This window comes from Paenibacillus catalpae, from assembly GCF_900112695.1.
In the GTDB taxonomy this organism is placed as follows: Bacteria; Bacillota; Bacilli; order Paenibacillales; family Paenibacillaceae; genus Pristimantibacillus; species Pristimantibacillus catalpae.
Genome location: NZ_FOMT01000006.1, coordinates 346,029 through 434,691, shown reverse-complemented (window position 1 = coordinate 434,691; position 88,663 = coordinate 346,029). Strand labels below are relative to the sequence as shown.

The following is an 88,663-nucleotide window of genomic DNA, read 5'->3' as shown; positions in this document are numbered from 1 at the left end:
TAATTCTTGCTTCGAAAGCATACGCCTAAAGAATTAGCGCGTTCTTTGCGGTAATTCTTGCTTCGTAAGCATACGATTACGTGCCTTGGCCATTGAAGTATACGTCAACAGTGGTTGGACTGCCGGTCGTTGTCGAACGGTATGCCAGTCTCGTATATTTCAGGAAACGCTGAGGCACTAGTACATCGACCGAGCCTACCGCGATTCCCGTTACGCTTTCCACGTCGGTATACCAGTTCGTTCCGTTGGCGCTAATCTCAACACGTGCGGTCGCTGCATTCGTTCCCGGACCTTTGTTATAAACGAAGTACGAATAAGTGCCAAATACACTTGTTGTAATGGTCGGTACCGCCGTATAAGCATCTGCTGTTAGGTTATTCAGGTTAACTGCTTCTTGGAAGCTCTTTTGCGAAATCGAGGTAACGCTGCTTAAAGTTCCGGCCGTAATCGTTGCTCCTAGCAGGGCAGACAACGTTCCTGCGGTAATGGTTGTGCCAAGCACGGCGTTTAGTGTACCTGCAGTTATTGTCGTTCCAAGCACAGCTGTGAGCGTACCTGCGGTAATGGTCGCACCTAGCAATGCATCCAGCGTTCCCGCTGTTATCGTTGCGCCAGACACCGCTACCGTCCCGCCTGATAATGCAACTGTTCCTCCAGAGATCGCTACCGTACCTGCCGTGATCGTCGTTCCAAGCACAGCTGTAATCGTTCCCGCGGTGATCGTCGCTCCGAGCACCGCATCCAATGTTCCGGCTGTAATTGTTGCTCCTAGTAATGCATCGATTGTCCCTGCCGAAATCGTTGCGCCGGACACTGCCACCGTGCCGCCTGACAATGCCACTGTTCCCCCGGAGATCGCAACCGTACCTGCCGTGATCGTCGTTCCAAGCACCGCAGTAATCGTTCCGGCCGTTATTGTTGCTCCGAGCAATGCATCCAATGTTCCCGCTGTGATCGTTGCTCCGAGCACAGCTGTAATCGTTCCGGCCGTTATTGTCGCTCCTAGCAATGCATCGATTGTCCCTGCCGTAATCGTTGCGCCGGACACTGCCACCGTGCCCCCATCGAGCGCCACTGTTCCTCCCGAAATCGCCACCGTACCTGCGGTAATTGTCGTTCCAAGCACAGCTGTAATCGTTCCTGCCGTTATTGTCGCTCCTAGCAATGCATCGATTGTCCCTGCCGTAATCGTTGCGCCGGATACTGCCACAGTACCCCCATCGAGCGCCACTGTTCCTCCCGAAATCGCCACGGTTCCCGCTGTGATCGTTGCTCCGAGCACGGCTGTAATCGTTCCGGCCGTTATTGTCGCTCCGAGCACTGCGTCCAATGTGCCTGCGGTAATTGTCGCGCCTAGCACGGCATCCAGCGTTCCCGCCGTGATCGTCGCGCCTGAGACAGCTACTGTGCCGCCATCCAGCGCTACTGTACCGCCTGAGATCGCTACCGTACCTGCGGTAATCGTCGTACCTAGAACGGCGTTAATAGTACCACCAGTGATCGTTGCTCCCAGCAACGCATCTATCGTTCCTCCGGTTATCGTCGCCCCGAGCAGCGCATCCAGCGTTCCCGCCGTAATCGTCGCGCCGGACACCGCCACGGTTCCGCCGGATATTTCGAACGTGCCGCCAGACACGGCTACTGTACCGCCTGAGATTGCCACTGTACCAGCGGTGATTGTCGTTCCGAGCACGGCATTAATCGTTCCGCCTGTGATGGTCGCCCCCAGCAACGCATCTATCGTTCCTGCGGTAATCGTTGCGCCAAGCACTGCATCAATGGTGCCGCCTGTAACCGTCGCCCCGGAGACAGCCACCGTTCCGCCTGCCAAGGCAACCGTACCGCCCGACACCGTCACTGTCCCTTCCGATATCGCCACCGTACCTGCTGTAATCGTCGTACCTAGAATGGCACTAATCGTTCCGCCCGTAATGGTCGCACCAAGCACTGCACTTAAAGTACCGCCTGTCAGGGTTGCATCCAGCGTCCCCCCGGACACGGCCACGGTTCCGGTCACTCCTACCGTTCCGCCCGAGATCGCAACCGTACCTGCCGTTATTGTGACCCCCAAAATGCTGCTGATCGTACCGTCCAGCATCACGGTAACCAAATTGCCGGTAGAATCCGTTGCCAGAGGCCGTGCTGTATCCGTGCTGTCTTTACCAAAGATCAGAGTGCGCAAGTTATCCGGATTCGGATTAAATGTCGAAAAGTTTGGCATTCCTTCCCATCACCTATTTTCTCTTAGAAAATGAAATTCATGAACAGGAGTCATCTGGGCGCGCTGCGCCTGGAAATATACTTGAATCAATGTAGGGCTGCCCGGCTGCTGCGAGCGTATCGAGATTCTCGTATAGTGCATAAATCTCGACGGAGTCAGGATATCGATCCCGCCCGGTTGTAATACAAGCTCATAATCATGGGCGAAATCGACTCCATTTGGCCCAACTTCCAAACGTACAACGGCAGCATTTTTCCCCCGATTAAGAACGGCATAGGAGAATACCAAATCCGACGCTGTATCCTGTGTTGGCATCGGTGCGAATTCATCTGAAGTAATGGCTTCCTCATATTCAATAGAGCGAAAAATCTGAAAAGAGCCGCTGTCTCTGCATCTGCGGCAAACACGTCTTCTTGGGACACGGCGTCGTCTTCTTCGTTTCAGCCGTTTTTTCCGGCAATGACACGGTCTTCTATGTTTGCATCGTGCTGCTTTTCCCATTTCTCCTCTTCTCCTCGATGTCCATTCCATTACTTTATGTGTAAATGAAATTGTACGCGGCGGCGATTGGAGCCGGTTGATTCACCTAACTTCCATCTCATCCGTATTTCCCCATGCGAATCCGGGGTTTCCGCCATATAATGAGGCAAGCATTACGAGACAAGAGGTGAGCGCATTGACGAATTACTCCGTTTTTAACAGCGAGAACAGTCCCTTGTACATCCTGTTAAACAACCGATACAACAGTCCGGCCATCGTGGCTCCTCCGGAGGAAGATGCGGCCGCCAGCGGACGATTCTTCATGGTCACGTCGGCCAGCACGGCCGTAGGCGGGGGCTCCAACCTATTAATTCAGATCACCAATCCGAACGGCAGCGGAAGATCGCTATATATCTCGAAAATTAGCGGAGGAGTAAGCGCCGCAGCCACCGTTAATTTCTACTCGGGAGGAACAGTATCCGGTGGTACGACGCCAACTCCCTTCAACATGCAGCTTGGCAATGCGACCACCAGTGTTGCTGCCGCACGCGTAGCCACCGGCAGCGTTACGGGCACGCCTACCTTGTTCTATACCTCACTACTGGCAGCAGGAATGTTCGAAGTCGTCTTTACGGGCGGACTTATTGTCGCCCCTAACCGCTCGTTAGCGATCTCTGTTGGTACCGGTGCTATTACTGCTGCGGCCAATATTTCGTGGTGGGAGGCATAATGCCGAACAATCCGATTTTTGACAGGTACTACGGAGCGTCCGCCAACTCCTACACGCAGCCTGGATTAGAAATCCCCGCTCAATCCGGCACCTCCAAGCAGGCAGCCGGTTCCTTTAGCATCAGTGCATCTAACAGCTTGTCCCTGGGATTGCTGGGCGGGAGTGTTAACAGCTCCATCCGGATCGCCAATCCTTCCGGCAGCGGCAAAACGATTTACCTCGGGCAAATTATAGGCTATACCAGCATTTCATTAAGTCTGCTCTCCAGCTTTTCTGCGCAAGTAACGGTCTATAGCGGGGGAACTATTGCCGCGCCGACAGCCGTAACTCCGGTGAACCTTAACCTGGGAAGCGGGACAGCCGCCGCTGCATCCGTTACCACTTCAATCAATGCCGTAACTGGCGGCTCCTCCTTCATCCTTTATCCGCTTCAGCCTGGCCCCTTTTCCTTTACCGTTGGCGGAGGCGTTGCCGTACCTGCGGGACAAACCTTAACCGTTAACGTGGTAGGCTCTTTGAGTGTGCTTGGTTTGCTGGGGGTTGGCGTAGAGGTTATCTGGTGGGAAACCTAGATCCGCATTAAAAAAAGCCCATGCTGCCTTGTACGGGCAACATGAGCTCTTCCATATCCGCTGCTATTACAGCAGCTTCTCGATATCTGCGGTCATATTTAACGGCTCGTCCGTCGACTCAAACCGTTTAACCACGTTGCCTTCGCGGTCAACGAGGAATTTCGTAAAGTTCCATTTGATATCATTGCCTTCCAGGTAATGAGGCAGCTTTTCCGACAGGAAGGCGTGCAGCATTTTACCGCTTGGCTCGGTTGTATCGAAACCATGGAATGGCGCCTGCTCGCTCAAATAAGCGAACAAAGGATGCGCGGATTCTTCCCGTACATCTGTCTTCGCAAACAGCGGGAACGATACTCCGTAATTGATCTGGCAGAATTCCTGTACATCCGAGTTCGAGCCCGGCTCCTGCTCGCCAAATTGGTTGCTCGGGAAGCCCAGAATCTCAAGTCCCTGGTCTTTATATTGCTCGTACACCTTCTGAAGATCGGAATATTGCGGGGTGAAGCCGCATTTGCTTGCTGTATTTACGATGATGAGAACCTTGCCCTTATAATCCTCCAAGCTCACCTTTTGCCCTCTGATTGTATCTGCTTCGAATGAATAAACCGTCATGATAACTTCCTCCTCCAGTTAAATGGTTTTATTAAATTAAATTGTATACAATTTATATCATAATCCGGAGCCTCATGTCAAATACATAGATAGTTCGAGGCACCGGTTTTAAATTCAGCGGCCGACAAGCAGAGCCGAATAACTCGGTTTTTCCTTGTTACCGTCACCCAATAAAAACGGGGCGTGCCGCCGGCACGTCCCGTTCCCCGTTACATTTCTGCTTTTTGCAGGCGCATAAAGTCCCCGACCATTGCAAGCCGCCATGGGAGAATCATCCCGAAGGCCAGCAGGTAGAACAATGCGCCCGTCTGCGGAATCGACATGTATTGCTCGACTACGCTGTGCAGCGCAAGCCGGATAGCGAGCAAAGTCAGCATGATGAAGATAAACGCCTTCGACCGGCGGACGAAAATATCTGATTCTATTCTCTCAAGACGCGTTGTGACGATGAGAGGGAACGAGAAGATCAGCATCCCCGTACCAAATGCTGATACACCCCACAACCAGTGGATATGCGTAATCGGAAAAGCAAACATGACAAAACCCGTCGACATGCCAAGCGGCGGTATAATGATTTTACGCAAACTGGTCGGCTGCTTGCCTGCCCGCATGCGGAGAATAATAAGCGTTAGACCAGCGCAAACCGAAAAAACGATGGACGCAATTTGAATGAGATGTGTATAGGCAGATAGCATCTTGATCTATCCTCATTTCAGGCAAGTATTGACTACCCCATCGTACTGCAAAATAAAAAACAGTGCAAACGAGCCGAATTAGTACGATCCGCGGATAAACGGATGAACCTGCTCCTGATAGAAAGCCGCAAGCCGCTCGCGTTCACCCTCTGTGAACGACGGCACGTCGATCGCCGCAAGATTGTCTTCAACCTGACGCACATTGCGGAAGCCCGGAATAACGCAGGTTACCGCTTCATGATCCAGGAGCCAGCGCAGCGAAGCACGCGTCATATTGCCGCGGCCCTCCGCGATCCAGCGCAGCTGGTCAGCCAGCTCGACGCCTTTGGCAAAGCCAAGCCCGGCGAAGGTCTCGCCTACGTTAAAGGATTCGCCGTTCTCGTTAAATCGGCGGTGATCATCCGCTTCAAACGTGGAAGCTGCCGTAAACTTTCCTGTCAGAAGGCCGCTGGCCAGCGGAAGGCGAACCAGAATGCCAACGCCGCGGCGATGCGCTTCATTCAGCAGCTCAAGGGGCTTTTGACGGAAAATATTATAGATCACCTGCAGCGCACGGACATTCGGCTGCTCCAGACAGAAGAGACCTTCCTCCACCGACTCCACGCTGACGCCGTAATGACGAATCTTCCCTTCCTGCTGCAGCTTGTCCAGTACGCCAAATACGCTGCCGTCCTTCAGGATCGACATCGGCGGGCAGTGGATCTGGTACAGATCAATCCGCTCGCGCGCAAGCCGCTTCAGGCTTGCTTCGCAATATGCGCGCACAGAAGCTTCAGAATAAGTCGCCGGATCATGAATATCACCCGCCCGGCAGAACTTTGTCGCAATATGAATCTCATCCTCGCGGCCTTTGGCCGCCTGAGCCAGCAGGCGCTCGCTAAGGCCGTCGCCATACACGTCAGCCGTATCAAAGAAGTTAACGCCGCTGTCGATTGCCGCCTCAAGCGCGAGCAGCGACTCTTTATCATTTACATTGCCCCAGGCACCGCCAATCGCCCAAGTGCCAAAGCTAATCTCGCTTACTTTCAATTCCGAAGAACCTAACCCGCGATATTGCATTCTTCTCACCTCGTTATGTAATCGGTTACGAAAATAGTGTCACAAGCGTAAACGGCTCCGCCTAACCGCAAAAAGCATGCAGCCATTCTTTTAGGAGTACGTTTAGCGAATGGAATATACGTACAGTATACCAAAAATTTATACTTTCTTATATTTCAAAAAAACGGCCAAAGCCCAATCGATAAACGATAGGCCTTGACCGTTGGTACCGGTTATATATTAACGCTGGTGCTGCATATAGGCGCTGATATCTACGCCAAGCCCTTTCGAGAGACGGATGCCGAATTCCACATTGGCACGGAAAAAGTTGCATACCGCGCGCAGCTGAATAGCTTCATTCGTTTGCTTCAGGTCATTCACCAGATTGCTGACCAGATTATCCCGCTGCTCCGGCGACAGCGATAAGTAGCGCTCGCCCGCTTGCGTGAAATCATCGGTTTTATCGATCTTCCGGCGTCCTGCAGAGCCTTGCAGAGGCGCATGGCTGTCCATATATTCAGGAGCTTCCTGCGGGCTGTCGGAAGAGCTGTTAGGCTCATAGTTGACCGCCCGAGAATCGGCCTTCATCGTCATCGCACCGTCACGCTGATGGTTGCGGACCGGCGCATACGGGCAGTTAACCGGAATGTGCAAATAGTTCGCGCCAAGACGGTAGCGCTGCGCATCCGGATACGAGAACAGGCGGCCTTGCAGGAGCTTGTCTTCAGACGGCTCAATCCCCGGTACAAGCGCGCTTGGGGCAAAAGCCGACTGCTCGACTTCGGCAAAATAGTTGTCCGGATTCCGGTTCAGCTGCATCGTGCCCACAAGCTGCAGCGGATACATATCTTCCGGCCATACCTTCGTAGGATCCAGCGGATCAAACGAATAACGGTCAAGATGCTCGCTCGGCATCAGCTGCACATGCAGATCCCATTCCGGATAACTGCCGAGTTCGATTGAATCGTATAAGTCCCGGGTCGCGTGGTTGAAGTCTTTACCCTGCATCTCCCCAGCTTCTGCAGCCGTGAAATTACGGACACCCTGCTTCGACTTCCAATGGTACTTCACGTAAGTCACTTTGCCCTGCCCGTTAATCCACTTGAATGCATGAACGCCAAAGCCATCCATCTCCCGGTAGGAAGCAGGCGTTCCGTCATCGGAGAATACCCAGGTAAGCATATGAGTCGATTCCGGCGAGAGCGTCATGAAATCCCAATAACGGCCAGGCTCCTGAATATTCGTGCGCGGAGACGGCTTCAGGGAATGCACCATATCCGGGAATTTGATCGCATCACGGATGAAGAAGACCGGCAGATGGTTGCCGACAATATCCAGGTTGCCTTCCTCCGTATAGAACTTCACGGCAAACCCCCGCGGGTCACGCGCCGTCTCCGGCGATCCCGTACCGTGAATAACGGTGGAGAACCGGACGAATACATCGGTTTCTTTCCCCTCTTCCGCAAGGAACGCAGCTTTCGTATGCTCCTTCATGCTGTTTGCGACCCGGAATACGCCATGTGCGCCGGCTCCACGGGCATGAACAACACGCTCTGGAATCCGCTCCCGGTCAAAGTGGGCGATCTTCTCGATCAGATGATAGTCTTCCAGTAATGTCGGGCCGCGCTGACCCGCTGTTCTGGAATTTTGATTATCGCCAACTGGTGTTCCCTGGTTCGTTGTTAAATGGTTGATCATATGGTTACCTCCGGATTATTTATATTTAGACTTGATCTAAATCTTATAATCCTATTGTAAGGTTATGGCTCAACCGTGTCATGAACGTTAGATGAAATCATAATGAAGAACAAATGAAGAGATACATTTCCCCGTTACTCCACAAGCCGGTACCCGACCCCGCGCACCGTTGCAATGTAATGCGGCGCGACGGCACTGTCCTTCAGCTTGCGGCGGAGTGTCTTGATATGCACGTCAACGACATTGCTACCGCCAAAATATTGGCTTCCCCACACGGAGTCAAACATCGCCTCTCGGGTAAGTACGGCCCCTCCCGATGTCAGGAACATGAGCAGAAGATCATATTCGGTCTTGGTCAGCTCAATCCGCTCACTGCTGCGGTACACCGCCATTTTCTTCAGATCAACAGTTAAGTCCTTGAACCGATAGCTGGATTGATCAGGAGCCTTCCATTCCCCCAGCATCCGGTTCACCTGTTGAAGTGCAGTCTGCGGATTCGAAGGCCATACGAGCAGCTCGGCATGCTGCGGAATAGCCGCAGCCATAACCCGAGCATCCTCGTGGACCAGGAACAACAGTGAAGCGCCGTTAATGTGCGCAGTCTGAGTCATGGCAGCATGCAGGGCATCTACGGCATCCGGTATAAGCGGATGTGGAGTAGCATCATAAATGATCAGCTCCGGCTGCAGGCTGCTGACGAAGGCCTTGTTCAGATCATGAAGCGTAAACAGATCGAAGCATTCGGCCGTAAGCAAATGCAGCAGACTATTCATTCTTTCGGGAAAGGGACTGACCGTCATAATCCGCTTCGTCAGGGAGCATGCCTTTCCCTCCGCGAACAGATCCTCCATTGACCTGCTGCCCTCCCGGGCAACGGCACCGGGCGGCATGCCTTCCGCTCGATTGTCTTCTACCGGCTGGCGCATAACTCGCATACCCCCTCTAATACAACATGTGCGTCCTGGACGGTAAATTTCGTTTCAGCCGCAATTTTCCTGAGCCATTCCTCCGGCAATTCGGTCAACACTTCCTCTACGCGCCCGCACTGCTTGCACATGATATGATGATGGTCGTCCATTCTTGCGTCATAACGGCTGACCGCCTCTCCAAGCTTTAATTCCCGGATAAGGCCGGCATCGCTCAAATACCGGAGTGAATTGTATACCGTTCCGTAAGCAAAGCTGATGCCCTTGTCACGAAGCCGCTCAATAACATCTGCGGCAGTCGGATGATCATGGGAATCTTGAATCGCCTCGAGAATCGCTTTCCGCTGTGTCGTTAAATTTATTTTTGTCATATCGATTCATTCCTTAAAATGAGTTAATTTAGACTAAGTATAAATCTAAATAGCAGCGAGATCAACCCAAATTCAATTCTCTTCCTATATGTCATGCGATTACGTTATAGAATCCGTTGTCAGGCTATACAAAAAAATAATTATCAGAATATTTACAAAATTGAAACAATAGTTTATGATAGACCTACACCAAACGAAAGGGGATAGACCATTGCAGTAAGTTAGCGAAGCGTGTCCTACTAATTCCGGAAAGGAGACCTCTCAAGGTTAACCGGACATGCGGGAACCCAATAGGAAGGTCGGGCTTTTGATCCGATTCAATACTTATCCGATATTATGGCAACGCAAGTTGTAGAATGGAGAGCTACGAAATTGAATAATTGCGATTCAGAAAGGTAAAGGGATTCCGGTTATCATTGATAAGCGGAATCCCTTTTTGTTGTGCGGATTATAGGATAGGCGACAGCAGCCTCGCGATGGACTCCTTGAACTTGTTCATCAGCGGCCGCTTCAAATATTTGTGGATTGTAAGCTCATAACAGTCCTCGAGATCATGCTCGAATATTCTCTCCAGCTCGCCAGCCGTCGCACTGTCATAAATAAAAGCGTTCATCTCGAAATTAAGCTTAAAACTGCGGTTATCAATATTAGCCGTGCCAACGGAAGCCACCTGACCGTCTATCACGAGCGTTTTCGCATGCAGAAAGCCCCGTTCGTAAATATAACACTTGCCGCCGGCCTCCAGAAGCTCGCTCAAATACGAATGGGTAGCCCAATAGACGAAGAAGTGATCCGGCTTGCTCGGCAGCATCACCTTCACCTCGATACCGGACATGGCTGCGATCTTGAGAGCCGTCATCAGACTTTCATCAGGGACAAAATAAGGCGTCTGCAGGTAGATGCTTTTCTTGGCAGAATAGATCATTCTGATATAGGCATCCTTAATCTGCTGATATGCCGAATCCGGTCCGCTCGCCACGACCTGCATGCCAATGGTTCCCACCGTCTGGAAGTGGCGCGGGAAGTAATGATAGTCCAGCTCAACCATTCCCGAGGAGGCCAGATTCCAGTCCATCAGGAACTGCGCCTGCATTTGCAGGACCGACCTTCCCTCAAGACGCAGATGGGTGTCCCGCCATTCCCCGAAATATTTGTCACGGCCCAAATACTCATCCCCAATATTAAAGCCCCCGATATAACCGATCCGTCCGTCAACGATAACCAGCTTGCGGTGATTCCGGAAATTGATCTTCAGATTCACATATGGAATCCGCGACGGGAAGAAGGCTGCCGCCTGACCGCCTGCATCTCTAAGCTCCTTGAAGAATTTCCTCGGAAGACCTTTGCTGCCGATATGATCATACAGGAACCTGACCTGTACGCCCTGCTTCGCCTTCTCCACCAGCGCCTGAATAAGCCGGTTGCCGAGATTGTCATTACGCACAATGTAATAGACAAGGTGAATATGATGTTGTGCGGACTCAATATCTCGCAGCAGCGCATCAAACTTGCTCTTTCCGGTTGTAAAAATTTGTGCCGCATTGTTCTGCGTATACAGCGCGAAGCTGCCTACCAGATTCATGTGAATCATGCTCTGATAGTTGATGGTAGCGGGATCATTAAACGCGATCTGCCGCTCTTCTAATTGAAGCTTCTGAACTTCAATGGAATCCTCAATAATACGCTGGCTTTCCACGAGCATCTTATTCAGCTTCCGCTTACGCAGCCGCTGCCCGAGAATGAGATAGAGAACAAAGCCGACCCCTGGCAGGAAATAAAGCACCATTAGCCAGGCCCAGGTCGATCTTGCATCTCTTCTTTCGAGGAAAATAACCGCCAGCGCCAGCAATATATTCAGGACGATAAAGACCGTAGAGATATCCTGCACGACATTCATAGCTAGACCAGCACCTCAATATATGGATAAAAACGTTAATTAGAGCATACCTCAAGCACGAAAGATGTTCAAACCTTACACAAACATTCTTATTAAGAATGAAATATGCTACAATTTTCAGAAAACTAATTTAGGTGCGGGCGGCATAGGAGGAAGGACCATGGACTTAAGAAAATTTCGATTAGACGAACCAGCGCTCAGCACATTCAGTGAAGAACGCGATGAATATGAACGGGATTACGCGCGGCTTATTCAATCCCCCGCCTTCCGGCGGCTGCAAGGCAAATCACAGGTGTTTGGCGCCGGATCGGGCGACTATTACCGGACAAGATTAACCCATTCCCTTGAGGTATCGCAGATTGCCCGCGAAGTGGCACGGCGCCTCGGAACACAATATCCTTTTCTAAGTAAAAAGGAACATCCGGGCCTCGTTCTGGACCCGTCCGTCGTAGAAATCGCTGCGCTTGCCCATGATCTGGGGCATCCGCCATTCGGCCATAAGGGCGAAGAAGTTCTGAACCGGCTTCTAATGAAGGAACACGGCCTCGCCTACGAGGGCAACGCTCAAAACTTCCGTATCCTCATGTTTCTGGAGAAACGCGCAGGCAGCGGCAGCGGACTTGATCTGACGGCAGCCGTTCTGCTGGCTACAAACAAATATCCTTATTCCCTGGATGAACCGGGCAGATTGAAAGGTCTATACAGCTCGGAGTGGCATGCCATTAACCATATACGCGAGCAATGGGTGATGCCGACAGGCTGTTCCACGCTGGAAGCCCAGCTAATGGACCTTTGCGATGATATCGCCTATTCCACCCATGATATTGAGGACGGCATCCGTGCCGGCAAAATCCAGATGAACCGCACCTTCTTTGAAGATCAGCGGCTGATCGACAACCTGGTACAGGAAATCGTAGAAGATCAGGGCAATATGGACGTAGGCTGGGATCAGGTCGATATTCCGGCGATGGTGAAGCGTGTGCTGGCTGCTTATCTGCAGCAGTGGGAAGAGCTGTACGCCTTGTATGATCATGAATCATCCAGAACGCGCAGAGAGATGAAAGCGCGGTGGGTCAGCGTATTTGCCGGACGTGTCGGGATTATCGAGGATCCGGCAAAAGGCTGGAAGAAAGTAACGTTCGTACTGGAAGGACAGCAGGACATCGACCTGCTGCGCACGATGGAGATCCTGAAGAAGCTTGCCTGGGTAACGCTGATTAAGGATTTCCGCGTACAACGGCTGCAGATGCGCAGCGAAATCATGATCCGCCGTCTGTGGGACAGCTTCATGAGACCCGAGCAAGGACGCCTTATTCTGCCGCCCGACTGGGTGGCCAGCTTCGACCAGCACAAGCATAACTGGACCTGGGCCCGCTTCATTGCGGACTATATTTCCGGCATGACCGATGCTTATGCAGAGAAGGTCTACGCCGAGCTGTACGCGAGCAAATCCGGTTCCATCTATGAAATGGACTAACCTCCCGGCCCTAGGCCGGGTTCAGTTCAGCGTTTTGGGATAACGCTGTAATATAATCGAAGAACCGTTCCGGCTCCACGTCATAAACAAGGCTGACTGGCCGCCCGTCTCCGGTCTCGACCGTGCGGCCTTGGCTTGGGCCGTCAGCAATAACGGTACTGCGGACCGTCTCCATCTGTACCAGGCTTGGATCGCCCACAACCGCCGTCGTCAAAACATCCCATAAGTAATAGGTAGAGTTTGTCTCCATATAAACCAGCGGCGGACAAGCCGCATAACATTGCCCTACGAAGTCCAGTCCGGCATGTTTGCGGAGCGATGCCCAGCGGTTGCGCACGGGTACGGTAAGAGGCACTTTATTCGTGCTCTCCAGCGCTACGAGCTCAATCTTGATCCCGCTGTTCCATACGCGATAGACAGCCTCCGGATCCCAGAAGGCATTCCATTCCGCCGTGCCGTCATGCTCCGGCTCCTGTACGTTGCCCTTCTCGTTGAATGTGCCGCCCATCCAGACCAGCTTCTCGATCTTCTCCTCGATCTCCGGCGCTTCGTCCAGCGCTCTCGCCAAATCAGTAAGAGGACCGGTAAAGAGCAAGGTAACCGGCTCGCTTGCTGCAAGCAGCTGCTGAATCATATGCTTGTGGGCTGGCTGCTCTGCTTCACGCGTATAGACCTTGCCAGGCTCATTCAGAATCGGCAGCGCATCCACAAAGAACGTATGCATCCGCCATTCCGCCGGAAAAGGATTACGTCCTCTTGAATTCGAACGGGCAACCTCGATTTTGCCGCTCGCCCCTGGCGCTCCAAAACGGTCGATAATTTTACGGCTTGCCGCCATCCCCGGCTCCAGATAGCCGTCTGCCGGAATAACCGATACCCCGATCAGCTCGACATCCTTCATCTGCAGAACAAGAAACAGCGATACAAGATCGTCTACCCCCGCGTCATGATTAAAATAAAGCTTTTTTCCCATTGTTGTTCCATCCCTTCATAAGTTTCATAAGTATAAAACCGACTCGCGTTTGTCCATCCTATAAGAGGAGCCCAGGCTTACGAAGCAAGAATCATCACCAACAGCCGAATTTATGCTGTTTGTATGATAATTCTTTAAGCTCATGCTTACGAAGCAAGAATGGCTCCGCCATTCTTTTCAGGAGGTGATATCCATGGCTAAGGATGTATTATGCGAAGTAAACTCCTGCAAGTATTGGGCTGCAGGCAATCATTGCGCCGCTACTTCGATTTATGTAGTGAATAACCGTTCGAAACAAGCAAGCAATTCCGATGAAACCGACTGCAAAACGTTTGAGCCAAAGATCTAAAAGAATGGGCAACGGCGCTTGAGCCCCATGCCATGTATCAATCACACGCATCGGAAGCTAAGCGCCGTCCCGTTCGACTCTATTATTTTGTAACCGGAACTGCGTTATAATACTCTTCAAGAGTTAATCCTTTATCTTCAAGCTCCTGTGCCAATTCCTCGCCTACATAACGAAGATGCCAAGGCTCGTATTTGTAGCCCGTAATTGCATCTTTGCCTTCCGGATAGCGGATAATAAACCCGTACTCCGGAGCATGATCCTCCAGCCATTCCGCTTCAGGCGTACCGCCGAAGCAATCCTCGGCCGCACATTTGCCGTCGCTGCCCGATACGTCAATCGCAAGACCGGTCTGATGCTCGCTTGTACCCGGGAATGCGCTATAGGTCAACGCTTTTTCCAAACCGTCTTTCTTTACATACCGATTAAAGAGCGACTTTTGCGTCGCCTGCGAGCGGTAAGCCGATACACCGGCCAAGTAAATTCCGTCTTTCTCCGCACCGGCAAACAGATCTTCCAGAGCGCCTGCCGCTTCTTTGCGCATTTTGCGCTTGTCGATTTTCTCGCTGAATGTAAAGCGCACGTCTGGATACACCAGATCCGTTGGCTCGTAACCGTCAGGCAGCTTGTACTGCTTGTCTACCAATACCGCTACGCTCTCCGGCTGGGCAACAACGGCGTAACCGTCCTCTTCGCCCGCTGTCGCAACTGCCGGTTTCGATGGTTCATCCGTAGACGAAGGCTTGTCCGATGGTTCATTAGAAGGTTCATCCGATGGTTCGTCTGACGGTGTCTCAGTCGGCGTGTCCGACGGTGTGTCCGAAGGCTCGTCAGATACAACGGGAGATTCGGATACCGTTGGATCCGGTTGTTCTGAAGTCTGGCTATTAGCCGATGTCTCCTCAGGAGGAGTCTCAGCCGTTAAATTTTCATTGCGGATAAACAGAATGACTGCAATAGCAACCACGCATACCGCGATAAAAGCTAATCCGCGTCTTCTACGTTTCTGTACGTTTCTTCTCATGCTGCACTCCTTTAATTGCTTATTTAATATGGAACGTTCTGTCCTCTCTACTATAAACGAATAGACTTGATAATGTCTTAAAAAGTTGCAACATTTGTTGACGACATTTTCCCAAGACTGGCATACTTGTTTTGCCTTTGACAATCATCTTCCAGCCAAGCATAATGAAGTAAATAATATCGTAAATATTAAGACACCACATGACAGGCTGCTTTGATGATAGCCTGTCTTTATTGTGAAAGGCGGCGAAAACGTGTCAAATCTAGCACCAAAAAGGCTGTTCAGCAAACGACCCATTCTCGCATTCTCTCTGATTGTTCTGCTTAAGAGCTTTCTGACCTGGATGGTCGTCTTCGGCGGACCGAACTGGACAACCCTGCTTAAGGAGCTTCCATTTGCATTAATTGTGTTCTGCTTGATTGAATGGTTCGCAACCAAACGAAAGCTGGTCTATTATCTGAGCGCTAACCTTCTGATGACCGCTATCCTGTTCGCAGTATTAATGTACTACAAATATTATGGCGTTATTGTCACCTATGTAGCCCTGAATCAAGTCAATCAGGTTACAGCCGTCAGCAACAGCGTATTCTCTCTGATGGACCCTTATTATCTGCTTGTCTTCATTGATATTATCGTCATGGGTTATTATTTGATCCGCCGTCAGAAGGGGCAGTATTGGAAAGCGGCCAGCCAGAAGAAAGTCAGCCGGCGCGTGCTTGCGACCTTGTTTGGGATCTCGCTTGTCCTTTGCCTGTTCAATATCGTGCCGAACCGTGCCAGCATGAATGAAATTGTGAAAGCGGAGCAAATGGGCATTCTCAACTATGAAGCCTATACGATTTTTTCCAATAAAGATCAGGAGCTTGTGAATCCTTCCGAGATTACGCAAGCCACGATTGACGAGCTGAAACAGATTAACAAACCGGCTGCGCCCAAGCTGTGGAATGCCGCTTCCGGCAAAAACCTGATCATTATTCAAATGGAGTCGTTCCAGAACTTCCTTATTAATCTGAAGATAGACGGCCAGGAAATTACGCCAAACATGAACAAGCTGGCCAATGAAAGCTATTATTTCAATAATTTCTATCAAGGCGTTGGCCAGGGCAATACTTCCGATGCCGAGTTTATCGTCAATACTTCCTATTATATACCGCCAAACGGGGCGGCAACGCAGGTCTATCCGAAGAAGGAGCTCCCAAGCCTGCCAAGACTGATGCAAGAGCATGGCTATGATACCGCTACGTTCCATACGAATATCGTCGATTTCTGGAACCGCGGCGAGCTGTACAAGGCTCTTGGCTTCAACCGCTACTACGATAAGAAGTTCTTCGGCGAGGAGGATTCGGTCTTCTTCGCCGCCTCGGATGAGGTACTGTACGCCAAGACCGCAGCCGAGCTCGAGAAAATGGATCAAAGCGATAAGCCGTTCTATGCACAAGTCATTTCGATGACCGCCCATCATCCGTTTACGATACCGGAACGCAAATATAAGATGGGGCTTCCCGAGCGGTATGAGGATACCTTCGTTGGCGATTATGTCCGCGCCCAGAACTATGCCGATTATGCGCTTGGCCTGTTCATAGATGATCTGAAGCAGCGCGGGATCTGGGATAACAGCGTCGTTGTCTTGTACGGTGACCATCTTGGTCTGCCGATTTATTCGCTTGACCGCGATGACAAGGAATTGATGCAGGAGATTTATGGGCGTGAGTACGGCTCTGCTGATATGATCCACATCCCGCTTATCATTACCGCTCCCGGCATTACACAGCCGGAGGTATTGACCCAGCTCGGCGGCCAGGTCGATATTCTGCCTACGGTGGCGAACCTGCTTGGCTTCTCGCTCAATAAGCAGATTCACTTCGGTCAAGATATACTGAACAACACGACGGTGAACCTGCTGCCGCAGCGTTATTACCTGCCAACCGGCTCATTCGTCAGCAGCGAGGAGCTGTTCCTGTCCGGCAGCGGTTATGAGGACGGCACACATCTTCCCCTCCCGGGAGCAAGCGCCGTCTCCCTGGATTCGCAGGACCAATTCAACCGCGCGCTGGAGCTGCTGAAATTATCCGACAGCTATGTCAGCCAGCTTCCTAATTGGAAGTAGATTGCGGCAGGCCTGTCTTATAACAGAAAGAAGCCGAACCTTTTATGAATAAGGGTCGGCTTTTTTTCGTATACGTGGATTCATTTTTATTCCATATAGTTCCAATGATTTATTTTAGATAATTTTCCCTTCAATCTACTAATTTTCTCTAGTACTGGGACCTCTCATCTGGTAGTATCAGAAAGGATCTATTTACAAAATCATTACGTTAAGAGAGGAATATGAAATGAAAACCTTATCCCGTAGTCTTATTGTTTTTCTGGCAGCAGTTGTTCTGCTCGCCCTCCCGTTCCAGGCTTCCAAAGTAAGCGCTGCGTCCGCGGAAGAAGTACTCGACACTTACTACCCGATTGACATTGAAGAGCACTGGGCTTACGATGCGCTTGACAACTTCGTTAACGCTGACCTGCTCAAAGGCTCCCATGACTCTGACGGCAATACCCTGATTAAACCGGACTTATCTATTAGCCGTGCGGAATTCGTATCGATCCTGGTACGTGCGCTTGGCCTGACAACAGAAGAAACAGGTAAAACCTTTGCTGACGTTGAAGCTGGCAAATGGTACTCCGAGCCAATCCGGATCGCAAGCTCCCTTGGGATCGTAAACGGTCTGACCGAAACGAAGTTTGGCCCGAATGAATTGATCAAACGCGGCGAGATCGCAACGATTATCGTTCGCGCGTTCACTTCGACAGTCAAATTTGAAGGCGAAGCAAAAACCTTCACAGACGTACCTGAATACTTCGCTACGCCATTCATTGCACAAGCAAGCCAAGCCGGCATTGTACGTGGTGCTACCGCAACAACGTTCAAACCTTACGCTAACGCAACGCGTGCTGAAGCTGTTGTTATGATCCAGCGTGCGCTTGATCTGCAAAAAGGCAGCCTGCCTGAAGACGCTGCTCTTACAGCTCTGATTGATGAATACGAGACAAAAGAAGCAGAAGTAATTAACGCGCAAGAATTCGCCAAGCTTGGCGAAGTTCTGCCTAAGTATATGACTGGTTACGCTTTGGCCGAAACGATCTATGGTTATGAAGATTATTCGGCAATGGCCAAGGAAGGCTATAAGCTCACTTTGGAAAAGCTGACACCGCAAAAATATGAAATCGTGTCGAAAACAGACCGTTTTGCTGTTATTCACGCAACGGGCAGCACCTACAACGTAACTTTTGAAGGAGAAGGCGAGAAAGACACGCAAACCGTTCCAAGAGATGGTGTTTACCAGCTTAAGAAAATGGAAGACAACAGCTGGAAAATCTATCTTTTCTCCTCTGATGACGTTGAAGAACCATCTGGCGAAGAAGAAGTAGCCGCTGAATAAGGAAGATGAAGGCCTGCGGATATCCGCAGGCCTTCTTTTTATATGACATAGGAAGAATCCGGCTCGAACAAGCGGCTGATCTGTTCATAATCCTCGCGGGACAGCTTCCAGCGCGAGGCAGCCGCATTTTCCTGCACCTGGGCGGCCGTCTTGGCACCGGCGATAACCGTAGTAACCGCCTTGTTGTAGAGCAGCCAATTAATCGCGACTTGGCCAAGCGGCTTGCCGATGGACTTTGCAATTCCCTGAAGCAGCTCGACCTTCAGCACATTGCCTTCGAACTGGTCGCGTTTGTAGAGAGGATTGCCATAGGAACGGATATCATTATCCGGGAATTTGGTAAGCGCGTTGAACTTTCCGGTTAGAAGCCCTTGTGCCAATGGACTGTAGGGGATAAAGCCAAGCTGCTGCTTCTCGGAATATGGAAGCTCGGCATATTCGACCTGCCTTTGAAGAAGGTTGTACGGCGATTGAAGGGAGACAATAGGTGCAACGGACTGCGCCGCTACCAGCTGATGGACGGAGAAATTCGATACGCCGATGCTGCGGATTTTTCCTGCTTGAACCAGCTCATTCAAGGCCGAGAACGTCTCTTCCACCGGTACTGTTCCTTTCGAATCGGGCCAGTGAACCTGGTAAAGATCAATATAGTCGGTGTCCAGGCGGCGGAGACTGTCATTAACTTCTCGGATAATACTCTCGCCCGACAAGTCGATATCGATCTCATAACGGTCATCCCAGACTAGGCCGCATTTGGTGGCAATCAGCACTTTATCCCGCACAGCCTTCAGCGCTTGCCCCAGCACTCTCTCCGACTCCCCAAACCCGTAGACCGGAGCCGTATCGAAAAAGGTGATGCCCAGATCAACCGCCTTATCAATCGCGAGCCTGATCTCCTTCTCCTCTACATTTCCCCATCCGTTTCGTCCGGCGGCCCATGCCCCGAAACCAACAACCGATGGATACAGCCCGCTATTGCCAAGCCTTCTTGTCTCCATTCCTCCTGCCTCCTTTTATCATATAATACCCATGAAATTACTTGGAATTATTTCTCATTATACTCTCCTCTTCATTGCTTGACAATGAAAGATTGAATGCCTATGATGGGTCAAACTAGAGGAGAAGGAGCAATGAACATGGCACGCAAACGCGTCGATCACGTGGGGATAATGGTAAGAGATATGGAAGCGACGATCCGCTTCTACGAGGAATTTGTAGGTCTGACATTGAAAGGCCGCCTGACTCATACCAATGGCGTTATTGAACTGGCTTTTCTCGGATTTGGGGATTCTGACGAAACAGAGATCGAATTGATTCAGCATTATAACGGCGAGCTGCCTGTTGAAGGCCGCGTTCATCACTTCGCGATTTATGTGGATGATGTGGATGCGGAATTCGCGCGCCTGAAACAGACGAGCGTCACCTTCATCGACGAAGATATTACGACACTGCCAAACGGCTACCGTTACTTCTTCATCAGCGGACCGGAAGGCGAGCGAATCGAGTTCTTCCAGCGGTAATACATACCTATCAACCGAATGAAAAAGCCTCCAAATCCACCATGAGTGGAATTGGAGGCTTTTTTTGTTGCTCGTTTATTTTACTGCCTCAAGAACTTCAAGCACGTGTCCGTCTACGGATACGCTGCGCCATTCTCGTGCCAGCACGCCGTTCTCGTCAATCAGGAAAGTCGAGCGCTCGATTCCCATGAACGTTTCGCCGTTCCAGGTACGCTCTTTCCATACGCCAAACAGCTCGGATACGCCATGCTCTGTATCTGCGAGCAGCGGGAACGGAAGCTGGAAGTCCGAGATAAACGTATCGTGTGAAGCAAGATCATCCGGACTTATGCCGATTACTTCCGTATTGTACGACTTGAACTGCCCGTTGTAATCGCGGAAGTCGCAGGACTCCACCGTACAGCCCGGCGTATTATCCTTCGGATAGAAATAAATAACCAGCTTCTTGCCTTTGTAGTCAGACAGCGAAATATTGCCGCCCGTTGAAGCCGGCAGGGTAAAATCCGGTACAGCTTGTCCTACTTGCACTTGCGTCATGAATAAGCACCTCTCCTCTTATCAGTTATCCTTCATACGCCCAGTTTACCATGATTAGCCACAAATTCGTAGAAGAGCGGCTGCTCCATGACAAGCGCATGAATCTCTTCTTTGCCAAGCGGCAGCGAGTAAGCCAGGGTCAGCTTCATAAGAGCGGCTTCAACAGACATATTCTCGATAAAGACCGCGCCCGCTTCCAGCAGACGGATAGACGAGGCATACATGGCCTCGCTGCTGTCTTTAAGCGGACAGAGATACAGGTCAACGCCATGCTCCGCGCAATACTGCGCAAACTGCAGGAGGGAATGGGAATCCGCAGCGCTCGCATTCGCCGTTCCGGAGTGGAACAGGTCATGCAGCACCGCCTTTGGTTTATGCACGGAGAAATCATAATACGAATAGTTCAGTCCCGGAAAAGGACGGATATACAGCATGCCGGACTGGATGCCTTCGCCGTCTTCCAGCCATGGGCTGCTAACCGGCTGGCGCGTGCGGAGCTCCTCATGAGTTGGATTAAACGGATGGTCGTAACGCACCAATCTTCCTCCGGTCATGATGCCATAAGGCATGCTGTAAGGGCTGTCGAACTGGTCGGTGAACGACTCGCATTGCGTAATGCGGCTGCCAAGGTAAACAATCGTTTCTCCCTTGTCATTGAGGTATGTAACAAATACGCCCGGAGCCGCATCCTCCGAAATAAAGTCCACTGCTGCCGCAAAATTGCTCAGCCCGTTCGCCCGTTCGTCGCCAAGCGGATAATTGCTCGCTACAAGGACCAGAGGGATCGTCAGATCGCATAAAACAAAGCTGAGAAGCGCCGCCGAATAGGCAAGCGTATCCGAGCCATGCGTCACAATAATACCGTCGTACCTGGATTGATCAGCGGCTCTGATCGCCGCAATCAAGGTATTCCAGTCCGACGGCACAATATTTTCGCTCAATATATTCATCGGTTGAACCGTTTCAAGGTCCGCATCCCGCTTTAGCGGGCTCGCCATATAAGCATCAATCAAATGGTAAGAGCCGGCTTCATTCACCGAGATCGCGCCGTTATTATTCTTGCTGCCGATTGTTCCCCCGGTGAACATTACAAGTATTTGGCTCATCTGTACATCCCTCTCCGTTTCAGCAATTGGCATATGGTATGTATGTATGTATGTATGTATGTATTATTCATTCGTCCCCATATGCACCATAAATCATACTAAACCGGACTTGTTGCACGCAAGGTTAACGCACTTCGTTCCGCAGCGGTGACAAGCCATTCACGCGGCACTCGATCCTATCACCGCTCCGGATCACGGCCGCACCCGGCGTTCCGGTCAAGATCACATCACCCGGCAGAAGCGTCATTACTTGAGAGTGGAAGGCAATCAGATAGGCTGGCGGAAAAATCATATTCGCCAGCTTGCTCGCATGTGCCAGTCCGCCGTTATGCCAGGTCTCGACATGGAGCTCCGACAGCGCCCCTGCCTCATCCGGAGTGATAAGCTCTGAACCAAAGGTAAAGAACGTATCGAAACTCTTCGCTCTTGTCAAATACCGCATATGCCGCGCATGAATATCCGACGCTGTTGTATCAATGGCCGCTGCCATACCGGCGATCGCATCAGGCGCTGCTTCCTCCGTTACGTTCCGGCATGTCCGGCCGATAACAATAGCGAGCTCCGCTTCGGCGGTTACCCGCTGGGATTGCGGAGGCAGCACAATGGCTTCGCCGTTACCGATAATCGTTGTGTCCGGCTTCATAAAGCTGACCGGCTCCTCCTCCCGAAGGGCGGCAAGCTCATCGGCATCAGCCGTATAATTCATGCCGATTCCCCATATTTTGCGGGGATGGCGGTAGAGCGGCGCAAAGCCCGCTTCCGAGACCGGAATAACGGGCAGCTCATCAAGCTTTTCCCGGCCGCCGGCGTTATACCAGGCCGTTAGTTCCTCCAGCTGACCGTTTGTAATCAGTCCAAACACGTCCGTCCGCCAGCTCGCGCCTATGATGCGGTTCAGCTCCGCCAGCGTTACGTAACCTTCGGGCACGGCTATGCTGCCCTGCTCCACACCGTCATGTACAATGGTTGCCAGCTTCACCCTTTTGCCGCCTCCTTCTCGAACCGCTCCACCCAGCGCAGCAGCTTCAAATCCTGCTTCGTTCCAGCAATCAGGGATAACCCGATTGGCGCTCCGTCGACCTCACCCGCCGGAATCGTCACCTGAGGAAGTCCGGACAAACCGGCGATGCAAGACAGCTGCATCGTCCGGAACCGGCGTTCCTCATTAGCCGTACCGTTAATGGCACGGCTTGGTGCGGCACCCGGTATCGTCGGGATCACGAGCAGGCCGTCGTCGCCAAGCAGCTCATGCAGCCGATTACGGATGACGCGGCGCAATGCCCCATCCCTCTCGACCTCCTCATCGGTTATCGTACTTGCTGAAGCAAATCTCGCTCCAATGCTTTCGCCAAACACCGGCTTCTCCCGAACGATCCACTCGCTATGCGTCTGCCAGATCTCCCGTCCCTGCGTCGTCCGGAACGCATGGCTCCACACTTCCAGGCTTTCCGGCGCGATCGAGCGCCATTCCTGCTTAAGCCCTTCGGTCTGCAAGAGCTGTATACAGCTGCTTTCCAGACTGCCGCGGCAGGAAGCCTCCGCCTTCTCCCATGCTTCCTCGGCAAAGATCAGCCTGCGGAAGCCCCGGGGCGTCACGTCATCGGAGGCACCGGCTAACAAGACCTCGCCTACCTTGCTGAGCAAGGCGATATCCCGCGCCATCCAACCGATCGTATCATAAGCGGGGGCCAGCGGAATGACCCCGTCAATCGGCACAATGTTATGCGATGGGCGGAATCCATATATACCGCAGTAAGCGGCAGGTACCCGGACCGAACCTCCCGTATCCGTCCCGAGGGCAAAATCGACAGCCCCGGCTGCAACGGCAACCGCCGAGCCGCTGGACGAGCCGCCCGGTATCCGGTCGGGGGCTTTGGGATTAATCGGCGTGCCGTAATGATCGTTCTGACCGTTAATGCTATACATTAATTCATCGGTGTGAGTTATGCCGGTCAAGCGGGCTCCCGATGCCAGCAGCTTTCTTATAGAGGAGGCCGTCTTCTCCCAAGGCGAATGCGTACGCAGCCAATCCGGGTTGCCGGCCCCGCTTGTATACCCTTTTATCGCGAATACATCCTTCACTGCAAATGTCAGGCCGCTGAGCAGCCCCTCTCCAACCGGCGGCAGCTCAAGCTCCGGCTGCACAAACGCGTTGTACGTATCGATCATGGAATAATCCCTCCCTCTCTTGTCTTGGCCTACCAGCCGATAGCCGAACCGTCACAACGCGGATCCGATCCGCCGCTTAATAAACCGTCCTTGCTTATTGCAATAGCATGTGCATGCCCCATCACGCCATCATAGTCAGGAAGCCTCCGGACAAGATGTCCGGCAGCCGCCAGTTTATCCACTGCCTCATCGGCAATCCGTCCCTCCAGCTTCAGCTCCTGCGTTGGCGCTCCCCAAGTGCGGCCCCATACAAAGCGCGGCTCGCTGACGGCTTGCTGCGGGTTCATGCCGAAGTCAATCATCCGGGTCAGCATCAGCGTTTGGGTCTGCGGCTGCCCTTCCCCGCCTTGCGTACCGTATAGAAAGCTTGGCTTTCCGTTCAGGCAGGCCATCGCCGGCATAAGCGTATGGAAGGTCCTTTTCCGGGGTTCCAGCCGGTTAATATGATTAGGATCGAGCGAGAAGAAGGATCCGCGGTTTTGCAGCAGTACCCCCGTATCCCCCGCCACAACACCAGAGCCAAATTCGAAATACAAGCTTTGTATAAAAGAAACCGCATTGCCGTCCTTATCCACAACCGCCGCATAAGCCGTATCGCTCCCGACAGGCTGGCTGTTGATGTCCACGGCTGCATCACGATTAATTAATGCCGCCAGCTCTGCCGCATATTCCTTGCTCAGCAGCCGGTCAAGCGGAACAGCCGAGAAGGCCGGATCCGTCAAATACCGGTTGCGGTCACGGAAGCTCAGCTTCAGCGCTTCCGTCAATACATGATAATACTCGTAGGAGCCATGCTCCATCGCCGCGAGATCGAACTGCTCGAGAATCTGCAGCGCCATAATACCGGTGAACCCTTGCGAATTCGGCGGCGCCTGGTAAAGATCGTAACCCCGGTAGGAACCGCGGATCGGCTCCACCCACTCACCGCTATGTGCTGCGAAATCCTCCTCCGTCAGCAGACCGCCTTCTGCGTGCAGGAAGCGGACAATCTCAGCTGCCACTTCTCCAAGGTAGAAGCCATCCCTTCCCTCTTCCGCCAGCTTCCTTAAAGTAGCCGCTAGCTGCGGCTGGATAAACCGCTCTCCCGCCGGTACAATCTGTCCTCCCGGTATATAAATATCGGCCGTTGTCGGATACTCTCTAAGCATATCGGCATGCTGCCTGGTATGTTCATGTTGATCCGGTGACATCGGGAAGCCTTCCGCAGCGTACGTCATCGCTGGCTCCAGCACCTCCGCGAACGTTAAACGGCCGTACCGGTTCTGCACCGCATACCAGCCGTCCACCATGCCGGGTACGGTAATGGCGCTCCTCGGCCCTCTGGTCGGGATAGCCTCCACATCGGCAAAGACTTCTCTCGCAGCCCCGCTGCCAGACCGGCCGCTTGCATTATAAGCCCGCACCTCCCGGTCCGAAGCGTGATAGGAAAGGAAGAACGAATCGCCCCCAACCCCCGTCATATGCGGATAAACAACCGCCAGACAGGCGCTGATTGCGATCGCCGCATCAAACGCATTGCCACCCCGCTCCAAGACACGTGCACCCGCCGATGTTGCCAAATGATGCGGACTAACTACCATCGCTTTTGTTCCTGTTACCGGCTTCTCCATCCCCATGCCACCTCGTAAGTCAGGTTTACTAACATCATTTAATCTTCTATGTTAAAAATAACACGGCTCCCCTTACCCGGCAACGGATACGAAGGCCACTTCTGTAATTTTTGTTGATGATGAACAAAAATGGTTATATATTTATGCATATAGTAATGAATCTTTGTCTTTTACATACCTTTTGCATATACTCGTTCACCGAAAGGAGCTACACTAAAGATGCAGCATCGCACTTCCAATCCCATTGAAAACGTTCAGATCGATGAAATTGATCGTAAAATCATTTCTGCCCTGCATCAGAATGGCAGAATATCTTACACGGATCTAGCCAAAGATATCGGCTTATCCCGCGTTGCCACACAGGCACGCATCAATGCGCTGATGGAAGAAGGCGTCATTGAACGGTTTACCGCTGTTATTAATCCGGAAAAGATCGGCATTACGGTCAGCGCATTTTTCAACGTGGAGGTAGAACCGAAGTATCTCCACGAAGTCGCGGACCGCTTAGCCGATGAGCCGGTTGTCACCAGCCTGTATCATATGACAGGACCAAGCAAGCTGCATATGCACGGCTTGTTCACGAGCAATCAGGAGATGGAGGCCTTTATGCGGGAGAAGCTGTATCCGCTGCCCGGTATTATGGGGGTCGACTGCCAGGTGCTGATTAACCGATACAAAAGTCGGATGGGAATGAGGCTGTAACGATGGAAACAACAACGACCAAGCTGGAGCCGGGAGCTCCGCCGCCGCAGACCGGCCGGCCATCCGGCTTGAATGATTACGGGCAAATCGTATGGGCGATGCTCAAAACCGGTGTATTAGGCTATGGCGGCGGACCGTCCGTTATTCCGCTTATCCGCTATGAAGCGGTTACCCGGTATCATTGGATCGAAGACGATGAATTCGCCGAAATTCTCGCGCTTGCCAATGCCCTTCCGGGACCGATTGCAACAAAGATGGCTGCTTACCTCGGCTACCGCCGCAAAGGCTGGCTTGGCGCTGTCGTCTCCGTCCTCTCGCACATTCTGCCTTCGGCTATCGCGATGATCGCCCTGCTGTCGGCCGTGCAATATTTGAGCGGCTCAGCTGTCATTCAAGGGATGATCGCCGCCGTTATTCCGGTCATCGCCGTTATGCTTGGCGTTATGGCCTATGAATTTGCGAACCGCGCGGTCAAAGGGCTTGGCAAATGGATGGGGTTTGCCATGTTTGCCGTTGCCTTTCTCCTCCTGCAAATTATTAATATTCAGGATGCCATCGTCATTGTCTCCTTTCTTGCATATGGCGCTGTGCATTTCAAAGCAGCAGGCTGGGTCGCCAAGTGGAAAAACAAACGGCGCGTACGCTCTGAAGGAGGCGGAGAGTAATGGACTGGCTCGACCTCATCATCGGCTTCTTTGTCGCCAACGTGCTTGGTTACGGCGGCGGACCCGCCTCTATCCCGCTGATGTACAATCAGATCGTCACGCATTACGGCTGGACGAACGACGCCGAGTTTTCCAATATCCTTGCGCTGGGTAACGCTCTCCCCGGACCGATCGCAACGAAAATCGCCGCCTTCGTCGGCTACGACATATTCGGCTTGCCCGGTATGGTTCTTGCATTAGCAGCAACGGTTATACCTTCGGCCGTTGCCCTCATCTTCCTGCTGAAGCTGCTCCAGAAGCACCGCCAATCCCCGATTGTGAAAGGAATGACGCTGCTTGTACAGCCGGTTGTAGCAATCATGATGGTGCTGCTCACCTGGCAGATGGTGGATACGTCGATTCATTCCACCAACCTGTGGCAGACGCTTGGCATCGCTGCTGCTGCCTACTGGCTGATGGAACGGAAGAAAATTCATCCCGCCATCGTCATCTGCATCGCCTTTGTTTACGGCGGCACGGTGCTGGCGAATATCTAGCAGAATGGAGCTATCCCTGAAGTCAGCTGGATAAAATCCAACGTAGACAGCATCAAGGGACAGACAGGAAAGTGTAAGTTGGACAATCTCCAATGTACAGCTATCCCATACACTCGCCTGAGTTTCAAGGCAGCGCAGGCAAAGCTGGCCAGACGGCTGACTATTGCCGTACAAACTAACAAAAGCGGCTGTGCTTAAGTTACGCACAGCCGCTTTTTACATTTACATCCATTTCTTACTGCTCGTTGGAATGCGTTCGAACTTCACGTCCTGCCGGCACGTATTCGCCATCCTCTTTCATAAACGGCCAGTAATTCGCTTTGCCGAATACCCGCACCATGACCGGAATGAACAGCGGCAGCATAACAAGCGCATACAGGAACAATCCGCACAGCACGATGGTAGCAATCTGCAGCAGCGACATTACGCCCGAAGGAAGCATCGCCGCAAATGTACCGCCCAGTATAAGGGCCGCCGACATGATAACCGTGCCCATGTTTTTCATCGCCGCAAGAATCGCCTCCGTAGGAGACATCTCATCGCGGTACTCCTTGAAGCGGTCCATAAGGAAGATACTGTAGTCGATACCAAGCGCCACGAGCATCACGAAGCCAAAGAACGGAACCGCCCAGCTGATGCCGGTGTGGCCAAGCATTCGAACAAAGATTACTTCCGTAATCGCCATTGACGTATAGAACGTCACAAGAAGCGAAGCGATCATATACAGCGGCATAATAATGGAGCGGAACAGGATAATCAGAATAATCGAAATGCCGATGATCATGAGCATCACGGTGCGGGAATAATCCGCATTCGAAATATTGCTCAAATCATGATTCATACTGGTCACGCCTCCAACCGCATACGTGACGCGCCCGTCAAAAGCCGTGCCCTGCACGCCGCGCTCGACTGCCGCTTCCAGATCGTCAATCTGCGTCATCGTCTCTTCTTCATAGGGGTTGCCGTTGAAGACAACATCAAACTTCACCGATTTGCGGTCTTCGGACATATACACGTTCAGCGCCTGCTGAAACTCGTCATTGCCAATCGCATCATCCGGGATGAACCATCCGGTTATCTGTTTGTTTGGCGAAGAGGAAAGCTCATTCAGATATCCTTTTGCGGAAGACAAACCGTCCGTCACCTGCGCCAAGCCGTCGACGCTTTGATCAAGTCCGTCCGTCAGCTGACCCAGCTGGCTGTTCAGCTCGGCGAAGCCGGACTGCAGCTCCTTTTGTCCGCTGGAGAGCTGATCCAAACCTTGCGTTACACCGGGCAGCTTCGATACAATCTGGCCTTGGCCGTTAGCCGCCTGCTCAATCCCTTTTTGCAGATTGGCCATACCGTCTGCCAGCTTGGCAAGACCTGCCGCAAGAGCTGCTTGGCCGTGCGCCGCTTGCTTGTAGCCGGCGTTCGCCTGCTCCAGCCCTCCACTTACGCCCGTCAGCTGCATATTCAGCTGGGCCAGCTGTTCGCTGATGCCGGATGCATCCTGACCAAGCTGCTTCACCGAGCTTAACGCCTGCTGATAAGCCGCATCATCAGCGAGCTCCGGATGCGCTGCGGTAAGACCCGAGATGCCTTGCTCCAGGCTCAACAGACCGTCTGCAAGCTTCGCCTGTTCCGTTGCAACCGACTGATAAGCCTGCGCCAGCTGCGTTAAACCCGCTCCAGCCTGCCGATAACCTCCCAGCAGATCCCGGCTTGCCGCCGCAAGCTGATCCGCGCTTGCTTGGGCTTGCTTAAGCCCGGCTGTTAATTCCTTCGCTCCGGCAGAGCCGTCCTGCAGACCGCGCTCAATCTGCTTCAGACCCGTACCCAGCTGATCAATACCGCTCTTCAGCGCATTGGTGCCATCCACCAGCTTGCCTGCGCCGGCAGCCGCGTCATTCAGCTTTGGACCGTTCTTGCTCAGCTCGGAGCTGGCCTCGGATAATCCGGAGCCGATTTGGCCTAATCCGTCACCGCTTTGGCCAAGACCGTCCTCCAGCGTTCCCACCTGATCGGAGACGAGAAAATCATCCATCGCTTCGCCGGTTGGGCGCGTTGCGCTGCGGACGATTTTAACGCCGTCAACCTTGCCAAGCTCACGGCTGATCTGCTCAAGTGCCGCCAGGCCGTCCGATGTATCCATCGGTTCATCCGACTTCACAACAACCGTAGTCGGGAGCGATTCGCCGGGCCCAAAGCCGTCCGCGATAATGTTGAATGCTTTTACCGAATCGTATTTGTCGCCAATCTCGTCGAGCGAATTGAACGACAGCGAGCCTTTGTAAACGGTCAGGAAGGGTACGATCAGCACCGCCAAAATAACCAGCGCCCAAAGCGGACGTTTCAACGAGAAGCGGCCGACTGCCCCCCACAAGCCGCTTGGCTTATGTTCTAGCGAACCCTTTGAAGGCCAGAACAGCTTTGGACCAAGCACCGCCATGAAGAACGGCACAATCGTGAACAGCGCCAGCAGCAGTACCGCAATTCCGACGGCTACCGCGACTGCCGAACGGTACAGAATAAAGGTCGAGAACCCAATCGATGCGAAGCCGACCAGAACAGCAAGGCCCGAGAACAGGACCGTTCTGCCTGCTGTTTTGTAAGTAGCCACGATAGACTCCGGAATATTGCCGCCGCGGTGCGACAGCTCTTCCTTGAATCTGCTGATCAACAGAATACAATAGTCCGTACCGATCCCGAACAATACGGCAACGAGGAATATTTGCGTAAAATTGGACAACGGGAAATCCATATATTTGACCAGAAAAGCGACAACGGACTGCGTCACCATATAAGTAAAGCCTACCGTCAGAAGCGGTACGATTGGCGCCACCGCCGAACGGAACACAACGAACAGGATAATAAGGATAAAGCCTACTGTAATAAATTCGGTTTTCTTCAGCCCTTCCTGGGAACTCGTTACAACGTCCTCCGAGATAAGCCAGTTGCCTGTGTAATAATGCTCAATCTTTACGTCTTTGAGCGCGTCATACAAGTGACCGCGGACTTCAGCCAGCTCCGCTCCATCCAGATTCACGTTAACGAGCGCCAGCACAGTAGAGCCGTCCTGCGAGACCATCTGCTTTGCCAGCTCCGGAGTATCGAAATGCGTCGTCAGAGAAGTAATGCGCAGCTCACCCTTGTCTTCCTTCAGCTTGTTGATACCGCTTTGTACACTCGCCAGATCGTCATCCGATAAGCCGCCGTCCTTGTGAAACACCAGCACGGTGGAGGCGCCCCCGCCCCCGGAGTCCTTCGTGCCAATCTCCTTCACCATGTCTGAAGCGATAGTGGAGGAATAGCCGTCAGGCACGTTAACCTGCCCTTTCTCCCGGACAAGCTCCTGCATATTGGGTGCGCTCAGCATCAATCCAACCATTGCAGCAATCCAGACAACAAGAAGAATCCATCTTGCTTTGATTACCGTCTTCATTTTTTCTCTAACTCCTCTCCATCTCCCGGCGGTTGTGACATAACCATGGCCAGCTTCTCATAAGTCTCAATAAACGCGAGTGCTTCCTCCTCATCAAAATGCTGCAGGTACTTTGCAATCAACTCCTGGATTTTGCGTTCCACCGCATCAGCCATTCGTTCACCTTCTTCGGTCAGCCGAAGCAGCGTGACCCTGCGGTCCTTCTCGTCGGGAAGCCTCTCCAGCAGCTGCTTATCGAATAACCGCGTAATAATGGCGGTAATCGAGCTTTTGCCCACGCAGAACGTATCCGCAAGCTCCGTGGACGTGCATACCCCCACCGTCCGCAAATAACGCAGCGTTGAGGACTGATCAAACGTCAGCTCCTCCGGCATCAAATCGCGGAACATCGCAGCCAGCCTGCGTTCTACGGTGAAATGAGCCCCTTCATATCGCCGAATGATTTGCCCCAGCATTTCGTTGTCTATAACCATATCTGTATTCCTCTCGTTTTCCGAATCATTTAGTTTCACTGTAGAACTATTCAACAGTAGAACTATAGCAAATGGATAAACTGCCGGTCAACCAGAAAACAGGCAATAATTTGAAAATTTTATGAAAAAGCTGGGGCGATTGCTTGTCCTCGATAGCCCGACTTATAATATTGGTGTAACTTACCATTTCTTTCACAGGAGGTATGGATGATGTACGATATTATTATTATTGGTGCAGGACCAGCCGGCGCAAGCGCAGCCATCTTCACAGCCAAAGCAGGCAAGAAAACGCTGCTGTTCGAGAACAACAAAGGCATGACCAAACGCGCATGGTTTGAAAATTACTACGGCATTACCGAGATCGGCGGCCCCGATCTTGTCGATACAGGCAAAAAACAAGCCGTTCGGCTTGGCGCGGAACTGAGAGAAGAGACCGTTACCGGCGTTACCGCCGCTCAAGGCGGCCTGTCCGTCGCAACGGATCAAGGCACCTATGAGGCGAAGCATGTGCTGCTAGCGACAGGTGCTTTGGTCGATCTGGCGGAAAGCATCGGCGTGGCAACGAAGCCGGGTACGGAACCGCGCATCAAAACCGTGGTTGATGTAGACGCGGCCAGCCGCACGAATATCCCGGGCGTATGGGCGGCGGGTACGGTGGCAGGCGTCAGCGTGCACGCAGTTATTACTGCGGGCGACGGCGCCAAAGCGGCCATCAACATCATCAGCGAGCTGAACGGCGAGCGGTATGTCGATCACGACGTAATGAAAGCCTAATAAGCGCAGGATGCAAAAAAGGACGGAGCAGATTTCTGCTCCGTCCTTTTTGTGGCGCCTCTCCGCATCATTTTCCCGCCTTTTGATCCGGAATGGTCAATTCCCCTTTCATTTGCATACCTCTTCTATAAGCGGAATTTGACCATCGTTGGCTTATGGCGATTGTAAAAAATTAGAATCGTCTCGGAACTAAACTCCGGGCTCAGATACGCCGAAAGAAGGAGTAAGGAGCGGGAACCAAATACATTTCTAACATGGCCTCGCGAACTTGTCTAATATTTGGCTGGTACAGTTGGTAATAGAATTGACAACCATGCTAACGCAGCCTATCAACTTCATAAAGAACGAGGGATATGGAATGTTCACTAAGAGAAAAACCAGTCTAGCGCTTGTCAGCTCCGTTGTACTTGCCATACTGTTTCTGACCACCATCGGGGTGTTGGTATCCATTACAACGAATAATCAGAAGAATGCCTACTTCGAGGAAATGTCGCGCACGGTCAAAACGTTAGGTAATATTACGGACGCCAGAATCGACTTGGTGACTGACGCGAAAGCTCAGCTAGACAGCGGGAAAGCACAAGGCTCCACGGCCTTTTACAATTTATCCTTGTTTCTGGAGGCTATGAATTCCAACGATCAGATCTCAAATGCTTATATTCTGCTGCCAGATAAAAACGAGAAGGACGGAAAAGCCTATCTCACCACGCTGCAGGGTACCGGAGCACTTACGCAAGCCGGGATCACGCCGGGAACCCCTTATGAGCTCTCCCCTGAATTTGCGGAAGGCTACGATAAGGTGATGAAAGACGGTTTTGCCAAATTAGATACATACGAAGACCAAATGGGGACCTGGGTTACCTATCTGGTAGCGATACAAGATAATGCCAACCAAACGGTCGCTTTGTTTGGCGCCGACTTTGACTACGATAATGTGCAGGCTGAGCTCGACGAGAAAAGATGGGAAATAATAAACATAGGAATCATTTGCGATATCATCGCCATCATCCTTGTCGTACTGATCGTACGGTTTGCCGTAAAACCATTAAAGCGCCTCAGCCAAGTGGCCACTCTTGCCGCAAAAGGCGATTTGACCGTCACCGTTCCGGTCACGACAGGCAATGAGATTGGCCAGGCTTCCAACGCCTTTAACGAAATGATCACCAGCCTACGCCAACTGGCCACACAGATCCGCGACACTTCTAATGAGGTAGCCGGCTCATCGGCCATCATGCAGGAAAGCGCCGAACAAACCTCGCGTGCCACCGAGGAAGTTGCCCATGCGATTCAAGAGGTTGCCTCCGGAGCCGACACGCAGCTCCAGAGCTTCCAGGAATGCCAACGCGCCATGAACGAGATGACCGTCGGCATCCAGCGGATTGCCGAATCCTCCTCTTCCGTATCCGAGCTGGCAGCCGATGCCTCGGAGCTCGCGAATGCGGGGGATACGGTCATTAACCGGACGGTCAGCCAAATGCAGGTGATTGAGCAGAATGTCAATGAGACTGTAACCGTTATGCAAGAACTGCAGCAAATGAACAGCCAGATTGGTTCCATTCTTGAAATGATCGGTGAAGTATCCAAACAAACCAACCTGCTCGCCCTTAACGCTTCTATTGAAGCAGCACGGGCCGGCGAGCACGGCAAAGGCTTCGCCGTAGTCGCTCATGAGATTCGCAAGCTGGCTGAACGTTCGAAGGAGTCATCCGACCAGATCAATGAGATTTTAGGCGGCATCAGCAGCCGCACCGGCGAAGCGGTACTCTCGATGGAGAAGGCGGCCAAAGGTGCCCGTGAAGGCTCAACCGTCACCCATCAGGCGGGCGAATCCTTCCGTTCCATCCGCGAGGCTATCCGCCAGGTATCCGCGCAAATTCAGGAGGTCTCGGCCGCTTCCGAGCAAATGTCGGCAGGCAGCGAACAAATCGCAGCGTCGCTCGATCAACTGGAGCATATCGCCGAAGCCTCTTCCATCCAGTCCCAGCGGGTTGCTGCCGCATCCGAGGAACAGCTGGCTTCCATGCAGGAGGTCGCAAGCTCATCCGCGCAGCTGCGCAGCCTGGCTTCCGACCTGAACAAAGCGATCGATACCTTCAAGACCGAGTAAATAGAGCCTGACAAAAAAGCACCTCCAGTTAGCCAACAGGCTGCATGGAGGTGCTTTTTGTTAATCGGATAAAGGGGAGAACCCTTCCCCTGTATGCCCGGATCTATAATCAGGAAGCTGTTACAGTACTGCCCTGCTGCAGCTGATACATCGCATAATATTTGCCGCGATGCTCCATCAGCTGATCATGGTCGCCTTGCTCCACAATGCGGCCGCGGTCCAGTACCAGAATTTGATCCGCCTGGCGGATTGTCGATAAACGGTGTGCAATAACAAACGTCGTGCGGCCCTTCTTCAGCACATTAAGCGCTTCTTGAATAATGGCCTCTGTCTCTGTATCGATGCTTGCCGTTGCTTCATCTAATATAAGAATGGCAGGATCATAGGCAAGCGCCCGTGCAAAAGAGATCAATTGGCGTTGTCCGGCAGACAATGTACTGCCCTTCTCTATTACCTCGGCATCGATGCCTCCGGGCAGCTGCGAGAACATTTCATAAGCACCAACATCGCGGAGCGCCTGCTCGACCCTCTCCCGGCTGATCGCCGGATTGTCCAGGCTGATGTTTGAGGCAATCGTGCCGGTGAACAGGAACGGATCCTGCAGCACGATCCCCATGTGCTGGCGCAGATGCTGCTTCGGAATATCCAGCACATTCCGGCCATCGATGATAATGCTGCCTTCATTCGAATCATAGAACCGGAACAGCAGGTTCATAATGGAGCTTTTGCCCGAGCCCGTATGGCCAACCAGTGCAACCGTCTCCCCTTGGCGGGCGGAGAAGGAGATGTTTTTCAGCACATACTCATCCTTCTTGTAGGCAAAAGAAACATCCTCGAATTTCACTTCTCCCTTATAACGCTCCATTATGCCTTGCTTCACTTCAACTCCCGGCTGATCCATCAGCGTAAATACCCGCTCTGCAGATACCCTTGCTGTCTCGAGGTTCGACAGCTGGTTCACCACGCCAACAATCGGCTGGAACATCCGGTTCATCAGGTCGACGAACGCATACAGCACGCCAACCCCGATCGCTGCTCCAAACCAGTCTCCCCAGAAGAACCAGATGACAACGAGGAAGATTATGTTCCTTACCACGTTGACCAGGTTATGCGACGTAATCGAGTTGAGGCTCAGCAGCTTGTTCTGATACGTAAAATAATGCTCGTTCAGCTCGTCGAATTCCTTGAACGTCTCTTTCTGACGGCGGAACGCCTGAATAATCGCCATCCCTTGAATGGATTCGTTAATCATCGCATTAATCTCGCTCAGCTTCGCCCGGATAATGCGGTTGTAACGGGCGGCGAAGCGCCGGTACAGACTAATCCAGATGAGCAGAATCGGCACCAGCGGCAGCGCGAACAGCGCAAGCCGTGGATCCAGCAGGAACAGTGCTCCGTAAATCGCCGTCATGTAGACGATAGCGGAGAAGAAGTTCGCCAGAACCGCAACATACAGCTCGCGGATCGCCTCCGTATCATTCGTAATCCGGGAGACGACTTGCCCGGCAGCTAATGTATCGAAGTAGTTCACCGGAAGCCGCTGCGTATGAGCGAATACATCATTCCGCATCTTCCGGACAATCCGGTTCGCGGATGTCTGAAGCAGAAGACGCTGCCCATAAGTGAACACGGCACCCAGCAGAAGCAGTCCGACATACAAGCCGGCCATTGTCATTAAGCTTGGAATTTCCGGCTTATAGAATTGATACAGATCCTTGGCCGAGACCAACGCTACCGGGAATGATGCTGTCTCTCCGGTTGTTTTGTCTGTAACGGTCATTTGATTATCCGTTACCTTGCGCACGCCTTCCACCGCAGGAAGGGCGCCTTCATGCCAATAAAATTTTCTGCCGGCCTGGAGCAGATGCACTTCCGCGCCTTTTGCCTCGCCGGCTGCGAAGTGGTCTTCGCGTTTATACCATTTATCTTTATAAGAGACCGCGTACCGTTCATCCCCTGCCGTCTCGTACCAGCTCTTCTCGATGCCGAGAATATTCTGATCAATCATCCGCTTCGCAATAAACGGCCCTGCAAGCTCCGCGCATACGGCCAGCAGGAGCAGGATAAGCGCTCCGATGATCGGTTTTTTATAAAGCATGGCGTATTGAAACAATCGTTTACCTGTTTGACCCATTGTTCGTAAACGCCTCTCTTTCCTATGATTCAATAAGCGACTCCAGCTGCTGCCGCTCATATTGCTCTCTGTACCAGCCGTCCTGCTTCACCAGATGATCATGCGTGCCCTGCTGAACAATTCGCCCTTCATCCAGCACCACGATATGATCGGCATGCTGTACCGCAGACAGCCGGTGTGTCGTAATCAATGTTGTTTTGCCGGCGCGCTCCGTCCGAATGCCCTCGATAATCTCGGCTTCCGTCCGTCCGTCAACCGCGGACAACGCATCATCCAGCATGAGTATTTCGGGATCGGCAATCAGCGCTCGCGCTATGCTGACCCGCTGTTTCTGGCCGCCGGAGAGGGCAACCCCCTTCTCGCCAACCATCGTTTCGAGTCCGTCCGGCAGGAATTGAATATCCTTGGCGAAGGATGCCCTTGCAAGCGCACGCTGCAGGTCGTCCTCGGTCGCCTCGCCTTTCTTGCCGAACATGATATTCTCCCGGATCGTCTTCGAGAACAGAATCGGCTGCTGCGGCACGTAACCGATCCAGCCCAGAAGCCGTTCCATCGGCAGCTTCTCAAGCGGCTGACCGGTGATGGCGATCTCGCCTTTTCCTACCGGGTATTCCCGCAGCAGCTGCTTCAGCAGCGTAGTCTTGCCGCTGCCCGTACGGCCGACAATGCCAAGCGTCTGGCCTTGGCGAAGACGGATCGTAACCTCGCTCAAATTATCGACAACCGAAGACGGATAACGGAACGTTACGTCTTCGAACGCAATGGTTGCCGGGGTGGTTACATCAATCGTATTTTCCGCATCTTCCACATCCGGCTTATAACCAAGCGTTTCATCCACCCGGTCCAGCGAAGCATTACCCCGCTGCATAATGTTGATCAACTCGCCGATTGCGAACATCGGCCAGATCAGCATCCCGAGATACACGTTGAAGGAGACCAGCTCGCCAAGCGTAATCTCGCTGTGGAACACCAGATAACCGCCGTAGCATAAGCCGATCAGATAGCTCAGACCAACCAGAATCTTGATGGTCGGCTCGAAGAGCGCATCAATCTTGGCAACAGCAATATTTTTCTGAAATACTTCATCCGTCTTTTTCTTGAACTGTTCCTGGTTTGCTTCCTCCTGCACGAAAGCACGAATAACCCGTACCCCCGATACCGATTCCAGCACCTGGTCATTCAACTCGCCAAACGCATCCTGCGACTGCATGAAGCGCTCATGGATCTTCCCGCCAAAATGCTTCATCGCAAGAGCGATGAACGGCAACGGAAGCAGCGCGGCCAGCGTCAGCTTCACGCTGATCATAACCGCCATAATGCCGAGAATCGTCAGCATGAAGAAGGTCGAGTCAATCAGCGTCAGAATGCCGAACCCGGCTGTTGTCGCAACCGCGTTCAGATCATTCGTAGAGCGGGCCATCAAATCACCCGTCCGGTTCCGCTCGTAGAAGGTTGGCGTCATCTTCAGGAAGTGACGCATAAGACGCGACCGGAGCAGCCGCTCCAATACGAAGGCACCGCCAAATAATTTATAATGCCACACATAAGTTATCGCGTAGCCGACGATTGTTACCGCGATCCAGCCGGCTACCACCTGCATAAACCCGGTCTCATCCAGCGTTCCCTGATGAATGCCGTCAATCGTGTGGCCAATCAGCCACGGCGGAATAACATCCAGAAAGCCCGTGATGATCAGCAGAACGCAGGCAATCGTATATCTTTTCCAATTCATCGCAAAAAACCATCGAAGCTTCTTAAGTACAATAAACATAGCTCTAGCTAGACACCTCCCGTTTCCATCCAAGCATCGTTAGTCCCAATAAGCAAAAAAAGAAGCGCACCGTAAATGTACGATACGCTTCCTTCGGATAACAAGCGGGCACAGGAAGGCCCGCTGCAATCAAAAAAGGCGCACGGTTACGGTGTACGTAACCATGCGCCTTTGATTTAATGGGATACCCCTAATCATCAAAGAGATTCGACGCGCGGATGGATTACGTTCATAAAATTAGTATGCACATGGTTAAATCCTACATGTTGATAAACGCCTACAATTGGGTTCATGCCGTAATCCTCCTTTCGAAATGTGAAATATATTTGTCACTTTACCATCAGATGAAAAAACTGTCAATCCGTAATTTTGTTAATCTTCGCCTATTTTCACATAACCCAGGCTTCCGCCTGCTGCTCCGCGAGCAGCAGCTGCTCGCGAACCTTAACCACTTCGCCGACAATAATAAGCGCCGGGTTGACCACCTTGAAGGAAATCGCCAGCTTATGAATATCCGCAAGCGTTCCCGTAATGACACGCTGCCGGCTTGTTGTGCCCTGCTCGATAATGGCAACCGGCGTAGATGCCACCTTGCCATGCTTCAGCAGCTCCCCGCGAATGACCGCAAGCTGACTGACGCCCATATAAATCGCCAGCGTGTCGACGCTGTGCGCAAGCAAATCCCAGCGTACCGGCTCCTGATCGCCGTGGCAGCGGTTGCCGGTCACACAGGCGAAGGATGCTGCCTTCCCGCGGTGTGTCAGCGGAATGGCCGCCGACGCAGCTGCGCCAATCGCCGATGTTATGCCCGGCACAATCTCCCACTCAATGCCGTGCTCCGCCAGCTCCAGCGCTTCCTCACCACCTCGCCCGAAGACGAAGGGATCGCCCCCTTTCAGGCGGACGACCGTCTTCCCTTGCCGCGCGTAGGCGACAAGCGCCGCATTGATTTTCTCCTGCGGCATCGCATGCGCGTTTGGCGCCTTGCCGCAGTAGACAAGCTCCGCGCCAGGCCTTGCATAGGCGAGCAGCTCCTCATTCACTAGGCGGTCGTACAAGATGACATCCGCCAGCCCGATGCGCCGCATCGCCTTCACCGAGATCAGCTCCGGATCTCCAGGACCCGCCCCAACAATATACACCTTGCCTGCCGCCGCCCGCATTACAGGCCGCTCTTCTCGGCAGCAAGCGCCGGTGTTGTTGGCAAGCCCGCTTGCAAAGCCGGGCTCTCGGAATCTTTTTTCTTGTTATGCGACCAGTAGAACATAAAGCCAGTAAACAGCGCGCCGCCTACAAAGTTACCAAGCAGCACCGGAATCTGATTCCACAACCACCAGTCGGCGACGGTGACATCCGCACCAAGCATCATGCCTGCCGGAATGACGAACATGTTTACGACCGCATGCTCGAAGCCTTGCTCGAAGAACATCAGAATGGGCAGCCACATCGCTACGATTTTGCCTAAAGTGGATTTCGAGGTCATCGCCATGACAACGCCCAGCGTAACCATCCAGTTGCACAGAATTGCCTTGATGAATACCAGAATAATGCCGTTAAATCCCAATTTATGATAGCCCAGCGTCTTTGTCTCACTCACTTGAATGAGCATTTGGGCTAGCGGATTGGTCATTTCCGTTCCCATCTTCGTAACCGCCATGCCGTATAAAGCCGCATACACCGCGCAGCCGATCAGATGACCAATAATGACCAGCCCATAGTTCGCCAGCATGCGGGAAACGCTTGTTTTCCGTTCAAATACCGATAGAGGAATGAGAGCGAAGCTGCCGGTCACAAGCTCAAGCCCCAGAAGGACAATGATGACGAAGCCGATTGGAAAAACAACCGCTCCGGCAAGTGGAATTGCCGTCTGAGTTGTAGCCGTATAGGCAAGCGTAGTTGCAAAAGCCAATATCCCGCCGCCAAGAAATCCCCTGAGCAGCATTTGCGTAGCGTTCATCTCTGCCTTGGCCGTGCCCGCTTCCACCATTGATTCCAGTACTTCAGCCGGTTTCACATAGTCCATCTTCCATTCCTCCTAAAAAGAATAATCACCCAATCGGCCACTATGTGCCGATCGGGATGATTCTTGCTTCGTAAGCATACGCCCTCTATAGGGTGATATAGATATCGCCGCTGCCCGGCTCGATCTCTGTCTCGAATGTCTTCACGCAGCCGTCATCCGGCTCATGCACCCGTCCGCTCTTCAGATCGATCTTCCAGTCATGCAGCGGGCAGTGAATAGCCGTGCCGCATACCATCCCTTCCGAAAGCCTGCCTCCCTTATGCGGGCATTTGTTCTCAACGGCCTTCACAGTGCCGTCCGTCAGGCGGAAGATCGCAATGTCGGTATTGTCGATCTGCACCGTACGAGAGCCTAATACGTCGATATCCGATATTTTTGCTACAAGCACCTTTGTGACCATATAGAAGCTCCCCCTATCCTTGCACCGGCTGAGCACCGGATAATTGCTCGAAGTTTTTGCGCAGCTCTTTGTTCTCTACGATTTCTTTCCATGGATCTGTTGTATAGCTAAGCGTCTTCTCGAGACGTTCCACCAAAGCGAGACGGTCTTCACGTTTCTCGAGAGCTTTCTTGACATGATCGAGACCTACGCGTTCGATCCACTGTGCGGTACGTTCATTCCATGTCGCATTCTCGCGGTAATATTGCAGGTAGGCCGACGACCATTCCATAACCTCGTCTTCCGTCTTCACAACGCAGAGCAGCTCGGTGGCGCGTACATGAATACCGCCGTTGCCGCCTACATGAAGCTCCCAGGCGCCGTCGATTGCCACAACGCCAAGGTCCTTGATCGTTGCTTCCGCGCAGTTACGAGGACACCCGGATACGGCAAGCTTTACTTTCGCCGGAGCTGTCATACGCTCGTATGCTTTCTCCATCCGAATCCCCATGCCAATCGAATCCTGCGTGCCAAATCGGCAGAAAGTGTTGCCTACGCAGGTTTTGACGGTACGGAGCGTCTTGCCGTAAGCATGGCCGGAAGGCATATCAAGCTCTTCCCAAATCTTAGGCAGATCTTCCTTCTTCACGCCCAGCAGGTCAAGCCGTTGACCGCCAGTGAATTTCACCATTGGAACATCGTATTTCTCTGCAACGGTAGCAATTTTGATCAAGTCGGCTGGCGTGGTCACGCCGCCGTATACTCGAGGAACGACCGAATACGTGCCGTCCTTCTGAATGTTGGCGTGGTAGCGCTCGTTCGTGAAGCGCGATTCCTTCTGGTCCTTGTACTCCGCCGGCCACAGCATGCCGAGGTAATAGTTCAGAGACGGACGGCATTTCGTGCAGCCCTCTTCGTTCTTCCACTCCATAACGTTCATAACTTCTTTAACCGACATGAGGCGCATCTCTTTAATTGCCGCAACAATCTCATCACGGGAATGCTCGGTGCAGCCGCAGATGCCCTCCTTCACCGGCACGCCTGCTGCATCGCCGGCGTACAGCTTCAGCAGCCCTTCTACTTGAGGCTTACAGCCGCCGCAGGATGCGGAAGCTTTCGTGCAGCCTTTAATGCTTGCCAAGGTATTGCAGCCTTTATTTAGAACCGCATCAGCGATGTCACCTTTCGATACACCGTTACAGCCGCAGACAATCTCATCATCCGCCATGGCTTCCAGTCGGCTTGCAGGGGATGATCCTCCGCCGCCCGCGGCAGGCGAGAAACCAAGCAGCAGTTCCTTCTCCTTGCCTTCGATCGACTCGCCCTTCTTCATAATCGAGAAGAGCTCCGCCCCGTCGGCTGTATCACCAAACAGCACAGCTCCTACCAGCTTGCCGTTCTTAATCACGATTTTTTTATAAGTCCCGGCTACATCATCCTGAATACGCAAAGCTCTTGTGCCCGGCCCTTCGCTAAACTGGCCTGCCGAAAATACGTCTACACCGGATACCTTCAGCTTGGTAGAAGTAACCGAACCCTCATAGCCTGCCGTCTCAACGCCGGCCAGCAGCTTAGCCAGCACCGCGCCTTGCTCATACAGCGGGGCAACCAGACCGTATGCGATTCCCCGGTGCTCGGCGCATTCGCCTACCGCGTATACATCCGGAACATTCGTCCGCATGAAGTCATCTACAACGATCCCGCGATTGACCTCAATGCCCGAAGCCTTCGCTAATTCAATGTTCGGACGGATCCCCACCGCCATGACAACCAGATCTGCTTCAACTTCGCTGCCGTCCGCGAATTGCAAAGCTTTCGCGCGCCGTCTGCCCGTAATGGCAGCGGATTGTTTGCTAAGCAGGAACTTCATTCCCTGCGCTTCGAGCTCACGCTGCAGCATGCGTGCAGCCGGCTCATCCAGCTCGCGATTCATCAGAATGCCGTTAATATGAACAACGGATACGTCCATCCCCAAATTAAGCAGACCACGCGCTGCTTCAAGTCCAAGCAGGCCGCCCCCGATTACCGCCGCTTTCTTGTACTTCTGGGAAGTTTCCTGCATGATCTCGGTGTCACGGATATCGCGGAAGCCGATAACTCCCTCTTTGTTTGCACCCGGCAAAGGCAGCATAAACGGATTCGAGCCCGTCGCAATAACCAGCACATCGTAATCCACTTCAATTCCTTGCTGGGAGTAAACTTTTTTCCGTTTGGTATCAATCTTCGTCACCGTATGTCCGGCATGAAGCTGGATATGATTGTCCGAGTACCAATCCCAGTCGTTAATGACGATATCCTTAATGTCCGTTCCGCCCGCAAGCACCGAGGATAACATAATCCGGTTATAGTTCGGATGAGGCTCCGCTCCAAATATGGTAATGCTGTAAGCATCCGGAGCGAGCTTAATTAGATGCTCGATTGCCCGTACCCCCGCCATTCCGTTACCAACCAGCACCAATTTCTTCCGATCCGCCATTGTCATTCTCCTCTCCACTCTCTCTAACTCTTAATTCTTATGAAAATAGAAAAAGCCCGGCTTCGGATTCCGCAAGGGGCACACGGGTGCGCTCTTGCAGAAGACGAAGACAGGCTTCATTGCCGCTTCAGATGAATACGCCATTGTATTCATGAAAGATTATGATTTGGTTTGTAACCTCAAAGATAAGAGAGGTTTGCCTCTCGTTTTGTCGTTAGGTCGTACCGTTAATATACAATGGCGCGAACCTCATGTCAACATAGTTAACACTAAAAATGAACATTTGTGCGTATCGACAATTTTACACTTTCTATGTTATATATAATGACAAATGATATTTCGTTCGTAGGGGAAGAGGAGGATGACATGCGTTCTCTGTTAGTGATCGATAGTCCCGGGGAGAAAGCTGAAGTGCAGCCGCTGGAACAAATGTTGGAGGCATACGGATATTCCGTATTGTATGCCAGTTCGGAAGAAACAGCCAAACATCATCTGCCAAAAGCAGATGCTGCCGTGCTCCATCTGGCGCTTGGCGAAGTAAAAGCTTGGGGGAACAGATTGCTCCAGCGCAAAAGACTGCCCATGCTATGGTGGTGCAGTGCAGATACGGCTACCATGTCTGCAGCCTATTGCGAGGACGATCTGCCAATAGACGGCATTCTGACGCCATCAATGAGCGAGCAGGAGCTGCATTGGGCGCTTCATTTCGGCTCGAAGACCTGCTTCGAGCGTCATCAATGGCTGAATGAGCGGAAGCAGCTGGAGGCGCGGCTGGAAGAGCGGAAGTGGATTGACATGGCCAAGGGCATCTTATGTAAAATAAAGCAGGTATCGGAGGCGGAAGCTTATGACCTGCTGCGCAAGCAGGCCATGAATGAGCGGAAGCGGATCGTGGATGTGGCTACATCCATCGTAAAAGTCTATCAGCTGCTGCAAGAGCAGAAATAAAGGGGTGCTGTCGATGTTTACTAAACTATTAAAGGAAGTCGGCCGCGGAAAAAGAGGCGCAAGAGATCTAACCTATGAAGAAGCGCTGGAAGCGGCCGACTGGATCATGAACCGGAAAGCAACCCCCGCCCAGATGGGTGCGTTTTTTATCGCTGAACGCATTAAGATGGAAAGTGTTGAGGAACTGGAAGCTTTCGTGCGCGTATGCCGCGATAACGCATACCGCGCTCCTATACAGGAAGGACTGGACTGCGCAGGACCGTATGACGGACGGGTAAAAACCTTCTTCGCGTCATTCGCCACAGCCTTCCTGCTGGCATCCGCAGGTCTCCCCGTTACGCTGCACGGCGCCAAGTCGCTGCCGCCAAAATGGGGCGTTACGCTGCTGGATATGCTCGCTGAGCTGGGTATCGGCAAGGCACAGCTGACGCGCGACCGCGTTGCGCAGGCAGCTGCCGCTAGCGGCGTGCTCTTCGTTGATACGGAAGAATGGTGTCCGCCGATCAAAGAGCTCCGCGGCATCCGGGAAGAGCTTGGCATGCGTACAATACTGAACACGGCGGAGAAGCTGATTGATTTCTCCCACTCGCCATATCTCGTCTTTGGCGTCTTCCATAACACCGTCTTTGACCGGATGAGCAAGCTGCTCACCGATTTGAAATACCGTCGTGCTCTTATCGTTCAAGGGACGGAGGGCTCCGAGGACCTGTTTATCGAGCGCCCTACCCGCACCTATATCGTGGAGAACGGCGAAGCCCGGCTGCATGTCATTGACCCTGAAGAGTTTGGGCTGGAGGCAACGCTGCCAGAGAAAACCGAATGGTCCGCCGCAGAGCAGATCGAAATGGTCGAGGCCGTTCTGCAAGGGAAAGCTCATATCGGCTACGTAAATCAGGTGCTGCTCAATGCGGCCGTCCGTCTTCGCCTGGCTGACCGCGCCGAATCCGTCGAAGAAGCATTGTACCAATGCAAGGCGCTGCTCGACAGCGGTGTTGCATGGGAGCGTTATACGGCTTGGCGCAGCAGCCTGCTGGGCGAAGGAACACCCGCTTCTATTGGCGGCGTCAAGTAAAGTAACATGTATAGCGATCTTCTCCTGTCTTAACCGCCATTACTTGGAAGATTAACGGCTTGATTGCAGATATTGTGCCCATTCGACGCTCGAATTTAGCACATACCGGTTACCTGCAGACGACATTACTCAGCTAACTACTCGACCCACATTGACGATGTACAGCATATAAGACTCTCCTCCTCTACTTCGACTCCTACGCTGTACGTTATGCAATCAAAAGAGCTTCTGGAGGCTTAATCAGCCAACAGAAGCTCTTTTTCTAATAACTTGAAATTAAAAAACGGGATAAGCTCCACCTCTACGTTGGATTTCATCCAGCATATTGATGCAACAAACTAAGTAACTGCAGCTACGTTGGATTCCATCCAATCGAATTAACTCATTCGGGCTGAAAAGAGCTCATAAAGGCGAAAATTACTGGAGATAATCCAACGTAGCTGGCACGAGTAACCAATCAAGTTATTTTACGCTGGACAAAATCCAGCGTAGAAAGTTCGCTAACCGCTAACGCGAGCGTGCCCGGCACACGAGAATCACAAAGCTGAGCACAGCCGCCGCTTCCGCCACTATAATAACAATTCCCATTGGCAGCGCTGCTTCGCTGCCGCCTAGTCCAACAAGCGGCGCCAAACACGAAGGACAGCAAGCCAAGCAGCTCCGATGCGCTGCCGGCCGCCTGCACGATCCCGACGTATTCTAATTACGATCGTTCCCCCTGTCAAGAAAACAAAAAGAGGACGCCTCTTTAGGCGTCCTCGCCTCTTTAGGCGTCCTCTTCCTTCTGTGCCCTTTTTCGTCTACTCAGCCGTAGTGACGACAGCGCTCAGCTTCACATGATCGTTCATATTCACAATCAGCGGAAGCATCCGCTCTTCGCTTGTCATCGGAGATTGGCACAACACACAGGTTGGCGTGTGGTCAAACGAGAAGTTGGCGCGCATCCAGCCATTGCAATCCTCGCTTTGGCATGACCAGATTTTTGTAATTACTTCCGGGATGTCTTCCTGAATTTTTTTTCGACTGTACATGGGTACGCCTCCTTCTCTTAGATAATTTGGCACGGACTTCATAAACCCGTCCCTTTAGCGTGTCTTTAACCGCAAATTTCATACATACAATTTTGGTCGAATGCCATAAAAATGCCATAAAAAAAGCTCTTCCACCTCCGGAAGGAAGCGAAAGAGCTTATGTATGTAGGATAGTCCGAAGCAAGCAATCTTACAGCTTATAACCAAATTCTTCAGGTACATATTCGATGCAGGAACTGGCGGCAAAAGTCAGCTTCTCCCCTGCTGCGTCGTACTTCACCGTATCTGCCGCAACCGAGTACCAGATCTTAAGCGTCGGGCGCCCATCGTTATAAGCCCGGAATATAAACACGTTAAGCTCCTGCTTCCACTTTAAGATCTCATCAATTCCGGCATGTTGCGGCGTGTGTACAGTGAACTGCCACTGCCCCGCTTCATGCGCGACCTCATAAGGAACCGGTTGTTTGGACGAATCCACAAATGTCCGGCCGCCAACGGCATGTTTGATCAGTAATGTTTCGTTCATGTGTCGTTCCCTCCTAAAAAGAATTGCCATCATTATGGCTTTTCTAAAGCCATATGTGGCGATTCTTACTTCGTAAGCATTTGCTTAAGAATTGCCATCATTATGGCTTATCTCAAGCCATATGTGGCGATTCTTACTTCGTAAGCACCTTATGGCAGATCGATCAGCAGCACAAATGCGGGTTCTTCCGCGGACAACACAAAATCAGGCTCAAATTCCGCACGGATTGAATCTTTAGGGCCCATAACCGTACCGTTCAGGTTCAGCTTTCCTTCCAGCACCATAACAAAGGCACGACGCCCCGTCTTCTGGTTGAAAAAGATCCTTCTGCCCGGCTGCAGCCGTCCCAGATATATCGTCATATCCTGGTTGATGCTCGCTGTATCGCCTGCCCCATCCGGTGTCACAACCGGAAGCAAAGCGTTCTGAAGTTTATCTTCATCGTACCGGGCCATCTCGTAGGAAGGCGCAATTCCCCGCTCCTTCGGCATAAACCACAACTGAAGGAAGCTGCCTTCTTCCGTATCGGAATCGTTGTACTCCGCATGAATAATGCCCGTTCCGGCCGACATGCGCTGAACCTCTCCAGCAGATGTCACTTCCGCATTGCCAAGGTTATCTTCATGCTTCAGCCTTCCCCTGAGCGGAATCGTCACAATCTCCATCTCGCTGTGCGGATGAGCTCCAAATCCGCGCCCCGGTGCAATCGTGTCGTCATTTAATACACGCATAACGCCAAAGCTCGAGTTGTCAGGATCGAAATACTCCCCAAATGAGAAGCTTTGCGCGCTGCGCAGCCATCCCAAATCGACGGCATGGCGTGCGCTTGCCGGAAAAAGTTTCATCATCGAAAAAACGCCTCCTTTTTCATTCAAATCATCCGAGCCGGAAATACCTCCTACTATTGTAACCCCAGGGGGGCAGGTATACCAATCAAGCTCATGTTAACCGTATGTAATCGAAAGTGAAGATAATGGGTAATCTAACGACAGGAGCTATAAAAGGGAGTGTGAAATGGGCGATGGACAACAAGGATGATCTCGTTACGGAGAGAGATATCGATCCGAAATTCGGCTTGTTTACGGAGGAGATGCCGCAAACCGTCTTACCTGATGTGACAAGCAAGCTGATCGATAGGTATCCGAAAAAGGGCAGAACAGCGCCGCCTCCCAGCGGACCGGCTGACGGCTCGCGGTAAGGAGCTAGCTCAAGTATAGCATCTGCAGAGTGCTGCAAACAGCCCCCTGGGGTGAATTATCGCCAAATACGGAAATATAAAAGGACGCATGACCTGTACCTAACAGGTCATGCGTCCTTCTCTTATTTCGCCGGTACGACCTTTGCATCCGGTCCCGCAGCCGTTACGGGTAAAGCCGGGTACAGCTTCTTCGACACGAAGGTTTGGGCAATCATGAACAATCCCCCAACAACCCAGTACAGCGGTACTGCAGCCGGCGCGCTGAAGGAGAAGATTCCCATCATAACCGGCGAGAGGAGACCAATCATCCCCATCTGCTTCTGCTGAGCCGGGTCTGCGCCAATCTGCGATACGCGGAACTGCACATAATAAATCGCGGCGGCCAGGAACGGCAGAATGTGATCCGGGGTACCAAGCTGGAACCACAGGAACGAATGCTGGGCAAGCTCCGGCGTCATTTTGATTGCGTAATAAAGACCTGTCAGAATCGGCATTTGGATCAGCATCGGCAGACAGCCAATCGCCAGCGGATTGAACTGATGCTTGCTGTAGAGCTCCATGGTTTCTTTTTGCAGCTTAGCCTGATTCTCAGGCGTTTTCTCTTTGTATTTCTCTTTCAGCTTATTAATCTCCGGCTGGATAACGCTCATCTTCTGGCGCATCCCTTGCTGATTCTTATATTGCCGAAGCATGAGCGGCAGCAGGACAATCCGCACAAGCAGCGTCATGACGATAACGGCCATGCCGTAGCTGTCGCCAAAGAAGGAACTGATATGCTGGATCAGATACGAGAACGGATAAACCACATAGTGGTTAAAAAAGCCCGGCGTGTCGGAATCAATCGTCCCTTGCGCGCCGCAGCCGCTGACGATTACCAGAATCGCGATTGCTGCGAGAATTCGATATTTTTTAGAAAAAGCGGTGAATGCATTGTTTTTGCTCATAATAGCCTCCTCGTTTGTGTGCGTGCTCAGTAACCTTCACAAACGAGGAGTGACAATCCGCTGAATCACCATCGGGTGCTTCTTTACGCTTTATCCTTCGCGCGAGCCAATGCTGGATCTTATCCAAACGGCTGGTAATCACAACAAGCGGGACGATGGGTTCCCATATGAACCGCTTCTGAACCGTGCTGAATTCGACATCTACGGACTGATGGGCGAAATACGCCAGATAAGCCATCGAACATAAAATACTAATCGAGAAAAAATACGGAATTAAATCCTGCAGCTCTAACAATGCATTCACCTCCTTAAAAGAATTAACATCATTTAGCGGCTATGCCGCTTGTGGCAATTCTTGCATCGTAAGCATTTTCCTTAAAAGAATTGATATCATTTAGCGGCTATATGCCGCTTGTGGCAAGCATCCATTTTAAAGTTGTCAGTTTCATCACTAATACGACTGACAGCCGGCAAACGTTTCTTCTCCCGGCCCAAAGTCTAGTTCAAGTCCCTTCCCGGGACGGTTAAGGCGGAAGTGTGACCGGGCTACAATGAACTATGACTATATTATCACATCATGGACAGGATAGCTTCTCTGGCTTCTTGGAATACGATGTACTATTTTCCGCGGCAACGACCGGGACGGAGGAAACGATTGTATGTATTTTGCAGCTATTAGCGTTGTAAGGGGCGCCTTGTTCCTTACTCTGCTGCTCGCCTGGATTGCCGGCAACAAGGCATCCGCCCTGCTATTCAGCGGGACTGAAGCAAACCTGAACCGAAAAGCACGTAAATTAATAACCTGGGCTGTATTCCTTTCTATATCCAGCGCAGGTGTTCTTGGCGGCATTATTTGGCTTATGGCCGTGTCGGAACAAGTCTTCTGGCAGGACCGCCTGCTTATTCCGCCTCTTCTGATCGTTCCGATGCTGATGGTGTGGCTGACATCCTTCCCACGCCTTCGCCGGATCCGGCAGGCAACCATGCGCAAGACAGATGCACCGCTTGATGTCAGACTGCTGAGCCGTGCCTCACAGCCTGCGCTGGTTGCGCCTTATCAATTCGTGGCGCTGGGTTCTTTAACCGGCATGTACTGGACCTTCACCACGACTATTCCATTCGACATGCTAAACGGAACCGTTCCGCTTGTCATACTCCTGATTGCAAGCATGGCGCTATGGCTGACGCATCTTAACCGCAGTTCGAGAGTCAGCCTGACAGGAACAAAGCCTGTCAATCGTCCCTGGATGCGTTTATTGCGGCGGATGGCCGTACTTCTGGCTGTGCTTGCGCTGGGAAGCATCCCGTTCTACGGCGGCCTTCAGGCCAGCCGGCTGCCGGAGACCCTCTCCATGGCAGCTGGCCCGATGGATAACGGAACCGGCACAAAGCTTGCTCATCACCATCATAGCGGCGCCGTCACCGCATCAGTTGAACCGGTCAAGGAGGTTTCCGTAGACAGCCTGACAGGACCGGCGGAAGGAACGCCTGATGTCTTGTATACTTTGACCGCCGAGAAAAAGACCGTCAAGCTGGCTTCCGGGCGTACCGTAGAAGCGTGGACCTATAACGGCCAAATCCCCGGCCCGGAGCTGCGGTTCCACAAAGGGCAGCTGGTAGAGGTTAAGCTGATCAATAAAGATATTACAGAAGGCGTTACTCTTCATTGGCATGGCCTTGACGTTCCAAATGCGGAGGATGGTGTAGCCGGCGCAACGCAAAATGCCGTCATGCCGGGTGAAACATATACGTACCGGTTTGTCGCCGAACAGGTCGGCTCCTTCTGGTATCACTCCCATCAGGATTCGAAGGAAGCCGTGGCAAAAGGGCTCTTCGGCTCACTTGTCGCGGAGCCTGAGGAAGGGATGCCTCAAGACGTGAAGGACATTACGGTGATTACTCATATCTGGGAGGGAGGCGGCGTGGCTATCGGCGATAACGACGGCATTCAGCAGATGAAGATTGCGCCGGGAACCCCGGTCCGTCTTCGCCTGACGAATACGGATGACTGGGTCCGTCAGTCCTACAAGCTGCTCGGAACGAAGTTCAAGGTGGCTGCGATCGACGGGACGGAGCTGCATGAGCCAGGAGACCTTACGAATGTAAGCCTCGATCTCACTACAGGCGGCCGTTATGATGTGACCTTCATTATGCCGGACTCGCCGGTCACCTTAAATGTCGGCCAGGGCGGGAAGCTTGGCATCGTCATGAGTCCGAATGGCCAAGGCGAACTGCCTGAACAAGTGCCGAACCTGCCCGTCTTTGATCCGACGCATTATGGTACGCCGGCTTCTGCGCCTTTTGATGCGAACAGCCATTTTGACCGGGAGTTTACGATGGTGCTGGATAATCAGCTTGGCTTCTTTAACGGTAAATTAGCCATGAATTACACGATTAACGGCAAAGTATTCCCGGATACGCCGATGTTTATGGTACGCGAAGGCGAGCTTGTGAAGACAACAATCGTAAATCGCGGTGCCGTTGACCATCCGATGCATCTGCATGGGCATCACATGCTTGTCCTTTCGCGTAATGGCGAAGCCGTAACAGGCAGCCCTTGGTGGTCAGATACGCTGGATACGGCTCCGGGCGAAGTATATGAAGTAGCCTTTATCGCCGATAATCCGGGGCTGTGGATGGACCATTGTCATAATCTCGCCCATGCGGCGGCCGGCATGACGATGCATTTGATGTATGAAGGGATTACATCGCCTTATACGGTAGGCACCGCTACGCATAATCATCCGGAATGACAAAAAGACGCGCGGCACTCCCCCGAAGGGAAGCTGCGCGTCTTCTTGCATATTCACTCTTGTCCTCTTCCCAGCAGCCGGATAAGCGTCTGGAGCGGCTGGGACATCCACTTGCGGGGATGAATCAAATATTGCAAGTCAAAGCGGATATCCGGATGGCTGAACGGGAGCGCGACTAATCTTCCCTGCCGGATATCCTCCGCGACAACCATTTGAGGAAGCAGCGCGAGGCCAAGACCGTTCACCGCACATTGCTTCACAGCCTCCGGATTGCCCAGCTCGAACAAGGCGGTAAACGCAATCCCGCTCTCCTGCAGCACCTTTTCGAACATCCCCCGGTACACACAGCTTTCCTCTGACATAATCAGCTCCAAGCCATTTAGATCATGAAGCCCAATATGAGGCTGCCCTGCAAGCGGATGGCCTGCGGGCGCAACCAGCACCAGTGGCTCTTCTCTAAGCGCTTGGCACTCAAGAGCCGAATCGGCCGGCTTGGCATCAAGCAGCAGCCCAATATCATATTCCCCATCCTTCACTTTGCCGATGATGTGCGATTCCCGGTCCGGCTGAAGCTGAATGGTCAGCTCAGGAAACAGCTGCCTCAGCTGCCTCAGGTATGGAGGAAGAAAATAAGCCGCCAGTGAATCAATCGCCCCGATTACAAGCGTCCCTCCCGCATAACCCGCAACGCTTTCCTTGGACTGCTTGTACAGCTCCAGCATTTGAACCGCAAGAGTATACAGCTTCTCTCCCGGAGGCGTGAGCCGCATCTGCCTGCCGTACCGCTCGAGGAGCGGTGCGCCGTATTCTTTTTCCAGCTTCTGAATCTGAATCGTGACGCTGGACTGCGCATAACCAAGCTCTTCCGCTGCCCGCGTAATACTACGCCTTCTTGCCACCTCGCAAAAGGTTTGCAAATATACCAGCTCCATGCTCCCACCTCTGTCCCTCTCTTTATTATTAATATTATTGATGACGTTCATGAATCATTATAGATAACTGTAATACTTGAGTCATGCTACAGTAAAGACAGAGTTCTTAAGTTTATAGAGGGAGGCGCTGTTAAATGCTGAAGGAACAAGATTTGCGAGGGATATACGTACCTGTTGTGACGCCCATGCGGGCAGACGGAGAATTGGATCTGGCTTCATTCGAGCCCTATGTGAGGCAGCTGCTTGAGGATGGTGCGAATGGCATTGTTGTGAATGGTACAACCGGCGAAGCGCCAACCGTGACGCTGGAAGAAATGGCGGCTCTTACTGCAGCAGCACGTTCTGTCTGCCAACCGGCGAACAAACCTGTTGTTGTAGGGACGGGAACAAATGATACAGCTTCAACTGTGCGGAAAACGGCATTCGCAGGCGAGCTGGGCGCAGATGCAGCTCTGGTTGTTGTGCCTTATTACAGCCGCCCATCGCAGGAAGGCATTATTGAACATTATAGACAGGCAGCCGGCACGGGCCTCCCGGTTATTGCTTATGAGATTCCTGCGCGTACCGGAGTACGCCTTGCGCCGGATACCGTGAAGGCTATTCTGGATCTGGACGGCGTGATCGGAATCAAAGACAGCTCCGGCGGCATCGAGCTTATGCTCGAGCTTGCCCGCAGCGGAAACCATAAACCGGTATTATGCGGTGAAGATATTTATTTCCATGCCATGCTGTGCAGCGGCGCAGCCGGAGGCATGCTCGCTTCTGCGAATGTCCGGACGTCGTCGTTTGTCGAGGTGTATGAACAGCTCATGCAAGATCGGCTTGCAGCAAGCAGGCAATCTTTCCTCACCCTGCTGCCTCTGATCCGTCTCCTGTTCCAGGAGCCTAATCCCGCACCGCTCAAATGGCTGCTTGCCCGGCAGGGCAGCATCGCATCGGATCATATCCGCATGCCGCTTACTCCTGTCTCGGAGGAGCTTCAGCAGCAGCTCTCTTCATGGCTGTAGTTATTAACCGGCAGGGATCGAATCCCAAAGCGGGGAATGCGTAAAGCCCTCCAGTGCCCGAATGGTATAGCCCGGATGCGGGCTTGCCAGCTCGGCCATGTCTGCCTTGCGGTCTACAGGCTTCACTTCCATAATAGCGATACCGCTGCCAACCGCATGGTCAATGCCTGCCGCGATGGCGGCAGCATGACTGCAGCGGACCGACAAATAGATGACCCGGACCCGGACATCAGCCGCGCAAAAGACACGCAGCATATCGGCCGAACGGTCAGTGCTGTAATTATCGACAAATATAAATTCATAACTGGCCGCGGCAGGCTTCATGATCTGCTTCAGGCGCTTATAGGCGCCAAACAGCACTTCCTCGTCATTGCAGACCGGCACGATAATTGAGTAGGTAACTGGCAGACGCGTCATTTTCCCCATCCCCTTCGGACAAAATGTTGCTCTTTCGTGCTACTATAATCGATACAGCTTAAATCTCCCTTAATTTAGTATAAGTAAGCGCTTTACTTTTATGTCAAATATAGCAGACTAGCTTACTAAAAATATAGCATCCATTCCGTACTGTTTGCTATACTATCTGCAACGAATTTATCCAAAATTTAAATGGGAGGGATGACCATGTTATATAACCGGCTTGGAGGAAGCGGACTGAAAGTGTCTGCGCTGGGGCTCGGGACGAACTCTTTCGGCTCACGGGCGGACGAGGCTGCTTCGGCACGTATTCTGCATACGGCTATTGACCGCGGCATTAACTTTATCGATACGGCGAATATTTATTCGGCAACAGCGTCGGAATCCATCATCGGGACCGCTCTGGAAGGCAGACGCCATGAGGTTGTGCTTGCAACCAAAGCAGGTCTTCCAAAAGGTGAAGGCCCTAATGCAAAAGGCTCTTCCCGATATCATCTGATGCTGGAGCTGGAGGACAGCTTGAAGCGGCTGAAGACCGACTACGTCGATCTTTATCAAATCCATACTTTCGACCCGGAGACTCCGCTCGAGGAAACGTTGAGGGCACTCGAGGATATGGTCCGCTCGGGAAAAGTCCGGTACATCGGAGCATCCAATTATGCCGCATGGGAGCTGATGAAAGCTCTTGGCCTCAGCGACCGTCTTGGATTGAGCCGGTTTGTCTCCACGCAGACAAGCTACTCGCTGGCCGACCGGACGCCGGAGCGCGAACTGGTTCCGCTATGTCTCGATCAGGGCGTGGGCATCATCCCGTACTTCCCGCTTGCAGGCGGGATTCTGACTGGAAAATACCGTGCCGGGGAAGAAGCTCCAGCGGGCTCGCGCGCCGCGACCAATCCGGGCTTCACCCGCTTCTTCGGCGAGAGCAACCTTGCGCTCGGCCGCCAGGTCAGCAGCCTGGCAGACAAGCTCGGCTGCTCAGCCAGCGTCTTGTCTCTTGCATGGCTGATGAAGCAGCCCACTGTATCCACCGTGATCGTGGGAGCGACGAGCAAGGAGCAATTGGAGCATAATCTGGGCAGCGTTGAGCTGCCGCTTGATGCCGCAGCATTAGAAGAGCTTGATACGCTAAGCCGGCCTTTCCGTAACGGAGAGCCGTTTGCGCTGTACCGTTTGCCATAGGCAAACGGATGCGTATCGTTCTTGCTTGGAATGGCATGATCAGACTTCAAATTTTTGGATGAAATATAACCTTGACTTTTATACCTACTGAAAGGTAGAATCCGTACATGAACAGTAACAAAAAAACGGCAGAGTTGATTCTTGATACAGCCCAAGCTCTTGTGCAGGAAGTCGGCTTTAACGGCTTTAGCTACGCGCACATCGCAGAGAAGATCGGTATCCGCACAGCAAGTATTCATTATCATTTTCCGAATAAGGAGGATCTGGGAGAGGCGTTAATTACCCGGTACCAAAGGGAATTTGTTGCAACCATTACTCAAATTGACGGCGAGACGCAGAACAATCTTGAGAAGTTACGCAAATACGTCAATATCTTCAGCATTCCGGTCGATAATTATTGCACCTGCCTCAGCGTGATGCTCTCTTCGGATCTGGCTACCTTGTCGGAGAAGGTTGGAGCAAAGCTGGCTGATTTCTTTACCGCCAATTTAGCGTGGGTGGAGCGCGTGCTCGAAGAAGGCCGCCGTGAAGGGCAGCTGCGTTTTGAAGGCGCGGCAAGCTTGCAGGCACACATTATTCTGGCCGCTCTTCAAGGAGCGCAGCTGCTTGCGAGAAGCTTTCGGGATGTAAATCGGTTTACTTTTATTGCCGACGGAGTCATATCCGCTTTAACTTAAGCAGTCAAAGCGGATATTTTTCTCTGCTAAATCTACCTTTTAGTAGATAGATAATGATTGGCGAGGGGACGTTATATGGGATGAGGGTTCAAGCCCAAACCAGATGGAGGCTATTACAGAAATGCATTTTCATGCATAACGCAGCATTTGCCAACAACAATTAAACCAACAGAGGAATGGAGAGAGAATCAAATGAAAACACTCATAATCGTAGCACATCCTAACCTGGAAACATCCAACTGGAACAAAGCATGGGTCGAAGAGCTGAAGAAACAAGGAGACATCACGATCCACGAAATTTACAAGGAATATCCGAACGAGAACATCGACGTTCAGCGTGAACAAAAGCTGGTTGAAGCGCATGACCGCATTATCTTCCAATTCCCGCTCTACTGGTACAGCACGCCGCCGCTTCTCAAAAAATGGCTCGATTCCGTATTGCAGTACAATTGGGCTTACGGTCCTGAAGCTACCGCAACAAAAGGCAAAGAAATCGGTGCCGCGATTTCGACTTACGGCACAGCGGAATCGTATCAGCCAACCGGTTCCAACGGCTTTACGCTGGAGCAAATTTTGGCGCCGCTTCAAGCGAGTGCGCGTTTCATCAGCGCGGTTTACCTGCCGCACTTCGCGGTGAACGACACATCCGATGTAACGCCTGAGCGTCTGGCGCAAAGCAGCAAAGCCTACGTCGAGCACCTTAAGACGGTTAGACCGGTGATGATGGTCTAATGAAAAACATAACAATCGACGTTTATATGGATACGGTATGTCCCTGGTGCCGGATGGGGGATGCTAGCCTGAGAACTGCGCTGAAGGAGCTTCCGGAAGGCACAAGCGCTACGGTTAGCTACCATGCGTACCAGTTGAACCCCGGCATTCGCAAGGAAGGCGAGGACTACCGGAAGGTCATGATCGGCCGCTTGGGCGGAGAAGCTCAGTTTGAAGCAAGAATGAAGCAGTATAACGAAACGGGAGCTCATTTCGGCCTGATTTACAATATGGATCTGGTGAAATATACGCCAAACACGGTGTTGTCGCATCAGTTGATAGCGATAACGCCGGAACACCTGCAATCGAATTTGATTGAGAATTTGTACAACGCTTATTTTGAACAAGGAGTAAATCTCGGCGATGTGGACCAGCTTGCGGAAATCGCGCTGGCGAGCGGGATCACGAATGATCCCGTGGCGCTTAAAGCCCGTCTTCTTAAAGGAGAAGGTCTTGAGAAGGTGGAAGAAGGACAGCGTGACGCTCAGCAGCTTGGCATCCGAGGCGTTCCTTTTTATATGATAAACGGGAAGTTCGCCCTATCCGGCCTGCAATCGCCTGCAGATTTGATCCATGCATTTATGCAGGATTAAGCATTAACGATCTCCTGAGAGAGATTCAGTCACCGCGGAAGAGAAAGCTGCCCTTATTAAGGGCGTCAGCGAATTGCTGCTTCACGTACTGAATAAGCCGCTCGAATCGACCTTTGTCGTTATTGAAGAAGTCGATACCGATAACTGGGGTTGGGGCGGTCTTCCGGCTCTGGAGTATCGCCGGAAGTTGGCTGCGCAAAAGGCTGGCTCGGAGAGTTAATATCCGTGTGCCGCAGGTTGTTCTCCTAGCCATCTAATGGCTAGGAGAATTTTTTCATGCCTGCTCCGGCCAGCCCTTCTGCTCCCGCAAAATAGCAATAAACAGCTCGGCTGCCTTCGTATGCTGCTGATGAAGCTGGGTAAGCAGCGAGAAATCACGTTCCACCGGTCTGCCGCCAACTGTCAGCTTGCTAATGGTCCCGAGCGCAATTTCCTTGCGAACCGCCCAATGGGATAATAGCGAGACGCCAAGGCCTGCCTCGACAGATTCCTTAATAATCTGCGTGCTTCCAAACACCATGCGGTTCTCCGGATTCAGCCCCTGCTCCAGAAACATCCGCTCCGTTACTTCCCGTGTTCCCGAGCCCTCCTCCCTTACGATCCAGGTCTCCTGCTGCAACCTTGCAGCATCTATATCATCCGCTGTGCCAATCGGATGCAGCGACGACGTTACAACATACATCTGGTCCTTGGCCAATGACTCGGCATGCAGCTTCTCAAGCCCCAGCTCGCCTTCGACGATACCAATATCAAGCTGACCGCCGGCTACAAGTGCGCTTATGTCTTTCGTGTTGCCAATCGTTATCGTTGGTCTTATGAGCGGATAATGAGTCTGCAAATACGCTATCGCATGCGGCAGCACGTACTCGCCGAAGGTATAACTGGCCCCAATGGAAAGCGACCCGCTTGCAGTAAACATCAGATCATCTACAAGCCGTTGCATGCGGGTATACAGCCCCTCCATCTCCTTGCCATGCCTGTATACGATCTCCCCCGCTTTATTTAACCGGACATGTTTATTACTTCGGTCGAGCAGCTTGGTGCCAATGCTGCTCTCCAGTGCTTGAATATGCTGGCTGACCGCCGGTTGGGTCATATGGAGCGCCTCGGCGGCACGCGTGAAATTTTGCTTCTCTGCAACCGTCATAAAGACAATTAACGATTGATCCATGGCCATCTGCACTCCAATCATAAGAATTTAATTATGATAACTATTATAACTATTTATTTTCCTTATCATAAGGCTTCAGGTATGCTTGAGCCATCAACCACCAACAACTTTGAGGTGATACGGATGAGTACACTGGTCCATGCTTTTACTTCTAAACATAAACGCCGTATTCCAATGCTGGAGTGGATATATAGCCTTGCGCTGACAGCTGCCGTTGCTGTCGCTGCCTATTATCTTGCCCGGCTGCCGGTTCTTGATCATATTGGTCAAATGGCTCTGGCTCTGACCGGAACGATCATCGCCCGTCAATTTTTCGGTTATCCGGAGAGGCTTCGTGCAGGTATTCCATTTGCCTCAAAGTATTTGCTTCGGCTGGCTATTATTTTATGCGGACTTCGGCTCAACATTGGCACCCTGCTCCATCAAGGACCGGCGCTTCTGCTGCAAGGGGCGGTTACGGCGGCCTTCGCCACTTTCTGTACGCTGCTTATCGCTCGCAAGCTGAGAGCCGATACTCCACTATCGCTCCTGCTTGGCATTGGCACCAGCATTTGCGGAGCGGCTGCAATTGCAGCCGTATCGCCCATCTTGAAATCAAGAGATGAAGATACCGCCGCCGGAGCCGGACTCATTGCGCTAATTGGTACGATTGCCGCTATCGGCTATACGGTTCTGCTGCCCGTGCTTCCCTTGACAGACACTCAATACGGCATCTGGAGCGGACTTACCCTGCATGAAATCGCCCATGTGCCGCTCGCGGCAAGCGCCGCCGGTCAGGAAGCTGTTGAAGCCGGCCTGCTTGCAAAGCTGAGCCGCGTACTGCTCCTAGTACCCGTCAGCTTTATCCTCGTGTTCATGATGAAGCGCAAAGGCACCTTAACACCGGGTACAACCGTTGCTTTCCCCTGGTTTCTTATCGGTTTTGTCCTGATGAGCGTGCTTGGCAGCCTCACTCCCGGCACCGCATTCGAAATCCCGGCCCATTTGATGACCTTCCTGCAGCAGGCTCCACCCTTTCTGCTGGCAATGGCTATGGTTGGTCTTGGGCTAAACGTAGATCTCCGTGCCTTGCGTGCCAAGGCATTAAGGCCGCTTGCCGCCATGGCAGCCACAACCGTACTGCTGTCGGCCGTCACGCTGCTTCTTATTCGGTTCGTCTACTAATCATCCTTGCAGCGCCTTGCGTACGCTTAGTATATATTTCGACTGGTCAAGCGGATTCACGCCGCGGCGCGTCCGTTCCGCTGTCACATCCGGCGGGCATTCCTCATAACCGGAGAAGAAGGTCGCGATCGTCCCCCGTCCCTTCGTCAGCGAGTTCAGCTCCATCGGATACTCGAGCGAGGTGGCCGCGGGCACTCGCCCTTCGATGACAAGCCGGTCGCCATGCAGCGTTGGCGCCTCGAATGTTCCGCGCATAAGAATCAGATCGTTCATGACGCGGCCGCCGTTTTCCTCCGGTACCACGATACGGAATTGCAGCACGGGCTCCAGCAGATTCGTGCCAACCGAAGCAAGGCCGTTCATGATCCCCATTGGCGTTGCTACGGCAAAGTCCAAAGGATGCGTATGCCACACATGATGCTGGCCCTCGATCAGCGTGACCTTGAGGTCAACAACCTCCCAGCCCTTCAGCCCCTGCTGCAGCGCCTCCGGTACGCGTCTTGCCACTTCGTTCTGATATTGCGGCAGCAAATCCTCCGAGCGAACGAAGGCCTCATAGCGCAGACCGCTGCCCTTCTCGCCTGGCTCAATACGGAACCGCAGAATCGCCCAGCATGGTTTCGGCATCAGATACGCGATATAGCCCTCGCCCGGCTGGCTTGGCGTCTCCTTATAGATAACAGAAGGCTGACCGAATTTCACCTGCAGCCCGTACCGGTTCTCCAGTACGCTGGCGAGAATCTCCAACTGGATGGGCCCCATTACCTTCACATGCAGCTCCCGCTCCTCCTGCAGCCACTGTACATCTAGCAGCGGATCTTCATCCGACAGCTCCTGCAGAGCTTGTACCATCGCCGGATATTGCTGCTGATCCGCCCAATGAGCCTGCACCGTAAGCAGCGGCACGGCAAGCCGCACTTCCTCCGGCACGGCATCGGGAACACCGATAATATCTCCGATCCGCACATGCGAAATGCCGCATACAGCCGCAATGTCGCCGGCTTCCAGCATGCCAAGATCCTCCGAACGGCTGCCTTCCACCTTGCGGATCTGCGTCACCTTTTCATCGATATTTTGCGTATAGTTACGGATTACATCGCGGTTGCGCATCGTCCCTTCGTAGAGCCGGACGAACGCCATACGCCCCATCGTCTTGTCACGCTCAATCTTGAACACAATGCCTGACAGAGGTGCATCCCGGTCCCCACCAGGCTCAGGCAGATAATCAATGACGGCATCCATCAATTCGGTTACCCCAATTCCCTTGCCGGAGGCGCCATAAACAACAGGAAAAAGCTCCGCCCGCTTCGTCATCCCGGCCGCATGGCTCTTCCAATCCTCCGCTTCCCCGCTTATATAGCGCTGAAGCAGCTCTTCCTCACGCTCCGCAATCGCTTCCACTAAAGCAGTGAACGACTCCTCATCCGCATCAGGCCCCCATAAATCCACAGCGCCCATGAACTGCTGCTCGCTCCCAAGCGGATGCTGCACCTCCAATATATCCGGCGACAGGTAGCTGCGAATATCGCGCAGAACCGCTTCCCGGTCAGCGCCAATCCGGTCCATTTTATTAATATAAATAATCGTTGGAATCCGGAGCTTGCGCAGCGCACTCCAGATCATCTCCGTCTGTGCCTGCACCCCTTCAACGGCTGATAGAATCAGTACGGCGCCATCCATCACCCGAAGCGAACGCTCAACCTCGGATAAGAAATCGACATGCCCCGGCGTATCAACAAGGTTAATATTCGTATTTTTCCATACAAAGGAGGTCGTTGCCGCACGTACGGAAATACCCCGCTCTTTCTCCACATCAAGCCAGTCTGTTAATGTTGTTCCCGCATCCACGCTGCCAAGTGATCGTGTTCGACCGCTGACGAACAGCATGTGCTCCGTTGTTGTTGTTTTCCCCGCATCAACATGCGCAAAGATACCTACATTACGCCGTCTGGCGTTGTCCCTGCCCGTCATCGCTTTGGTTCTCCCATTCCTGCCGCAGCCAGCGGCACTTGTTGTTCTTAAGCCTAGCGTAAACCTGCCGGGCCAAATCAGCAACAAAAAAACAGCCCGAGGGCTGTTTTTTCTGCTTATCCCATCTGAAGCTACCGCTTCATATCTACGAAAATCTCCTTTTATTTACCGCGCAGTCTTACTTATTTGCCGGGATAAGGATCTTTTGACCGACGTAAATCCGATTCGGATTTTTCAGCTTATTGTATTTGGCAAGCTTCTGCCAGGTCGTGTCGTATTTATTGGCAATAGCCCATAACGTATCGCCCTTCTTTACGATGTAGACCATATCGGCTGGAGCCTCCGGCTTTGGATCAGGTTTTGCAGGTGGTTCCGGCTTCACAGGCGGCTTCGGATCGGGCTTCGCCGGCGGTTCAGGAACCGTCATTTCCGGCGTTGCAAAGCTCAGCTTGAATTCCGCATAACCGTCTTCGGTTGCTCCTACGTAGGAAAGCGATTTGATCGAATTCGCTGCAGCTTTTGCGTCAGGCGATGTCTTGAAGGAAACATTCACTTTGTCATTGATTGGAGCAAGCGACCAGTTGCCGTCTGCTGACGGGTTAATCGTCTTGAACGAACGGATGTAGTCGATAATGACCTGGCGGTTCTCATCCGGTGAAGCCAGAATGATCCGCTTGCCGTCCGGATTCGCGAATTTGCTCGACGAAGCACGGTAGTTGTTTGACGCAACGACGAACTTTTTCGCCGGGTCAATCGGCTTTCCATTGTATTTCAGGTTCACAATCCGGCTGGAGTCCGCGCTCGCTACGGTACCGGTTGCGGTATACTTCGCCGGCTTGGACACATCGATCTGGTAAGTGACCCCATCAATAACGTCGAAATTATAGGTCGGGAAGTCATAGTTGATCAGTTCCTGCTTATCCGCAGATGCCGGGTTAATGGTGTTGAACTGCCCAGCCGACCATTCCAGCCATTCCTTCAGCTCCGCGCCCGTTACGAGCACGGCATTTACTGTATTCGAGTACAGGTAAAGGTCGGCTACGTTCTTAATGGCGATGCTGCCCTTTGAAATATTGGTGTAATAAGCCGGCCCCTGGCGTCCGCCCGCCTTGAACGGCGCACCTGCCGAAAGCACCGGTATTCCTTCATAATCGGTGCCTTGAAGCTGCTTCTCCACATACCATTTCTGCGCATTCGTCACAATTTGAATGGACGGATCATCCTGCACCAGAGCGAAGTAGCTGTTGATTGGCGCTGTTGTTGTCCCTACAGGGCCGCGCACATAATCAAGCGTGTGCTGATGATCTTCCGCTACCGCGTCCAGCACTTCCTGATCCGCATCCACGAGCGGTTTCTTGTTTACGGCATCGAAGATCGGCTTCACCGACGTCTTCGAATCCGCCACGGTCCATTTGCCGCCTTCCAGCTGCAGTGTCAGATCAATAATACCGAGATTATTGCCCCAGAAGCCCGGCTCTACCGCAGGCACCCCGTTGATCGTTCCTTTCGTCAGATCAACGCCCGACTTGCCTTCAAACGACTTGTCCGGGAATACCTTATGCGCATGGCCGAACAGAATCGCGTTAATATCCTTCACCTTGCTCAGATAAAGTACCGAATTCTCCATCAGATCCGTCTGCGGAATATCTTCAAAGCCGGAATGCGGAATGGCCACGATAATATCGGCACCCTTCGCTTTCATCTCCGGCACGAATTTCTCTGCCGTCTTCACGATATCCTTCGTAATGACCTTGCCCTCCAGCTTGGCCTTATCCCACTGCAGAATCTGCGGCGGCACAAAACCGATTACGCCAACCTTCAGCGTATGAACGGCGCCGGTGTTATCCTTTACTTCCTTGTCGAGTATAAGATAAGGGGTAAAATAGTTCTTGTCGTTCGTCTCATCCTTATCGCCGTCATCGATATAAACATTCGCATTCACATACGGGAAGTCTGCCCCTCCAAGCGAGGTCTTCAGGAAATCGAGTCCGTAATTAAACTCATGGTTGCCGATATTGCCCGCATCGTAATCAAGCAGATTAAGCGCCTTATAGACGGGATGCGTCTCCCCCTGCTGCAGCGGATCCACCGTTGCCACATAGTCGCCCAGCGGATTTCCTTGAATCAGGTCACCGTTATCGAACAAAAGGCTGTTCGCCGCTTCATCCCTGGCCTGCCTGATCAGCGTTGCCGTCTTGGCGAAACCATACTCATCCGTAGGCTTGTCCGCAAAATAATCATAGTTCACGATGTTCACGTGCAGGTCGGTCGTCTCCAAAATCCGCAGCTCAACCGTAGTCCCGCTGCCTGCTGCAGAACCTATTGCGGAAAAGGGCATCACGGTTAATCCCGCTGCTGCTGCAGTTGCGAGAGCTCGTCTCCATGTTGTTTTCCTCGACTTCACCAAACGAAATCCTCCCTCTCTCTATCCCTATTTGTTGATACTCACCTGACGCAGCGATGTTATGAAGGATGATGGCGGCATCATTTTCCTCATTTTAGGGGAATAATTCTGAATTGTCACGCAATTATTTTGTAATTTTATTACTAATTATGTAAGGTTTTCTTTCGTTCAGAGAGGGAGTGAACAGATGTAAAACAAAGCGCTCTTCTATGTATAAAAAAAGGGACCTCGTCCCTGGCAGCGCGTGAGCCGCCTTGGGCGAAATCCCTTATTCGAAGCTGTTTATTGCTCGGTCAGAATAATCGGACCATTCGCCGTAATCGCAATCGTATGCTCATACTGCGCGGACAGCTTGCCGTCTCTTGTGCGGGCTGTCCATCCGTCCTGATCAATCTTCATTTGATAGGTGCCAACGTTCAGCATCGGCTCAATGGTGAAGACCATGCCTTCCTTAATACGCGGACCTTTGTTTGGCGGGCCGTAATGCGGCACCTGCGGATCTTCATGCATCTCCTGACCAATGCCATGGCCGATAAAGTCACGAACAACGGAGAAGCCTTCCGCTTCGGCATATGCTTGGACGGCATGGGACACATCGCCGATACGATTGCCGGCAACAGCCTGCTCGATCCCTTTGTACAACGACTCCTTGGTTACCCGCAGCAAACGATCCGCCTCTTCCGAAACGCTGCCGACCGCATACGACCATGCCGAGTCTGCCAGCCAGCCGTTTAAGTTAACGACCATATCGATCGTTACAATGTCGCCGTCCTTCAGCTTTTCCTTCTTCGGAAAGCCGTGGCAGATCACATCGTTTATCGAAGCACAGGTTGCGTATTGGTAACCTTTGTAGCCTTTCTGTTCAGGCGTTGCCCCATATTGCTTCATCAGCTTCTCTGCAAATTGGTCAATCTCATGGGTCGTAATGCCAGGTGCGATCAGCTTGGCAATTTGTCTATGGATTTCGGCAAGAATTTTGCCGGCTTCATGCATGCGGTTAATTTCCGCCTCAGTCTTAATTATAATCATGTGTGCTTCTCCCTTATTTGGTGATCAATAAAGAGCATACCAAAGCGACAAGCTTACATGCAAATACTATATCCTCCATGCCAAAATAAAATAATCCCCTTCGGACCCGAAGGGGATTATTGACTAACCTTTTATTTGTAAAATGACCGTAATCATTGTTCTTCTGCTTCGTTATCGGATGCTTCTTCAGCATCAGCCTCTTCTTCTTCAGAAACAGCAGCTTCTTCTTCAGCTACCGCCGCTTCCTCTTCAGCTGCTTCAACTGCCTCTTCCTCGGCAGCCGCTACAACCTCTTCGGCAATTTCCTCAGCAGCTTCTTCAGCCGCTGCCACTTCTTCTACGGATTCCTCCGCTGCTTGAACGATTTCATCATCATGGCTCATCGTGCTCACCTCCTATTCGTTTATATCTTAATTGTAGCGCTTTCATAGAAACCCACAAGAGGTGTAAATTGTCGTAAACTGTGAGATTATGACTAATACGACGAATTTTTTACAGGACTGGACTTTAGTCGGGTTCCCGTTGTGACCTAAAGAATGAGGACTTCTAAAAAACCGCATGATATGCTGTACCTAAAGGAGATGAGCGCAATGAATAAAAGGACCATTCTTGGCCCTGTATTTATTCTTCTCGGTGCATACTTACTGTTGAATAAAGGAACAACCTTTGGGCCGGGCAATCTGTTCGGCTACTTCTGGCCGAGCTTATTCGTAATCCCGCTCGGATTGTTTTTCCACTGGCTGTATTTCTCTATGACCGGCCGCAAAGGCATTGGTGTCCTGATCCCCGGCGGTATCCTGCTGGTGTCCGGAGTGACGTCTCAGATCGCCATGCTGTTCGATAATTGGGAATACATGTGGCCAGGGTTTATTATCGCGGTCGCTGCCGGCCTCTTCGAGTTCTACTGGTTCGGCAACCGGAACAAATGGCTGCTGATCCCGATCAATATTCTGGTCGTTCTTGGGCTCTTGTTCTTCGCGGTATTCTCGCTTGGTACATTCCTCAATCAAGTGGAGGTTATCCGTCCGTTCCTCGCTATTGCCCTTATTATTGCAGGGGCTGCTGCACTGGTTATGCGCCGCAGGGAACACTAAAACCTAACATTAAAGGAGCTGCCTCCGGACAAAGGCTGCTCCTTTTGTTTTTTATCCGATTCCTTAGTAAAAACAGTATTTCTTTTCCAATTGCTGAGAATAAGGACTTTCGACATATTCCGCTATGTTCGCGCCTTCCCAACTGCGATATACTAGATTTCATATGTGAGAAAACCTCTTTCGAGGCCTTTCGAAGAAGAGCTTAAGAGGTAGGTTTTATCGCCAGAATAGAATTCCGTTTTTTGCGGCTCAAAAATTTCAATTATCCTTTTGTGGTAAAATAATCCTATTGCTGCGCAAAACCTTCAGGAGGAATACCGTTTTGTCTATCAAGACCAAGCTGGCCTGGTTCATATCATTGACGGTCATCGTCATTCTAAGTCTGAATCTCTCGATTTACTACTTCTCGACCTCTTCCCAACTAAAAAAAGAAGCCGAGCAACAAATGATCGGCATTGCCAAGCAGATCGGCGGGACGCTTGACGCTGCGCAGAAATCCAAACAGTTAATCGAGGATTCTGTTGGCGAGAAACTCCGTCTTGCTGCTATTTCCGCGCAAATGAGGCTTGATCCCGATATTGCCAATGTGAGCAATGAGCAGCTGGACAGGCTGAGCCGGGATTTAGGCGTTGATTATATTACGTTATGGGCAAAAGACGGAGATGATATTACCGCTCAGAAATCATCCAATCCGAAGGCCATAGGTGCAAGCTCCAAAGCTTTAGGCTATTGGTATACCGCCTTTAGTCAGCTGTTCGAGCTGCGCCAGGTCATCATTCCCCAGGGACAAAAGCTGAATCATTTCTGGTCGCCGCCAATTACGATCATCCCTTCTGACCTCAATGACGTCAATAAACTCGGGTTTTATTATAATGACAAATACAATTACCTGATTAATCCGATTGTTCATGCCGGAGCGTTCTATAATCTGGAGAACTTGAAGAGCAGTGATGCTATTGCGCAGCAAATCATTGACGATAATCCTTCGATTCTTGAGGTTTCGGGGTTCAACCCGGCCTTCTATAAGGATCCGCAGGTATTAGTCTTAAATGAATCCGTACCTCCTTACAAACTCGATAATAAAAGTATGATATTCGGGCAGTACAACTATATAGATATCCATGATTACACCAACCTGATGAAGGCTGATCAGACCGGTCGTATTATAACGACCAAAGCCAAGATTCTCGGCCATAAAGTAATGAAAAGCTTTATCCCGATGTCCGGGACAAGCAAATCCGTTATTGTTGTCAATTTCAACTACGCGGCGATAAAAGAGCCTCTATACCATCAGCTTCTTATTCAGGTTTTGATCTCATTAGGCTTAATGGCAGCCGTCGTGGTTTCAAGCTCATTTATTGCAGGACTCATGATCCGCACGCTGCAGCTTATCTTCAATCGGATGAACGAGATCTCTCGGGGCAACTTCGGGGAACAGATCATTATCGACAGCAACAATGAATTTGGAACTCTTGCTTCACAGGTTAATGCGATGAGCTCAAATCTGTACAGCTACCAGACGCAGCTTACCGCAGCAGCCAAGGAGCTCCTCCATACGCAGCAATATTTGGAGTCTTTCGTCAATAACACCTCCGACGCCATTCATGTGGTTGACCTTGAAGGCAGGACCATTGATGTTAACAAAGCGTTCGAAACGATGTTCGGATGGACACAGGCGGAAGCCGTTGGTCAGAAACTCCCCATGTTTACGTCAGAGCTTCTGATCGATCTTAGAGAAAAAGGAGAACTCGTTCTAAATGGCGGAGAAGTGACGGACTACGAAATCATGCTGTACGGTAAGAATGGCATGCCTGTTGAAGTCAGCATAACCCTGTCAGGAATAAGAGACGAGCAGGGCCGAATGGTTGCCTATGCATCCATCGCCCGGGATATTGCGGAACGCAAACGGACCGAGGAAATATTACGGCGTTCGGAAAAGCTTTCGGTTGTCGGGCAGCTCGCAGCGGGGGTAGCCCATGAAGTCCGCAATCCCCTTACAACCCTGCGCGGCTTCGTCCAACTGCTTCAGAAGGACGCCAAGCTGGACAAATCGTATCTGAATATTATGCTCTCCGAGCTTGATCGGATAAACCTGATCGTCAGCGAGTTCCTCGTCTTTGCAAAGCCGCAGGCTGACCGTTATCAGGAAGCCGACTTGTATACCGTTATGAATGATATCGTTGTTCTTCTCGACTCGGAGGCCAATATCCATAATGTTCAGATGATTACCCGTCTCGATGCCGGAATTCCGCCGCTTATGTGCGAATCCAATCAGCTCAAGCAAGTGCTGGTTAACGTGATGAAGAACGGCATGGAAGCTATGCCTGACGGCGGAGAATTGACTCTCGAGCTAGTCCGCGAGTCGGAGCAAGTTATCCTGATCCGGATTAAGGACCAGGGAATTGGCATTCCGGAAGAGGATTTGGCACGGCTAGGCGAGCCTTTCTTCACGCGAAAGACCGAGGGCAATGGCCTCGGCCTTATGATCAGTCAACAAATTATCCAGAATCATAACGGAAATATGCAGTACAGCAGCCAGCTTGGTGCAGGAACCTGCGTCGAAATCCGTATTCCGCTATACTAACCTTCCTCAGGCGGAGTCAGCATAATTCTGCCGTTCTCCAGCTGCACCCTTGCTTTGCGATGATCCTTGAATCCGGCCGCTTCCAAATAGCCCTGTGGCACTTGGAGGCGGCCTGCTTTGTCCAGCACCGCATACTCGACATGAGATTCCTTCTCTGCCTCGCCTTCCTCAAGCTCCGCAAGCTCCTCTATATACGATTTGCGTCGAAGCATCTCGGAAGAAATCTTGCCGTCACGGATGGAAACGACGCGGTCGACCTTGCGGGCAAGCTCCGGGTCATGCGTAACGATAACAACCGTAAGGCCAAGCTCCCGGTTTAACTTTCGAAACAGCTCCAGGATTTGAGCCGCCATCTTCGTGTCCACCGAGCCGGTAGGCTCGTCGGCGAGCAATAGCCGTGGATGGTTCGCCAGGGCAATGGCGATTGCCACCCGCTGCTGCTCCCCGCCGGACAGCTGCTGCAGCTTATGATGGGCGCGGTGGGACAATCCCACCGCATCGAGCAGCTCCCGAGCCCGCTGCTGCTTGCGGCGGCCGTTCAGCAGAATCGGCAGCTCCACATTCTGCTGCGCGGTCAGGTAAGGAATCAAGTTTCTGGCGTTATTTTGCCAGACGAAGCCAACGCTTTCCCTCTTATATTTGACGAAATCCCGTTCCTTGAACTTCATCAGATCCTTGCCGTCAACCGTCAGGCTTCCTGCTGTCGGGCGGTCGAGCCCGCCCAGCATGTTCAGAAGCGTGGATTTGCCGCTGCCGCTGTTGCCGATAATCGCCATCAGCTCACCATCCTCCACATGGAGGTCAAGGCCTTGCAGCGCGAACACTTCCAGCTCGTTCGCCTTGTAGATTTTGACCAAACCTTCGCAGTGTATCAACGCTTAATCCTCCCCCAGCTTAATGGCCTGATGAATTTTGAGGCGCGAGAGCATGTAGCCCAGAATCGCAAGCCCGATCAAGATCGTGGACCCGACGAAGATATAAATCCGGATGGAGTCAATCGGATCCACCATAACCCGGAACGGCGGCACCAGCTTTTTCGCATCAAAGGCATTCTGGAACAGAGGAACAAACAGCCGGCTGGTCGTGAGTCCCGTGACCAAACCAATCACAATAGCGGCCCCCGACGTAAGCAGCTGCTCGACCGTCAGCATCCCGATCAATTGGCGAAGCGACAAGCCCATTGCCCGCATAATGCCGTTCTGAAGCATCCGTCCTCGCAGAATTAACGTCCAATAGAGCAGGAATCCGGCAAAGCTGATAACGAGCGAGATGATAAAACCAAGCGTTAGCGTGCCGTTAACGGCCATCAGGAACGGATCGGATTTGGCCGTGCTCAGCTTGCTTTTCATATCGGTAATATCGACAATGCCCAGATTCTTGTCTTCAATATCCCGGTACAAGTCATTAACGCTTGCGCCAGGCTTCAGCTTCAGCCATACCTGATAAGGCTCTAGCGACAGATAGGTCTGAATCTGCAGGCGGCTGCCCACAATAAGCTTCGGCGCAGGGGTCTCCGCATCCCGCGGATTCGGATTAAAGGTCGGGAAATAATCCACAACCGCATACACCATAAACGGCTGCATATCGATGCCTTCCCAGCCTACCCAGATCGTGTCTCCGGCTTTCAGCTGCTCTTCATCGGCCAATGTCTTCGAGATCAGCACGGCATTAGGCGCAGCGGCCATCAGGTTCAAATAATCATAGAACGAATAATCGAGCAGTCCGTCGCGGAACCAGGCCGTCTGTCCGAATTCATCCGAATCGATTCCGATCAGCTTGGCCGAGCCGGAGCCCTCCTCCGTACTATAAGAAGCATTATCGTGGATCAATACCTTTGCCGTACTTTCGACGCCGGCCAGCTTCGTATAGGGCTCAAACGGCGGCTCCGAATAGTGGATAACCGGTTTGGTCAATGTGACAGCAGCTTGCTGCTGCGGGCCTCCCCCCGGCATTTCCGGCGGCTTGTCATTAGGCCAATTCGCCTGCAGAACAACATCTGCCCCACTCGCATACCGGATCCGGTCTTCCGAGTTATGATTAATGGTGCGGGCGGCGCTCGCACTAAACATCCCGGTTGCGATCGTCATCATCAGGAAGACCATCAGGAACTGATAGCCGGCACTCGATCGGCCAACCTGAATGAGGGTCGCATACATGGATGGCGGCCACCATCTGCGCCCTATCCAATAGATCAGCCTTAAGAAGTAGGGATATACCCGCAAGAGCAGCATGCCGCCGCCAAGAATAAATAAAGCAGGTACGGCAAACTGCAGCGGATCAATATGGAGCGCTTCATTATCAAGACCCAAGGTTTGCAGCGTCTTCATCCGTTCATGGAACACCCGAAGACCGTACAGGGAGACGGCAAGGGCAATCACGTCAAGGAACAGCTTATGCCAGAACGGTGTCTGCTGCATGCGGGCCATCTGCTGCTTATGGCCGACAATTGTTGTTTTGGTTGCGAAGATAACCGGCACAAGCATCACAATCAGGGCGATAACCGCAGCTGCTGCCGCGTATACATACACCTCGCTGTTCAGATGGACACGGATGCCGGACCGCTTGACAAAGGACATGAATCCGTTCGAGGAACCAAGCACCTTGGTCAGGAACAGCCCAAGCGGTGGTCCGGCGGCAACGGCCACTGCACCAAGCAGCGTATACTCCACCAAGTAGGACAGCATAATCTGCCAGCGGGCGGCGCCGCGGCTGCGCAGGACGGCGATCTCGTTTTTCTGCCGGTTCGTAATGAGGTTCGATACCATAAACACGTACAGCCCTAGCATCGCCAGCACGGGTACGTTAAGCGACCACATCAGAACCCGCAAGTTCTCTGAGCTCTTGAAGTACCGCTCGATGACTTCGACATACTGCGCTTCAAGCGTGTAGTGATAGTTGGACTTCACCTGCGCCTTCAGTACCTCGGCTGCCTGTAAATAACGGTCAATATTGCGAAGCTCCAAATCCTCATACTTAGGTACGATATGCCAAGAGTTCGAATTCACAAGCAAGCGCTGCGTCTGAATAAATTCCCGATCAAGCACATCGCTGTTCATCACAAGGGAGTTGGTGAATCCGCCGAGATCGGGCGACAGGAAGAAGAGATCATCATCATCCTTCTTCGTCATAATGCCAACCGGCTTTACCCGGACCTTGGTTTTGTTCACATCCTCGAAGACAAACACGGAATCCAGTACGGTATGCAGATTGTTCAGGCCTTTCTCCGTAACAAGCACCTCATAGACTCCGTCCACCGGCTTATCCGCCGGCATACGTCCGTCAACCAGCTTGATATGCTGCTCGAGATCCTTGACGGTGGCCAGGCTCGTGCGGTATACCTTCTTCTTCTCATTGGGAGGAGGAGGCAACTCGGAACTGAGATCAAATGCCGATGTGGTCAGATCCGAAGTCCGCTCAAGCAGGTCAACAGGGATAAGGGGAAGCACTTTATTTTGCATAAACTGTTCATTTGTCTTCATCTGCTTGATGCGCTGCTCCGCGTTGTTCACACCAATATAGGTAAATCGCATATTCATGGTGCCCGGATAAGAGCTCAGCTTTGATGCTTCCAGCTCCTTCACCAGCATGCGGGAGAGAATGGCCTCCGTATACGTCGGAATGCTGGAGACTAAGCCGACTGTAATGACAAGCCCGATCAGCAAGCTGAGCTCCAGCCATTTGTTTTGCGTCATTTTACGCACAATCATGGACAATAAAGCCACAGGTAAGCCTCCACTTCACAAAATGTGGTATAAAACGAATTAGTTCAGAACGATCGTCTGGCCTTCCTTCAGCCCGCGTACAATTTCAACCTCTGTTGATGATTGGATGCCTACCTCAACATCTACTTCCCGCAAAGCTTTCCCGTCGAGCACGCGGACAAACGTACGTCCCAGATAGGAACGGAGTCCGCTCTTCGGTATAAGGACCGCATTCTTGTGCTCGACAAGGACAATGGATACGTTCGCGCTTGAGCCAATCTCCGCATCCTCCGGAAGCTTGTCTACGTTCACATATAACGTGCTGCCGTATTTGGCCTTCAAATCCGGATCGGTCGTCAGCGGTGCCGAAGACGGCGTCTGCACAACCTTGCCAGTCGATTCATAATTCTTGCCGGCGCTAATCACGGCGTTCATGCCCACCTGCACCTCGCCGATGCTGCCGGCATCCGAGGAGCGGTAAGAAAACCGCAGCTTCGAAGGGTCTGCCACCCGCACAAGCGTCTGATAAGGCTGCACGAAATCCCCTTCAGCCAGTTCCTCGACAAACACGACCTGTCCATTCATTGTTGCCCGCAGCTTGCTCTGCTCGGCCGTCTGCTCCAGCTTGTCCAGCTTCAGCTTCTCGATCTCCAGCTGCAGCTGCGCGATATGTATCTCCTGCTCATTGCCGGCCTGCTTTGCTTGCTTCAGCGCATACTCAGCCCGTTCCAGCCCAAGCTTCTGCTCCAGCGTCTGCACATCCAGACCGTCTACCACAAGCTCGGCAAGCAGATCACCTTTCTTCACTTCATCACCGGAGGATACATACAGCTTCTTGAGCCGGCCGCCCTGCGATTTGAACTGCGCAAGCTCGCTTGCCGTTGACTCGAACACGCCAGAGCCTTTCACCTCACGGCGGATATCCCCCATTTTTACTTCATCGGTCGAATAATTCTGCTCCGCAGGCTTCACAAGCGGCGGCTTCAGCGGCTCCTCTTCGGCCGGAATAAGGGAGCAGCCTGCAAGCAGGGACAAGCTAACAATCAATGACATCGCCAGATTAAACTTTCGCAGCTTCAACAATGGTTCCATCCTCCAATTCATAGACTTCATCCACGATTTCCATAATGGCCGGATCATGCGTTGTCATCACGACGGTCATGCCCTCTTCCCGCACCAGATCACGCAGCACGCTCAGAATATGCAGGCCGGTCCGGCTGTCGAGCTCAGCAGTAGGTTCATCCGCCAGAAGCAGCTTAGGTTTGTGTGCAATTGCCCGGGCAATGGCGGTCCGCTGCTGCTCGCCGCCGGACATTTCGAACGGACGGTGATGCATGCGAGGCTTAAGTCCGACATAATCCAGCGCCTGCAAGGCCGCTTCTTTTCTGGCCGAAGCCGGAACGCCGGCAATCCGCATCGCAAACTCTACATTCTCATAGGCTGACATAAGCGGAAATAACGCAAACGACTGGAAGATCAGCCCCATCTGCGTTCTGCGGATGTCCCCCCGTGCTTTGTCAGACAGTCCGCTTAGTACAACGCCGTCAAAATCCACGCTGCCTTCCGTCGGCTGGTCCAGCGCTCCCAGCAGATTCAATAGCGTTGTTTTCCCCGAGCCGGAACGGCCTTTCAGGGCAACAAGCCTCCCTCGCGCGATCGATAGATTAACGCCCTGCAGGACAACTGCAGCGCCGGAGCCTCGTCCAAACGTACGCTTCAAGCCTTCCACCCTAAGCAGGGTCTGCTCCGCTGCTAGCGGCTCATCATTCCTGGCGTCATGAGCAGAATACGTCATTCGCCTCAACCCCTTTTTTCTCAGGCCTATATTTTCGCCCTCTAATATGTAACCGCTGTCAAAATTCGTCGTTGACTTGGATTTTACAGGAACTTACAGAGGGTGTAAATGCCATTTTTACAGGGTAATAGTAATTCGCCTACATTCATTAAAAAAGAGCATACCCCTAAGGTACGCTCTTCTCCAATCGGTCACTTCCCAAGCCTGGCGCAATAACGGAAGAAAGGCTTCAGATTCTCCTGCTGAAGCAGCGGCACGGCCGCTTCAATCTGGTGTATTTCCCAATCCCACCACTTCACTTGCATCAGCCTCTCAATTACTTCAGGCGGAAAACGGTACTTCAAAATGCGGGCAGGGTTGCCGCCAACAATCGCATAAGGAGGAACGTCCTTCGTCACCAGCGCATGCGTTCCTACAATGGCCCCATGACCAATCGTAACCCCGGATAAAATCGTGGCGTAATGCCCGATCCACACATCGTTGCCAATCGTGACATTGCCGTTTGACTTTGCCCCCTCCGTGAAGTATTGCGTCATATAAGCGGTAAAAGGGAAAGTCGAGACCCATTCATAATGATGGTTGCCCCCCAGGAATATCGTTGCGGTGTTCGACACTGAACAAAATTTGCCAATCGTCGCAATCGTATTTTCCGTCCAAGACAATACGATTGGCGTACCCATCGTAAAGGGGCCGATAAACAATTTATTATTGACATGGCGTGGAGGCAGCGCCTCCAAAATCGTCTTCATATTACTCACTTGTAAATCATCCTCCGACCTATCATCTTGCATCGCTTAGGAGCAGTATATTCATAGAACTCTTGCCGCGTACAGGCTATACCCAGCAGGCAGCGGCGGATATATGACGACAGTCGGCACGCCTTGTCATCCTCTCATGGGATCAGTATGATGGGAATATTGGAATTGGATCTAGGTAGAGGGGAAGGTTTGCTAACCATGAAATGGAGCGCAATAGAGGAGCTGGGTGAGCGCGGACTTGTCCTGCTTGACCGGATGGATGACTTCTCGGAGGAAGACCCGCTGTATGCCTTTGCGTTGGACGAGCTGCTGTGCAGAAGTACAGGGAGAGGCGGACCCGCGGTATGCCATCTATGGCGCCATCCGCGCGCCTTCATCATGGGGCTGCGTGACAGCCGCCTGCCGGGAGCCGGAACAGCCCGCGACCTGCTGGAGACAGCCGGCTGGGCAACAGCAGTACGTAATTCGGGCGGAGCCGCCGTCCCGCTTGATACAGGAGTCGTAAACCTGTCGTTAATATTGCCGAAGAGCGATGTGCTTGATTTTCACTTTCATAACAACTTCGAGCAGATGTACGAGCTTATACGGCTGGCACTGCAAGGGACTGGCCGGCAGGTCGACAAGGGCGAGATCAGCGGGGCTTATTGTCCGGGGGACTTCGACCTGAGCATCGGCGGCTACAAGTTTTGCGGAATCGCCCAGCGTCGGCAGGCGCACGCGATTATTATTCAAGCCTTTATCGTGGCGGAGGGCTCCGGGGCTGAGCGCGCCCGCCTTGTCCGCTCGTTCTACGATATAGCAGCAGCCGGAGCGGATGCCGCCAACTTCCCGGTTGTGACGGATGACAGCACGGCAAGCCTGGAAGAGATGGCCGGACTTGGCGCCGAGGCCTCACATGCATTCGCAGCCGCCGTGAAGCAGGTGATTAGGGAAGCCCAGGAGGGGCAGCCTTCCGCTGGCAGCCTGATCCTGCCCGATTCCGAGCAGGTCCGCGAGATGGCGGAAACTTTGCATAATCGCTATGCGATATAGCGTCAAAGCCGATACTGACATTGGACATGCCCTTTTTGCCGCCTTGCTCTGACCGCGACAACAAGAAAATGAAAATAAGACCCTGCCAGGGTCTTATTTGTTCTAGTGTCTTCTCTTAGTAATCCTTTAAGACCCTTACTGGCTCTTATCACCATACTCCCTTCACCCAACGATCTCCAGCTGTTCAGCCAGCAGCTCCTTCAGTCTTGGAATTACGGTATCCTTGAAATGCCGTGGGTCGGGAGTAGATATATACAGCACCATTCCGTCATGATCCTCGCCGTGTTCTTCGGTATAGTTCAGAAAATAGCGATAGTCCTCCACCTGCTTGCTGCGGTCAACAATCGCGCAGGTAAACCACCAGTCTGTCCGCTCAAAGGCCTGTACCATTTCTTCTTGCGTATTGACCCTATACCATAAGACGTTCTCCAAATAGACGGGACGTTCATAAGGCAGCAGCCAGACCGAATTGGTGTCTACAAGGCGGCTGTTTACGAAGTCTTGCGTAGCCGCATCTTGATCTGCAAGCGTGTAAACTCCCTGTTTTTCGTATACGGCCGATCCAATTTTTCGCAGTAGCTCTTCATTTATTTCTTCTAACGGGACCTCTCTAAAATAAGCTAACAGCTGATCCATAACAGCCTGACTAACCTTCGGATCACGCTCCGGCGCATAATGAAGAAGCAGGATTTCCTTTACCTTTGAACTTGTCGCCGGGTCATTAATGATACCGTAATGGAAATCATGCGCAGCGCTCTCCATTAATTCGCCTTTATGCGGATCTTTATCCCGGTCCCAATTCGTATAAGAGAACAGAATGTCGGACTGGGGTTCCTGAAATGCAGATATGACCTTTGCCATTGTCTCGTATCCGGCTGGTCCATAACCTAATTCATAGCCTTGCTCCAGGCGAAAAGGATACGTATTTAAATCTAGCTTCAAGCTGCTTCCTCCTCAAACATTAAAAGTGCCGATAACAGGTTATCGGCACTTCCATACCTATTAATTCTCCGACTTATCTCCGATCATCTCCAGAAGCGCAATCGGGATGTTAAACTGCTGATTGTCGATTTGCAGGAGCCTGAGCTGCTCCTCGGCGTCGATCACGTTATCTGCCTTGATCTCGCCCATCTCCCTGTGCAGACGCTCCATCTGGCGGTCGAGTGCCGTCACCGAATCCGCAGCTGCCTTCAGTTCCTGAACAAGACTTTCCGGCACATCGGCGTTGTATTTGTAGAAAATTTTATGTTCAAGGCTTGCCCAGAAGTCCATCGCAATCGTCCGGATCTGCACCTCGATGCAGACATGCTCCACACGGTCGGACAAGAAGACCGGCACCTCAATTAGCATATGAAGGCTTTTGTAACCGTTAGGCTTCGGATTCTTAATATAGTCTTTAACCTCGAGCACCTTCAAGTCAGACTGCCTTTGCAACATATCCGAGATGAGATAGATGTCTTTAATAAACGAGCAAGTAATGCGCAGCCCTGCGATATCCCTGATGTTTTCCTTAATGCTTGGCAGCGAAATATCCAGATTTTTGCGGACCAGCTTATTCATTATGCTTTCCGGCGACTTCAGCCGGGATTTCGTATGCTCGATCGGATTATAATCATGGAGCATCTGAAATTCTTCTTTCAGAATTTCAATCTTGGTCTCTATCTCGTCCAGCGCAAACTTATACGTCATCATAAACCGTGTGATCAGTTGTTTCAGTTGTTGGAATTGCGATACACTGCTAAGAAGATTCATGCTCCTTGCCTCCTGGCTCCGGTCGCTTCTTCAAGATGTGACCGGTAGTATTCCTATTCAGTATAACGCCCGCAAGGCAGCAATCGCAATTTTAGTGCCCTACAGCCAATCACCATTGGCCACCAGGAACACTTTGCCGCCGATCTTAATCTCGAATTCCCCGTTGTTCTTCGAAGCATCGATAAGCAGCAAGGAGTCACGCCCAATCGAATAACCTTGCTCTACCCGAAGCTGAATGGAGCTCTTGCCTAACACCTCGTGCTCCAGCAAATACCCCGCCAGATTACCGTTAGCGCTGCCCGTTGCCGGATCTTCATAATACCCGGTGTCATTAACAAACACCCGGACATGAAGGTCATTCATTTCATGAAGCGTTTCCTGTGTAAAAACAAGAATGTTCGCATCGGCGCCCTCCTTGAGGAACCGCTCGTACTTCTGATGATGAATCGCGCAGCGCTGAGCAGCCTTAAGAGTCTTCACGGGAACAATAACCGCGGGCAGGCCTGTTGAAGCCACCTGAATCGGAAAGCTCGCGTCGATATCCTCTACGCCAATCTGAAGAATATCTGCAATAACCGACGGTTCAATCGCATCCCTAAACTCCGGCTGCTTCTGAGCCATCCACAGGACAGGCCTCTCTCCTTCAGCGAAGGCGACCGGGATCTGCCCCACCCCAAGGTTCAAGAGAACAGGATCATTATTCCCCTTCTCAATGACATGCCGGATAACATACGCCGTGCCTAGTGACGGGTGACCCGCAAACGGGATTTCTACATCAGGGGTAAAGATTCTTACGTCATATCCACCGTCCGTCTTTTTACCTGACATCACAAAGGTAATCTCAGAGAAATTGAATTCCTTTGCTATCTGCTGCATTTCAGAGGTCTCCAATTCTCTGTCGGGGAGCAGCACAGCAAGCTGATTCCCCTGGTATTTCCGCTCAGCAAACACATCCACCATATAAAATCGCATAACTATCCCCTCCTCACTAAGTAAGTCCTGCGAATCAGCTGATTAACGACTTCGGAGAGAACTAGACCAATAGCAATGGTCCCGGAGATCATAAACGCCTTAACTCCGAGCTGAACGGCAATATCGTACTCGTTCTCCACGACTCGCCGCATCGCATCGTATGCTGTACCGCCCGGCACAAGCGGTATAATGCCTGCTACGCTAAACACAATGATTGGCGTCTTATACAGCTTGGCAAAAAGCTGGCTGATAATCGCAACGATAATAACCGCGATCAGAGTTGACGGAATGGCCTCCAGCCCCATTTCCATGCAGGCCATATAAAGCAGCCAGCCGATCATCCCAACAACGCCGCATTGGGGCAGCGTCTGCCTGGGCGCATTAAAGATTAGGCCAAAGGCAACTGCCGTTATGAAGCTCAATACCGCTTGTTCGATCCAAGGCAAGCTTGTCCCCTCCTTTACACTAATAAAATGACAGAGCAGCCGCCATGCCTGCTCCAATCGCAAAAGCGGTCAGGAATGCTTCTACCCCTTTGGACAATCCCGATACCAGATGCCCGGCCATCAAGTCCCGGACGGCATTCGTAATATGCAGCCCCGGTACAAGCGGCATAACGGAAGCAATAATAACGGTGTCTATATTAGAGGCTGCCCCGCTCTTCACAAGCAGTATGGTCACAATGCCGAGCAGCAAGGATGCCACAAATTCGGCAAACAGCTTGACCGGTACGAGCCGGTGAAGCAGCACCACACTCCCGAAGCCTAATCCCCCGGCAAGAACGGCTGCCAGAAAATCATGCCACCGCCCGCCGAACATGACCAGGAAGCAGCCGCTCGCAATGGCGGCAACCAGCACCTGGAGCCAGACCGGATAAGCATAAGGCTGCTCATCAATCTCCGTCAGCAGACGGTGGGCCTCGCTCACCTCCAGTTTCCCTTGACTGATCCGCCGCGAGATTTCATTCACAAGCGTCACCTTCCGCAAATTCGTCAAGCGTTCCGAAATACGAATCAGCCGTGTTGTCGGCACGGAGGCATCCATCGCAAATAATATACCGGTTGGCGTCACATAGCTCTGCGCGTCCGAGATACCGTAAGCAGCGGCGATCCGCACCATGGTATCCTCTACCCGGTACGTCTCGCCGCCATTTTGCAGTATAATTTTGCCCGCAAGCAAACAGGTCTGTGCAATCAGATGATAAGAATGAAGAGGCTGCTCCATCACAGTTGAAGTCATGACCTATCGCTCCTTCTACCCATGTTACGTTGCGGCCGCCACCGGATGATCGGCATGGTCCTTCTTCACCAGTGCATGTTTCTCCCATGCCCGGCTGCGCCAGCGGAAGAACATCGCAAAGGCACGAAGCCATTCATCGGCCGCAATAGCCAGCCAAATGCCCGGGAGACCCATATCGAGCTGGAATACAAAGAAATAACCAAGCGGCAGACTCATGCCCACCATCGATACCGTTCCCGCCCATAACGGGAACTTTGCATCCCCTGAAGCGCGAAGCGAGTTCACGAGAATGATGTTGATCGTACGGCCGGTCTCCAGAATGACGCTGTACAGCAGCACTTGGGAGCCGAGGCGAATGATCTCCGGATCGCTCGTGAATATATTCATCAGCTGTTCGCGGAATATCATAACAAAGGCAATCATAACGGCGCTGGAAACAGAAGCCCAGCCGGTGCTGTACCACACCCGCCTGTAAGCTTCCGTCTGACGTCCTGCGCCAATCATCCGTCCCACAATAATGGACGTTCCTGAACCGATGGAGAAAGCCATCAAATAAATAAACATCGAAATATTCGCTGCATACTGGCGGGCGGCAAGCGATTCCTCGCCAAGGAAGGTCGCATAATACAGGAACACCATCTGGCAGCCTTGATACATGACCTGTTCAAGAGCCGACGGAATACCGATTCTTAATATTTTGCCAATATACGCCTTGGATAATGTGAAATAATAACGCATCTTCATACGAACTTCCATTATGCGATACAGCATCCAGAAGAAGACGACCAGTGCCAGCGCCCTGCTGATCACAGTCGACACAGCCGCACCGTGAACGCCCATCTGAGGGAATCCGAAATGGCCGAAAATCAGAGCGTAATTGCCAATCAGATGGATGATGTTCATCCCGAGCGATACAAACATCGCTTCCTTCGTGAAACCATGCACCCGGATAATGGCAGAAACCGAATTAATAAGCGCCTGCAGGAAAATAAATCCGCCAACGAAGGACAAATACGCCTTCGCATGCTCCAGCACTTCGCCGTGCAGGTTAAGACTTTGCAGGATCAAGCCGTTAAAGACGACAAACACAATACTCATCACGAGGCCAACCGCCAGGTTAAGCGTCACGCTAAGCGCCGAGATTTTGGCTGCTTCCTTCATTTGCCTCGATCCGATATACTGCGCAACAACAATCGACGCACCGTTACCGATGACCTCCAGAACCAGTAAAGCAATAAACAGGTATTGGTTGGAGGCGCCTACCCCCGATACCGCATTATCCGAGATCGCGCTCAGCATAAAGGTATCGGCAACTCCCATTAGCATAAATAACAATAATTCCAGAAATATCGGCCATGTCAGAAAAAATAAATTAAACTCCTTTGATGGCTTCTCCGCTTGAGCGGCTGTCATGCTGTCACCTCATCTTATCGGTCAAAATCCTTCTATGGCAGCTGCTTGAGTACCATCACTGCCGCACCAACCGCGACAGCCTCTTCTTTGAGCAAACCTTTCGAAAACAACGGCTTATACTGCGGATAATAATACGTATGGCTTCTTGCAACCTCCACCGCGGTCTCAAATACACTCTCGTGCGCATTAATAAGTGCACCCCCGAGAATGACCTTCTCCGGGTGCAATACATTAATCAGATTGGCTAACCCTATTCCTAGATAAGCAGCGGCTTGCTTAAACTTCTCCCGCACGATGGGTTCACCGGCCGACAAAGCCTCGAGCAGCAGTTCAAAGCTTAGCGCCTCGCCATTGCCGCTGCCGGTCTCTCCCCTTAGCGCAAGCGATCCCGCCGCCGCAAGCTCGCGCACTTCGTTCTCAATCGCGTGAACGGATACGAAAGACTCCAGCGCTCCGTCAATGGGGCTGCCCGGCTGCGAAAGATTGCCGGCCTGAATGATCATCCGGCCAATCGCCCCCTCCATGTCGGTCGCTCCGTAAACGAGCTGGCCGTTCGACATCACCGCCGAACGGAGGCCGGCGCCCACATGCACATACAGCATGTGCTGGTAGTGTTCGCTCCTCAGCGCCCAATGCTCACCGACCAGGGCCGTATTCGCTCCGTTATCGAGCAGTACCGGGAAGCCCAGCTGTGCCTCCAGCAGCTCGCAAATCGGCAGATTATGCCAGCCCTGAGCAGGGAAATAGACGGGATCCAGTATAAGACCCCGCTCACGGTCAAGCGGACCTACCGCGCCGACGCCCATGCCAACAATGCTCGATGGTTGAAGGTCATGCTCCTGTACAAATTTGCGGACGGCAGAGTGCACCCGCTTCATGAATACATGCGGCGTCATGCTCTCATCCATTTTCCAGCGTATGGAAGACAGCCTGTTCATATGCATGTCGTATAAACCCATAGACGAATAGATCCGCGAGATTTCGAGTCCAAACAAATAACCGTAGGTTGGATTCGTCTCGTATAAAATCGGTCTTCTGCCGCCGGTAGAGCTGCCGCGCCCGCTCTCCTGCAGCTTGTTATCTGCGATCATCTCTTCGAGCAGCCGCGTCATGCTGCTGCTCGTCATTGAGAATTCCTTCATCAGCTCGGCCCGAGATACGACGCCTCGCTGGGCTATATAGGTATAGACCCGATTGGTCGGTGTCTTATTAATGGACATAGGACTCCCTCATCTATCCAATGCTCTATAAGATTAATTTTGCTTCTCGACGCCGTCCAAAGGGTGGCGCTGACGGAACTCGGAAGGCGTCTCTCCGTACTTCTTGCGGAACAGCTGGGAGAAGTGACGCATGTCCTGGTAGCCGATCCTCTCGGCAACATCAGCGAGCTTCAGCTTCGGATTCAGCAGCATTTGCTTCGCCTGCTCCAGCCTCAGGCCAATTACGTATTCCTTAAAGCCGGAACCCGTCTTCTGCTTGAACAGCTGGCTGAAGTAGACCGGATTCAGGTACACAATGGCAGCAACCTTCTCAAGCGACAGATCGGCGTGATAATGCGTGCGGATATATTGAAGCGCAACCTCAATCGACTGATCGCTCCCGCTAGCATAATGCTCATATACCTGCGTGGATGAAGCCTGGCGCATCCGCTGCACTTCGCCCGGCACAGCATCAATATCCTCAATCACATCCGTATGCATAATCTGGAACGGAACCCTCAAATATTTGATCAAGTGTTTACGAAGCTCTTCCAGGAGCCCCGACATCGTTCCGCCTTCCGGGAGAGTAACCAGACCAAGAAGACTTTTATTATCATAGATGGTGACGAAACCTTGACCATACTTCTCGATCAGCTCGCCAAGCACATTCTCGATCATGAAGTGCTCAAGCTGCACGACCTTGTCGCTCTCCATCTTGACCATAATGAGATTGAAATGCGGATGGCTGTCCATAAACGGCTTCATATCAAAGCGCCCGATATCAAGTCCTTGTGCCCAGCGCTGGAACACGGCTTCCCGCAAGTAATTGCGGTTCATCTTCAGAAGCTCTGCTTCCTCCATGAACTCCCGCTCATGCTCAATCTCTGTGCTTATCTTCTGGATCATCTCCGCCAGCACTTCCTTGCCGATCGGCTTGAGCAAATAGTCCTTCGCCCCAAGCCGCACCGCTTCCTGCGCATAGCTGAATTCCGAATACGCGGAAATGACAACCCACTTCACTCGCGGATACATGCTGCGGGTCAAATTCATCAATTCAAGTCCAGTCATGCCCGGCATCAGAATATCTGTAAGCACAATATCGATCCGCTGCTTGCGCAGCTGGGCAACCGCTTCTTCGGCATTCACAGCAAGAAAGGTGCTGTATGCCGGAAACCGGTTGCCCAATGTCCGCTTGATGCCATCCCGTATGACGGTTTCGTCATCCACAATTAATATGTTCATCGCCCGTTTAACCTCCTCTTGCAGGCAGCGGTATTGCGATAATAACCGTCGTCCCTTTTCCTGCTTCACTGGAAATTCTCAGACCGTACGGCTCCCCGTACATCAGCACAATACGGCGGTGCACATTTGGCAGGCCAATTCCTCTTCTTCCACGGCCTTCCTGTGCAGCGTTATAGTTGCGGCCCGGCCCGGAATCCTGAAGCATGGCCTGCAGCTCCTTCAAAGCTTCCTCATCAATGCCTACCCCGTTATCCTCAACAACAATGCGCAGCTCGTTCGCCTCTTCATCGGCAATCGTAGATACCCTTAGCAGTCCCGGCCGGTCGAGAGGCTCCAGACCACTCTTCACCGCGTTCTCAATAATAGGCTGAATCGTCATCTTCGGCACGATCGCATCCAGCCAAATATTGTCGACCTGCACCTCCGTGCTCACGCGACCGACCAAACGATTCTCAATAATCGTCATATAATGCCGCATCTGCTCCAGTTCCTGGCGGAGTGTCGTCTTCGACGCTTCCTCCCAGTCGCTGCTGTAACGGAACATATGGGATAACGACAGGATGACTCGCCCGAGTCTGTCATTCTCCCTTTCATCCAGCATCCAATAGATCATATCCAGCGTATTGTACAGGAAATGCGGATTAACCTGCGACTGCAGGGCCTGCAGCTCCGCATTCTTCTCACTGATCGAGGACAGCGTAATGCGTTCAATCAGCTCATCCATCCGATGAACCATCCGGTTAAAGGACGAGACCAGACTGTTAATTTCCTCGAACGATTTGACGTCCACCGAACCTCTGAAATTACCCAATTCAACCTGCTTCATTTCCCGGATCAGGAGCTTCAGCGGTGAAGAGATATTCCGGGAGATTAAAGTCGCCAGCATAATCGAGAGCAAAATAACGGCTATAATAACGGCGAGCAGATACAGCCTGGTTTGGACAAGCTCTTCACTTATGTCCGATTTGGGCGTTAGCCCGAACACGGTCCAGTCGGCAACGGCCGCATTAGCCGAGACGATTAAATCATCGGTATTATTATCGACAACTATCTCATCGCCTTTTGGCTTTGGCAGTCTGCTGAAGGACGGTGCCGGGAGCTGCTTGTCCGCATTCGCTTCCATCGACAGATTATCCTTCTGCTCATCCGTAGATGCAATAATATCGTTATTATTGTTCACAATAAACACGCGGCTGTTTGGACTAATTGACGCATTGGATAATGCGGCCAGGATAGGCTTAGGGTCGGTCTCGATCAGCACAATGCCAACCGGCTTGTAATTCGTCAGATCGTATAACTGCCGCCCGAATATAAAGACAGGCTCCTGAAGTATACTGTTCAAAACCGAGCCCTTCGAGAGACCAAGCCATACCATCTCGCCCTTAGAATCTACAAGCTTTTTGTACCAATCAGCCGAGCGGTAATCCTGATCCACCAGACCGGCGAACCGCCGCTCATAATTGTACAGCTTGCCGCCCTTCGTCATAACGTGAATGCCTACAATATCATCTCGCGAATAGTATGCGGCACCGATTATATTTGTAATCGCCCGTTCATTCATGACACTGACGTTTATATTCGTTTCTTTATCCGCTTCAAGAAGCAGCCGGGACAGCTCGTAGTTACTGTTCAGCGATTTGGTCACGCTGTCATAACCTTCAAGCAGCAGATCAAACAGCCCAACTGTCTGCGAAACGTTCTTCTCGGCAAGATCACTGATCTTCGAGTGAATGATTTGGGTCGTCTTCTGATAATAGAGGAAGCTGACCAGGATAAGAAGGGTCATCATCGAAGAGAACAGCAGTAGAAATAATCGATTCTGGATAGAGTGCATTCCCCTGTAACGCGCCAACTTTGCTCCTCCTAAAAGAATTATCTGTGATCATTCTACTTCGTAAGCCTTAAGTCTGTATCCTCATTTGCTTATTGTAACACAAACAGAAAAAAGCGGAGAAGGGTCTTAACCCTTCACCGCGCCTGCTACCATACCTTTTGTAATCTTATCTGCGAGCAAGAAGTAAATCACGATAACCGGAAGTGCACCAAGTACGAGGAATGCACCTATCGCTCCGTAGTTGACCGAATATTGGCTGACGAAGCTGTATACCCCGAAAGGCAATGTTTTGAGACGCTCACTCGAGATAAATGTTGCTGCCAGAATGTACTCATTCCAGATGTTAATGAAGGTCAGAATACAAACCGTTACCATTGGCGGAACGGATACCGGAAGGACGATATTCCAGAAGATCCGGAAGACTCCCGCTCCGTCTACGATCGCCGATTCTTCAATCTCGTGAGGAATCGACTTCATAAATCCGCTTAGAATAAATACGGCGATTGGCGTCTGGAATGCAATGTAAGGGAAGATAAGCGCCTTATGCGTATTCAGAAAATCGAGATTTTTGAAGATGATCATCAGCGGCAAAAGCGTCGCCTGCATCGGGATCATCATTCCGATCAGGAAGATGACCATCACGGCCTGACCGTATTTCCACTTGAAGCGGCTGATGGCAAAGGATACAAGCGAGCTGAGGAACAGAACGCCTACCATTGTAATCAGGGTAACTTTCAAGCTGTTAAACAGGTATTTAACGTAATTGCCCGACTCCATCGCAGCACTGTAGTTGCTCCATTGCGGAACATGCGGCAGAGCGAAAAATTGTCCGGACAAAATTTCTTCGTTTGTCTTTAACGAGTAGATAGCCAGCCACAAGAGCGGATACAATTGGGTGACTAACAGAATCGCCAGTAGAACCCACATGAGAGTTTTCCCGATCGAAAACTTTCTTTGCGGCTTAATGCTCGGCAACACTGCTGTGTGTGTACTTTGGCTCATGGTCGTATCCCTCCTTCGTTACGTGTATTTCCGTTCCAGACGGTTGAATCCATAGTTGATAACCACTGTTGCGACAAGGCAAACTACAACCAGAATGGCTGCAATGGCACTTCCGTATCCATATTTCATCGACAAGATTGACATTCTGTACATATGCGTCGCGATAACGTCCGTTGCGTTACCAGGACCGCCGCCTGTCATTACCATAATCATGTCGAACGATTGAAGAGAGCCGATAAAGGCAAGGACAATCGAGATTTTGAAGATCGGAACGTTCATTGGCAATGTAATATGCCAGTCAGCTTTCAAGCCTTCAGCGCCATCAATTTTGGCTGCTTCATAAATATCCGACGGAATGTTCTGAATACCCGTGAACTGAATGAGGGTGTGATAACCAAGGTATTGCCACAAGGCTACGAAGTACAAGCTGTACATCGCGATATCTGGATCTGTCAACCACTGCTGCTGCAAGCTTCCAAGGCCTACCCACTCAAGAACCTGGTTAAGCATGCCGCCCATGGACGCAGGGTTGTAGATTGTTTTCCATAGTTGTCCGATAATAACAACCGACAAAATTACCGGCATAAAATAGCTGGATACAAGGAAATTCGGCTTCTTGACGAAGCGGCTAAGTAAGATTGCGACAAACAAAGCGATTGGAATTTCAAGCATGGAAAATACGGCAAACATTAACGTATGGCGTACAGCGGGCCAAAACACTTTATCATGGAATAACAAATCTTTAAAGTTTTCCAGACCGATAAATTTCGATTCGCCGATCCCGTTCCAATCAATTAAGCTGGTATACAGGGAAACGATGATTGGAACAAATACGAGGCAGACATAGAGCAACAAACACGGCAGCACGAACAGCGCTATCGTTAACTTCGAAACCTTCAGTACGTTCATCTCGTGTGCCCTCCTATCTTTATTAGCTGTTATAAACATAGCTGCGAAAGGAATTCCTGGGAGAGAATCCCTTTCGCAACCGTGTGTAGCTTTTTATATTTTTATCTGTTGGTTAAAGCTTATTTGTTGCTTTCGTAAGCCGTTTGATGCTCTTTTGCAACTTCAGCGGAATCTTTCTTCTGAACGAAGATGTTTTGGATGGAAGTCAAGTGACCTTGAGCTGTACCAGGGTTCATCGTATTATCGAACGCGAGGTCGCCGCCTTTAACTTCTTTGAACAGATCCAGAACGTTGATCGCCATATCGGAGTAGCCGGCTGCTTTGAAGTCGCCGTCCACTTTTTGAGCCAAACCTACAGCGCCTTTAACTGCGAATGCTTCTTTAGGGAAGTTCAGCATGAAGTAGTTCAGGAAATCTTTTGTTTCTTGCAGGTGTTTGCTGTCTGCAGAGATCGCGAATGCGGAACCTGGAGCAAGCATGAATTGGTTAGCGTCGCCTTTGCCGTTTACAGTAGGGAATTTGAATACGCCTACTTTACCTTTTACAGCTTCAGATGTTTCGATACCGCCAGTTGCCCACGAGCCCATGTAGTACATGGCAGCTTTACCGGTTTTGAACAGGTTCTCGCCAGCGTTATAGTCGAAAGATGTAACGCCTTCTTGGAATGCGCCTGCTTGGATCAGGTTTTGCATAGCGTCTACAGCTTCAACGAATGCTGGATCTTCGAATGTTTTCTTGCCGGCTACAACGTCAGACAGGAAGCCAGGGCCGCCGTTTGTGCGGAGCAGGACGTTCATGAACAGGAACGAACCGGTCCAAGTATCTTTTTCACCGATTGCCATTGGCTGAATGCCTTTAGCCTTCAATGTTTTTACGTCTTCGACCATTTCTTCGAATGTCTCAGGAGTTTTTGTAATGCCTGCTTGCTCGAAAAGCTCTTTGTTGTAGTAAACAACGCCGATGTTGTTGCCGTCTGGCAATGCGTACAGGTTATTGTCGAACGTATAGAAATCAAGAACGCCGTCTTGGAATGTATCTTTCAGGCCGTTTTGCTCAACCATGTCGTTCAGCGGCGCGAACAGTCCTGCATCAACGTACGGCTGCATTTGTGCTGCCGGGTTAACGATGGTGATGTCCGGCACTTCTTTCGAAGCTGCTTGTGTTTTAAGCTTTTGTTTCTGTTGGTCTGTATTTAGGGAGTCCAGCTCAATCTTCACGTTAGGATGCTCGGATTGGTATTGGTCTACAATCTTCTTCATCATGTTGTGCTTCGGATCGGTTGGATCTGGGTAAATGTTTTGGAAAGTGATTGTGATTTTTTCGTTGCTCGCCGGTTTCTCTGTAGCAGCGTTAGTTGCACCTGCATTATTGGAAGCTTCCGAGTTGCCGCCGTTATTGCTGTTAGAGCCGCAAGCTGTCAAGCTGATTGCCAAGGAACCTGTAAGTACAA

The 88,663-nt window shown here is 51.9% G+C and carries 80 protein-coding genes and 1 pseudogene (1 of these 81 running past the window's edge); 26 read left to right on the top strand and 55 right to left on the bottom strand.

Annotated features, from left to right (window positions below):
- Positions 1-76: 76 nt before the first annotated feature.
- Together BM200_RS30525 and BM200_RS30235 are read right to left on the bottom strand one after the other, a co-directional pair.
- Positions 77-2,221, bottom strand: a complete 2,145-nt coding sequence (locus tag BM200_RS30525) for a DUF6385 domain-containing protein (RefSeq protein ID WP_245773162.1) — start codon at positions 2,219-2,221, stop codon at positions 77-79.
- Positions 2,222-2,230: 9 nt separating this feature from the next.
- Positions 2,231-2,722, bottom strand: a complete 492-nt coding sequence (locus BM200_RS30235) for a DUF6385 domain-containing protein (protein ID WP_217649588.1) — start codon at positions 2,720-2,722, stop codon at positions 2,231-2,233.
- 175 nt (positions 2,723-2,897) lie between these two features.
- On the opposite strand from BM200_RS30235, the gene BM200_RS26540 reads away from it, so the two are divergent.
- A complete protein-coding gene (locus BM200_RS26540) occupies positions 2,898-3,431 on the top strand; it encodes a hypothetical protein (RefSeq protein ID WP_091189849.1) in 534 nt (177 codons plus the stop codon).
- Positions 3,431-4,003, top strand: coding sequence for a hypothetical protein (locus tag BM200_RS26535; RefSeq protein ID WP_091189848.1), 573 nt, complete (start codon positions 3,431-3,433; stop codon positions 4,001-4,003). Before BM200_RS26540 ends, BM200_RS26535 begins: the two co-directional genes overlap by 1 nt.
- Positions 4,004-4,069: 66 nt before the next feature.
- Here the strand turns inward: BM200_RS26535 and BM200_RS26530 are convergent, their stop codons facing one another.
- The 7 genes from BM200_RS26530 to cls form a co-directional block, all read right to left on the bottom strand.
- Positions 4,070-4,615: a glutathione peroxidase gene (locus tag BM200_RS26530; RefSeq protein WP_091189847.1), complete on the bottom strand. Its 546-nt coding sequence runs from the start codon at positions 4,613-4,615 to the stop codon at positions 4,070-4,072.
- Positions 4,616-4,824: 209 nt separating this feature from the next.
- Positions 4,825-5,310 carry a CcdC family protein gene (locus BM200_RS26525; protein WP_091189845.1) on the bottom strand — a complete coding sequence of 162 codons (486 nt, stop codon included), beginning with the start codon at positions 5,308-5,310 and terminating at the stop codon, positions 4,825-4,827.
- A 78-nt stretch (positions 5,311-5,388) separates the two neighbouring features.
- The gene (locus BM200_RS26520; RefSeq protein WP_091189844.1) at positions 5,389-6,369 is read right to left on the bottom strand and encodes an aldo/keto reductase; all 981 of its coding nucleotides are present in this window, start codon (positions 6,367-6,369) and stop codon (positions 5,389-5,391) included.
- A 219-nt stretch (positions 6,370-6,588) separates the two neighbouring features.
- Positions 6,589-8,046 (bottom strand): catalase, encoded by a 1,458-nt coding sequence (locus BM200_RS26515; protein WP_091189843.1) that lies wholly within the window; start codon positions 8,044-8,046, stop codon positions 6,589-6,591.
- A gap of 134 nt (positions 8,047-8,180) precedes the next feature.
- Positions 8,181-8,972, bottom strand: coding sequence for a winged helix-turn-helix domain-containing protein (locus BM200_RS26510; RefSeq protein ID WP_175533038.1), 792 nt, complete (start codon positions 8,970-8,972; stop codon positions 8,181-8,183).
- Entirely contained in the window at positions 8,957-9,343 is a 387-nt protein-coding gene (locus tag BM200_RS26505) for a Fur family transcriptional regulator (RefSeq protein ID WP_091189840.1), read from the bottom strand. Before BM200_RS26505 ends, BM200_RS26510 begins: the two co-directional genes overlap by 16 nt.
- Before the next feature lie 448 nt (positions 9,344-9,791).
- Positions 9,792-11,240, bottom strand: coding sequence for a cardiolipin synthase (cls, locus tag BM200_RS26500; protein ID WP_091189838.1), 1,449 nt, complete (start codon positions 11,238-11,240; stop codon positions 9,792-9,794).
- Between the two features lie 160 nt (positions 11,241-11,400).
- Between cls and BM200_RS26495 the strand changes: the two genes are divergently transcribed.
- Positions 11,401-12,717: a deoxyguanosinetriphosphate triphosphohydrolase family protein gene (locus tag BM200_RS26495; protein WP_091189837.1), complete on the top strand. Its 1,317-nt coding sequence runs from the start codon at positions 11,401-11,403 to the stop codon at positions 12,715-12,717.
- 10 nt (positions 12,718-12,727) lie between these two features.
- On the opposite strand, the gene BM200_RS26490 is transcribed toward BM200_RS26495, so the two are convergent.
- Entirely contained in the window at positions 12,728-13,690 is a 963-nt protein-coding gene (locus BM200_RS26490) for a nucleoside hydrolase (protein WP_091189836.1), read from the bottom strand.
- A 193-nt stretch (positions 13,691-13,883) separates the two neighbouring features.
- Here BM200_RS26490 and BM200_RS26485 point away from each other — a divergent pair, with 193 nt between their 5' ends.
- Positions 13,884-14,039, top strand: a complete 156-nt coding sequence (locus BM200_RS26485; protein ID WP_091189834.1) for a DUF1540 domain-containing protein — start codon at positions 13,884-13,886, stop codon at positions 14,037-14,039.
- A gap of 82 nt (positions 14,040-14,121) precedes the next feature.
- On the opposite strand, the gene BM200_RS26480 is transcribed toward BM200_RS26485, so the two are convergent.
- Complete coding sequence (locus tag BM200_RS26480; RefSeq protein WP_091189833.1) at positions 14,122-15,060, bottom strand: D-alanyl-D-alanine carboxypeptidase family protein; 939 nt, start codon at positions 15,058-15,060, stop codon at positions 14,122-14,124.
- Positions 15,061-15,313: 253 nt separating this feature from the next.
- On the opposite strand from BM200_RS26480, the gene BM200_RS26475 reads away from it, so the two are divergent.
- Both BM200_RS26475 and BM200_RS26470 read left to right on the top strand, forming a co-directional pair.
- Complete coding sequence (locus tag BM200_RS26475; protein WP_091189831.1) at positions 15,314-17,167, top strand: LTA synthase family protein; 1,854 nt, start codon at positions 15,314-15,316, stop codon at positions 17,165-17,167.
- A 226-nt stretch (positions 17,168-17,393) separates the two neighbouring features.
- Positions 17,394-18,491, top strand: a complete 1,098-nt coding sequence (locus BM200_RS26470; protein ID WP_091189830.1) for an S-layer homology domain-containing protein — start codon at positions 17,394-17,396, stop codon at positions 18,489-18,491.
- 38 nt (positions 18,492-18,529) lie between these two features.
- On the opposite strand, the gene BM200_RS26465 is transcribed toward BM200_RS26470, so the two are convergent.
- On the bottom strand, positions 18,530-19,489 hold the full coding sequence (locus tag BM200_RS26465) for an aldo/keto reductase (protein WP_091189829.1): 960 nt from the start codon (positions 19,487-19,489) through the stop codon (positions 18,530-18,532).
- 138 nt (positions 19,490-19,627) lie between these two features.
- On the opposite strand from BM200_RS26465, the gene BM200_RS26460 reads away from it, so the two are divergent.
- On the top strand, positions 19,628-20,011 hold the full coding sequence (locus tag BM200_RS26460) for a VOC family protein (protein ID WP_175533037.1): 384 nt from the start codon (positions 19,628-19,630) through the stop codon (positions 20,009-20,011).
- A gap of 75 nt (positions 20,012-20,086) precedes the next feature.
- Here BM200_RS26460 and bcp read toward each other — a convergent pair whose 3' ends face one another.
- From bcp to ggt, 5 genes are all read right to left on the bottom strand, one after another.
- On the bottom strand, positions 20,087-20,548 hold the full coding sequence (gene bcp / locus BM200_RS26455) for a thioredoxin-dependent thiol peroxidase (RefSeq protein ID WP_091189826.1): 462 nt from the start codon (positions 20,546-20,548) through the stop codon (positions 20,087-20,089).
- A 32-nt stretch (positions 20,549-20,580) separates the two neighbouring features.
- Positions 20,581-21,654: an asparaginase gene (locus BM200_RS26450; protein ID WP_175533036.1), complete on the bottom strand. Its 1,074-nt coding sequence runs from the start codon at positions 21,652-21,654 to the stop codon at positions 20,581-20,583.
- 124 nt (positions 21,655-21,778) lie between these two features.
- Positions 21,779-22,633: a fumarylacetoacetate hydrolase family protein gene (locus BM200_RS26445; RefSeq protein WP_091189823.1), complete on the bottom strand. Its 855-nt coding sequence runs from the start codon at positions 22,631-22,633 to the stop codon at positions 21,779-21,781.
- Entirely contained in the window at positions 22,630-23,823 is a 1,194-nt protein-coding gene (locus BM200_RS26440) for an amidase (RefSeq protein ID WP_091189820.1), read from the bottom strand. The genes BM200_RS26445 and BM200_RS26440 overlap by 4 nt, the downstream gene beginning before the upstream one ends.
- A gap of 29 nt (positions 23,824-23,852) precedes the next feature.
- Positions 23,853-25,433 (bottom strand): gamma-glutamyltransferase, encoded by a 1,581-nt coding sequence (ggt, locus tag BM200_RS26435; protein WP_091189819.1) that lies wholly within the window; start codon positions 25,431-25,433, stop codon positions 23,853-23,855.
- A 219-nt stretch (positions 25,434-25,652) separates the two neighbouring features.
- On the opposite strand from ggt, the gene chrS reads away from it, so the two are divergent.
- From chrS to chrA, 3 genes are all read left to right on the top strand, one after another.
- The gene (gene chrS, locus BM200_RS26430; RefSeq protein ID WP_091189817.1) at positions 25,653-26,135 is read left to right on the top strand and encodes a chromate efflux transcriptional regulator ChrS; all 483 of its coding nucleotides are present in this window, start codon (positions 25,653-25,655) and stop codon (positions 26,133-26,135) included.
- Between the two features lie 98 nt (positions 26,136-26,233).
- Positions 26,234-26,800 (top strand): chromate efflux transporter ChrB, encoded by a 567-nt coding sequence (gene chrB / locus BM200_RS26425; RefSeq protein ID WP_091190134.1) that lies wholly within the window; start codon positions 26,234-26,236, stop codon positions 26,798-26,800.
- Positions 26,800-27,336 (top strand): chromate efflux transporter ChrA, encoded by a 537-nt coding sequence (gene chrA / locus BM200_RS26420; protein ID WP_091189816.1) that lies wholly within the window; start codon positions 26,800-26,802, stop codon positions 27,334-27,336. The genes chrB and chrA overlap by 1 nt, the downstream gene beginning before the upstream one ends.
- A gap of 235 nt (positions 27,337-27,571) precedes the next feature.
- Here the strand turns inward: chrA and BM200_RS26415 are convergent, their stop codons facing one another.
- Positions 27,572-30,760, bottom strand: a complete 3,189-nt coding sequence (locus tag BM200_RS26415; RefSeq protein ID WP_091189814.1) for an MMPL family transporter — start codon at positions 30,758-30,760, stop codon at positions 27,572-27,574.
- Positions 30,757-31,233 carry a MarR family winged helix-turn-helix transcriptional regulator gene (locus BM200_RS26410; RefSeq protein ID WP_175533035.1) on the bottom strand — a complete coding sequence of 159 codons (477 nt, stop codon included), beginning with the start codon at positions 31,231-31,233 and terminating at the stop codon, positions 30,757-30,759. Before BM200_RS26410 ends, BM200_RS26415 begins: the two co-directional genes overlap by 4 nt.
- Positions 31,234-31,443: 210 nt before the next feature.
- On the opposite strand from BM200_RS26410, the gene BM200_RS26405 reads away from it, so the two are divergent.
- Together BM200_RS26405 and BM200_RS26400 are read left to right on the top strand one after the other, a co-directional pair.
- The gene (locus tag BM200_RS26405) at positions 31,444-32,007 is read left to right on the top strand and encodes an FAD-dependent oxidoreductase (protein ID WP_091189812.1); all 564 of its coding nucleotides are present in this window, start codon (positions 31,444-31,446) and stop codon (positions 32,005-32,007) included.
- A gap of 358 nt (positions 32,008-32,365) precedes the next feature.
- Positions 32,366-34,114: a methyl-accepting chemotaxis protein gene (locus tag BM200_RS26400; RefSeq protein ID WP_175533034.1), complete on the top strand. Its 1,749-nt coding sequence runs from the start codon at positions 32,366-32,368 to the stop codon at positions 34,112-34,114.
- 109 nt (positions 34,115-34,223) lie between these two features.
- Here BM200_RS26400 and BM200_RS26395 read toward each other — a convergent pair whose 3' ends face one another.
- From BM200_RS26395 to nirB, 6 genes are all read right to left on the bottom strand, one after another.
- Entirely contained in the window at positions 34,224-36,248 is a 2,025-nt protein-coding gene (locus BM200_RS26395; RefSeq protein WP_091189807.1) for an ABC transporter ATP-binding protein, read from the bottom strand.
- Positions 36,249-36,270: 22 nt separating this feature from the next.
- A complete protein-coding gene (locus tag BM200_RS26390) occupies positions 36,271-38,019 on the bottom strand; it encodes an ABC transporter ATP-binding protein (protein ID WP_091189805.1) in 1,749 nt (582 codons plus the stop codon).
- A 389-nt stretch (positions 38,020-38,408) separates the two neighbouring features.
- A complete protein-coding gene (cobA, locus tag BM200_RS26385) occupies positions 38,409-39,182 on the bottom strand; it encodes a uroporphyrinogen-III C-methyltransferase (protein WP_091189803.1) in 774 nt (257 codons plus the stop codon).
- On the bottom strand, positions 39,182-40,042 hold the full coding sequence (locus BM200_RS26380) for a formate/nitrite transporter family protein (protein WP_091189801.1): 861 nt from the start codon (positions 40,040-40,042) through the stop codon (positions 39,182-39,184). The genes cobA and BM200_RS26380 overlap by 1 nt, the downstream gene beginning before the upstream one ends.
- A gap of 85 nt (positions 40,043-40,127) precedes the next feature.
- Positions 40,128-40,442, bottom strand: coding sequence for a nitrite reductase small subunit NirD (gene nirD / locus BM200_RS26375; protein WP_091189799.1), 315 nt, complete (start codon positions 40,440-40,442; stop codon positions 40,128-40,130).
- 13 nt (positions 40,443-40,455) lie between these two features.
- Entirely contained in the window at positions 40,456-42,897 is a 2,442-nt protein-coding gene (gene nirB / locus BM200_RS26370) for a nitrite reductase large subunit NirB (protein WP_091189797.1), read from the bottom strand.
- Positions 42,898-43,263: 366 nt separating this feature from the next.
- On the opposite strand from nirB, the gene BM200_RS26365 reads away from it, so the two are divergent.
- Complete coding sequence (locus BM200_RS26365; protein WP_091189796.1) at positions 43,264-43,845, top strand: ANTAR domain-containing response regulator; 582 nt, start codon at positions 43,264-43,266, stop codon at positions 43,843-43,845.
- Positions 43,846-43,858: 13 nt separating this feature from the next.
- Positions 43,859-44,917, top strand: coding sequence for an anthranilate phosphoribosyltransferase (locus BM200_RS26360; protein WP_091189795.1), 1,059 nt, complete (start codon positions 43,859-43,861; stop codon positions 44,915-44,917).
- Between the two features lie 507 nt (positions 44,918-45,424).
- Here BM200_RS26360 and BM200_RS30680 read toward each other — a convergent pair.
- From BM200_RS30680 to BM200_RS26345, 4 genes are all read right to left on the bottom strand, one after another.
- Positions 45,425-45,550, bottom strand: a complete 126-nt coding sequence (locus BM200_RS30680; RefSeq protein ID WP_281248442.1) for a hypothetical protein — start codon at positions 45,548-45,550, stop codon at positions 45,425-45,427.
- A 167-nt stretch (positions 45,551-45,717) separates the two neighbouring features.
- On the bottom strand, positions 45,718-45,948 hold the full coding sequence (locus BM200_RS26355) for a cold-shock protein (RefSeq protein WP_091189794.1): 231 nt from the start codon (positions 45,946-45,948) through the stop codon (positions 45,718-45,720).
- Positions 45,949-46,138: 190 nt separating this feature from the next.
- Positions 46,139-46,474, bottom strand: a complete 336-nt coding sequence (locus BM200_RS26350; protein WP_091189792.1) for a hypothetical protein — start codon at positions 46,472-46,474, stop codon at positions 46,139-46,141.
- Between the two features lie 149 nt (positions 46,475-46,623).
- Positions 46,624-47,322: a pirin family protein gene (locus tag BM200_RS26345; RefSeq protein ID WP_091189791.1), complete on the bottom strand. Its 699-nt coding sequence runs from the start codon at positions 47,320-47,322 to the stop codon at positions 46,624-46,626.
- A 173-nt stretch (positions 47,323-47,495) separates the two neighbouring features.
- Here BM200_RS26345 and BM200_RS30150 point away from each other — a divergent pair, with 173 nt between their 5' ends.
- Positions 47,496-47,672 carry a hypothetical protein gene (locus BM200_RS30150; RefSeq protein ID WP_175533033.1) on the top strand — a complete coding sequence of 59 codons (177 nt, stop codon included), beginning with the start codon at positions 47,496-47,498 and terminating at the stop codon, positions 47,670-47,672.
- A 122-nt stretch (positions 47,673-47,794) separates the two neighbouring features.
- Here BM200_RS30150 and yidC read toward each other — a convergent pair whose 3' ends face one another.
- Together yidC and BM200_RS26335 are read right to left on the bottom strand one after the other, a co-directional pair.
- On the bottom strand, positions 47,795-48,616 hold the full coding sequence (yidC, locus tag BM200_RS26340; RefSeq protein ID WP_091189789.1) for a membrane protein insertase YidC: 822 nt from the start codon (positions 48,614-48,616) through the stop codon (positions 47,795-47,797).
- Positions 48,582-48,911, bottom strand: a complete 330-nt coding sequence (locus tag BM200_RS26335) for a hypothetical protein (protein WP_091189788.1) — start codon at positions 48,909-48,911, stop codon at positions 48,582-48,584. Before BM200_RS26335 ends, yidC begins: the two co-directional genes overlap by 35 nt.
- A gap of 364 nt (positions 48,912-49,275) precedes the next feature.
- Here BM200_RS26335 and BM200_RS26330 point away from each other — a divergent pair, with 364 nt between their 5' ends.
- On the top strand, positions 49,276-51,369 hold the full coding sequence (locus tag BM200_RS26330; RefSeq protein ID WP_091189786.1) for a multicopper oxidase family protein: 2,094 nt from the start codon (positions 49,276-49,278) through the stop codon (positions 51,367-51,369).
- A 53-nt stretch (positions 51,370-51,422) separates the two neighbouring features.
- On the opposite strand, the gene BM200_RS26325 is transcribed toward BM200_RS26330, so the two are convergent.
- The gene (locus BM200_RS26325; RefSeq protein ID WP_091189785.1) at positions 51,423-52,301 is read right to left on the bottom strand and encodes a LysR family transcriptional regulator; all 879 of its coding nucleotides are present in this window, start codon (positions 52,299-52,301) and stop codon (positions 51,423-51,425) included.
- Positions 52,302-52,435: 134 nt separating this feature from the next.
- Between BM200_RS26325 and dapA the strand changes: the two genes are divergently transcribed.
- A complete protein-coding gene (gene dapA, locus BM200_RS26320) occupies positions 52,436-53,308 on the top strand; it encodes a 4-hydroxy-tetrahydrodipicolinate synthase (protein WP_091189783.1) in 873 nt (290 codons plus the stop codon).
- Positions 53,309-53,311: 3 nt separating this feature from the next.
- On the opposite strand, the gene BM200_RS26315 is transcribed toward dapA, so the two are convergent.
- Positions 53,312-53,725: a glycosyltransferase gene (locus BM200_RS26315; RefSeq protein ID WP_175533032.1), complete on the bottom strand. Its 414-nt coding sequence runs from the start codon at positions 53,723-53,725 to the stop codon at positions 53,312-53,314.
- A 207-nt stretch (positions 53,726-53,932) separates the two neighbouring features.
- Here BM200_RS26315 and BM200_RS26310 point away from each other — a divergent pair, with 207 nt between their 5' ends.
- The 5 genes and pseudogenes from BM200_RS26310 to BM200_RS26290 form a co-directional block, all read left to right on the top strand.
- The gene (locus BM200_RS26310; protein WP_091189780.1) at positions 53,933-54,907 is read left to right on the top strand and encodes an aldo/keto reductase; all 975 of its coding nucleotides are present in this window, start codon (positions 53,933-53,935) and stop codon (positions 54,905-54,907) included.
- Positions 54,908-55,014: 107 nt separating this feature from the next.
- On the top strand, positions 55,015-55,584 hold the full coding sequence (locus BM200_RS26305) for a TetR/AcrR family transcriptional regulator (RefSeq protein ID WP_091189779.1): 570 nt from the start codon (positions 55,015-55,017) through the stop codon (positions 55,582-55,584).
- A 192-nt stretch (positions 55,585-55,776) separates the two neighbouring features.
- The gene (locus BM200_RS26300; protein ID WP_091189777.1) at positions 55,777-56,316 is read left to right on the top strand and encodes an NAD(P)H-dependent oxidoreductase; all 540 of its coding nucleotides are present in this window, start codon (positions 55,777-55,779) and stop codon (positions 56,314-56,316) included.
- Positions 56,316-56,948 (top strand): DsbA family oxidoreductase, encoded by a 633-nt coding sequence (locus tag BM200_RS26295; protein WP_091189776.1) that lies wholly within the window; start codon positions 56,316-56,318, stop codon positions 56,946-56,948. Before BM200_RS26300 ends, BM200_RS26295 begins: the two co-directional genes overlap by 1 nt.
- Positions 56,949-56,985: 37 nt before the next feature.
- A pseudogene (locus tag BM200_RS26290) lies at positions 56,986-57,168 on the top strand (tautomerase family protein); the annotation flags it as partial.
- Positions 57,169-57,222: 54 nt separating this feature from the next.
- Here the strand turns inward: BM200_RS26290 and BM200_RS26285 are convergent.
- Positions 57,223-58,119 carry a LysR family transcriptional regulator gene (locus BM200_RS26285; protein WP_091189773.1) on the bottom strand — a complete coding sequence of 299 codons (897 nt, stop codon included), beginning with the start codon at positions 58,117-58,119 and terminating at the stop codon, positions 57,223-57,225.
- A gap of 123 nt (positions 58,120-58,242) precedes the next feature.
- Here BM200_RS26285 and BM200_RS26280 point away from each other — a divergent pair, with 123 nt between their 5' ends.
- Entirely contained in the window at positions 58,243-59,283 is a 1,041-nt protein-coding gene (locus BM200_RS26280; RefSeq protein ID WP_091189771.1) for a YeiH family protein, read from the top strand.
- Here BM200_RS26280 and BM200_RS26275 read toward each other — a convergent pair whose 3' ends face one another.
- From BM200_RS26275 to BM200_RS26260, 4 genes are all read right to left on the bottom strand, one after another.
- On the bottom strand, positions 59,284-61,254 hold the full coding sequence (locus BM200_RS26275; protein ID WP_091189770.1) for a GTP-binding protein: 1,971 nt from the start codon (positions 61,252-61,254) through the stop codon (positions 59,284-59,286).
- Between the two features lie 178 nt (positions 61,255-61,432).
- Positions 61,433-63,658, bottom strand: coding sequence for a bifunctional 2',3'-cyclic-nucleotide 2'-phosphodiesterase/3'-nucleotidase (locus BM200_RS26270; RefSeq protein WP_091190129.1), 2,226 nt, complete (start codon positions 63,656-63,658; stop codon positions 61,433-61,435).
- A 282-nt stretch (positions 63,659-63,940) separates the two neighbouring features.
- Positions 63,941-64,687: a type I methionyl aminopeptidase gene (gene map / locus BM200_RS26265; RefSeq protein ID WP_091189768.1), complete on the bottom strand. Its 747-nt coding sequence runs from the start codon at positions 64,685-64,687 to the stop codon at positions 63,941-63,943.
- A gap of 152 nt (positions 64,688-64,839) precedes the next feature.
- Positions 64,840-65,070 carry a hypothetical protein gene (locus tag BM200_RS26260; RefSeq protein WP_091189767.1) on the bottom strand — a complete coding sequence of 77 codons (231 nt, stop codon included), beginning with the start codon at positions 65,068-65,070 and terminating at the stop codon, positions 64,840-64,842.
- Between the two features lie 207 nt (positions 65,071-65,277).
- Here BM200_RS26260 and BM200_RS26255 point away from each other — a divergent pair, with 207 nt between their 5' ends.
- Both BM200_RS26255 and BM200_RS26250 read left to right on the top strand, forming a co-directional pair.
- Complete coding sequence (locus BM200_RS26255; protein ID WP_091189765.1) at positions 65,278-65,781, top strand: hypothetical protein; 504 nt, start codon at positions 65,278-65,280, stop codon at positions 65,779-65,781.
- A gap of 322 nt (positions 65,782-66,103) precedes the next feature.
- Positions 66,104-68,365 (top strand): ATP-binding protein, encoded by a 2,262-nt coding sequence (locus BM200_RS26250; protein WP_091189763.1) that lies wholly within the window; start codon positions 66,104-66,106, stop codon positions 68,363-68,365.
- Here the strand turns inward: BM200_RS26250 and BM200_RS26245 are convergent.
- From BM200_RS26245 to BM200_RS30675, 5 genes are all read right to left on the bottom strand, one after another.
- Positions 68,362-69,240: an ABC transporter ATP-binding protein gene (locus BM200_RS26245; RefSeq protein WP_091189761.1), complete on the bottom strand. Its 879-nt coding sequence runs from the start codon at positions 69,238-69,240 to the stop codon at positions 68,362-68,364. The two genes, BM200_RS26250 and BM200_RS26245, sit on opposite strands and share 4 nt — an antisense overlap.
- Before the next feature lie 3 nt (positions 69,241-69,243).
- Positions 69,244-72,087: an ABC transporter permease gene (locus tag BM200_RS26240; RefSeq protein WP_091189760.1), complete on the bottom strand. Its 2,844-nt coding sequence runs from the start codon at positions 72,085-72,087 to the stop codon at positions 69,244-69,246.
- A gap of 39 nt (positions 72,088-72,126) precedes the next feature.
- Positions 72,127-73,149, bottom strand: coding sequence for an efflux RND transporter periplasmic adaptor subunit (locus tag BM200_RS26235; protein WP_175533031.1), 1,023 nt, complete (start codon positions 73,147-73,149; stop codon positions 72,127-72,129).
- Positions 73,127-73,861, bottom strand: coding sequence for an ABC transporter ATP-binding protein (locus BM200_RS26230; RefSeq protein ID WP_091189757.1), 735 nt, complete (start codon positions 73,859-73,861; stop codon positions 73,127-73,129). Before BM200_RS26230 ends, BM200_RS26235 begins: the two co-directional genes overlap by 23 nt.
- Positions 73,862-74,052: 191 nt before the next feature.
- Positions 74,053-74,610 carry a CatB-related O-acetyltransferase gene (locus BM200_RS30675; protein ID WP_281248447.1) on the bottom strand — a complete coding sequence of 186 codons (558 nt, stop codon included), beginning with the start codon at positions 74,608-74,610 and terminating at the stop codon, positions 74,053-74,055.
- 207 nt (positions 74,611-74,817) lie between these two features.
- On the opposite strand from BM200_RS30675, the gene BM200_RS26220 reads away from it, so the two are divergent.
- Positions 74,818-75,651 (top strand): lipoate--protein ligase family protein, encoded by an 834-nt coding sequence (locus tag BM200_RS26220; RefSeq protein WP_091189754.1) that lies wholly within the window; start codon positions 74,818-74,820, stop codon positions 75,649-75,651.
- Positions 75,652-75,813: 162 nt separating this feature from the next.
- On the opposite strand, the gene BM200_RS26215 is transcribed toward BM200_RS26220, so the two are convergent.
- The 12 genes from BM200_RS26215 to BM200_RS26160 all read right to left on the bottom strand — a co-directional run.
- Positions 75,814-76,593: a hypothetical protein gene (locus tag BM200_RS26215; protein ID WP_091189753.1), complete on the bottom strand. Its 780-nt coding sequence runs from the start codon at positions 76,591-76,593 to the stop codon at positions 75,814-75,816.
- 60 nt (positions 76,594-76,653) lie between these two features.
- Positions 76,654-77,403, bottom strand: coding sequence for a GTP pyrophosphokinase (locus tag BM200_RS26210; RefSeq protein WP_091189751.1), 750 nt, complete (start codon positions 77,401-77,403; stop codon positions 76,654-76,656).
- 99 nt (positions 77,404-77,502) lie between these two features.
- The gene (locus BM200_RS26205) at positions 77,503-78,375 is read right to left on the bottom strand and encodes a PhzF family phenazine biosynthesis protein (RefSeq protein WP_091189750.1); all 873 of its coding nucleotides are present in this window, start codon (positions 78,373-78,375) and stop codon (positions 77,503-77,505) included.
- Between the two features lie 2 nt (positions 78,376-78,377).
- Positions 78,378-78,821: a threonine/serine exporter family protein gene (locus BM200_RS26200; RefSeq protein ID WP_091189748.1), complete on the bottom strand. Its 444-nt coding sequence runs from the start codon at positions 78,819-78,821 to the stop codon at positions 78,378-78,380.
- Between the two features lie 19 nt (positions 78,822-78,840).
- Positions 78,841-79,614 carry a threonine/serine exporter family protein gene (locus BM200_RS26195; RefSeq protein WP_175533030.1) on the bottom strand — a complete coding sequence of 258 codons (774 nt, stop codon included), beginning with the start codon at positions 79,612-79,614 and terminating at the stop codon, positions 78,841-78,843.
- Between the two features lie 24 nt (positions 79,615-79,638).
- On the bottom strand, positions 79,639-81,027 hold the full coding sequence (locus BM200_RS26190; protein ID WP_091189747.1) for an MATE family efflux transporter: 1,389 nt from the start codon (positions 81,025-81,027) through the stop codon (positions 79,639-79,641).
- 32 nt (positions 81,028-81,059) lie between these two features.
- Positions 81,060-82,247 carry an ROK family protein gene (locus tag BM200_RS26185; RefSeq protein ID WP_091189745.1) on the bottom strand — a complete coding sequence of 396 codons (1,188 nt, stop codon included), beginning with the start codon at positions 82,245-82,247 and terminating at the stop codon, positions 81,060-81,062.
- A gap of 33 nt (positions 82,248-82,280) precedes the next feature.
- Positions 82,281-83,468 carry a response regulator transcription factor gene (locus BM200_RS26180; protein ID WP_091189744.1) on the bottom strand — a complete coding sequence of 396 codons (1,188 nt, stop codon included), beginning with the start codon at positions 83,466-83,468 and terminating at the stop codon, positions 82,281-82,283.
- Positions 83,469-83,475: 7 nt separating this feature from the next.
- The gene (locus BM200_RS26175; protein WP_175533048.1) at positions 83,476-85,302 is read right to left on the bottom strand and encodes a sensor histidine kinase; all 1,827 of its coding nucleotides are present in this window, start codon (positions 85,300-85,302) and stop codon (positions 83,476-83,478) included.
- 126 nt (positions 85,303-85,428) lie between these two features.
- Complete coding sequence (locus BM200_RS26170; RefSeq protein ID WP_091189741.1) at positions 85,429-86,304, bottom strand: carbohydrate ABC transporter permease; 876 nt, start codon at positions 86,302-86,304, stop codon at positions 85,429-85,431.
- 18 nt (positions 86,305-86,322) lie between these two features.
- Positions 86,323-87,213 (bottom strand): carbohydrate ABC transporter permease, encoded by an 891-nt coding sequence (locus tag BM200_RS26165; protein WP_091189739.1) that lies wholly within the window; start codon positions 87,211-87,213, stop codon positions 86,323-86,325.
- Between the two features lie 119 nt (positions 87,214-87,332).
- Positions 87,333-88,663, bottom strand: the 3' portion of a protein-coding gene (locus BM200_RS26160; protein ID WP_091189738.1) for an extracellular solute-binding protein. It continues 34 nt past the right edge of the window; 1,331 of the gene's 1,365 nt are visible here — the last part of the coding sequence; the start codon falls outside the window, past its right edge; its stop codon occupies positions 87,333-87,335.

Excerpts from the sequence above, each read along its gene's own strand:
- BM200_RS30525 (WP_245773162.1), bottom strand. The coding sequence starts at position 2,221 with ATGCCAAACTTTTCGACATTTAATCCGAATCCGGATAACTTGCGCACT.
- BM200_RS30235 (WP_217649588.1), bottom strand. The coding sequence starts at position 2,722 with ATGGGAAAAGCAGCACGATGCAAACATAGAAGACCGTGTCATTGCCGG.
- BM200_RS26535 (WP_091189848.1), top strand. The coding sequence starts at position 3,431 with ATGCCGAACAATCCGATTTTTGACAGGTACTACGGAGCGTCCGCCAAC.
- BM200_RS26530 (WP_091189847.1), bottom strand. The coding sequence starts at position 4,615 with ATGACGGTTTATTCATTCGAAGCAGATACAATCAGAGGGCAAAAGGTG.
- BM200_RS26525 (WP_091189845.1), bottom strand. The coding sequence starts at position 5,310 with ATGCTATCTGCCTATACACATCTCATTCAAATTGCGTCCATCGTTTTT.
- BM200_RS26520 (WP_091189844.1), bottom strand. The coding sequence starts at position 6,369 with ATGCAATATCGCGGGTTAGGTTCTTCGGAATTGAAAGTAAGCGAGATT.
- BM200_RS26515 (WP_091189843.1), bottom strand. The coding sequence starts at position 8,046 with ATGATCAACCATTTAACAACGAACCAGGGAACACCAGTTGGCGATAAT.
- BM200_RS26510 (WP_175533038.1), bottom strand. The coding sequence starts at position 8,972 with ATGCGCCAGCCGGTAGAAGACAATCGAGCGGAAGGCATGCCGCCCGGT.
- BM200_RS26505 (WP_091189840.1), bottom strand. The coding sequence starts at position 9,343 with ATGACAAAAATAAATTTAACGACACAGCGGAAAGCGATTCTCGAGGCG.
- cls (WP_091189838.1), bottom strand. The coding sequence starts at position 11,240 with ATGAATGTCGTGCAGGATATCTCTACGGTCTTTATCGTCCTGAATATA.
- BM200_RS26495 (WP_091189837.1), top strand. The coding sequence starts at position 11,401 with ATGGACTTAAGAAAATTTCGATTAGACGAACCAGCGCTCAGCACATTC.
- BM200_RS26490 (WP_091189836.1), bottom strand. The coding sequence starts at position 13,690 with ATGGGAAAAAAGCTTTATTTTAATCATGACGCGGGGGTAGACGATCTT.
- BM200_RS26485 (WP_091189834.1), top strand. The coding sequence starts at position 13,884 with ATGGCTAAGGATGTATTATGCGAAGTAAACTCCTGCAAGTATTGGGCT.
- BM200_RS26480 (WP_091189833.1), bottom strand. The coding sequence starts at position 15,060 with ATGAGAAGAAACGTACAGAAACGTAGAAGACGCGGATTAGCTTTTATC.
- BM200_RS26470 (WP_091189830.1), top strand. The coding sequence starts at position 17,394 with ATGAAAACCTTATCCCGTAGTCTTATTGTTTTTCTGGCAGCAGTTGTT.
- BM200_RS26465 (WP_091189829.1), bottom strand. The coding sequence starts at position 19,489 with ATGGAGACAAGAAGGCTTGGCAATAGCGGGCTGTATCCATCGGTTGTT.
- BM200_RS26460 (WP_175533037.1), top strand. The coding sequence starts at position 19,628 with ATGGCACGCAAACGCGTCGATCACGTGGGGATAATGGTAAGAGATATG.
- bcp (WP_091189826.1), bottom strand. The coding sequence starts at position 20,548 with ATGACGCAAGTGCAAGTAGGACAAGCTGTACCGGATTTTACCCTGCCG.
- BM200_RS26450 (WP_175533036.1), bottom strand. The coding sequence starts at position 21,654 with ATGAGCCAAATACTTGTAATGTTCACCGGGGGAACAATCGGCAGCAAG.
- BM200_RS26440 (WP_091189820.1), bottom strand. The coding sequence starts at position 23,823 with ATGATCGATACGTACAACGCGTTTGTGCAGCCGGAGCTTGAGCTGCCG.
- ggt (WP_091189819.1), bottom strand. The coding sequence starts at position 25,433 with ATGGAGAAGCCGGTAACAGGAACAAAAGCGATGGTAGTTAGTCCGCAT.
- chrS (WP_091189817.1), top strand. The coding sequence starts at position 25,653 with ATGCAGCATCGCACTTCCAATCCCATTGAAAACGTTCAGATCGATGAA.
- chrB (WP_091190134.1), top strand. The coding sequence starts at position 26,234 with ATGCTCAAAACCGGTGTATTAGGCTATGGCGGCGGACCGTCCGTTATT.
- chrA (WP_091189816.1), top strand. The coding sequence starts at position 26,800 with ATGGACTGGCTCGACCTCATCATCGGCTTCTTTGTCGCCAACGTGCTT.
- BM200_RS26415 (WP_091189814.1), bottom strand. The coding sequence starts at position 30,760 with ATGAAGACGGTAATCAAAGCAAGATGGATTCTTCTTGTTGTCTGGATT.
- BM200_RS26410 (WP_175533035.1), bottom strand. The coding sequence starts at position 31,233 with ATGGTTATAGACAACGAAATGCTGGGGCAAATCATTCGGCGATATGAA.
- BM200_RS26405 (WP_091189812.1), top strand. The coding sequence starts at position 31,444 with ATGTACGATATTATTATTATTGGTGCAGGACCAGCCGGCGCAAGCGCA.
- BM200_RS26400 (WP_175533034.1), top strand. The coding sequence starts at position 32,366 with ATGTTCACTAAGAGAAAAACCAGTCTAGCGCTTGTCAGCTCCGTTGTA.
- BM200_RS26395 (WP_091189807.1), bottom strand. The coding sequence starts at position 36,248 with ATGGGTCAAACAGGTAAACGATTGTTTCAATACGCCATGCTTTATAAA.
- BM200_RS26390 (WP_091189805.1), bottom strand. The coding sequence starts at position 38,019 with ATGTTTATTGTACTTAAGAAGCTTCGATGGTTTTTTGCGATGAATTGG.
- cobA (WP_091189803.1), bottom strand. The coding sequence starts at position 39,182 with ATGCGGGCGGCGGCAGGCAAGGTGTATATTGTTGGGGCGGGTCCTGGA.
- BM200_RS26380 (WP_091189801.1), bottom strand. The coding sequence starts at position 40,042 with ATGGACTATGTGAAACCGGCTGAAGTACTGGAATCAATGGTGGAAGCG.
- nirD (WP_091189799.1), bottom strand. The coding sequence starts at position 40,442 with ATGGTCACAAAGGTGCTTGTAGCAAAAATATCGGATATCGACGTATTA.
- nirB (WP_091189797.1), bottom strand. The coding sequence starts at position 42,897 with ATGGCGGATCGGAAGAAATTGGTGCTGGTTGGTAACGGAATGGCGGGG.
- BM200_RS26365 (WP_091189796.1), top strand. The coding sequence starts at position 43,264 with ATGCGTTCTCTGTTAGTGATCGATAGTCCCGGGGAGAAAGCTGAAGTG.
- BM200_RS26360 (WP_091189795.1), top strand. The coding sequence starts at position 43,859 with ATGTTTACTAAACTATTAAAGGAAGTCGGCCGCGGAAAAAGAGGCGCA.
- BM200_RS26355 (WP_091189794.1), bottom strand. The coding sequence starts at position 45,948 with ATGTACAGTCGAAAAAAAATTCAGGAAGACATCCCGGAAGTAATTACA.
- BM200_RS26350 (WP_091189792.1), bottom strand. The coding sequence starts at position 46,474 with ATGAACGAAACATTACTGATCAAACATGCCGTTGGCGGCCGGACATTT.
- BM200_RS26345 (WP_091189791.1), bottom strand. The coding sequence starts at position 47,322 with ATGATGAAACTTTTTCCGGCAAGCGCACGCCATGCCGTCGATTTGGGA.
- BM200_RS30150 (WP_175533033.1), top strand. The coding sequence starts at position 47,496 with ATGGACAACAAGGATGATCTCGTTACGGAGAGAGATATCGATCCGAAA.
- yidC (WP_091189789.1), bottom strand. The coding sequence starts at position 48,616 with ATGAGCAAAAACAATGCATTCACCGCTTTTTCTAAAAAATATCGAATT.
- BM200_RS26330 (WP_091189786.1), top strand. The coding sequence starts at position 49,276 with ATGTATTTTGCAGCTATTAGCGTTGTAAGGGGCGCCTTGTTCCTTACT.
- BM200_RS26325 (WP_091189785.1), bottom strand. The coding sequence starts at position 52,301 with ATGGAGCTGGTATATTTGCAAACCTTTTGCGAGGTGGCAAGAAGGCGT.
- dapA (WP_091189783.1), top strand. The coding sequence starts at position 52,436 with ATGCTGAAGGAACAAGATTTGCGAGGGATATACGTACCTGTTGTGACG.
- BM200_RS26315 (WP_175533032.1), bottom strand. The coding sequence starts at position 53,725 with ATGACGCGTCTGCCAGTTACCTACTCAATTATCGTGCCGGTCTGCAAT.
- BM200_RS26310 (WP_091189780.1), top strand. The coding sequence starts at position 53,933 with ATGTTATATAACCGGCTTGGAGGAAGCGGACTGAAAGTGTCTGCGCTG.
- BM200_RS26305 (WP_091189779.1), top strand. The coding sequence starts at position 55,015 with ATGAACAGTAACAAAAAAACGGCAGAGTTGATTCTTGATACAGCCCAA.
- BM200_RS26300 (WP_091189777.1), top strand. The coding sequence starts at position 55,777 with ATGAAAACACTCATAATCGTAGCACATCCTAACCTGGAAACATCCAAC.
- BM200_RS26295 (WP_091189776.1), top strand. The coding sequence starts at position 56,316 with ATGAAAAACATAACAATCGACGTTTATATGGATACGGTATGTCCCTGG.
- BM200_RS26285 (WP_091189773.1), bottom strand. The coding sequence starts at position 58,119 with ATGGATCAATCGTTAATTGTCTTTATGACGGTTGCAGAGAAGCAAAAT.
- BM200_RS26280 (WP_091189771.1), top strand. The coding sequence starts at position 58,243 with ATGAGTACACTGGTCCATGCTTTTACTTCTAAACATAAACGCCGTATT.
- BM200_RS26275 (WP_091189770.1), bottom strand. The coding sequence starts at position 61,254 with ATGACGGGCAGGGACAACGCCAGACGGCGTAATGTAGGTATCTTTGCG.
- map (WP_091189768.1), bottom strand. The coding sequence starts at position 64,687 with ATGATTATAATTAAGACTGAGGCGGAAATTAACCGCATGCATGAAGCC.
- BM200_RS26260 (WP_091189767.1), bottom strand. The coding sequence starts at position 65,070 with ATGAGCCATGATGATGAAATCGTTCAAGCAGCGGAGGAATCCGTAGAA.
- BM200_RS26255 (WP_091189765.1), top strand. The coding sequence starts at position 65,278 with ATGAATAAAAGGACCATTCTTGGCCCTGTATTTATTCTTCTCGGTGCA.
- BM200_RS26230 (WP_091189757.1), bottom strand. The coding sequence starts at position 73,861 with ATGACGTATTCTGCTCATGACGCCAGGAATGATGAGCCGCTAGCAGCG.
- BM200_RS30675 (WP_281248447.1), bottom strand. The coding sequence starts at position 74,610 with ATGAAGACGATTTTGGAGGCGCTGCCTCCACGCCATGTCAATAATAAA.
- BM200_RS26220 (WP_091189754.1), top strand. The coding sequence starts at position 74,818 with ATGAAATGGAGCGCAATAGAGGAGCTGGGTGAGCGCGGACTTGTCCTG.
- BM200_RS26210 (WP_091189751.1), bottom strand. The coding sequence starts at position 77,403 with ATGAATCTTCTTAGCAGTGTATCGCAATTCCAACAACTGAAACAACTG.
- BM200_RS26205 (WP_091189750.1), bottom strand. The coding sequence starts at position 78,375 with ATGCGATTTTATATGGTGGATGTGTTTGCTGAGCGGAAATACCAGGGG.
- BM200_RS26195 (WP_175533030.1), bottom strand. The coding sequence starts at position 79,614 with ATGACTTCAACTGTGATGGAGCAGCCTCTTCATTCTTATCATCTGATT.
- BM200_RS26190 (WP_091189747.1), bottom strand. The coding sequence starts at position 81,027 with ATGACAGCCGCTCAAGCGGAGAAGCCATCAAAGGAGTTTAATTTATTT.
- BM200_RS26185 (WP_091189745.1), bottom strand. The coding sequence starts at position 82,247 with ATGTCCATTAATAAGACACCGACCAATCGGGTCTATACCTATATAGCC.
- BM200_RS26180 (WP_091189744.1), bottom strand. The coding sequence starts at position 83,468 with ATGAACATATTAATTGTGGATGACGAAACCGTCATACGGGATGGCATC.
- BM200_RS26175 (WP_175533048.1), bottom strand. The coding sequence starts at position 85,302 with ATGCACTCTATCCAGAATCGATTATTTCTACTGCTGTTCTCTTCGATG.
- BM200_RS26170 (WP_091189741.1), bottom strand. The coding sequence starts at position 86,304 with ATGAGCCAAAGTACACACACAGCAGTGTTGCCGAGCATTAAGCCGCAA.
- BM200_RS26165 (WP_091189739.1), bottom strand. The coding sequence starts at position 87,213 with ATGAACGTACTGAAGGTTTCGAAGTTAACGATAGCGCTGTTCGTGCTG.